Annotated in this window: 107 protein-coding genes (2 of these 107 running past the window's edge); 64 read left to right on the forward strand and 43 right to left on the reverse strand. The window is 69.2% G+C overall.

Features of this window, described 5'->3' with window-relative positions; translation table 11 throughout:
* Nucleotides 1-504, reverse strand: the 5' portion of a protein-coding gene (locus ACPWT1_RS19310; RefSeq protein ID WP_427912749.1) for a GntR family transcriptional regulator. 267 nt of this gene lie to the left of the window's left edge; only the first 504 of its 771 coding nucleotides appear in the window; its start codon is at nt 502-504; its stop codon lies beyond the left edge, outside the window.
* 143 nt (nt 505-647) lie between these two features.
* Here ACPWT1_RS19310 and ACPWT1_RS19315 point away from each other — a divergent pair, with 143 nt between their 5' ends.
* From ACPWT1_RS19315 to ACPWT1_RS19340, 6 genes are all read left to right on the forward strand, one after another.
* The gene (locus ACPWT1_RS19315) at nt 648-1,691 is read left to right on the forward strand and encodes a Rieske 2Fe-2S domain-containing protein (RefSeq protein ID WP_427912750.1); all 1,044 of its coding nucleotides are present in this window, start codon (nt 648-650) and stop codon (nt 1,689-1,691) included.
* A 114-nt stretch (nt 1,692-1,805) separates the two neighbouring features.
* Nucleotides 1,806-2,762: a PDR/VanB family oxidoreductase gene (locus ACPWT1_RS19320; RefSeq protein WP_427912751.1), complete on the forward strand. Its 957-nt coding sequence runs from the start codon at nt 1,806-1,808 to the stop codon at nt 2,760-2,762.
* Nucleotides 2,763-2,916: 154 nt separating this feature from the next.
* Nucleotides 2,917-4,026 (forward strand): 5-methyltetrahydropteroyltriglutamate--homocysteine S-methyltransferase, encoded by a 1,110-nt coding sequence (locus tag ACPWT1_RS19325; RefSeq protein WP_427912752.1) that lies wholly within the window; start codon nt 2,917-2,919, stop codon nt 4,024-4,026.
* A gap of 32 nt (nt 4,027-4,058) precedes the next feature.
* Nucleotides 4,059-5,057: a virginiamycin B lyase family protein gene (locus ACPWT1_RS19330; protein WP_427912753.1), complete on the forward strand. Its 999-nt coding sequence runs from the start codon at nt 4,059-4,061 to the stop codon at nt 5,055-5,057.
* Between the two features lie 220 nt (nt 5,058-5,277).
* The gene (locus tag ACPWT1_RS19335) at nt 5,278-6,858 is read left to right on the forward strand and encodes a phospholipase D-like domain-containing protein (RefSeq protein WP_427912754.1); all 1,581 of its coding nucleotides are present in this window, start codon (nt 5,278-5,280) and stop codon (nt 6,856-6,858) included.
* Between the two features lie 90 nt (nt 6,859-6,948).
* Nucleotides 6,949-8,223 carry a DUF445 domain-containing protein gene (locus tag ACPWT1_RS19340; RefSeq protein WP_427912755.1) on the forward strand — a complete coding sequence of 425 codons (1,275 nt, stop codon included), beginning with the start codon at nt 6,949-6,951 and terminating at the stop codon, nt 8,221-8,223.
* 50 nt (nt 8,224-8,273) lie between these two features.
* On the opposite strand, the gene ACPWT1_RS19345 is transcribed toward ACPWT1_RS19340, so the two are convergent.
* The 3 genes from ACPWT1_RS19345 to ACPWT1_RS19355 form a co-directional block, all read right to left on the reverse strand.
* The gene (locus tag ACPWT1_RS19345) at nt 8,274-9,260 is read right to left on the reverse strand and encodes a Bug family tripartite tricarboxylate transporter substrate binding protein (RefSeq protein ID WP_427912756.1); all 987 of its coding nucleotides are present in this window, start codon (nt 9,258-9,260) and stop codon (nt 8,274-8,276) included.
* Nucleotides 9,261-9,323: 63 nt separating this feature from the next.
* Nucleotides 9,324-10,526, reverse strand: a complete 1,203-nt coding sequence (locus ACPWT1_RS19350) for a CaiB/BaiF CoA transferase family protein (RefSeq protein ID WP_427912757.1) — start codon at nt 10,524-10,526, stop codon at nt 9,324-9,326.
* Entirely contained in the window at nt 10,523-11,476 is a 954-nt protein-coding gene (locus ACPWT1_RS19355; RefSeq protein WP_427912758.1) for a hydroxymethylglutaryl-CoA lyase, read from the reverse strand. Before ACPWT1_RS19355 ends, ACPWT1_RS19350 begins: the two co-directional genes overlap by 4 nt.
* 87 nt (nt 11,477-11,563) lie before the next feature.
* Between ACPWT1_RS19355 and ACPWT1_RS19360 the strand changes: the two genes are divergently transcribed.
* The 6 genes from ACPWT1_RS19360 to ACPWT1_RS19385 all read left to right on the forward strand — a co-directional run bounded on the left by ACPWT1_RS19360 (nt 11,564) and on the right by ACPWT1_RS19385 (nt 17,439).
* Nucleotides 11,564-12,469: a LysR family transcriptional regulator gene (locus ACPWT1_RS19360; RefSeq protein ID WP_427912759.1), complete on the forward strand. Its 906-nt coding sequence runs from the start codon at nt 11,564-11,566 to the stop codon at nt 12,467-12,469.
* Nucleotides 12,466-14,448, forward strand: a complete 1,983-nt coding sequence (locus ACPWT1_RS19365; RefSeq protein ID WP_427912760.1) for an aconitase family protein — start codon at nt 12,466-12,468, stop codon at nt 14,446-14,448. The genes ACPWT1_RS19360 and ACPWT1_RS19365 overlap by 4 nt, the downstream gene beginning before the upstream one ends.
* 80 nt (nt 14,449-14,528) lie before the next feature.
* Nucleotides 14,529-14,822, forward strand: coding sequence for a GYD domain-containing protein (locus ACPWT1_RS19370; RefSeq protein ID WP_427912761.1), 294 nt, complete (start codon nt 14,529-14,531; stop codon nt 14,820-14,822).
* A gap of 27 nt (nt 14,823-14,849) precedes the next feature.
* On the forward strand, nt 14,850-15,626 hold the full coding sequence (locus ACPWT1_RS19375) for a class I SAM-dependent methyltransferase (protein WP_427912762.1): 777 nt from the start codon (nt 14,850-14,852) through the stop codon (nt 15,624-15,626).
* Nucleotides 15,627-15,724: 98 nt separating this feature from the next.
* Nucleotides 15,725-16,204 carry a cupin domain-containing protein gene (locus ACPWT1_RS19380; RefSeq protein ID WP_427912763.1) on the forward strand — a complete coding sequence of 160 codons (480 nt, stop codon included), beginning with the start codon at nt 15,725-15,727 and terminating at the stop codon, nt 16,202-16,204.
* 68 nt (nt 16,205-16,272) lie between these two features.
* Nucleotides 16,273-17,439 (forward strand): serine hydrolase domain-containing protein, encoded by a 1,167-nt coding sequence (locus ACPWT1_RS19385; protein ID WP_427912764.1) that lies wholly within the window; start codon nt 16,273-16,275, stop codon nt 17,437-17,439.
* A gap of 9 nt (nt 17,440-17,448) precedes the next feature.
* On the opposite strand, the gene ACPWT1_RS19390 is transcribed toward ACPWT1_RS19385, so the two are convergent.
* The 4 genes from ACPWT1_RS19390 to ACPWT1_RS19405 form a co-directional block, all read right to left on the reverse strand.
* Nucleotides 17,449-19,017 (reverse strand): SpoVR family protein, encoded by a 1,569-nt coding sequence (locus tag ACPWT1_RS19390; protein ID WP_427912765.1) that lies wholly within the window; start codon nt 19,015-19,017, stop codon nt 17,449-17,451.
* Complete coding sequence (locus ACPWT1_RS19395) at nt 19,014-20,327, reverse strand: YeaH/YhbH family protein (protein WP_427912766.1); 1,314 nt, start codon at nt 20,325-20,327, stop codon at nt 19,014-19,016. Before ACPWT1_RS19395 ends, ACPWT1_RS19390 begins: the two co-directional genes overlap by 4 nt.
* Before the next feature lie 34 nt (nt 20,328-20,361).
* Nucleotides 20,362-22,284 (reverse strand): PrkA family serine protein kinase, encoded by a 1,923-nt coding sequence (locus ACPWT1_RS19400; protein ID WP_427912767.1) that lies wholly within the window; start codon nt 22,282-22,284, stop codon nt 20,362-20,364.
* 283 nt (nt 22,285-22,567) lie between these two features.
* The gene (locus ACPWT1_RS19405; protein ID WP_427912768.1) at nt 22,568-23,431 is read right to left on the reverse strand and encodes an amidohydrolase family protein; all 864 of its coding nucleotides are present in this window, start codon (nt 23,429-23,431) and stop codon (nt 22,568-22,570) included.
* 103 nt (nt 23,432-23,534) lie between these two features.
* On the opposite strand from ACPWT1_RS19405, the gene ACPWT1_RS19410 reads away from it, so the two are divergent.
* The 10 genes from ACPWT1_RS19410 to ACPWT1_RS19455 are packed head-to-tail and all read left to right on the forward strand — an operon-like array spanning nt 23,535 to nt 33,583.
* Nucleotides 23,535-24,308 carry a crotonase/enoyl-CoA hydratase family protein gene (locus ACPWT1_RS19410; RefSeq protein ID WP_427912769.1) on the forward strand — a complete coding sequence of 258 codons (774 nt, stop codon included), beginning with the start codon at nt 23,535-23,537 and terminating at the stop codon, nt 24,306-24,308.
* Nucleotides 24,309-24,346: 38 nt separating this feature from the next.
* A complete protein-coding gene (locus tag ACPWT1_RS19415) occupies nt 24,347-26,200 on the forward strand; it encodes a feruloyl-CoA synthase (protein ID WP_427915599.1) in 1,854 nt (617 codons plus the stop codon).
* Nucleotides 26,197-26,961: an SDR family NAD(P)-dependent oxidoreductase gene (locus tag ACPWT1_RS19420; RefSeq protein ID WP_427912770.1), complete on the forward strand. Its 765-nt coding sequence runs from the start codon at nt 26,197-26,199 to the stop codon at nt 26,959-26,961. Before ACPWT1_RS19415 ends, ACPWT1_RS19420 begins: the two co-directional genes overlap by 4 nt.
* Before the next feature lie 28 nt (nt 26,962-26,989).
* Nucleotides 26,990-28,126 carry an ABC transporter substrate-binding protein gene (locus tag ACPWT1_RS19425; protein WP_427912771.1) on the forward strand — a complete coding sequence of 379 codons (1,137 nt, stop codon included), beginning with the start codon at nt 26,990-26,992 and terminating at the stop codon, nt 28,124-28,126.
* Nucleotides 28,127-29,164, forward strand: coding sequence for a branched-chain amino acid ABC transporter permease (locus ACPWT1_RS19430; protein WP_427912772.1), 1,038 nt, complete (start codon nt 28,127-28,129; stop codon nt 29,162-29,164).
* Nucleotides 29,164-30,924, forward strand: a complete 1,761-nt coding sequence (locus ACPWT1_RS19435; protein WP_427912773.1) for an ABC transporter permease subunit — start codon at nt 29,164-29,166, stop codon at nt 30,922-30,924. Before ACPWT1_RS19430 ends, ACPWT1_RS19435 begins: the two co-directional genes overlap by 1 nt.
* Entirely contained in the window at nt 30,924-31,685 is a 762-nt protein-coding gene (locus ACPWT1_RS19440) for an ABC transporter ATP-binding protein (RefSeq protein WP_427912774.1), read from the forward strand. Before ACPWT1_RS19435 ends, ACPWT1_RS19440 begins: the two co-directional genes overlap by 1 nt.
* Before the next feature lie 11 nt (nt 31,686-31,696).
* Nucleotides 31,697-32,686 carry a Bug family tripartite tricarboxylate transporter substrate binding protein gene (locus tag ACPWT1_RS19445; RefSeq protein ID WP_427912775.1) on the forward strand — a complete coding sequence of 330 codons (990 nt, stop codon included), beginning with the start codon at nt 31,697-31,699 and terminating at the stop codon, nt 32,684-32,686.
* Nucleotides 32,687-32,711: 25 nt separating this feature from the next.
* Nucleotides 32,712-33,182 (forward strand): MarR family winged helix-turn-helix transcriptional regulator, encoded by a 471-nt coding sequence (locus ACPWT1_RS19450; protein ID WP_427915600.1) that lies wholly within the window; start codon nt 32,712-32,714, stop codon nt 33,180-33,182.
* A gap of 44 nt (nt 33,183-33,226) precedes the next feature.
* Nucleotides 33,227-33,583 carry a hypothetical protein gene (locus ACPWT1_RS19455; protein WP_427912776.1) on the forward strand — a complete coding sequence of 119 codons (357 nt, stop codon included), beginning with the start codon at nt 33,227-33,229 and terminating at the stop codon, nt 33,581-33,583.
* Nucleotides 33,584-33,685: 102 nt separating this feature from the next.
* Here ACPWT1_RS19455 and ACPWT1_RS19460 read toward each other — a convergent pair whose 3' ends face one another.
* A complete protein-coding gene (locus ACPWT1_RS19460) occupies nt 33,686-35,134 on the reverse strand; it encodes a catalase (protein WP_427912777.1) in 1,449 nt (482 codons plus the stop codon).
* 212 nt (nt 35,135-35,346) lie between these two features.
* Nucleotides 35,347-37,020, reverse strand: a complete 1,674-nt coding sequence (locus ACPWT1_RS19465; RefSeq protein ID WP_427912778.1) for a methyl-accepting chemotaxis protein — start codon at nt 37,018-37,020, stop codon at nt 35,347-35,349.
* Nucleotides 37,021-37,203: 183 nt separating this feature from the next.
* On the opposite strand from ACPWT1_RS19465, the gene ACPWT1_RS19470 reads away from it, so the two are divergent.
* Entirely contained in the window at nt 37,204-37,788 is a 585-nt protein-coding gene (locus ACPWT1_RS19470; protein ID WP_427912779.1) for a peroxidase-related enzyme, read from the forward strand.
* Nucleotides 37,789-37,972: 184 nt separating this feature from the next.
* On the opposite strand, the gene ACPWT1_RS19475 is transcribed toward ACPWT1_RS19470, so the two are convergent.
* The gene (locus ACPWT1_RS19475; RefSeq protein WP_427912780.1) at nt 37,973-38,857 is read right to left on the reverse strand and encodes an N-formylglutamate amidohydrolase; all 885 of its coding nucleotides are present in this window, start codon (nt 38,855-38,857) and stop codon (nt 37,973-37,975) included.
* A 93-nt stretch (nt 38,858-38,950) separates the two neighbouring features.
* On the opposite strand from ACPWT1_RS19475, the gene ACPWT1_RS19480 reads away from it, so the two are divergent.
* The 3 genes from ACPWT1_RS19480 to ACPWT1_RS19490 all read left to right on the forward strand — a co-directional run bounded on the left by ACPWT1_RS19480 (nt 38,951) and on the right by ACPWT1_RS19490 (nt 44,157).
* Complete coding sequence (locus ACPWT1_RS19480) at nt 38,951-39,793, forward strand: alpha/beta fold hydrolase (protein WP_427912781.1); 843 nt, start codon at nt 38,951-38,953, stop codon at nt 39,791-39,793.
* A gap of 167 nt (nt 39,794-39,960) precedes the next feature.
* Nucleotides 39,961-43,605 carry a hydantoinase B/oxoprolinase family protein gene (locus ACPWT1_RS19485; protein ID WP_427912782.1) on the forward strand — a complete coding sequence of 1,215 codons (3,645 nt, stop codon included), beginning with the start codon at nt 39,961-39,963 and terminating at the stop codon, nt 43,603-43,605.
* A 27-nt stretch (nt 43,606-43,632) separates the two neighbouring features.
* Nucleotides 43,633-44,157: a DUF4019 domain-containing protein gene (locus ACPWT1_RS19490; protein WP_427912783.1), complete on the forward strand. Its 525-nt coding sequence runs from the start codon at nt 43,633-43,635 to the stop codon at nt 44,155-44,157.
* Here the strand turns inward: ACPWT1_RS19490 and ACPWT1_RS19495 are convergent.
* From ACPWT1_RS19495 to ACPWT1_RS19510, 4 genes are all read right to left on the reverse strand, one after another.
* A complete protein-coding gene (locus tag ACPWT1_RS19495) occupies nt 44,154-44,783 on the reverse strand; it encodes a DUF4142 domain-containing protein (RefSeq protein ID WP_427912784.1) in 630 nt (209 codons plus the stop codon). The two genes, ACPWT1_RS19490 and ACPWT1_RS19495, sit on opposite strands and share 4 nt — an antisense overlap.
* Before the next feature lie 268 nt (nt 44,784-45,051).
* On the reverse strand, nt 45,052-45,900 hold the full coding sequence (locus ACPWT1_RS19500) for a DUF4142 domain-containing protein (RefSeq protein WP_427912785.1): 849 nt from the start codon (nt 45,898-45,900) through the stop codon (nt 45,052-45,054).
* A 73-nt stretch (nt 45,901-45,973) separates the two neighbouring features.
* Nucleotides 45,974-46,777 carry a hypothetical protein gene (locus tag ACPWT1_RS19505; RefSeq protein ID WP_427912786.1) on the reverse strand — a complete coding sequence of 268 codons (804 nt, stop codon included), beginning with the start codon at nt 46,775-46,777 and terminating at the stop codon, nt 45,974-45,976.
* A gap of 734 nt (nt 46,778-47,511) precedes the next feature.
* Nucleotides 47,512-48,336, reverse strand: coding sequence for a ZIP family metal transporter (locus ACPWT1_RS19510; protein ID WP_427912787.1), 825 nt, complete (start codon nt 48,334-48,336; stop codon nt 47,512-47,514).
* Between the two features lie 219 nt (nt 48,337-48,555).
* Between ACPWT1_RS19510 and ACPWT1_RS19515 the strand changes: the two genes are divergently transcribed.
* Nucleotides 48,556-48,837, forward strand: a complete 282-nt coding sequence (locus ACPWT1_RS19515) for a PilZ domain-containing protein (RefSeq protein ID WP_427912788.1) — start codon at nt 48,556-48,558, stop codon at nt 48,835-48,837.
* A gap of 27 nt (nt 48,838-48,864) precedes the next feature.
* On the opposite strand, the gene ACPWT1_RS19520 is transcribed toward ACPWT1_RS19515, so the two are convergent.
* Both ACPWT1_RS19520 and polA read right to left on the reverse strand, forming a co-directional pair.
* Nucleotides 48,865-49,095, reverse strand: a complete 231-nt coding sequence (locus tag ACPWT1_RS19520) for a hypothetical protein (RefSeq protein ID WP_427912789.1) — start codon at nt 49,093-49,095, stop codon at nt 48,865-48,867.
* Between the two features lie 430 nt (nt 49,096-49,525).
* Nucleotides 49,526-52,345: a DNA polymerase I gene (gene polA / locus ACPWT1_RS19525; RefSeq protein WP_427912790.1), complete on the reverse strand. Its 2,820-nt coding sequence runs from the start codon at nt 52,343-52,345 to the stop codon at nt 49,526-49,528.
* Between the two features lie 185 nt (nt 52,346-52,530).
* Between polA and ACPWT1_RS19530 the strand changes: the two genes are divergently transcribed.
* The 4 genes from ACPWT1_RS19530 to ACPWT1_RS19545 all read left to right on the forward strand — a co-directional run bounded on the left by ACPWT1_RS19530 (nt 52,531) and on the right by ACPWT1_RS19545 (nt 55,032).
* Nucleotides 52,531-52,836 carry a hypothetical protein gene (locus ACPWT1_RS19530; RefSeq protein WP_427912791.1) on the forward strand — a complete coding sequence of 102 codons (306 nt, stop codon included), beginning with the start codon at nt 52,531-52,533 and terminating at the stop codon, nt 52,834-52,836.
* Between the two features lie 13 nt (nt 52,837-52,849).
* Nucleotides 52,850-53,812 (forward strand): homoserine kinase, encoded by a 963-nt coding sequence (locus ACPWT1_RS19535; RefSeq protein WP_427912792.1) that lies wholly within the window; start codon nt 52,850-52,852, stop codon nt 53,810-53,812.
* Between the two features lie 105 nt (nt 53,813-53,917).
* Entirely contained in the window at nt 53,918-54,697 is a 780-nt protein-coding gene (locus ACPWT1_RS19540; RefSeq protein ID WP_427912793.1) for a BPSS1780 family membrane protein, read from the forward strand.
* A 107-nt stretch (nt 54,698-54,804) separates the two neighbouring features.
* Complete coding sequence (locus ACPWT1_RS19545; RefSeq protein ID WP_427912794.1) at nt 54,805-55,032, forward strand: hypothetical protein; 228 nt, start codon at nt 54,805-54,807, stop codon at nt 55,030-55,032.
* 107 nt (nt 55,033-55,139) lie between these two features.
* Here ACPWT1_RS19545 and ACPWT1_RS19550 read toward each other — a convergent pair whose 3' ends face one another.
* Entirely contained in the window at nt 55,140-55,424 is a 285-nt protein-coding gene (locus tag ACPWT1_RS19550; protein ID WP_427912795.1) for a DUF883 family protein, read from the reverse strand.
* 167 nt (nt 55,425-55,591) lie between these two features.
* Here ACPWT1_RS19550 and ACPWT1_RS19555 point away from each other — a divergent pair, with 167 nt between their 5' ends.
* Together ACPWT1_RS19555 and ACPWT1_RS19560 are read left to right on the forward strand one after the other, a co-directional pair.
* Complete coding sequence (locus ACPWT1_RS19555; RefSeq protein WP_427912796.1) at nt 55,592-56,590, forward strand: P1 family peptidase; 999 nt, start codon at nt 55,592-55,594, stop codon at nt 56,588-56,590.
* Between the two features lie 5 nt (nt 56,591-56,595).
* Nucleotides 56,596-57,960, forward strand: a complete 1,365-nt coding sequence (locus ACPWT1_RS19560; protein WP_427912797.1) for a TAXI family TRAP transporter solute-binding subunit — start codon at nt 56,596-56,598, stop codon at nt 57,958-57,960.
* 1 nt (nt 57,961) lies between these two features.
* Here ACPWT1_RS19560 and ACPWT1_RS19565 read toward each other — a convergent pair whose 3' ends face one another.
* The 3 genes from ACPWT1_RS19565 to ACPWT1_RS19575 form a co-directional block, all read right to left on the reverse strand.
* Nucleotides 57,962-59,422 carry a CHAD domain-containing protein gene (locus ACPWT1_RS19565; RefSeq protein ID WP_427912798.1) on the reverse strand — a complete coding sequence of 487 codons (1,461 nt, stop codon included), beginning with the start codon at nt 59,420-59,422 and terminating at the stop codon, nt 57,962-57,964.
* A 197-nt stretch (nt 59,423-59,619) separates the two neighbouring features.
* The gene (ettA, locus tag ACPWT1_RS19570) at nt 59,620-61,287 is read right to left on the reverse strand and encodes an energy-dependent translational throttle protein EttA (RefSeq protein ID WP_427912799.1); all 1,668 of its coding nucleotides are present in this window, start codon (nt 61,285-61,287) and stop codon (nt 59,620-59,622) included.
* A 133-nt stretch (nt 61,288-61,420) separates the two neighbouring features.
* The gene (locus ACPWT1_RS19575) at nt 61,421-63,586 is read right to left on the reverse strand and encodes a DUF1631 family protein (RefSeq protein WP_427912800.1); all 2,166 of its coding nucleotides are present in this window, start codon (nt 63,584-63,586) and stop codon (nt 61,421-61,423) included.
* Nucleotides 63,587-63,830: 244 nt separating this feature from the next.
* Here ACPWT1_RS19575 and ACPWT1_RS19580 point away from each other — a divergent pair, with 244 nt between their 5' ends.
* Together ACPWT1_RS19580 and ACPWT1_RS19585 are read left to right on the forward strand one after the other, a co-directional pair.
* Nucleotides 63,831-65,624: a DEAD/DEAH box helicase gene (locus tag ACPWT1_RS19580; RefSeq protein ID WP_427912801.1), complete on the forward strand. Its 1,794-nt coding sequence runs from the start codon at nt 63,831-63,833 to the stop codon at nt 65,622-65,624.
* 109 nt (nt 65,625-65,733) lie between these two features.
* Nucleotides 65,734-66,381 carry a nucleoside-diphosphate sugar epimerase gene (locus tag ACPWT1_RS19585; RefSeq protein ID WP_427912802.1) on the forward strand — a complete coding sequence of 216 codons (648 nt, stop codon included), beginning with the start codon at nt 65,734-65,736 and terminating at the stop codon, nt 66,379-66,381.
* Between the two features lie 17 nt (nt 66,382-66,398).
* Here the strand turns inward: ACPWT1_RS19585 and ACPWT1_RS19590 are convergent, their stop codons facing one another.
* From ACPWT1_RS19590 to ACPWT1_RS19600, 3 genes are all read right to left on the reverse strand, one after another.
* Nucleotides 66,399-66,746, reverse strand: a complete 348-nt coding sequence (locus ACPWT1_RS19590) for an ArsR/SmtB family transcription factor (protein ID WP_427912803.1) — start codon at nt 66,744-66,746, stop codon at nt 66,399-66,401.
* Nucleotides 66,733-67,206, reverse strand: coding sequence for an SRPBCC family protein (locus tag ACPWT1_RS19595; protein ID WP_427912804.1), 474 nt, complete (start codon nt 67,204-67,206; stop codon nt 66,733-66,735). The genes ACPWT1_RS19590 and ACPWT1_RS19595 overlap by 14 nt, the downstream gene beginning before the upstream one ends.
* Before the next feature lie 141 nt (nt 67,207-67,347).
* On the reverse strand, nt 67,348-68,094 hold the full coding sequence (locus ACPWT1_RS19600) for a FadR/GntR family transcriptional regulator (protein WP_427912805.1): 747 nt from the start codon (nt 68,092-68,094) through the stop codon (nt 67,348-67,350).
* Between the two features lie 159 nt (nt 68,095-68,253).
* Between ACPWT1_RS19600 and ACPWT1_RS19605 the strand changes: the two genes are divergently transcribed.
* The 9 genes from ACPWT1_RS19605 (at nt 68,254) to ACPWT1_RS19645 (ending at nt 76,902) form a co-directional block, all read left to right on the forward strand.
* Entirely contained in the window at nt 68,254-69,333 is a 1,080-nt protein-coding gene (locus ACPWT1_RS19605; protein WP_427912806.1) for an ABC transporter ATP-binding protein, read from the forward strand.
* A 51-nt stretch (nt 69,334-69,384) separates the two neighbouring features.
* Nucleotides 69,385-70,701 carry an ABC transporter substrate-binding protein gene (locus tag ACPWT1_RS19610; RefSeq protein WP_427912807.1) on the forward strand — a complete coding sequence of 439 codons (1,317 nt, stop codon included), beginning with the start codon at nt 69,385-69,387 and terminating at the stop codon, nt 70,699-70,701.
* A gap of 79 nt (nt 70,702-70,780) precedes the next feature.
* The gene (locus ACPWT1_RS19615) at nt 70,781-71,635 is read left to right on the forward strand and encodes a carbohydrate ABC transporter permease (RefSeq protein WP_427912808.1); all 855 of its coding nucleotides are present in this window, start codon (nt 70,781-70,783) and stop codon (nt 71,633-71,635) included.
* Nucleotides 71,632-72,507 (forward strand): carbohydrate ABC transporter permease, encoded by an 876-nt coding sequence (locus tag ACPWT1_RS19620; protein WP_427912809.1) that lies wholly within the window; start codon nt 71,632-71,634, stop codon nt 72,505-72,507. The genes ACPWT1_RS19615 and ACPWT1_RS19620 overlap by 4 nt, the downstream gene beginning before the upstream one ends.
* Nucleotides 72,508-72,670: 163 nt before the next feature.
* Entirely contained in the window at nt 72,671-74,410 is a 1,740-nt protein-coding gene (locus ACPWT1_RS19625) for an IlvD/Edd family dehydratase (RefSeq protein ID WP_427912810.1), read from the forward strand.
* A 146-nt stretch (nt 74,411-74,556) separates the two neighbouring features.
* Nucleotides 74,557-75,270, forward strand: coding sequence for a 2-dehydro-3-deoxygalactonokinase (locus tag ACPWT1_RS19630; RefSeq protein WP_427912811.1), 714 nt, complete (start codon nt 74,557-74,559; stop codon nt 75,268-75,270).
* Nucleotides 75,153-75,458 carry a 2-dehydro-3-deoxygalactonokinase gene (locus ACPWT1_RS19635; protein WP_427915601.1) on the forward strand — a complete coding sequence of 102 codons (306 nt, stop codon included), beginning with the start codon at nt 75,153-75,155 and terminating at the stop codon, nt 75,456-75,458. Before ACPWT1_RS19630 ends, ACPWT1_RS19635 begins: the two co-directional genes overlap by 118 nt.
* The gene (locus ACPWT1_RS19640; protein WP_427912812.1) at nt 75,455-76,093 is read left to right on the forward strand and encodes a 2-dehydro-3-deoxy-6-phosphogalactonate aldolase; all 639 of its coding nucleotides are present in this window, start codon (nt 75,455-75,457) and stop codon (nt 76,091-76,093) included. Before ACPWT1_RS19635 ends, ACPWT1_RS19640 begins: the two co-directional genes overlap by 4 nt.
* 23 nt (nt 76,094-76,116) lie before the next feature.
* Nucleotides 76,117-76,902, forward strand: a complete 786-nt coding sequence (locus ACPWT1_RS19645; protein WP_427912813.1) for an SDR family NAD(P)-dependent oxidoreductase — start codon at nt 76,117-76,119, stop codon at nt 76,900-76,902.
* Here ACPWT1_RS19645 and ACPWT1_RS19650 read toward each other — a convergent pair.
* From ACPWT1_RS19650 to ACPWT1_RS19660, 3 genes are all read right to left on the reverse strand, one after another.
* Complete coding sequence (locus ACPWT1_RS19650) at nt 76,884-78,110, reverse strand: MFS transporter (protein ID WP_427912814.1); 1,227 nt, start codon at nt 78,108-78,110, stop codon at nt 76,884-76,886. The genes ACPWT1_RS19645 and ACPWT1_RS19650 overlap by 19 nt on opposite strands.
* 67 nt (nt 78,111-78,177) lie before the next feature.
* Nucleotides 78,178-79,242, reverse strand: a complete 1,065-nt coding sequence (locus ACPWT1_RS19655) for a hypothetical protein (RefSeq protein WP_427912815.1) — start codon at nt 79,240-79,242, stop codon at nt 78,178-78,180.
* A gap of 87 nt (nt 79,243-79,329) precedes the next feature.
* A complete protein-coding gene (locus ACPWT1_RS19660) occupies nt 79,330-79,536 on the reverse strand; it encodes a DUF6494 family protein (protein WP_427912816.1) in 207 nt (68 codons plus the stop codon).
* 106 nt (nt 79,537-79,642) lie between these two features.
* Between ACPWT1_RS19660 and ACPWT1_RS19665 the strand changes: the two genes are divergently transcribed.
* Together ACPWT1_RS19665 and ACPWT1_RS19670 are read left to right on the forward strand one after the other, a co-directional pair.
* Nucleotides 79,643-80,050: a polyhydroxyalkanoate granule-associated phasin gene (locus ACPWT1_RS19665; protein ID WP_427912817.1), complete on the forward strand. Its 408-nt coding sequence runs from the start codon at nt 79,643-79,645 to the stop codon at nt 80,048-80,050.
* A 102-nt stretch (nt 80,051-80,152) separates the two neighbouring features.
* A complete protein-coding gene (locus ACPWT1_RS19670; RefSeq protein ID WP_427912818.1) occupies nt 80,153-80,590 on the forward strand; it encodes a hemerythrin domain-containing protein in 438 nt (145 codons plus the stop codon).
* Between the two features lie 31 nt (nt 80,591-80,621).
* Here the strand turns inward: ACPWT1_RS19670 and ACPWT1_RS19675 are convergent, their stop codons facing one another.
* The 3 genes from ACPWT1_RS19675 to ACPWT1_RS19685 form a co-directional block, all read right to left on the reverse strand.
* Nucleotides 80,622-81,305, reverse strand: a complete 684-nt coding sequence (locus ACPWT1_RS19675) for a c-type cytochrome (protein WP_427912819.1) — start codon at nt 81,303-81,305, stop codon at nt 80,622-80,624.
* Between the two features lie 2 nt (nt 81,306-81,307).
* On the reverse strand, nt 81,308-82,561 hold the full coding sequence (locus ACPWT1_RS19680) for a PQQ-dependent sugar dehydrogenase (RefSeq protein WP_427912820.1): 1,254 nt from the start codon (nt 82,559-82,561) through the stop codon (nt 81,308-81,310).
* A 185-nt stretch (nt 82,562-82,746) separates the two neighbouring features.
* Nucleotides 82,747-83,058 (reverse strand): hypothetical protein, encoded by a 312-nt coding sequence (locus ACPWT1_RS19685; protein ID WP_427912821.1) that lies wholly within the window; start codon nt 83,056-83,058, stop codon nt 82,747-82,749.
* Between the two features lie 137 nt (nt 83,059-83,195).
* Here ACPWT1_RS19685 and ACPWT1_RS19690 point away from each other — a divergent pair, with 137 nt between their 5' ends.
* Nucleotides 83,196-84,035: a hypothetical protein gene (locus tag ACPWT1_RS19690; RefSeq protein WP_427912822.1), complete on the forward strand. Its 840-nt coding sequence runs from the start codon at nt 83,196-83,198 to the stop codon at nt 84,033-84,035.
* Nucleotides 84,036-84,056: 21 nt separating this feature from the next.
* On the opposite strand, the gene ACPWT1_RS19695 is transcribed toward ACPWT1_RS19690, so the two are convergent.
* Both ACPWT1_RS19695 and ACPWT1_RS19700 read right to left on the reverse strand, forming a co-directional pair.
* Nucleotides 84,057-85,496 carry an NAD-dependent succinate-semialdehyde dehydrogenase gene (locus ACPWT1_RS19695; protein WP_427912823.1) on the reverse strand — a complete coding sequence of 480 codons (1,440 nt, stop codon included), beginning with the start codon at nt 85,494-85,496 and terminating at the stop codon, nt 84,057-84,059.
* A gap of 154 nt (nt 85,497-85,650) precedes the next feature.
* Entirely contained in the window at nt 85,651-85,965 is a 315-nt protein-coding gene (locus ACPWT1_RS19700; RefSeq protein ID WP_427912824.1) for a hypothetical protein, read from the reverse strand.
* Between the two features lie 217 nt (nt 85,966-86,182).
* On the opposite strand from ACPWT1_RS19700, the gene ACPWT1_RS19705 reads away from it, so the two are divergent.
* Genes ACPWT1_RS19705 through ACPWT1_RS19715 form a run of 3 tightly spaced genes read left to right on the forward strand, consistent with a single transcriptional unit; the run spans nt 86,183 to nt 88,710 of the window.
* Nucleotides 86,183-87,145: a UDP-glucuronic acid decarboxylase family protein gene (locus ACPWT1_RS19705; protein WP_427912825.1), complete on the forward strand. Its 963-nt coding sequence runs from the start codon at nt 86,183-86,185 to the stop codon at nt 87,143-87,145.
* 6 nt (nt 87,146-87,151) lie between these two features.
* Entirely contained in the window at nt 87,152-88,159 is a 1,008-nt protein-coding gene (locus ACPWT1_RS19710; RefSeq protein WP_427912826.1) for a hypothetical protein, read from the forward strand.
* Nucleotides 88,156-88,710 carry a DUF1003 domain-containing protein gene (locus ACPWT1_RS19715; protein WP_427912827.1) on the forward strand — a complete coding sequence of 185 codons (555 nt, stop codon included), beginning with the start codon at nt 88,156-88,158 and terminating at the stop codon, nt 88,708-88,710. The genes ACPWT1_RS19710 and ACPWT1_RS19715 overlap by 4 nt, the downstream gene beginning before the upstream one ends.
* 9 nt (nt 88,711-88,719) lie before the next feature.
* On the opposite strand, the gene ACPWT1_RS19720 is transcribed toward ACPWT1_RS19715, so the two are convergent.
* From ACPWT1_RS19720 to ACPWT1_RS19730, 3 genes are read right to left on the reverse strand one after another with little or no spacing between them, the layout of a single operon-like run.
* Nucleotides 88,720-89,310, reverse strand: coding sequence for a histidine phosphatase family protein (locus tag ACPWT1_RS19720; protein ID WP_427912828.1), 591 nt, complete (start codon nt 89,308-89,310; stop codon nt 88,720-88,722).
* Nucleotides 89,307-90,245, reverse strand: a complete 939-nt coding sequence (locus tag ACPWT1_RS19725) for a glycosyl hydrolase (protein WP_427912829.1) — start codon at nt 90,243-90,245, stop codon at nt 89,307-89,309. The genes ACPWT1_RS19720 and ACPWT1_RS19725 overlap by 4 nt, the downstream gene beginning before the upstream one ends.
* 7 nt (nt 90,246-90,252) lie before the next feature.
* Nucleotides 90,253-91,413 (reverse strand): inositol-3-phosphate synthase, encoded by a 1,161-nt coding sequence (locus tag ACPWT1_RS19730; protein WP_427912830.1) that lies wholly within the window; start codon nt 91,411-91,413, stop codon nt 90,253-90,255.
* A 185-nt stretch (nt 91,414-91,598) separates the two neighbouring features.
* On the opposite strand from ACPWT1_RS19730, the gene ACPWT1_RS19735 reads away from it, so the two are divergent.
* The 14 genes from ACPWT1_RS19735 to ACPWT1_RS19800 all read left to right on the forward strand — a co-directional run bounded on the left by ACPWT1_RS19735 (nt 91,599) and on the right by ACPWT1_RS19800 (nt 105,570).
* Nucleotides 91,599-92,714: an NAD-dependent epimerase/dehydratase family protein gene (locus tag ACPWT1_RS19735; RefSeq protein WP_427912831.1), complete on the forward strand. Its 1,116-nt coding sequence runs from the start codon at nt 91,599-91,601 to the stop codon at nt 92,712-92,714.
* Nucleotides 92,715-92,763: 49 nt separating this feature from the next.
* Nucleotides 92,764-93,828, forward strand: a complete 1,065-nt coding sequence (locus ACPWT1_RS19740) for an SDR family NAD(P)-dependent oxidoreductase (RefSeq protein WP_427912832.1) — start codon at nt 92,764-92,766, stop codon at nt 93,826-93,828.
* Between the two features lie 17 nt (nt 93,829-93,845).
* Nucleotides 93,846-94,805, forward strand: a complete 960-nt coding sequence (locus ACPWT1_RS19745) for an MDR/zinc-dependent alcohol dehydrogenase-like family protein (RefSeq protein WP_427912833.1) — start codon at nt 93,846-93,848, stop codon at nt 94,803-94,805.
* Nucleotides 94,802-95,794: a Gfo/Idh/MocA family protein gene (locus ACPWT1_RS19750; protein ID WP_427912834.1), complete on the forward strand. Its 993-nt coding sequence runs from the start codon at nt 94,802-94,804 to the stop codon at nt 95,792-95,794. The genes ACPWT1_RS19745 and ACPWT1_RS19750 overlap by 4 nt, the downstream gene beginning before the upstream one ends.
* Nucleotides 95,784-96,905, forward strand: coding sequence for a glycosyltransferase family 4 protein (locus ACPWT1_RS19755; RefSeq protein ID WP_427912835.1), 1,122 nt, complete (start codon nt 95,784-95,786; stop codon nt 96,903-96,905). The genes ACPWT1_RS19750 and ACPWT1_RS19755 overlap by 11 nt, the downstream gene beginning before the upstream one ends.
* Nucleotides 96,896-98,017, forward strand: coding sequence for a CgeB family protein (locus ACPWT1_RS19760; protein ID WP_427912836.1), 1,122 nt, complete (start codon nt 96,896-96,898; stop codon nt 98,015-98,017). Before ACPWT1_RS19755 ends, ACPWT1_RS19760 begins: the two co-directional genes overlap by 10 nt.
* Nucleotides 98,018-98,025: 8 nt before the next feature.
* Nucleotides 98,026-99,120, forward strand: coding sequence for a CgeB family protein (locus ACPWT1_RS19765; protein ID WP_427912837.1), 1,095 nt, complete (start codon nt 98,026-98,028; stop codon nt 99,118-99,120).
* Entirely contained in the window at nt 99,117-100,202 is a 1,086-nt protein-coding gene (locus ACPWT1_RS19770; RefSeq protein WP_427912838.1) for a CgeB family protein, read from the forward strand. The genes ACPWT1_RS19765 and ACPWT1_RS19770 overlap by 4 nt, the downstream gene beginning before the upstream one ends.
* A complete protein-coding gene (locus ACPWT1_RS19775) occupies nt 100,199-101,560 on the forward strand; it encodes a UDP-glucose dehydrogenase family protein (RefSeq protein ID WP_427912839.1) in 1,362 nt (453 codons plus the stop codon). The genes ACPWT1_RS19770 and ACPWT1_RS19775 overlap by 4 nt, the downstream gene beginning before the upstream one ends.
* 3 nt (nt 101,561-101,563) lie before the next feature.
* On the forward strand, nt 101,564-102,379 hold the full coding sequence (locus tag ACPWT1_RS19780; protein ID WP_427912840.1) for a TIGR04290 family methyltransferase: 816 nt from the start codon (nt 101,564-101,566) through the stop codon (nt 102,377-102,379).
* Nucleotides 102,376-103,425: an NUDIX domain-containing protein gene (locus ACPWT1_RS19785; protein ID WP_427912841.1), complete on the forward strand. Its 1,050-nt coding sequence runs from the start codon at nt 102,376-102,378 to the stop codon at nt 103,423-103,425. The genes ACPWT1_RS19780 and ACPWT1_RS19785 overlap by 4 nt, the downstream gene beginning before the upstream one ends.
* Nucleotides 103,426-103,559: 134 nt before the next feature.
* Nucleotides 103,560-104,546: a methyltransferase gene (locus tag ACPWT1_RS19790; RefSeq protein ID WP_427912842.1), complete on the forward strand. Its 987-nt coding sequence runs from the start codon at nt 103,560-103,562 to the stop codon at nt 104,544-104,546.
* Between the two features lie 140 nt (nt 104,547-104,686).
* A complete protein-coding gene (locus ACPWT1_RS19795; RefSeq protein WP_427912843.1) occupies nt 104,687-105,229 on the forward strand; it encodes a GAF domain-containing protein in 543 nt (180 codons plus the stop codon).
* Between the two features lie 104 nt (nt 105,230-105,333).
* Nucleotides 105,334-105,570, forward strand: coding sequence for a hypothetical protein (locus ACPWT1_RS19800; RefSeq protein WP_427912844.1), 237 nt, complete (start codon nt 105,334-105,336; stop codon nt 105,568-105,570).
* A gap of 43 nt (nt 105,571-105,613) precedes the next feature.
* Here ACPWT1_RS19800 and ACPWT1_RS19805 read toward each other — a convergent pair whose 3' ends face one another.
* The 8 genes from ACPWT1_RS19805 to ACPWT1_RS19840 all read right to left on the reverse strand — a co-directional run.
* Entirely contained in the window at nt 105,614-106,975 is a 1,362-nt protein-coding gene (locus ACPWT1_RS19805) for a dicarboxylate/amino acid:cation symporter (RefSeq protein ID WP_427912845.1), read from the reverse strand.
* An 82-nt stretch (nt 106,976-107,057) separates the two neighbouring features.
* Nucleotides 107,058-107,603, reverse strand: coding sequence for a hypothetical protein (locus ACPWT1_RS19810; RefSeq protein WP_427912846.1), 546 nt, complete (start codon nt 107,601-107,603; stop codon nt 107,058-107,060).
* Nucleotides 107,604-107,614: 11 nt separating this feature from the next.
* On the reverse strand, nt 107,615-107,905 hold the full coding sequence (locus ACPWT1_RS19815) for a DUF1653 domain-containing protein (RefSeq protein WP_427912847.1): 291 nt from the start codon (nt 107,903-107,905) through the stop codon (nt 107,615-107,617).
* A 132-nt stretch (nt 107,906-108,037) separates the two neighbouring features.
* Entirely contained in the window at nt 108,038-108,913 is an 876-nt protein-coding gene (locus ACPWT1_RS19820; RefSeq protein ID WP_427912848.1) for a hypothetical protein, read from the reverse strand.
* Entirely contained in the window at nt 108,910-109,941 is a 1,032-nt protein-coding gene (locus ACPWT1_RS19825; protein WP_427912849.1) for an MBL fold metallo-hydrolase, read from the reverse strand. The genes ACPWT1_RS19820 and ACPWT1_RS19825 overlap by 4 nt, the downstream gene beginning before the upstream one ends.
* A 109-nt stretch (nt 109,942-110,050) precedes the next feature.
* Nucleotides 110,051-110,530 carry a GNAT family N-acetyltransferase gene (locus ACPWT1_RS19830; RefSeq protein ID WP_427912850.1) on the reverse strand — a complete coding sequence of 160 codons (480 nt, stop codon included), beginning with the start codon at nt 110,528-110,530 and terminating at the stop codon, nt 110,051-110,053.
* An 86-nt stretch (nt 110,531-110,616) separates the two neighbouring features.
* Nucleotides 110,617-110,925, reverse strand: a complete 309-nt coding sequence (locus tag ACPWT1_RS19835; protein ID WP_427912851.1) for a GFA family protein — start codon at nt 110,923-110,925, stop codon at nt 110,617-110,619.
* 211 nt (nt 110,926-111,136) lie between these two features.
* On the reverse strand, nt 111,137-111,570 hold the 3' portion of the coding sequence (locus ACPWT1_RS19840; RefSeq protein WP_427912852.1) for a hypothetical protein. It continues 196 nt past the right edge of the window; only the last 434 of its 630 coding nucleotides appear in the window; its start codon lies beyond the right edge, outside the window — the gene reads right to left on this strand; the stop codon is at nt 111,137-111,139.

Genomic DNA, 111,570 nt, shown 5'->3' on the forward strand with positions numbered 1-111,570 from the left:
GCGCTCGAGTTCGCGCGCCAGCACCGGGCTGCCCGCCATCTCGGCCATCAGCACGTGGAAGCGCTCGTTGAGACGCACGTAGCGCAGGAAGGCCTCGTCGTCGAGCGACGGCTGGGCCAGCACGGCATCGATGCCGGCGAGGCAGTCGCGCGCTTCGGCAAGCTGCGCCGCGGTGGGACCGCGTTCGGCGGCAAGGCGTGCCAGCAGCCCCTCGAGCGTGCCGCGCAGCTCGATCGCATCGGAGACGTCCCGCTCGCTGAAGGTGCGCACCGCGTAGCCGCCTGAGGGCAACGCCTGCAGCAGCCCCTCCTGCTCCAGCCGCATCAACGCCGCGCGGATCGGCGTGCGGGAGACCCCGAGCCTGTCGACCAGCGCCAGCTCCGCGATGCGCGTGCCGCCTGGAAGCTCTCCGGCGAGGATCAGCTCGCGCAGGCGCAACTGCGCCTTCACGGCCTGGGTGCCGTTGTCGGCATCGAGGGAAGCGGCGGGCGAGCGGTTCGACATGTATACAACGGCGAGTCTATCGACAGCAGAGTTGCCGTTTTTCCAAGGGTATACCCTGAGCCCAGCGCCTCGTTACGCTGTCGGCAGAAGAGCGTTGTATACATCGCTTATTCTCCAGCCTCCACTTTCGACTCGTGTCAACCATGTTTCCGAAGAACGCCTGGTACGTCGCCTGCACCCCCGACGAGATCGACGCCAAGCCCCTGGGCCGCACCATCTGCAACGAGCGCATCGCCTTCTACCGGGGCGACGACGCCCGCGTGGCGGCCGTCGAGGACTTCTGCCCGCATCGCGGGGCCGCGCTGTCCAAGGGCCAGGTGTGCGAAGGCAAGCTGGTCTGCGGCTACCACGGCCTCGTGATGGGTTGCGACGGCAAGACGGTGTCGATGCCCGGCCAGCGCGTGCAGGGCTTCCCCAAGATCCGCGCCTATCCGGTGGTCGAGAAGTACGGCTTCATCTGGGTGTGGCCGGGCGATGCGGCACTCGCCGACGAAGCGAAGATCCACCACCTCGAGTGGGCCGAGAGCCCGGACTGGGCCTACGGCGGCGGGCTGTACCACGTGCAGTGCGACTACCGCCTGATGGTCGACAACCTGATGGACCTGACGCACGAGACCTACGTGCACGCCACCAGCATCGGCCAGAAGGAGATCGACGAGACACCGGTCACCACGAAGACGGTGGGCGATCGCGTGGTCACCAGCCGCTTCATGAACGGCGTGATGCCGCCGCCGTTCTGGCGCGCCAACCTGCGCGGCAACCACCTGGCCGACGACGTGCCGGTGGACCGGTGGCAGGTGTGCCACTTCATCCCGCCGAGCCACGTGATGATCGAGGTTGGCGTGGCGCACGCGGGCAAGGGCGGCTACGAGGCGGACCCGAAGGACAAGGTCTCCAGCATCGTGGTGGACTTCCTCACCCCCGAGACCGAGACCAGCATGTGGTACTTCTGGGGCATGGCGCGCAACTTCAACCCGCGCGACCGCAACCTCACCGCGCAGATCCGCGACGGCCAGTCCAAGGTGTTCGCCGAGGACACCGAGGTGCTGGAGGCGCAACAGCGCAACCTCCTCCTGTACCCGGACCGGCGCCTGCTGATGCTGAACATCGATGCCGGCGGCGTGCAGGCGCGCCGCCTCATCGACAAGCTGGTGGCGCAGGAGAACCCGCAGCAGCTCGCTGCCTGATGTTTGTGTCCTGTCAGTGCGGGCTCGACCCGCAATCCAGTCCTGTCGCCCGATCGAGCGGCGCTGCTGGATCCCGGGTCGAGCCCGGGATGACATGGCTTCGATAGAACAGCCATGACAAGCCTCACCGTCAAGGTCCTGCGCAAGACGCAGGAAGCCAGGGACATCGCGAGCTTCGAGCTGGGCCGCGCCGATGGTGGCGCGCTGCCCGCGTTCTCGGCCGGCTCGCACATCGACGTGCACCTGCCCGGCGGCCTGGTGCGCCAGTACTCGCTGTGCAATGCGGAGGGCGACACGCAGCATTACCGCATCGCGGTGCTGCGCGATCCCGCCACCCGCGGCGGCTCGTCCTGCATGCACGACACCGTGCAGCAAGGCCAGGAGCTCGCGATCAGCGAACCGCGCAACCACTTCCCGCTGGTGCATGCGCCGCGCACGGTGCTGCTGGCCGGCGGCATCGGCATCACGCCGCTGCTGTGCATGGCCCAGCGGCTGTCGGCGATCGGCGCCGATTTCACGCTGCACTACTGCACCCGCTCGGCCGCGCGCACGGCGTTCCGTGACGAGCTCGCCGCCTCGCGGTTCGCGGACCGCGTGCAGTTCCACTTCGACGACGGCCCGGACACGCAGAAGCTGCAGATGGCCAGCGCCTTCGGTGCGCCCGACGCCGGCACCCACATCTACGTGTGCGGGCCCACCGGCTTCATCGACGCCGTGGTCGCCGCCGCGAAGGGCGCGGGCTTTGCGCCGGAGCAGGTGCACCTGGAGTACTTCGGCGCCGGCGCGCAGGACACCAGCGCCGACCGCGCCTTCGACGTGCGCATCGCCAGCAGCGGCCAGGTGGTGCGCGTCGAGGCGAAGCAGACGGTCGTGCAGGCGCTCGCCGCGCAGGGCGTGGAGATCCTCACCTCCTGCGAGCAGGGCGTGTGCGGCACCTGCATCACGCGCGTGCTGGAAGGCGAGTGCGACCACCGCGACCTGTACTTCACCGACGAGGAAAAGGCCAGGCACGACCAGTTCACGCCTTGCTGTTCGCGGGCGCGCAGCGCGGTGCTGGTGCTGGACCTCTGAATGCGGGCAGCCGAACGCGAAAAGCGCAAAAAGGAAGACATGAAATCCCTGAAGAATTCTTTCGCGTCTTTCGCGGCCCTTTGCGTCTTTTGCGTTCGGCAGTCCGCTCCCTCTCCCCGATAACATCCCCCACTCTCCAACGGAACACTCAACCATGAAACTCCCTGCCCGCTACGACCATGTCGGCAGCTTCCTGCGTCCCAAGTACCTGCTGGAAGCGCGCGAGAAGAAGGCCAAGGGCGAGATCACGCCGGCGCAGCTGCGCGAGGTCGAGGACAAGGCCATCGCCGAGATCGTGAAGTTCCAGGAGGACATCGGCCTCAAGAGCATCACGGACGGCGAGTTCCGCCGCACCTATTTCCACATCGACTTCCTCGAGCAGCTGGGCGGCGTGAAGACCGACATCCCGGTCACCATCCGCAAGCCCGACGGCACCGAGGAACTGGCGCCGCCGGTGATCCGCGTGATCGACAAGGTGCGCCATGCCAAGGACATCCAGAAGGCCGACTTCGAGTACCTGAAGTCGCAGGTCACCGCCGGCCACACGCCCAAGGTGACCATCCCCTCGCCCACCATGCTGCACTTCCGTGGCGGCCGCGCCGGCATCAGCAAGGACGCCTATCCGGAACTCGAGCCCGCGTTCTATGACGACGTGGCCAAGGCCTATGGCGACGAGCTGCGCTCGCTGTACGCCTCGGGCTGCCGCTACGTGCAGATGGACGACACCAACCTCGCCTACCTGTGCGACGAGAAGATGCGCGAGGCCGCCCGCCAGCGGGGCGACGACCCGAACGAGCTGCCGCACCGCTACGCGAAGTTCATCAACAAGGTCGTGGCGCAGAAGCCCCAGGGCATGCTGCTGGCCATGCACCTGTGCCGCGGCAATTTCAAGAGCACGCACGCCGCCGCGGGCAACTACGAGCCGGTGGCCGAGGCGCTGCTCAAGGAGATGGACATCGACGCGTACTTCATGGAGTACGACGACGAGCGCTCCGGCGACTTCCGGCCGCTGCGCTACCTGCCCAAGGGCAAGACGGTCGTGCTGGGCCTGGTGACCACCAAGTTCGGCCAGCTCGAGAACAAGGACGCGCTCAAGCGCCGCATCGACGAGGCGGCCAAGTACGCGCCCATGGAACAGCTGGCGCTGTCGCCGCAGTGCGGCTTTTCCAGCACCGTGCACGGCAACAACATCGCGGTCGAAGACCAGCGCAACAAGCTGAAGCTGGTGGTCGACACGGCCAGGGAGATGTGGGGCGACAATTGATGCCCCGCTGATCTCCTTCGAAGGAGGTGTGCATGTCCCAGCCGCTCCGTCGTGACCTGCTGCAGGCAGGCGCCCTCCTTCCATTCGTCGCCGGGCTCCCGGCGATCGCCGCACCCGCAGGTGCGTCCGACGCCCCCAGGGTGCAGAGCTGGAAGCTCGCCACGCGCCGCGCCGTCGGCATCCACGACGTGTCACCGGCGCCCGACCACGGCATCTGGTTCACGGCACAGGGCAGCGGCCACCTGGGCTGGTTCGACCCCGCCACCGGCCGCACCGACCTGATTCCGCTGGGCAATGCCTCGTCGCCGCATGGCGTGATCGTGGGTCCGGACAGGGCCGCGTGGATCACCGACGGCGGCCAGAACGCCATCGTCCGCGTCGGCTGGCCCGACCGCCACGTGCGCGTCTACCGGCTGCCGCAAGGCGCGTTCGCCAACCTCAACACCTGCGCCTTCGACGGCGACGGCGACCTGTGGTTCACGGGCCAGAGCGGCTACGTCGGCCGGCTCGCGGTGAAGTCCGGACGCATGACCGTGAAGAAGGCGCCCCGGGGCGTCGGCCCTTACGGCATCACCAGCACGCCGTCGGGCGACGTCTGGTACTGCTCGCTCGCGGCCTCGTTCATCGCGAAGATCGACCGTCGCACCGGCGAATCCACGCCCATCGATCCGCCAACGCCCGAGTCGGGGCCGCGCCGCATCTGGAGCGACAACCAGGGGCGCCTGTGGACCAGCGAATGGAACGCGGGCCAGCTGTCGGTGTTCGATCCGCGCAACCAGGGCTGGCAGACGTTCAAGCTGCCCGGCAACGCGCCGCATGCCTATGCGGTCTACGTCGACGACCGCGACACCGTGTGGATCAGCGACTGGGGCAGCAACTCGGTGCTGTCGTTCGATCCCGCCTCGCGCAGGTTCACCGCTTATCCAATGCCGCGCGAGAGCGCCAACGTGCGCCAGCTGCTGGGGCGCAAGGGCGAGGTGTGGGTGCCCGAGAGCGGCACCGACTACATCACGGTGATCCGCACGGCGTAGCGGGGCCGGTTGTTTCATGCCGGGCCTGCCCCGGCATCCAGCAATGGCGTGCGATGCGATGGCCGCGCAGCCAGGTCAGCGAGTTCGCCGGTCACCACCTCGTCAAGCCGGCGGAGATGGTGCGCTTGGAAGCCCCTCGCGTTCGACGGTTGATGCAGGCCGGCAGCGAGGTGAAGATCCTCGGGCGCGTCGCGTGGGCCGGCGAACGAAGGGGAAAGCAATGATCCGCCTCTCGCTGCTCAGCCTGCAGCGACTCCTCGTTCTTGCGACAGCCGGCTGCGCCCTGCTGCCCGCGCGTGTGGATCGCATTCCATCCTCGGTGCTGAAGGACACCGCGCAGACCCGGATCAGCCGCACGGTCTTGCCGCTCACCAGCGCGCGCCCGCAGGCCAGCGGGGCGTATGCGCTGTTCAGCGCGCGGGACGCCTTCGCGGCCCGTTGGACTCTCGCGACCAATGCGGAACGCAGCCTGGACGTGCAGTACTACATCTGGCGTCCGGACACCAGCGGCAGCCTGATGGCTCACGCGCTGCGGGAGGCGGCCGAACGCGGCGTGCGCGTGCGCGTCCTGCTGGACGATGCCAACACGTCCGGCCTCGACGAGGACATCGCTGCGATCGCCGTGCATCCCAACATCCAGGTCCGGTTGTTCAATCCCTTCGCGAATCGCTCGTGGCGCGCGGGCGACTTGGTCGGCGATTTCGGGCGGGTGAACCGCCGCATGCACAACAAGTCGTTCACCGCCGACAACCGGGTCACGGTGGTCGGGGGCCGCAACATCGGCGACGAATACCTGGGCGCGGAAAGTCGCGTGGCCTTCTCCGACCTCGACCTCATGGTGATCGGTCCCGTGGTCGACGAGGTCTCCGCTGCCTTCGACGCCTACTGGAACAGTGCCTCTGCCTATCCGGTCGGGAGCTTGCTGCCGGCCCCGAGCGCGGCTGCCCTGGCGGAGATCGAGGACAAGTGGGCCCGCCGCCGCAGCGACCGGATGGCGGCGGACTACCTGGAAGCCGCGCGCAAGCTCAGCCTGGTGCAACGCATGCGGTCCGGCACCCTTCCACTGGCGTGGGGCCCCGCGCGCGTGCTGAGCGACGATCCGGCCAAGGTCCTGGGGACCTCCGGCGGCAGCGACGCGGGCATCCAGGGGGATCTCCGGACGGCGTTCGGCATGCCGCAGCGTGAGCTGCTGCTGGTGTCGCCCTATTTCGTGCCGGGCCAGGGTGGCAGCGCCCTGCTCGCCGAGCTGGCGGCGCGTGGCATCCGGGTCACCGTGCTGACCAATTCACTGGCGGCGACCGACGTGCCTGCGACGTACGCCGGCTACCTTCGCTACCGCGACCTGCTGCTGCGCGCCGGCGTTCACGTCCACGAGCTCAAGCCCTCGGCCCAGGCCGCGGTGGTGGCCGGCGGCCGCGAGGACCGCGAGGATCGCGGGCGCGGCATCGGGGGCAGCAGCGGCGGCAGTTCCACCGCTTCGCTGCATGCCAAGACGTTCGTGGTGGATCGCCAGCGTGTCTTCGTGGGGTCGTACAACCTCGACCCCCGGTCCGCCCGGCTCAACACGGAGATGGGCGTGGTGATGGACAACCCGGAGCTAGCCGGCCAGCTGGCCGACACGTTCGACGCGTACATCGCGCAAGACGCCTATGAACTGCGCCTCGACGGCGGCGGCGCAGTCACCTGGATCGAACGCACGGCGAGCGGCGAGGTGCGCCATGCATCGGCTCCGGGCACGGGCACGCTGCGCATGTGGTGGATCCACCTGCTCGGGCTGCTCCCGATCGAGTGGCTGCTCTGAGCAACGAGGCGGGCGCCGATCCCGGCCCCCTTGGCCGGCGGCTGGACCGGATACGGTTCAATCGGGGATCGACAAGCCGCGGAGGGCATCGTGGAGCACAAACGGCAGGAACTCGCATCCGCCAAGCGCAAGGCGAGCTTGCTGCTGGCGGCGGCGGCATGCACCTTCGGCATCACGATGCTGGTCACGCCCAACCCGTGGGTGCTCGCCGCCCGCGCGATCAGCGAGGCGGCGCTGGTGGGTGGACTGGCGGACTGGTTCGCGGTCAGCGCGCTGTTCCGGCGCATCCCCACCGGCATCCCCTTCATCACGGCCCACACGGACGTCATCCCGCGCAGCAAGGATCGCATCGCCGACAACCTCTCCGCCTTCCTCAAGGAGAAGTTTCTCGCGCCGCAGACGCTGGTCGAGCTGATCCGCCAGCACGACCCATCGCGCTACGTCGCCGACTGGCTCGCCGACCCCGCCAATGCCCGCCGGCTCGGCTCGCACGTGGCACGCGCCACCGAGGGCGTCCTGCACCTGGTCGAGGATGCCCGCATCGAACAGCTGCTGCGCGACGCCGCGCGCGAGGTGTTCAAGGGCGTGGACCTGACCGGCGCCCTGCGCGGCGTGCTGGAGATGCTGACCCGCGATGGCCGGCACGACCAGCTGCTGGAGCAGGCGCTGGACCGTGCATTGCGGCTGATGGACCGCCCGGAGACCCGCGCGTGGTTGGCCGCGCAGGTGATCGAGTGGCTGGCCCAGGAGCATCCCCGCAAGCAGAGGATCCTGCCGAAGCACTGGATCGCGCAGAACGTGGCAACCGCCATCGCCGATGCCGTCGCCGCCCGCCTGGAAAGCATCCGCGCGAATCCGGCGCACGCGTACCGGCAATTGTTCGACCGGTGGGTGCGCGACTTCGTGGTCCGGCTGCAGTCGGACTCCGCGCTGCAGGCGCGCGGCGAGGACATCAAGCAGTCGCTGCTGGACGATGCCACCTTCGGCACCTACGTCGGCACCCTCTGGGGGTCGCTCAAGGCCTGGCTGACGGACGACCTGCGCAATCCCCAGTCGGCCTTTCACCACGGCGTGGCCGCCGCCGGCACGTGGCTCGGCAGGCAACTGACGCAGGATCCGCAGCTGCGCCAGGCGCTGCGCTCACAGCTCGAGGACGCCGCCACCCGGCTCGCGCCGGACTTCGCCGAGTTCCTCACCAGCCATGTGCGTGACACGGTCCGCAGGTGGGACGGACGCGAGATGGCCGACCAGATCGAACTGAACATCGGCAAGGACCTGCAGGCGATCCGCGTGAACGGCACGATCGTGGGCGGGCTGATCGGCCTGGGGCTGTACCTGCTCACGTACCTCACGGGACGTGTCTGAACCGGTCCGGCAAGCCATGGCGGGCCAAGCCCGCCAGACCCTCGCGAGCCTTACTGCGGCTCCAGTCCCACCTTCTTCACCAGCGCCGCGTAGCGCTGCAGTTCCTTGCGGAACATGGCCTGCGCCTGCTCGGGCGTGCTGATCGCGATGGTGTTGCCCTGCTTGGCCATCGCGTCCTTGACGGACGGGTCGTTGAAGGCGGCGGTCACGGCGTCGTGCACCTTCGTCACCTGCGCGGCCGGCAGGTTCTTGGGCCCGATCACCGCGAACCAGGCCTCGACAGCGAAGTTCGGATGGCCCTGCTCGGCCAGCGTCGGGATGTCCGGCGCGGCCGGGGTGCGCTGAGCCGGCATCAAGCCGATGGCGTGCAGCGCGCCGCTCTTGATGTGCGGCTGCAGGCTGGGCAGCGCAGCGGTCGCGAAATCGATCTGGCCGCCGATCAGGTCGGTGACCATCGGGCCGACGCCGCGGTACGGGATGTGGCGCGCCGTGGCGCCGGTCTCCTCGAGGAACATCGCCGTCGCCAGGTGCAGGATGGTGCCGTTGCCGCCCGAGCCGTAGTTGTAGGTGTTCGGCTTGGCCTTGAGCAGCGCTACGAACTCCTTGGCATTGCTCGCCTTCACCTTCGCCGGGTTCACCACCAGCACCATCGGCGTGGCGCCCACGATGGCGATCGGCGTGAAGTCGTTCGGCATGTCGAACGGCAGCGACTTGATCACGCTCGGGAAGATCACGACGTTGTTGGACACCACCGAGAGCGTGTTGCCGTCGGGGGCCGAACGCGCCAGCGCCTGCAGGCCGACGATGCCGCCGGCACCAGGCTGGTTGTCGACCACGACCGAGGCATTGAGCGCCTTGGACAGGGCCGGCTGCGCCGCGCGGGTGATGGCATCGACGCCGCTGCCCGTGGCGTTGGGCAGGATGAACTTGACGGTGCCGCTCTGCGCACGTGCGGCGAGGGGAACGAGGCCGCCGGCAGCGGCCGCCGAGGCGGCGAGCAGGAGCGAGCGGCGCAGGGAATCGATCGAATCGGTCATGGGTGTCTGTCTCCAGGAGTCGTGATTGTCGCGGACGCGCCGCGGCCGCCCTGACTGTGAAAGTCAGGCGACCACGTGCCGCGAGCGCAGCGCGGCGATGTCCGTCTCGGTGTAGCCCAGACCGTGCAGCAGGTCGGCCGTGTGCTCGCCCATGCGCGGCGGGTCCATGCGCACGCCTAGCCGCTCCCCGTCCATGGTGATCGGGAACAGCGTGGCCTTGGCGGTCTGGCCGGCCTTGGGACCATCGGTGAGGCGCACGTCGGCCAGGCTGCCGGTGGCCAGCAGGTGCGGGTCGTCGAACAGCTCCTCGGGCTTGCGGATCGGCGCGAACGGAAGGCCGTGGCGCTCGAACAGGTCGGCCAGTTCCGCCGCCGTGCGCAGCGCCAGGCGCTCGCGCAGCACAGGCATCAGGCGCGGACGTTCGCGCACGCGGTCGTTGTTGCTGCCGTACGCCGGGTCGTTGAACAGGTCGTCGAAGCCCAGTGCGTTGCAGAACACCTTCCACTGCGCGTCGCTCACCGCCGCCAGGAAGATCTGCTCGCCGTCCTTGACGGTGAACACGTCGTACACGGTCCAGGCCGAGATGCGGTTGGGCATGGGCTCGGCCGCGACGCCGGTGATGGCGTACTGCAGCATGTGCTGGCCCACGAGGAACACGTTGTTCTCGAACAGCGCGCTCTGCACTTCCATGCCGCGGCCCGTGATGCCGCGCTGCACCAGCGCGCCGAGCGCGCCGATGGCGCCGAACATGCCGCCCATGATGTCGTTGACGCTGGTGCCCGCGCGCAGCGGGTCGCCCGGACGGCCGGTCATGTACGCCAGGCCGCCCATCATCTGCACCACCTCGTCCAGCGCGGTGCGATGGTCATAGGGACCGGGCAGGAAGCCCTTGAGGCTGACGTAGATCAGCCGCGGGTTGACCTGCGAGAGGCTGGCGTAGTCCAGCCCGTACTTGTCCATGGTGCCGGGCTTGAAGTTCTCGGCCACGACGTCGGCCTGCGCGCACAGGCGCCGCGCGATCTCGGCGCCCTCGGGGCTGCGCAGGTCGAGCGCGATGCTCTTCTTGTTGCGGTTGAACAGCGGAAAGAAACCCGCGCCGGCACCCAGCAGGTGGCGCGTGCGGTCGCCGTCGATCGGCTCGACCTTCACCACCTCGGCGCCCATGTCGGCCAGCACCATGCCGCAGGTCGGGCCCATCACCATGTGGGTGAACTCGACCATCCGCAGGCCGTTCAGCGGCTGCGGTGCCTTGCTGCCGGCGCTCATGCCGCCACCTCCTCGCGCTTCATCGTCTTCGGCAGGCCGGCGCGCCAGAGCGAGCCATGCAAGGTCTCGCCGTCGAGCCACGTCGCGAGCTTGCCGCGCAGCGCGATCAGCGCGTCGAAGTCCTGGCCAGTCTCGATGCCCATGCTGGCGAGCATGTAGGCGAGATCCTCGGTGGCCACGTTGCCACTGGCGCCGGGGGCGTGCGGACAGCCACCGATGCCACCGAGACAGGCGTCGAGGCGGCGGATGCCCAGCTGCAGGGCCGCGAAGCAGTTGGCCAGGCCCAGGCCCCGCGTGTCGTGGAAGTGGCCGCAGTCGAGACGCTCGCCCGCGACGCGCAGCACCTTCTCGAACAGGCGGCTCACCTGCGCGGGATCCGCGTAACCCACGGTGTCGGCAAGGCTCACGCGCTCGGCGCCGGCATCGAGCACGGCCTGCACCAGGCGGACCACTTCGTCCTCCTCGACCCGGCCCTGGATCGTGCAGCCGAAGGCCGTGCTGATGCCGACCTCGAGCAATGTGCGCGAACGTGCAGCGTCGCGCGCGGCGCGGATGCGCGCGACCTCGGCGACCACGTCGTCGGGCGACTTGCGCAGGTTGGCCAGGCTGTGCGCGTGGCTCGCGGACAGCGGCACCAGCATGGCGTCGGCTTCTTCCGCGATGGCGCGCTCGGCGCCCTTGAGGTTGGGCACGAGCACCGAGGCCACGAGGCCCGGCAGCGTCTTGGCGAAGGCCAGCAGCTCGGCGGTGTCGGCCAGCTGCGGCATCAGCCGGGCGGGCACGAACGAACCGACTTCGAGCTCACGCTGGCCGGCGGCGTAGGCATCGCGGATCCATTCCAGCTTGACGCTGGTGGGCACGACGCGCGGGATGTTCTGCAGGCCGTCGCGCAGGCCGACCTCGCGGATCGACACCTTGCGCGGCATGGCGCGGGAAGAGGAATCAGGCATGGCGACAGTCTAGAATTTCCAATCCGCCATGTCATCTCTATCTGAGAAGCATGGCGTTCCGATCCGGAACATCTCGACGCTGCTGCCTTGCGCGACCTCGACCTCACGACCCTGCGGCTCTTCGTCTCCGTCTGCGAGCTGGGCAACATCGCCCGCGCCGGCGAGCGGGCCAACATCGTCGGCTCGGCCATCAGCAAGCGGCTGGCCCAGCTGGAGGACCAGGTGGGCACGCCGCTGCTGGTGCGACGCCGCCACGGCGTGGTGCCCAGCGCGGCCGGGCACACGCTGCTGGAGCATGCGCGGGCGATGCTCGACAGCGCCACGCGCATCGAGCACGACATGCAGAACTACGCGGCCGGCGCGCGCGGGCAGGTGCGCATCCTCGCCTCGGTCTCGGCCATGACCGAGTCGCTGGCCGACGACGTCGCCGGCTTCCTGCAGCTGCCGGCACACCGCAACATCGCGGTGGACATGGAGGAGCGCGTCAGCCCGGAGATCGTGCGCGGCGTGCGCGACGGCCTGGCGTCGCTGGGCGTGTGCTGGGATGCCGCCGACATCGGCGCGCTGCAGTCGCGGCCGTACCGCAGCGACCACCTCGCGATCGTGCTGCCGGCGAAGCATCCGCTGGCCGGCCGCAAGCGGCTGCGCTTCGACGAGACGCTGGACTTCGAGCATGTGAGCCTGCCGGTCAACAGCGCCGTGCAGGTGATGCTGCAGAGACAGGCAGCGGCGCGCGGCCGCCAGCTGCGCCAGCGCGTGATCGTCACCAACTTCGAGGCCGCGTTGCGCGTCGTGCGCGCCGGCCTTGCCATCAGCGTCGTGCCGCGCGAGGTGGCGCAACTGCAATCCGCCGCCTACGGGCTGCGGCTGGTGCCGCTGGCCGAGTCGTGGGCCGAGCGGCGGTTCATCATCTGCTTCCGCGACGCGCAGCTGCTTTCGCCGGCCGCGCAGTTGCTGGTCGAGCACCTTGCCGCGAAGAGTCCCGCTCCATGACCACAGACACCCTGGACCTCGGCCCGGCGCCGCGTGTCCTCTTCCTCTCCGACGATCCCGCGCTGGTCGCGCGCCAGCTCGCGGGCGAACGCCTCACGCGCGCCAACGCCGGGCCGCTGCGGCACGACGTCTCCACCGACGAGATCACGCCGGTGGCGATCATGTCGCACTACGACGCCAAGCTGGCGCGCTTCCCGTACACGGGCCTGGAGTGCGGCGACCAGCTGCCGATCGCGGTCGGTGCCGTGCAGCAAGGCGGTTTCCAGGTCACGGCGGCCGGCCGCCGCTATGGCAAGGGCTCGTCCCGCGAACACAGTCCCGCGGCCGAGCGGCTGGCCGGCATCCGCCTCGTCATCGCCGAGAGCTTCGAGCGGCTGTACCGCCAGAACGCCGACAACATCGGGTTGTTCACCTCCACCGACTTCGGCCTGCTGGACCGCATCGCGCGCGGCGAGGCGATTCCCATCGACGATCTCGTGGCTGGCCGCGAGCCGCTGGCCGCCGCGATCCTGCGCGCCGGCGGCCTGCTGCGCTTCGGGCAGCAGCACCTGCGCGGCTTGAAGCCCGCGACCATGACTCTGCCATCAGGCCCGATGACGCTGTACGAGAAGATCGTTCGACGCCACCTGCTGGCCACGCCGGTGACGGCGGCCGAGCCCGTCGTCGGCCAGGGCTGCTTCCTGCGCGCCGACCTGCGCTTCATCCACGAGTACTACACCGGGATGGCCGCCCACATGCTCGACGCGACGCTGGGCCCGCAGCTGCGCCTGCACGAGCCGGAGAGCATCGTGGTCTTCGAGGACCACACCTCGTACATGGCCGAGAGCCCTGCGCACCTGAAAGCGGGCCTCGTTCCCAACATGCGGGCGATGCGCCAGGTCCAGCGCGACTTCGTGGCGCGCCACGGCCTGCGCAACCACCGCACGCTGAACGACGACGAGGCCGCGGCCGACGACGGCAGCAACGTCGCCGGCATCTCGCATGCGATGGTGGCCGAGCACTACGCCCTGCCCGGCCAGGTGGTGGTCGGCACCGATTCGCACACGCCGCACAGCGGCGCGCTGGGCTGCTTCGCGTTCGGCGTCGGGACGACCGACATGGCCAATGCCTTCGCGACCGGCGCCGTGCGCATGACGATGGCGCCGGTGCTGCGCGTGGACCTCGAAGGCACGCTCCCGGCTGGCCTGACGGCCAAGGACATCGTGCTGCACCTGCTGCAGCTGCCCGCGATCCGCACTGGCGGCGCCGTGGGTCATGTCTTCGAGTTCACCGGCCCGGTGATTGCAGGCCTCTCGATCGACGAACGCGCGACGCTCACCAACATGACGGCCGAACTCGGTGGCCTGACCGGCATCGTGGCGCCGGATTCGGAGACAGTGCGCTTCCTGAAGGAGCGGCGCGGCGTGGACGTCGTGCTGGAGCCCTGGATGCGCAGCGACCCGGGTGCAACATACGCTGACGTGATCACCGTCGAGTGCGACGCGCTGTCGCCGATGGTGGCGTCGCCGGGCGATCCGGGCAATGGCGTGCCGCTCGACCAGCTGCACGAGCCCGTGCGCGTGGACATCGCCTATGGCGGATCGTGCACGGCGGGCAAGCGCGAGGATTTCGACCACTACCACGCCGTGCTGGCCTGGGGCGTGGCGCGGGGCCTCAAGGTGCCCGACCACGTGCAGCTATACCTGCAATACGGCACCACCGCCGTGCGCGACTACTGCATCGAGCAGGGTTACGACGAGACATTCGCCGCGGCGGGCGCGCGCATCCTGCAGCCGTCGTGCGGCGCCTGTGCCAATTGCGGGCCGGGATCGTCCACCGATGCTGGCCAGGTGACGGTTAGCGCGATCAATCGCAACTTCCCGGGCCGCTCCGGGCCGGGACAGGTGTGGCTGGCGAGCCCGCCGACCGTGATGGCCAGCGCGCTGGCTGGGCAGTTGTGTTCCTGGGAAGCCCTGCAGCGCCGCGTCGCGGGTGCCTGAGCCGCATCCGGTCGTCGAAGCTCCTTGAACGTTCGGGCCGCGCGGACTAGTGTCAGCGCCCCAACCTCCAGGAGCCGATCATGGCGACATACATCGGGCTTGCGACCTTCACCGAACAGGGCATGCGCACCGTCAAGGACACCGTCAAGCGCGCCGACGCGGCACGCGAGATCGGGGCCAAATTCGGGGTGCAGATGAAGAACATCCACTGGACCCTGGGCGCCTATGACCTCGTGGTCGAATGCGAGGCCAAGGACGACGCGGCCATGGTCGCGTACTCGCTGGCGATCGCCAGCGCCGGCAACGTCAAGTTCCAGTCGCTGCGCGCGCTGACGCGCGACGAGATGTCCCAGGTGGTGACAAAGCTTCCGTAGCCACGAGCCGCGTTCCCGATCGCCCGGATGAATGCGCTGAACGCGGCCACCTGGCTGGACCCGCAGCTGGTCGCCTTCTACGCAGCGGATTCATCGTTGCAGCCGCCCGAGAGGCAAATCCTCGACGAACTGCGGCCCCGCATGGCGCGGTGGTCCATGCTCGACATCGGCGTGGGCGGCGGTCGCACCACCCGGCACTTCGCGCCGGTCGTGGCGGAGTACACCGGCGTCGACATCTCGCCGTCGATGGTGGAGCACTGCCGCCGCGAGTGGCGTTCCCCGACCTGCCGCTTCGAGGTGGCCGACGTCCGCGACCTGTCCGCCTTCGGTGAACGCCGCTTCGACTTCGTCCTCTTCAGCTTCAACGGGCTCGACTACCTCGGGCACGAGGACCGCTTGCGCGCGCTGCAGCAGATCCGCACCGTGTGCCGGCCAGGCGCCCTCTTCTGCTTCTCGACCCACAACATCCAGGCCCTGGGACACCTGATGCGGCTGCGCGCGCAGTTCTGCAGGGACCCGGCCTGGCTGCGGCGCAATCTCGCGAACTGGTGGCGATGGAGGCGACGCCACGCACGCGACGTCTCTCGCGTGGCCGCGCAACGCCTCGACTGGGCCATCGTCAACGACGGGGCGCACGAGTGCAGGCTGGCGACGTACTACGTTCGCCCGGCGGCGCAGCTCGCGCAGTTGCAGCCGGCATTCACCGGGATCCGGATGTTCTCGCGCGCGGGAGAGGAGCTGGCAGCCGAGCAGTTCGCGCGTGTCGACGACGACTGGCTGTATCTCCTCTGCCGGGCGGACTGAGCGGCGCCGATCACCCCGGCGGCCACGCATGTACCTGCTGCGCGGAGGCGCGCACGGTGCTAGAACGCCCGTCACCAGCCCACGAAAGGAGACCGATCATGCGCCGTGTCGTCGAACCCCTCCTGCTTTCATGCGCCGCCGCGGCGACGCTCCTTGCGGCCGCACCGGCCTGGGCCGTCCATGACGGCGAAGGCATGCAGTGGGGCGATGCGCCGCCGACGCTGCCGAAGGGCGCGAAAGTGGCAGTGCTGCAGGGCGACCCGTCCAAGCCCGGTCCCTTCGTGATGCGCCTGTCCACGCCGGGCGGCTACAAGGTCGCTCCTCATTCGCACTCGCAAACCGAGAACCTCACCGTCATCTCGGGAACTTTCCTGTACGGCCTCGGCGACAAGTTCGATGCGAAGGCGCTCAAGCCGATGAAGCAGGGCGCCTTCGGTTCCGTTCCCGCCGGCACCAACCACTATGCGATGGCGAAGGGGCCGACGGTGGTGCAGATCCACGGCGAAGGCCCGTTCGACATCAAGTACGTGAATCCCGAGGACGACCCGCAGAAGATGGCGCAGGCGAAGTCGCAGTGATCGCGCGCGGCGGCGGGTCGCTGCACGGCTGCATGCGGATCGGTTCGCCGCCCGGCTAGAGTGGCGGCATGAACTTCGATCGTGTCGACGCCGCACTGCAGGCCGAGGTGGATGGCCGCCGCTTCGCCGGATTCAACTACGCCGTGATCCACCGCGGCGAGGTGGTGGCCCGCCGCTGCGTCGGCTTCGCCGACCTGGAGCGGCGGGAGCCGATGCGGCTGGACCACCTGTTCCGCATCTTCTCCTGCACCAAGCTCGTCACCAGCTGCGCGGCGCTGCAGCTGTGGGAGCAGGGGCGCTTCGGCTTCGACGACCCGATCGGCCAGTACATCCCGGCGCTGGCAAACCTGCAGGTGCTCGCCGCACCCGACGCGCCGCTGGACACCGCGCGTCCGGCGAAGGAGCCCGTGCGCATCCGCCACCTGCTGACGCACACGGCCGGTCTCACCTATGGCTTCCTGGCACCGGAGACGCCGATCGCACGTGCCTACGTCGAGGCGAAGACAGGCAGTCCGGCCACGACGCTGGCGCAGCAGATGGACGCGCTGGGCACGCTGCCGCTGCTGTTCGAGCCGGGCAGCGCCTGGAACTACTCTGTGGCCACCGACGTGGTGGACCGGCTCGTGGAGGTGCTGTCCGGTCTGCCGCTGGACGCTTACTTCGAGCGGCACATCTTCGGCCCGCTCGGCATGCGGGAGACGTTCTTCCACGTGCCGCAGGACCAGCAGCACCGCCTGGCGACGCACTACGTCGGTGACGTGAACGACCCTGGCAAGCCGGGCCTCGCGAATGCCGAGCACCTGCCGTACGAAGGCGCGTTCCGCCGGCCGGCACCCCGCCTGAATCCGGGTGGCGGCCTGGTCTCCTCGCTGGGAGACTACACGCGCCTGGTGCAAGCCCTCGCCACGGGCGGCGCGCCGCTGCTGAAGCCGCCCACGATGGCGTGCGTGACGCAAAGCCAGATTCCGAGCGACATGCGCATGGGCTTCCCGGGCCAGCCGATGCTCGAAGGGCGCGGCCACAGCTTCGCAGCTTCCGTCTTCCGCGAGCGCACCTCGCAGGATCCGGCGGCCGAACCCGGCGAGGTGCAATGGAGCGGCATGTCCGCCACGCGCTGGATGTTCTCGCCGCGCGACGGCTTCGGCCTGGTGCTGATGACCCAGCGCTACCTGGGCTCGGGCCTGCCGTACTGGCCGGCGTTCAAGCAGGCGGTGCGGCAGGTCATCCCTGCCTGAGCCCGCCCATCACAGGTGCGACTGCGGCGGCGTCACTTCCCAGTGCTGCAGCACGCGCTCGTGCGCATCCACGCTCTCCAGCCGCACGCGGAAGCCCCACAGCCGTGCCACGTGCTTCACCACTTCCTCGGCGCCGTTGTCCAGCGGCCGGTCGTTGTGGCGGGTATGGCGCAGCGTCAGTGAGCGGTCGCCGCGCAAGTTGACGTTCCACACCTGGATGTTGGGCTCGCGCCAGTTCAGGTCGTACTGCTTGGAGAGCGCTTCGCGCACCCGCTTGTAGCCCAAATCGTCGTGGATGGCGGCGACCTCCAGCTCGCGCTGGCTGGCGTCGTCGACGATGTTGAAGAAGCGAAAGTCGCGCATCAGCTTGGGCGACAGGTACTGGCCGATGAAGCTCTCGTCCTTGAAGTGCCGCATCGCGTAGTCCAGCGTCTTGAGCCAGTCGCTGCCCGCGATGTCGGGGAACCACTCCTTGTCCTCGGGCGTCGGCTCGGTGCAGATGCGCTTCAGGTCCGTGAACATCGCGAACCCCAGCGCGTACGGGTTGATGCCCGAGTAGCGCGGGTCGGTGACCGGCGGCTGGAACACCACGTTGGTGTGCGAGGACAGGATCTCCATCATCTGCCCGTCGCCCAGCTGCCCCTGGTCGTACATGGTGTTGAGCAGCGTGTAGTGCCAGAACGTGGCCCAGCCCTCGTTCATCACCTGGGTCTGGCGCTGCGGGTAGAAGTACTGCGCCACCTTGCGCACGATGCGCACCACCTCGCGCTGCCATGGTTCCAGCAGCGGCGCGTTCTTCTCGATGAAGTACAGCAGGTTCTCCTGCGGCTCCTCGGGATAGCGGCGCTTCTCCTTCTTCTCCTGCTTGCCGGGCATGCGCGGCAGCGTGCGCCAGAGGTCGTTGATCTGCTGCTGCAGGTAGGCCTCGCGGTCCTTGCGGCGGATCTCCTCCTCGACCATGCTGATCTTCTGCGGCCGGCGGTAGCGGTCGACGCCGTGGTTCATCAGCGCGTGGCAGGCGTCCAGCACCTCCTCGACCGCCTCGATGCCGTGCCTTTCCTCGCATTCGGCGATGTAGGCCTTGGCGTAGACCAGGTAGTCGACGATGGACGAGGCATCCGTCCACATCCTGAACAGGTAGTTGCCCTTGAAGAACGAGTTGTGGCCGAAGCACGCGTGCGCCATCACCAGCGCCTGCATCGGCAGCGTGTTCTCCTCCATCAGGTACGCGATGCACGGGTCGGAGTTGATGACGATCTCGTACGCCAGGCCCATGTGGCCGCGGCGGTAGTTCTTCTCGCTGGAGATGAACTGCTTGCCGAACGACCAGTGCCGGTAGTTGACCGGCATGCCGACCGACGCATACGCATCCAGCATCTGCTCGGCCGAGATCACCTCCAGCTGCACCGGGTAGGTGTCCAGCTTGAACTGCTCGGCCGTGGTCCTGATGGCGGCGAAGTACTCGTCGATCAGCTCGAAGGTCCAGTCGGACGCCTGGGACAGGCGCGGCTTGCGGCCGGCCTCGAGCGCGTTGCGCTGGGTCCCCGCCTTCGCGGGGATGACGGCTGCGGCACTCATGGCGTGATCGTCCCCACCGGGTTCTTCTTGAACAGGTCGCGGAACACCGGGAAGATCTGCGCCGGCGTCACGATCTTCTGCATCGCGAAGTTGATGTTGGAATCACGCACCCGCGTGTACTCCTCCCAGAGGTTCTGGTCCTCGTCGGCCACCTGCACGTAGGCGAAGTAGCGGCACAGCGGCAGCAGCTTGCCGTCCAGCAGGTCGCGGCACTTGGACGAATCCTGCTGCCAGTTGTCGCCGTCCGAAGCCTGGGCGCCGTAGATGTTCCACTCGCTGCCCATGTAGCGCTCCTTGATGATCTCGTGCATCAGGATCAGCGCGCTGGACACCACGGTGCCGCCTGATTCGGTGGCATGGAAGAACTCGTCCTCCGGCACTTCGGCCGCCTGCGTGTGGTGGCGGATGAAGATGACGTCGGTCTGCTTGTAGTGCCGCGTGAGGAACAGGTACAGCAGGATGAAGAAGCGCTTGGCTAGGTCCTTGCGCGCCTCGTCCATCGAGCCCGACACGTCCATGAGGCAGAACATCACGGCCTTGCTGGTGGGCAGCGGCTCGCGGATGCGGTTGCGGTAGCGCAGGTCGAACGGGTCGAGGAAGGGCACGCGCTTGAGCCGCTGGCGCAGTTCATCGATCTCGGCCTTCAGCGCGGTGATCTCGGCTGCAGGCGTGTCGGCACGCGCCTCGATCACCTTCAGGTGCTCCTCGGCCATGCGCAGCTGCCGGCGTGCGTCGCCGCCCATGGCGATGCGGCGGGCCAGGCCCACGCGCATCGAGCGCACCACGTGCAGGCTGGTCGGGTTGCCTTCCGAGACGAAGCCGGCGCGGCGGGTCTTCCACTCCGGCGCATCGGCCAGCAGCTGCGTGCGGATCAGCCGCGGCAGTGCCAGGTCGTCGAAGAAGTAGTTCATGAACTCCTCCCGCGTGATGCGGAAGGTGAAGTCGTCCTCGCCCGAGCCGTCGTTGGAAGCGCTGCTGCCGCCGCCACCACCGCCGCCGCCACGCGGACGCGGGATCTTGTCGCCGCGCAGGTATTCCTGGTTGCCGGGGTGCACCATCTCGCGCGTGCCGCCGGGCCCGTGGTTGAACACGGGCTCGGACACATCGCGCTTGGGCAGGCTGATGTCCGCGCCGTCTTCGATGTTGTGGATCGAGCGGTCGCCGACCGCCTTGCGCACGGCGTCGCGGATCTGCTCGCGGTAGCGGCGCAGGAACCGCTCGCGGTTGCCGATCGACTTGTTCTTGCCGGACAGTCGACGGTCGATGACCTGGTGGAGCGCCGAGCGCTCCGGCTTTGGTTGTGAGGCCACGGGCGCTGGTGCTCCGACGTTGGCTGTCAATGCATCACGAGCTCTTGCGAACGCGCAGGTACCACTCGCAGAGCAGGCGGACCTGCCGGTGTGTGTAGCCCTTCTCGACCATCCGGTTCACGAAATCCTCGTGCTTCTTCTGCTCGTCGGCGCTGGCCTTGGCGTTGAAGCTGATCACCGGGAGCAGGTCCTCCGTGTTGGAGAACATCTTCTTCTCGATGACCGTGCGCAGCTTCTCGTAGCTGGTCCACACCGGGTTCTTGCCGGCGTTGTTGGCCCGCGCGCGCAGCACGAAGTTCACGATCTCGTTGCGGAAGTCCTTGGGGTTGGACAGGCCGGCCGGCTTCTCGATCTTCTCCAGCTCGGCATTCAGTGCCGCGCGGTCGAAGATCTCGCCGGTGTCGGTGTCGCGGAACTCCTGGTCCTGGATCCAGAAGTCGGCATACGTGACGTAGCGGTCGAAGATGTTCTGCCCGTACTCGGAGTACGACTCCAGGTAAGCGGTCTGGATCTCCTTGCCGATGAATTCCGCGTAGCGGGCCGAGAGGTGTTCCTTGATGAAGGACAGGTACTTCTGCTCGGTCTCCGGCGGGAACTGCTCGCGCTCGATCTGCTGCTCCAGCACGTACATCAGGTGCACCGGGTTGGCGGCGATCTCGTTGCTGTCGAAGTTGAAGACCTTGGACAGGATCTTGAACGCGAAGCGCGTGCTGATGCCCGTCATGCCCTCGTCGACGCCCGCGTAGTCGCGGTATTCCTGGTAGCTCTTGGCCTTGGGATCCGTGTCCTTCAGGTTCTCGCCGTCGTAGATCTGCATCTTGGAGAAGATGCTCGAGTTTTCCGGCTCCTTCAGGCGCGTGAGCACCGAGAACTGGGCCATCATCTTCAGCGTGCCGGGTGCGCACACGGCGTCCTTCAGCGAGGAGTTGCGGATCAACTTGTCGTAGATCTTCACTTCCTCGGTGACGCGGAGGCAGTACGGCACCTTCACGATGTAGATGCGGTCGAGGAAGGCCTCGTTGTTCTTGTTGTTCTTGAACGCCTTCCACTCGCTCTCGTTCGAGTGCGCCATCACGATGCCGTCGAACGGGATCGCGCCGAAGCCTTCGGTGCCCTTGAAGTTGCCTTCCTGGGTGGCCGTCAGCAGCGGATGCAGCACCTTGATGGGCGCCTTGAACATCTCGACGAATTCCAGCAGGCCCTGGTTGGCCAGGCACAGGCCACCGGAGTAGCTGTAGGCGTCCGGGTCGTCCTGCGCATAGGTCTCGAGCTTGCGGATGTCGATCTTGCCGACCAGCGAGCTGATGTCCTGGTTGTTCTCGTCACCGGGCTCGGTCTTGGCCACGCCCACCTGCCGAAGGATCGACGGGTAGCGCTTGACGACCTTGAACTTGCGGATGTCGCCGCCGAATTCCTGCAGGCGCTTGACGGCCCACGGCGACATGATCCGCTGCGTGTAGCGGCGCGGGATGCCGAACTGCTGCTCCAGCAGCGGGCCGTCCTCGTCGTTGCTGAACAGGCCCAGCGGCGACTCGTTCACCGGCGATCCCTTGATCGCGTAGAACGGCACCTGCTCCATCAGCTGCTTCAGGCGCTCGGCGATCGACGACTTGCCGCCGCCGACGGGGCCCAGCAGGTACAGGATCTGCTTCTTCTCCTCCAGGCCCTGCGCGGCATGGCGGAAGTGCGAGACGACCTGCTCGATCGGCTCCTCGAGGCCGTAGAAATCCTTGAAGGCCGGGTAGATGCGCACGACCTTGTTGCCGAAGATGCGCGAGAGGCGCGGGTCGTGGCGGGTGTCGACCAGTTCCGGTTCGCCGATCGCCGCCAGCATGCGCTCGGCCGCGGTCGCATACACCAGCGGGTCCTTGCGGCACAACTCGAGGTAGTCCTCGAGCGACATCTCTTCCTCGCGCGTCTGCTCGTAACGCGCCAGGAAATTGCGAACCACATCCATGAGAACTCCTTCCGCGACGGGGCTGTCACCAGCCGTTGTCTGCCCCTGATGTCACTTCCACTTTAGCGCAGGCCTCCGGCAGAGGTACCTGCAGCCTGTAGGTGAAATTCGGGCTTCAACGTAGGTGAACCGTAGACAAAATCTAAGCGGAAAAAGTTTCGCAGGGAATGCCCTGTCCACGCGTTCGTGCGTGCGAGCAACACGGCTGGCGACAGAGGTAAATTCGCTTGCGCCGCATGGGCCTTTGCGGCACAAAGACAGACCCGGTTCGCGACGTTTCTTCTCAGGCGAGTCCGAGCAAGCGCACCGCGTTGCCCTTCAGGATTCCGGGCATCACCTCGGGCTTGAAGCCCGCCTCCTCGAAGTCCTTCATCCAGCGCTCCGGCGTGATCAGCGGGTAGTCGCTGCCGAACAGCACGCGGTCCTTCAGCAGCGTGTTGGCGTACTGCACCAGCTGCTTCGGGAAGTACTTCGGGCTCCAGCCCGACAGGTCGATCCACACGTTCGGCTTGTGCGTGGCCACCGAGAGCGCCTCGTCCTGCCACGGGAAGCTGGGATGCGCCATCACGATCTGCATGTCCGGAAAGTCGATGGCGACATCGTCCAGGTGGATCGGGTTGCTGTACTCCAGGCGCAGGCCGCCGCCGCAACGCATGCCCGAGCCGATGCCGCTGTGGCCGGTGTGGAAGATCGTCGGCAGCTTGTGCGCGTTGATCACCTCGTAGATCGGCCACGCCATGCGGTCGTACGGGTGGTAGCCCTGCACCGTCGGATGGAACTTGAAGCCCTTCACGCCTTCTTCCCTGATCAGGCGCTCGGCTTCGCGCGCGCCCATCTTCCCCTTGTGCGGATCGATGCTGGCGAAGGCGACCATCATGTCGCTGTTCTCGCGCGCGGCCTGCGCGATCTCCTCGTTCGGGATGCGGCGGCGTCCCAGGTTGGACTCGCTGTCCACAGTGAACATCACGAGGCCGATCTTCTTCTCGCGGTAGTACGCGATGGTCTCCGCGATCGTCGGTCGGCGGCTGCTGCGGAAGTACTTGTCGGCGGCGCGGTCGTACTCCTCGCCGTAGTTGTCGAAAGGGTTCCAGCAGCTGACTTCGGCGTGCGTGTGCACGTCGATCGCGATGAGGTTGGCGTGGTCCATGGCGAGGAAGGAGTGAGGGTTAGTCCCGAGATGACGGGTGGTCTGTGGCCTTGATTTGATTATTCCCCATAACAATAATCGACCGGGTCCGGATCTTCCCGCAATGACCACCCAAGACCTCCACATCGAGCTGCGCGGCGCCATCGCCGTGGTGCGGCTCACCCGTGCCGCCAAGCGCAACGCGATCAACGACGGCCTCATTCTGGCCATCCGCGACGCCTTCATGGGCTTTCCGGACACGGTGCGCGCCGCCGTGGTCGACGGCGACGGCGACCACTTCTGCGCCGGCCTCGACCTCTCGGAGATCAAGGAGCGCGACGCTGGCCAGGGCATGCACCACTCGCGCATGTGGCACGCCGCGCTGCAGGAAGTGCAGTTCGGCCGCGTGCCCGCGATCGCGGCGCTGCATGGCGCGGTGGTGGGCGGTGGCCTGGAACTCGCGTCGGCCTGCCACATCCGCGTGGCCGACGAGACCACCTTCTACGCGCTGCCCGAAGGCTCGCGCGGCATCTTCGTCGGCGGCGGCGGCTCGGTGCGCATCCCGCGCCTGGTGGGCGCCGCGCGCATGGCCGACATGATGTTCACCGGCCGCGTGTACGACGCCGCCGAGGGCGAGCGCGCCGGCTTCGCGCAGTACCTCGTGCCCAAGGGCGAGGCGTTCACGCGCGCGCTGGCCATCGCCGAGCGCGTGGCGCAGAACGCGCCGCTCACCAACTACGCGCTGATGCACGCCCTGCCGCGCATCGCGGAACAGCCGGCCGACCAGGGCTTCCTCACCGAAGCCCTGATCTCGGCCATCGTGCAGAGCGCCCCCGAAGCCAAGGACCGCGTGCGGGCCTTCCTCGAGGGACGCGCCGCCAAGGTGCAGAAGCAGTGACCACCGCCCGCTCCACCGCCGCGCCGCGCTACCGGGCGATGACGTTCGGCGTCACGCGCGCGCAGCTGCGCAGCGGCGCCAATGGCGTGCAGTACCTGCGTGCCGAGCAGCAGCTGGCGCCCTGCGCCACGCGCATGACCGACAAGCTGGTGCACTGGGCCACCATCGCCCCGGACCGCCTGTTCATGGCGCGCCGCGAGAGGCTTCCCGACGGCTCCCTCGGCGACTGGCAGCGCATCACCTACCGGCAGGCGCTGCAGGCGGCCCGCAGCATCGGCCAGGCGTTGCTCGATCGCGGGCTGTCGGCGGACCGGCCCGTCGCGATCCTCAGCGAGAACAGCCTCGAGCACGCGCTGCTGGCGCTCGGCTGCCTCTATGCCGGCGTGCCGCACTGCCCGGTGTCGCCCGCCTATTCCACGGTGAGCCAGGACTACGACAAGCTGCGGCACGTCCTGAACACGCTGACGCCGGGCCTGGTGTTCGCGAGCGATGCGGCGCGGTACGGCAAGGCAATCGTGGCGACGGTGGATACCGACACCGAAGTGGTGCTCGCCAGCGGCGAGCTGCCCGACCGCGCGACGACGCCCTGGAGCGTTCTCCTGGAGACGGTGCCGACTCCCGAAGTCGACGCCGCCATGCAGGCCACCGGCCCGGACACGATCACCAAGTTCCTCTTCACCTCCGGGTCCACCAAGCTGCCCAAGGCGGTGATCAACACCCACGGCATGTGGTGCGCCAACCAGCAGCAGATGCGGCATTCGATGCCCTTGCTCGCCGAGGAGATCGACGGCAGCGGCCCGGTGCTGGTGGACTGGCTGCCCTGGAACCACACCTTCGGCGGCAACCACAACGTCGGCATCGTCCTCTACAACGGCGGCTCGCTCTACATCGACGACGGCAAGCCCACGCCGGCCCTCATGGGCGAGACGCTGCGCAACCTGCGCGAGATCGCACCGACGGTGTACTTCAACGTGCCCACCGGCTTCGAGGCGATCGCCAACGCGATGAAGACCGACGCGGCGCTGCGGCGCAACCTGCTGTCACGGGTGCGCATGTTCTTCTACTCCGGTGCCGCACTGGCACAGCCGGTGTGGGACCTGCTGCACGAGGTGCAGGAGTCCGAGTGCGGCGAGCGCATCGTGATGGGCACAGGCCTGGGCATGACCGAGTCGTCGCCGTTCGCGATCTTCATCACCAACCCGCAGGTGGTGTCCGGCCACCTGGGCCTGCCCTGCCCCGGCATGGAGCTCAAGCTGGTGCCGGTCGACGGCAAGACCGAGGTCCGCTACAAGGGCCCGAACATCACGCCCGGCTATTGGCGCGCGCCCGAGGCCACCGCAGAATCGTTCGACGAGGAAGGCTTCTTCCGCACCGGCGACGCCGTCTGCTGGATCGACGAAGGCAACCACCACCTGGGCCTGCGCTTCGACGGGCGCATCGCCGAGGACTTCAAGCTGGCGACCGGCACCTTCGTCAGCGTCGGGCCGCTGCGCGCGAAGATCATCGCGGCCGGCGCGCCGTACGTGCAGGACGCCGTCATCACGGGCCTGAACCGCAACGAGGTCGGCGCCCTGCTGTTCCCGACGCCCGCCGTGCGCAAGCTCGCCGGCCTGCCCGACGGCGCGCCGCTGAAGGACGTGCTGGAGAGCGCGCCGGTGCAGGCCCACTTCCAGCAGGTGGCCGACCAGCTCGCGCGCAACGCCACGGGCAGTGCCAACCGCGTCGCGCGGTTGCACCTGATGCACGAACCGCCATCCATCGACAAGGGCGAGGTCACCGACAAGGGTTCGATCAACCAGCGCGCCGTGCTCAAGCACCGCGACGCCATGGTGCAGGCCTTCCACGAGGGCCGGCTGCCGTTCACGATCACGCCGCAGGGGAGCAAGCCATGAACATCCAGGGACAGGCCGCACTCGTCACCGGTGGCGCTTCGGGCCTGGGCGAAGCCACGGCGCGCGAGCTGGCGCGCCTGGGCGCGAAGGTCGCGGTGCTCGACGTGAATCTCGCGCAGGCCGAGAAGGTCGCGGCCGAGATCGGCGGCATTGCATGCCAGTGCGACATCACCAGCACCGAGAGCCTGCAGGCCGCGCTCGCCAGGGCAAGCGCCGCGCACGGTCCCGCCCGCATCCTGATGAACATTGCCGGCATCGGCACCGCCAGGCGCGTGGTGCAGAAGGACGGCAGCGCCGCGCCGCTGGACGACTTCGCGCGTGTCATCAACATCAACCTGGTCGGCACGTACAACGCCAGCCGTCTCTTCGCCGCCGAGTGCGCCAAGCTGCCGCCCCTGGAAGGCGGCGAACGCGGCGTGATGATGTTCACCGCGTCGGTCGCGGCCTTCGACGGCCAGGTGGGCCAGCAGGCGTACAGCGCTTCAAAGGGTGGCCTGGTCGGCATGACGCTGCCGATGGCACGCGACCTGGCGCAGCACGGCATCCGCGTGTGCACCGTGGCGCCCGGCCTGTTCGCCACGCCGCTGATGCAGCAGCTGCCCGAGGCGGTGCAGCAGTCGCTGGCCGCCTCGATCCCGTTCCCGCCCCGGCTGGGCAAGCCGGAGGAATTCGCGCAGCTCGCCTGCCACATCGTCACCAACGGCCATCTCAATGGCGAGGTGATCCGCCTGGATGGTGCGCTGCGCATGGCGCCGCGCTGAGACCGTTTCAACCCTGGAGACAAAGAAGATGAAACTCGCCCGCTCCCTGATCGCCGCCGCGATCGCGCTGACGGCGGCCACCGCCGCCCTGGCCGACATCAACGTCGGCGTGGTCATCTCGCTGACCGGTCCCGGCTCGGGCCTCGGCATCCCCACGCAGAACCAGCTGAAGCTGTTCCCCAAGGAAATCGCGGGCCAGAAGATCAACCTCACCATCCTGGACGACGCGTCCGACCCGGGCAAGGGCGTGAGCAACACCCGTCGCCTGATCACCGAGGACCACGTCGACGTGATCTTCGGCTCCGTGCTGACGCCCGTGGCGGCCGCGATGGCCCCCGTGACGGCGGAGAACAAGACGCTGCAGGTCGCCGCGTCGCCCGTGGGCGTGCCGCCGGGACAGGACCACTGGCTGTTCCGCCTGCCGCAGGGCAACGAGGTGATGGCGCATGCCATGTTCCAGCACATGAAGAAGCTGGGCGTGAAGACCATCGGCTTCCTGGGCTACACGGATGCGTACGGCGAGCTGTGGCTCAAGGCCGCGACCGCCGAAGCCGAGAAGAACGGCATCAAGATCGTCGGCGTGGAGCGCTTCGCCCGCACGGACACCAGCGTCACCGCCCAGGCGCTGAAGCTGACCTCCGCCAACCCGGACGCGATCCTGGTCGTCGCCTCGGGCTCCGGCGCCGCCATGCCCGAGATGACCATCGTCGAGCGCGGCTACAAGGGCAAGATCTACCAGACCCACGCCGCAGCGACGCCTGACCTGATGCGCGTCGGCGGCAAGGAAGTCGAAGGCACCTACGTCGTCTCGGGCCCCGCGTTCGTCGGCGACACCCTGCCGGACAGCCACCCGTCGAAGAAGGTCGCGACCGACTTCGTCACCAAGTACGACAAGGTCTACGGGCCGGGCTCGCGCAGCCAGTTCGCAGGGCATGCCTACGACTTCGCGATCGTGATGGAGAAGATCGTGCCCGTCGCGCTGAAGACGGCCAAGCCGGGCACGCCGGAGTTCCGCTCGGCCCTGCGCGACGCGATGGAAACCATGGGCAAGACCATCTTCTCGCATGGCGTGATGAACTGGACGAAGGACGACCACTGGGGCTACACGAACGACACCGGCGTGATGCTGCAGGTCAAGGACGGGAAGTTCGTCGTCGCCAAGTAAATGGACCTCTCGATCGCCGGCATCCTCGCCCTGGACGGCCTCGCCAACGGCGCCGTCTACGCGCTCCTCGCGCTGGCGACGGTGCTGGTGTTCGCCGTCACCCGGGTCATCTTCATTCCCCAGGGCGAGTTCGTCGCCTTCGGGGCGCTCACGCTGGCGCTGTTCCAGGCGGGCAAGGTGCCGGGCACGGTGTGGTTCCTGCTGGTGATGGCGGTGCTGGCGACGTTGGCCGACCTGGTCGACGGCGTGCGGCACCACGTGCCCGCCAGGCGCGTCGCGCTGCGCATCGTGCGCACGCTCGCCTGGCCGGTGTTCGCCTCGGCGATCGCCATCTGGGCCGCGCCGCGCGGCTTCCCGCTCGCGGTGCAGGCGCTGCTGACGCTGGCGCTCGTCACGCCATTCGGCGGGCTGATCTACCGGCTGGCCTACGAGTCGCTGGCCGACGCGTCCGTGCTGGTGCTGCTGATCGTCTCCGTCGGCGTGCACTTCGCGCTGGTGGGCCTGGGCCTGTTCTTCTTCGGCGCCGAGGGCTTCCGCAACCCGAGCTTCTGGGACGACCGCTTCACGCTCGGCCCGCTAGCCCTGAGCGGGCAGACCGTGATCATCTTCATCGCCTCGGTCGCGCTGATCGTGCTGCTGTACCTGTTCTTCGAACGCACGCTCACCGGCAAGGCGCTGCGCGCCACCGCCGTCAATCGCGCCGGCGCGCGCCTCATGGGCATTTCGTCCAGCGGCGCGGGCCGGCTTGCATTCACGATGGCGGCGCTGATCGGCGCGCTCTCGGGCCTGCTGATCGGGCCGACCACGACGATCTTCTACGACAGCGGCTTTCTCATCGGCCTCAAGGGCTTCGTCGCCGCGGTGTTTGCCGGCCTCTCGAGCTATCCGCTGGCGCTGGTCGGCGCGCTGGGCGTCGGCCTGCTGGAAAGCTTCGGCTCGTTCTGGGCCAGCGCGTTCAAGGAAGTGATCGTGTTCTCGGCGATCGTGCCGGTGCTGCTCTGGCGCTCGCTCTCCGACCCGCACGCGGAAGAACACTGATGCGCCGCCTCGCCTTTCTCCTCTTCGCGCTGGTGATGCTGGGACTGCCGGCGCTGCCCGTGCCGGATTTCTGGATCACGCAGAGCATCTACATCGGCCTGTACGCGCTGGTCGTCCTCGGCCTGGTGCTGCTCACCGGCGTGGCGGGGCTGATCTCGTTCGGGCAGGCGGCCTTCGTCGGCATCGGCGCCTATGCGGCCGCCGCGATGACGGTCAACCTGCACGCCTCGCCGTGGCTGGCCCTGCTGGTGGGCGTCGCCATCGCAGTGATCGCCTCGCTCGTGCTGGGTGCGATCACGCTGCGCATGTCGGGCCACTACCTGCCGCTGGCCACCATCGCCTGGGGCCTGGCCCTGTACTACGCCATGGGCAACATGGAATGGCTGGGCAAGTACGACGGCATCCTGGGCGTTCCCACGCTGACACTGTTCGGCATCGACCTGGGCACCGGCCGAGGACTGCACGTGCTGGTGTGGGCCATCGCGCTGCTCGCCGCCTGGGGCTGCGCCAACCTGCTGGACTCGCGTCCGGGCCGCGCGATCCGCTCGCTGCGCAGCGGCGCAACGATGGCCGAGGCGATGGGCGTTTCCACCTTCCGCTACAAGCTGGTGGTGTTCGTGCTCGCCGCCGTGCTGGCCGCCGTCTCGGGCTGGCTGTTCGCGTTCTTCCAGCGCGCGATCAACCCGAGCCCGTTCTCCATCGGCAAGGGCATCGAGTACCTGTTCATGGCGGTGCTGGGCGGCATCTCGCACGTCTGGGGCGCGTTCCTGGGCGCCGCGGTGGTGAAGCTGGTCGAGGACCAGCTGCAGGTGCTGCTGCCGCGCCTGATCGGCACCAGCGGCAACTTCGAGACCATCGTGTTCGGCATCGTGCTGGTGGTGGTCCTGAAGTACGCGCCGGACGGCGTGTGGACCTTCGTTCAGAAGCTGCTGCCGCGCACGCAGCGCCGGCGCGACTGGGACGGCGCCGCTGCCCTCCCCGCGCGCAACAAGCCCACGCGCGGCGAGCGCCTGCTGCAGGTCGACACGGTGCGCAAGCAGTTCGGCGGCCTGACCGCCGTCAACGACGTGAGCTTCGAGATCCGCGCCGGCGACATCGTCGGCCTGATCGGCCCCAACGGCGCCGGCAAGTCCACCACCTTCAACCTGATCACCGGCGTGCTGGCGCTCACCGGCGGCCAGGTGCGCTGGCGCGGCGAGGCGATCGGCGGTTTGCCCTCGCGCACGATCGCGGCCCGCGGCATCTCGCGCACCTTCCAGCACGTGAAGATGATCCCGGACATGACGGTGCTGGAGAACGTCGCGCTCGGCGGCCACCTGCGCGGCCATGCCGGCACGCTGCGGGCCATGCTGCGGCTGGACCGCGCCGAGGAGCGCCACCTGTTCGCCGAAGCCGAGCGCCAGCTGGCGCGCATTGGCATGGCCGATCGCATGCACGAGATGGCCGGCAATCTCGCGCTTGGTCCGCAGCGGCTGATGGAGATCGCGCGCGCCCTCTGCGCCGACCCGGCGCTGCTGCTGCTGGACGAACCCGCGGCCGGCCTGCGCCACAAGGAAAAGCAGGCGCTCGCCGCCGTGCTGCGGCAACTGAAGGACGAAGGCATGAGCCTGCTGCTGGTGGAGCACGACATGGAATTCGTGATGGGCCTCACCGACCGCATCGTGGTGATGGAGTTCGGCACCCGCCTGATGGAAGGCACGCCCGCCGAAGTGCAGGCCAGCCCCGCGGTGCGTGCGGCCTATCTCGGACCGGAGCACTGATGGCCGCGCCCCTGCTCGAAGTCCGTGACCTGCACGCCGGCTACGGCCGCGCCGAGGTGCTCACCGGCCTGAACCTGCAGCTGGCGGCCGGCCAGGTGGTCACGGTGATCGGTCCCAACGGCGCCGGCAAGTCGACCACCCTCAACGCGCTCATGGGGCTGCTGCCCGCGCGCGGCCAGGTGCTGTTCGATGGCGCGGACATCGCCGACACGACGCTGGAAGAGCGCGTGATGCTCGGCCTGGCGCTGGTGCCCGAGCGCCGCGAGCTGTTCGGCACCATGCCGGTCGAGGACAACCTGGTGCTGGGCGGCTACCGGCCGATGAAGCTGCGCATCCCGAAGTGGCGCGATGGCCTCGATCGCGTCTACGGGTTGTTCCCGCGCCTCAAGGAGCGCCGCACGCAACTGGCCGGCACGCTGTCAGGCGGCGAGCGCCAGATGCTGGCGGTCGGCCGCGCGCTGATGGCGCAGCCCAAGCTGCTGATGCTGGACGAGCCCAGCCTGGGCCTCGCGCCGCTGGTGGTGCGCGAGATCTTCGGGATCATCACGCAGCTGCGCGCGCAGGGCGTGTCGATCCTGCTGGTCGAACAGAACGCGCGCGCCGCGCTCGAGGTGGCCGACCATGGCTACGTGCTGGAGACCGGCGAGATCAAGCTGCACGGCGCGGCCGCCCAGCTCGCCGGCGACCCGCGCGTGGTCGAGACCTACCTCGGCGCGGGCCGCTCCCGCGCCAGCGAACCCGCTTCCGTCCACGTTGCCTGAGGAGACAAAGCATGGCCAATCGCCGCCAGTTCGTGCAGTCCGCCGCTTCGCTCGCCGCGCTCTCGGCCCTCCCGGCCGCCGTGCGCGCGCAGGGCTTCGAGCAGGTGAAGATCATCAACGGCTTCCCGGCCGGCGGCACGGCCGATGCCACCGCACGCCGCGTGGCCGAGCGCATGGGCGGCACGGCGTACACGCGCAACGCCGCCGTCGTGGAGAACAAGCCGGGCGCGGGCGGCCGCATCGCCTGCGAGGTGGTGAAGGCCTCGAAACCCGATGGCACCACGCTGCTGCTGACGCCGTATTCGATGATGTCGATCTACCCGCACATCTATTCGAAGCTCAGCTACGACCCGTTCAAGGACTTCGCGCCGGTGTGCATCGCCGCCGTGATGACGCATGCGCTGAGCGTCGGCCCGATGGTGCCGGCCAGCGTGACCTCGGTGAAGGAGTTCCTGGCCTGGGCCAAGGCGAACCCGGACAAGGCCAGCTACGGCTCGCCCGCCGCGGGCTCGACGCCGCACTTCCTGGGCGCCCTGCTGGGCCTGAACACCAGCACCGACCTCAAGCACGTGCCCTACCGCGGATCGGCACCCGCAGTCGCCGACATGATCGGCGGCAACCTCGCCGCGTGCTCCACGCCGACGGGCGACGCATTGGCCAACCACCGCGCCGGCAAGATCCGCATCCTGGGCACGTCGGGTGCGACGCGCACGCCGTTCACGCCCGAGGTGGCGACCTATGCCGAGCAGGGCTTTGCCGACCTCACCACCGAAGAGTGGTTCGGCTTCTATGCGCCCGCGGGCACGCCGGCCAACGTGATCGCGGCGGCCAATGCGGCCATCAACCAGTCGCTGAAGGAGAAGACGGTGGTCGACTCGCTGGCGATCATGGGCCTGGTCGCGCAGGGATCCACGCCCGCCGAGATGGACCGCAGCCAGCGCGAGGAGCACCGGCGCTGGGGCCCGCTGGTCAAGAAGGTCGGCTTCACCGCCGAGTCCTGACGCCGTGCCCGCCAAGTCCTCCAGCCTGCGTTCCGCCAAGCCGCCGGCCGACGTGCCGTCGGTGGAGACGGTCGACACGACCTTCCTCGAGAGCCTGCTCGGCTACAACGCGCGCCGCGCGGCGCTGGCCGTCATCGAGGTGTTCCTGGAGCGCATGGCCGTCTACCGGCTGCGGCCGGTCGATTTCTCCGTGCTCTCGCTGGTGGTCCACAACGCCGGCATCACCTCGCGGCAGCTGTGCAGCGCGCTGGGCATCCTGCCGCCCAACCTGGTGAGCCTGGTGGCGGCGCTGGAGAAACGCGGCCTGATCGAACGCATGCCGCACCCGCGCGATGGCCGTGCCACCGGCCTGCACGTCACGCCCGCAGGCATGAAGCTGATGCGGCAGGCCGAGCGAACAGCCGCCGAGCTGGAGGCCGATGTCGCGAGGCGGCTGACGACGTCGGAGCAGCGCACGCTGCTGCGCTTGCTGCGCAAGGTCTACCGCGACGACTGACGCGTCCTACAGACGCGCCGCGCGGGATGGTGGAGATTGGCCGCATGGCCTCCACCCACGACACCAGCCGCACGCGCCGGCACTTCAGCTTCATCGCGGCCAATGGCCGCCTCTACGCGCGCAACCTCGACATGACCATCATCGACCTGGGCCGGCTTGCGCGCCGCGCCGACGGGCGATGGGAATGGGTCCTGGATGGCAACGGCCTCGCGGGCGAGGCCGCCAGCGCGAAGGCCGCGATGCGCGATGCGGCCTCGCGCATGGGGTTCCTGTACCTCGATGGCCAGTTCACCGCCGTCGCGCCGATCGGCCCGACCACGTCCCTCGAGCGCGCCGAGACGCTGGACCTGGTGCTCGACGAACTGCAGCCGGGCGAGCGGATGGAGGATGCGCGGGTCTGAGTCGGCAAAAAAAGCACCGGACGGCGCGCGAGCGCCACCCGGTGCCAACATCCATGAAGAAACAAGGGCAGCGCCTGGACCCCGTCCGGGGCGCCCCCGCGATCACACACGCAGCTTCCGTGCCACCTCGGCACCGTAGCGCGGGTCGGCCTTGGCGAAGTGCGCGAGCTGGCGCTCGGTCGTGGCCGGCACGGTCACGCCGCGCAGCGCGTTCGCGATGTTGGTCGTCAGGCGATCCTGTTCCTCGGTGGACAGCAGGCGGTACAGGTTGCCGGCCTGGGTATGGTCGTCGTCGATGCCGCGGTCGTCGTAGCGGCCCGCCAGGCCCTGCAGCGGCCAGCCCGCGTCGCCATGGCCGAAGCCGTGGCTGTCGCTGCCGTACGGGTTCACCGGGTCGTAGTTCTGCGCCTTGCCGCCGTTGTCGATGGCCATCGCGCCATCGCGCTGCTGGTTGTGGAACGGGCAGCGCGGACGGTTCACCGGCAGGTGCTGGTGGTTCGTGCCCACCCGGTACAGCTGGGCGTCGTGGTACGCGAACAGCCGTCCCTGCAGCATCTTGTCGGGGCTGTAGCCCAGGCCCGGCACCACGTTGGCCGGCGAGAACGCCGCCTGCTCCACCTCGGCGTGGTAGTTGGCCGGGTTGCGGTTCAACTCCAGCACGCCGACCTGCTGCAGCGGGAAGTCCTTGTGCGGCCACACCTTGGTGAGGTCGAAGGCGTTCCAGCCGGTGCGCTGCTCCCAGTCGGCCCGCTCGGCCTCGGTCATCACCTGGATGCACACGGTCCAGCGCGGGTAGCGCCCCGAGGCGATCGCGTCGAACAGGTCGCGCTGCGCGTAGTCCGGATCGGTGCCCGCCAGCCGCACGGCCTCGCCGGCGGACAGGTTGCGGATGCCCTGCTGCGTCTTGAAGTGCCACTTCACCCAGACCCGCTCGCCGGCGGCGTTGACGAGGCTGAAGGTGTGGCTGCCGAAGCCGTCCATGTGGCGGTAGCCGTCGGGGGTGCCGCGGTCGGAGAACAGCATGGTCACCTGGTGCAGCGACTCGGGCGCGCGGCTCCAGAAGTCCCACATCATGTCGGCGGACTTCAGGTTGGTGCGCGGGTCGCGCTTCTGCGTGTGCACGAAGTCGGGGAACTTGATCGGGTCCTTGATGAAGAACATCGGCGTGTTGTTGCCCGCCAGGTCCCAGTTGCCGTCCTCGGTGTAGAAGCGCACCGCGAAGCCGCGCGGGTCGCGCTCGGTGTCGGCCGAGCCGCGCTCGCCGCCGACGGTGGAAAAGCGCAGGAAGGTCTCGGTCTGCTTGCCGACCTGGGCGAACAGCTTCGCCCTGGTGTAGCGCGTGATGTCGTGGGTGACCGTGAACGTGCCGTAGGCGGCCGAGCCCTTGGCGTGCACCACGCGCTCGGGGATGCGCTCGCGGTTGAAGTGCTGCAGCTTCTCGATGAGGTGGAAGTCCTGCAGCAGGATCGGGCCGCGGGGGCCGGCAGTGAGGCTGTTCTGGTTGTCCTCGACGGGAATGCCGGAGGCGGTGGTGAGGCGGGGGGTGGACATCGGCGGGCTCTTGAAGTGGTGCCCGCGATTCTGGGTTTCACTGCAGAATCGTCAAAGACAAATGCCTGCATGCCGGCGATAGGTTTTGGCCATTCTGCAGGAAAGAGCCTCGGAAACGGTCCCCGCGAGGGCGGGGATCCGAGGCGTCCCGACTCAGCCGTCGAGAACGGCGCGAGCCTTGGATTCCCGCCTCCGCGGGACTGATACAGGGGTCAGAACGACTGCCAGTCGTCGTCGCCGCGTGCGTCCTTCGGCGTGGCCGTCGGGCGGCGCACCGGCTCGGCGCGCACGATCTCGCGGCTGGTCGCCTGCGCCTGCGCGATCGCCGTGCGCATGCCTTCCTCGCCGAGGCGGAACGCGCCGACCGCTTCCACGAGCTGCCGCGCCTGCTGCTTCAGGCTCTCGGCGGCCGCGGCGCTCTGCTCCACCAGCGCGGCGTTCTGCTGCGTCACCTGGTCCAGCTGCTGCACGGCATCGTCGACGTGCGCGATGCCTTCGGTCTGCTCCTGGGTGGCAGCCGTGATGCGGCCGATCAGCTCGGCGACCTGGTGCACCTGGCGGACGATGTCCTCCATCGTGCGACCGGCCTCGCCGACCTGGCGGCTGCCGTCTTCCACCTTGCCCACGCTGTCGCCGATCAGGGCCTTGATCTCCTTGGCCGCGTCGGCGCTGCGCTGCGCGAGGCTGCGAACTTCGGAAGCGACGACCGCGAAGCCGCGGCCCTGCTCGCCGGCACGCGCCGCTTCCACCGCCGCATTGAGCGCGAGGATGTTGGTCTGGAACGCGATGCCGTCGATGACGCTGGTGATCTCGGCGATGCGGCGGCTGGCGCCTGTGATCGCTTCCATCGTGTGCACCACCTGGCCGACCACCTCGCCGCCCTGGCGCGCGACCGTGCTCGCCTGGCCCGCCAGCTGGCTCGCCTGCCGCGCCGTGTCGGCGTTGGTGCGCACGGTGGTCGTGAGCTGCTTCATCGACGCCGCGGTCTGCTGCAGGTTCGAGGCCTGCTCCTCGGTGCGCTGGCTCAGGTCGACGTTGCCGGTGGCGATCTGGGTCGAACCCGTCGCGATGTTGTCGCTGCTCTGGCGCACCTCGCCGACGATGCGGCGCAGCGAGGCGGCCATGCGTTCCATCGCCGCCATCAGCTGAGCGACTTCGTCGCGGCCGTGGGCCTGCGCATGCACGGTGAGGTCGCCGTCGGCGATCGCCTCGGCCACTTCCTGCGCACGGCGCAGCGGCTTCACGACGGAGCGGGTCAGCGCCCACGCCAGGCCGACGCCGGCCAGCAGCGTCAGCAAGGCGGCGACCGTCAGCACGGTCACGCCCGCGCGCGCCGCGGCGGCGGCATCCGCGCGGTGCTCCGAGCTGCGCTCACGCTGGTACTCGGCGATCTTCTCGATCGAGGCCTGGTAGGTCTGCGACAGCGGGTAGAGCTTGTCGTTGACTTCCTTGACGACATCCTCGCCGGCATCCTTGCGCTTGAGCAGGCCGGCGCGCAGGCCCTGGTACTCCACGCGGATCTTGGTGATGTCGGCCACCATCGCCAGCGCCTTCGGGTCCGCGGCGAGCAGGTCGTTCAGGCGCTTGAGGCGTTCGGTCTGCTTGTCGACCACGACCTTCATCTCGTCCCGCACGCGACCAAGAACCACGGGGTCGGTGGCATAGAACACCACCCAGCCGCGGGCGATGTTGGACTCGATCGCCTTGGTCCACTGCTGCGTGAGGACCAGGAGTTCGGCGTCCTCGGTGCCCAGCTGCTCGGCCACCGTCTCCACGGCGCGGATGCGCTGGATGGCCAGGCCGGAGCCGACCAGGCCGAACAGGATCAGGGCGCCGAAGCCCAGCGCCAGGCGTGGGCCGATCTTCAGGTTGGACAAGAACTTCATCGAATGCTCCAGGGAATGAATGCGGAAGACGGGCGCCGCATCGAGGCACCCACCCCCACCCTTTCGGATGCCTGACATTCTTCTTGAGCCGGATCGGGGCCGATGCGTCGAACAGCGCCGCGAAAGCCACCCTTCAGTGCCGCCAGTCGCGGCCGATAATGCCGGCCCAAGGAGACCGCCGCCGTGAACCGCTATCCCGCCCCAACGCTCGACCAGGTGCCCGAGGACATCCGCGCCCGCATCCTGGAGGTGCAGGACAAGGCCGGCTTCGTGCCCAACGTGTTCCTGGCGCTGGCGCGGCGGCCGGCGGAGTGGCGCGCGTTCTTCGCGTACCACGACGCGCTGATGACGCCGGAGACGGTGGGGCGCGAGAGCGGCCTCACCAAGGGCGAGCGCGAGATGATCGTCACGGCCACCAGCGCGGCCAATGGCTGCCTCTATTGCGTGGTGGCGCACGGCGCCATCCTTCGGATCTACGAGAAGAAGCCGCTCGTGGCCGACCAGGTGGCCGTGAACTGGCGCAAGGCCGACATCACGCCGCGGCAGCGCGCGATGCTCGACTTCGCGATGAAGGTGTGCCTGCGCTCGAACGAGATCGAGGAGGCCGACTTCCCGCCGCTGCACGCGCACGGCTTCAGCGACGAGGACATCTGGGACATCGCGGCAATCACCGCTTTCTTCGGCTTGTCCAACCGCATGGCCAGCTTCTCGAACATGCAGCCCAATCCGGAGTTCTACCTGATGGGACGGGTGCCGAAGGGGAAGTAATTCGGGAGCGGACTTCCAAACGCAGAGGACGCAGAAGATCGCAGGGAACGCAGAAGAAGCCAATTGAACGGTGAAAACCAACGGCCCTTTGCATGGCCAGGGACCACCTTCCCCTGGGATTCTTCTGCGTCTTGTGCGAGTTTCTGCGTCCTCTGCGTTTGGGAGTCCGCTTTCGAGTCCGCTTTCAAATGCGCCGCGGATCGACGGTCAGCAGCCACTCGGCCATCGCGCGCAGGTCGGCACGCAGCTTCGCAGCTTGCGGCAACAGCTCGAAGGTGCGCTCGTCCATGTACAGCTTGCGGTTCACTTCGAGCTGGATGCCGTGCCGCTGCCGGGCGGGCTCGCCGTAGCGGCGCACCAGTTCCACGCCCTTGTACGGGAAGTTGACTTCCACCTGGTAGCCGCGCCCACGCAGGTCATCGGCCAGCTGCGCGGTCAGCCGCGGATCGGCCGTGGTGCCATCGCGGTCGCCGACCACGAAGTCGGCATGCGCCAGCCCCGGGTGTTCGGTCGCATGGCTGGCCGCGATCGATGGCATCGAGTGGCAGTTCAGGTGGATGCTGTAGCCATGCCGCGCGTGCGCCGCCTCGATCGCCGCAGCGACCGCCTGGTGGTACGGGCGCCAGCACTGCTCGATGCGGCGCTCCACGTCGCGCACCGCGAGCGGGCCTTCGTACAGCGGCACGCCGTCGTCGGTGCAGCGCCAGACCAGGCCCTTGCCCAGCCGCACCTTGGACAGCACCTTCGGATCGCTCGCCACGACGCCGCTCCATGCGCCGTCGAGCATGTCGAGGTCGATCTCCTCGTCGCTGCGGTTGGCATCCAGGTAGCTGCGCGGGAACAGCGCCTCGATCCAGGCGATTCCCAGCGCGGGTGCGAAGTCGTAGAGCTTCTCGACGTGCGTGTCCTCGGCGGTGCGCAGCAGGTCGAAGTCGCAGCGGTAGGCGAAGTCGTCCGGATAGTGCGTGCCGCTGTGCGGCGAGTCGAACACCAGTGGCGTGGTGCCGGCAATCGCCCGGATCGCAGGTGCGCCCTCCTGCGCGGCATGCCGTTGTGCATTGTTGGCCATGGTCGGACTCTACCCCTGCGGCCGCGCTGCGCGAGCACATCCGCGGAGGCGACCCGCACCCACGAGGCGCCGCGCGCGTTCCACAATGCCCCGATGCACACGCGCACCTTCGACGTCAACGGGCTGCAGCTCGAAGCGCTCACGGCCGGGCCAGCCAGCGGCGAGCTGGTCATCCTGCTGCACGGGTTCCCGGAGTCGGGCGACGCGTGGCGGCACCAGATCCCGGCGCTCGCAGGCGCAGGGCTGCGCGTGATCGCGCCGCACCAGCGCGGCTATGCGCGATCGTCCAAACCGGTCAGCGTTTTCGACTACCGGCTCGGCCTGCTCGCGAGCGACGTGCTGGCGCTGGCCGACGAGGCCGGGGCGCAGCAGTTCTCCGTCGTCGGGCACGACTGGGGCGGCGCCATCGCGTGGCACCTGGCCGCACTGCATGCACCGAGGCTGAGCCACGTCGTCGTGCTCAACGGTCCGCACACCGGCACGGTCGGCGCGCACTCGGTGCGACACCCCACGCAGTTCCTGCGCGGCTGGTACATCGCGGCCTTCCAGGTGCCGGTGCTGCCCGAGCTGCTGCTGCGCGCGGGCGGCCATGCCTGGCTGCGGCGCGCGATGGAAGGCTCGGCCCGGCCCGGCGCCTTCGATGCCGACCTGCTGCAGCAATACCAGCAGCAATGGTCGCAGCCGCACGCGCTGGCTTCCATGCTCAACTGGTACCGGGCGATCGCGTTCGAGGCGCCCACGCCCGCGCACGCGATCGACCTGCCGGTGACGGTGCTGTGGGGCGAGCAGGACCGCTTCCTCGATCGCGGGCTGGCCGACGCGGCACTCGCGCTGTGCCGCCGCGGCGAGCTGGTGACGTTCCCGCAGGCCACGCATTGGCTGCACCACGAGGAACCGGAGGAGGTGAACCGGAACCTGCTGAAGGCGCTGGCGTGAGGAACGCTCCCGGAGCGAGGTTGATCTGCTGATCGTCATCCCCGCGAAGGCGGGGATCAAGGCTTTCATTGCACCCCTGGGATCGGGCGCCTTGGATTCCCGCCTTCGCGGGAATGACACGAGCGTTGACGCTCCCACCGTTCGCGAGACGGTAAATTGCAGGGTCCATGCCGCCCTCCTCCCCCACCTCCGCCCCCACGTCCCGCTGGCAATTCTGGATCGACCGTGGCGGCACCTTCACCGACGTGGTCGGCAAGCGCCCCGACGGCACGCTGGTCACGCACAAGCTCCTCTCCGACAACCCCGAGCAGTACCGCGACGCGGCCGTCGCCGGCATCCGTCACCTGCTGGGCCTGGAGGCCGGCGAGCCGATCCGGCCCGAGCTCGTCGAGTGCGTGAAGATGGGCACCACGGTCGCCACCAACGCGCTGCTGGAGCGCAAAGGCGAGCCGACGGTGCTGGTCACCACGCGCGGCTTCCGCGACGCGCTGCGCATCGCCTACCAGAACCGCCCGCGCCTCTTCGACCGCCGCATCGTGCTGCCCGAGCTGCTGTACACGCGGGTGATCGAGGCGCACGAGCGCGTCGACGCCCACGGCCAGGTGATCGAGCCGCTCGACGAGGCGCACCTGCGCGAGCAGCTGGTGCAGGCCCACGCCGCGGGGCTGCGCAGCGCGGCCATCGTCTTCATGCACGGCTACCGCGCGACCGCGCACGAGGAAGCGGCGGGCCGCATCGCGCGCGAGGTGGGCTTCACGCAGGTGAGCACCTCGCATGCCACCAGCCCGATGATGAAATTCGTCAGCCGCGGCGACACGACCGTCGTCGACGCCTATCTCTCGCCGATCCTGCGCCGCTACGTCGAACAGGTCGCGGGGGAAATGCCGGGCGTGCAGCTGTACTTCATGCAGTCCTCGGGTGGCCTGACCGACGCGCATGCCTTCCACGGCAAGGACGCGATCCTCTCGGGTCCGGCCGGCGGCATCGTGGGCATGGCGCGCACGGCGGTGCTCGGCGGGCAGCAGAAGGTGATCGGGTTCGACATGGGCGGCACGTCGACCGACGTGTCGCACTTCGCCGGCGAGTTCGAGCGCGAGTTCGAGACCCAGGTGGCCGGCGTGCGCATGCGTGCGCCGATGATGAGCATCCACACCGTGGCGGCGGGCGGCGGCTCCATCCTCGAGTTCGACGGCGCGCGCTTCCGCGTCGGGCCGCAGAGCGCCGGAGCCAATCCGGGGCCGGCCAGCTATCGCCGCGGCGGCCCGCTCGCCGTCACCGACGCGAACCTCGTCGTCGGCAAGATCCAGCCCCGCTGGTTCCCGGCAGTGTTCGGGCCCGCCGCCAACGAACCCCTCAGCCTGGAAGCGGCCGCGACGCAGTTCGACGCGATCGCCGCGCGGGCCGGGCGCAGCCGCGAGGACGTGGCCGAGGGCTTCATCCGCATCGCCGTGCAGCAGATGGCCAACGCGATCAAGAAGATCTCGGTCGCGCGCGGCTACGACGTCACGCGCTACACGCTGCAGTGCTTCGGCGGCGCGGGTGGCCAGCATGCTTGCCTGGTGGCGGATGCGCTGGGCATGAACCGCGTCTTCGTGCATCCGCTGGCCGGCGTGCTATCGGCGTACGGCATGGGGCTGGCCGACCAGAACGTGATCCGCGAGCAGGCGGTCGAACTGCCGCTGGCCGACCAGGCGCTGCCCAGGATCACGCAGCAGCTCGAAGCGCTCGAAGCCGCGGCACGCGAGGAGCTCGCGCGCCAGCAGGCGAACGCGGGCGACGTGCGCGTGGCGCGCCGCATCCACGTGCGCTACCAGGGCAGCGACGCGCCGCTGGTGGTGCCGTTCGGCGACCTCGCCACGATCCAGCGCGGCTTCGAATCCGCCTACCGCCAGCGCTTCTCCTTCCTGATGCAGGGCAAGCCGCTGGTGGTGGAGGCGGTGTCGGTCGAGGCCGTGGTCGCCGGCGATGCACCGGCCGAGCAGGAGCACGCGGTGCATCCACCGCGCGAGGTGCCACGGCGTGACACGGTGAAGATGTATTCGGGCGCGCGCTGGCACGATGCCGCGCTGGTGGTGCGCGAGGACCTGCGGCCCGGCGACGTGATCGCGGGGCCGGCGATCATCGCGGAGAAGAACGCCACCACCGTGGTCGAGCCCGGCTGGTCGGCCGAACTCACCGCGCTGGACCACCTGGTGCTGGACCGCCGCACGCCACGCGAGGCGCGCCATGCGGTCGGCACGCAGGTCGACCCGATCCTGCTGGAGGTGTTCAACAACCTGTTCATGAACATCGCCGAGCAGATGGGACTGCAGCTGCAGAACACGGCCTACTCGGTGAACATCAAGGAGCGGCTGGATTTCTCCTGCGCGCTGTTCGACGCCGAAGGCAACCTGATCGCCAACGCGCCGCACATGCCGGTGCACCTGGGCTCGATGGGCGAAAGCATCAAGACGGTGATCCGCGAGAACGCCGGCACGATGCGGCCCGGGGACGTGTACGTGCTGAACGATCCGTACCACGGGGGGACGCACCTGCCGGATGTGACGGTGATCACGCCGGTCTATCTGGGTGGTGCGGACAGCGACAAGCCTCTCTTCTACGTCGGCAGCAGAGGACACCATGCGGATATCGGCGGCACCACGCCCGGCTCGATGCCGCCCTTCTCCACCCGCATCGAGGAGGAAGGCGTGCAGATCGACAACGTCAAGCTGGTCGACCAGGGCGTGCTGCGCGAGGCGGAGATCCTGGCCCTGCTGCGCAGCGGCGCGCATCCCTCGCGCAATCCCGAGCAGAACCTGGCCGATCTCAAGGCGCAGATCGCCGCCAACGAGAAGGGCGTGCAGGAACTGCGGCGCATGGTCGAGCAGTTCGGGCTCGACGTCGTGCAGGCCTACATGCGCCACGTGCAGGACAACGCCGAGGAATCGGTACGCCGCGTGATCACGCGGCTGAAGGACGGCCGCTTCACGCTGCCGCTGGACAACGGCGCCCAGATCCAGGTGGCGATCCGCGTCGATGCCGCGGCGCGCAGCGCGCAGATCGACTTCACCGGCACATCCCCGCAGCAGGTGAACAACTTCAACGCGCCCCGCGCCGTGTGCATGGCCGCCGTGCTGTACGTGTTCCGCACGCTGGTCGACGACGACATCCCGCTCAACGCGGGCTGCCTGAAGCCGCTGCACGTCACCATCCCGCCCGGCTCGATGCTCAACCCCAACCCGCCGGCCTCCGTGGTCGCGGGCAACGTCGAGACCTCGACCTGCATCACCAACGCGCTCTACGGCGCGCTCGGCGTCATGGCGGCCAGCCAGTGCACGATGAACAACTTCACCTTCGGCAACGCGCGCCACCAGTACTACGAGACGATCTCGGGCGGTTCCGGGGCCGGCGGCGTGTACGACGAAGGCGGGCACCTGGTGGGCGGCTTCGACGGCACCAGCGTCGTGCAGACCCACATGACCAACTCGCGCCTCACCGATCCCGAGATCCTGGAGTTCCGCTTCCCGGTTCGCCTGGAGAGCTACGAGATCCGCAGTGGCTCGGGCGGCGCCGGGAAGTGGCACGGCGGCGATGGCGGCATCCGCCGCGTGCGCTTCCTCGAGCCGATGACGGCCAGCATCCTCTCCAACGGCCGCAGGCACGGCGCCTTCGGCATGGCAGGCGGGCATCCGGGACAAGTGGGCCTGAACCGCGTCGTGCGACAGGACGGCCGGATCGAGTCGCTGGACCACATCGGTTCGGCGCAGATGGCGCCCGGCGACATCTTCGAGATCCACACGCCGGGCGGCGGCGGCTTCGGTGTCAGCGGCTGAGCAGGCATCGAAGGCTAGACTTCACCGATGCGTTCCACCCTCCGACCTGCGGCCCTGGCCGCCGCGCTGTACGCGCTCCTGCTGCCCCTTGCGGGCCACGCCCAGTTGAAGGCGCCGAAGACCGCGCCAGCCAAGCCGGCCGCCGAAGCGCCGGCCCCCGCGGCCTCGGCGCCAGCCGCGGAACCCGCGCAAGACCCGGAGCTTGTCGAGAAGGAAAAGGCCGGCGCGCTGGCGGCCCAGGGCTGGCTCACGCTGCTGGACCGGCGCGACTGGGGCACCGCGTGGGAAACCGCCGCGGGCGTGTTCCGCAGTTCGGTGCCGCTGGGCACCTGGATGGACGGCGTCCCCAAGGTGCGCGCCGACCTGGGCAACCTGCTCGAACGTGCGCCCGTCGTGGCCGAGTACAAGACCCAGCTCCCGGGCCGACCCGCCGGCGACTACGTGACGACGATCTTCGACAGCCGCTTCGAACAGCGGCAGGTGGAGGAAGTGGTGACCGCCGTCCGTGAGCCGGACGGCAAGTGGCGCGTGACGGGTTACTCGACCCGCTAGGAGCGCGAGCGGGTCCCTGCGCGCGAAGCCATCGCCCGGCTCACGCGGACCGGGGTCGGCTGCGCCACGGTCCCCTTGCCACCGAGCCGCAGCGCCGCGGCTTGCTGCTCGCGCAATGCGGGTAACTGGCGCTCGGCCCACGCCTTGACCGCCGGATCGGCGATGGACTGCACCGCACGCTGGTACTGCTGCACCTCGGCCTGCTGCTGGCGCACGGACACCAGCTCCATGTAGGCGCGGTCGAACTTCGCCCCTTCCAGCTTCGCCAGCCGGTTGAGCGCCTTGCGCTGGCCCGTCTCGAGCATGGGCGGCGCCATGCCGCGGTCATGCAGCAGGCGCAGCAGTTCGAGATCCGCTTCGGCACGGTACCGGGACAACTCCTCGGCATGGCCCCGCAGGGCCGGGTCCTGCGCGCGGACCATGGCAAGCCTGCTCGCGTCGGCCTCCACCCGGGCCGAGACGGCCGCGCTGCGCAGGAACGCCCGCGTGGCGCGCTCGTCCATCGGCAGCCGGCTGGAACTGGCGGCAGCCTCGGCGGCATAAGCCACGCCGCCGGCGCGGCGGACGGTCCTGGGCGCGGCTGCCGGCTTGGCCGGCGGCGATGCGGCCGGAGCGGGCAATTGCATGTCCGCGGGACGGTTGCCGGGGCGGTCTTCCTCGGCGCGCCCGCCTGCATGCGCCAGCCGGGCACCCAGCAACGCGCCAGCTGCAACGCTTGCCGCGACCCACATCCACCGTCTCGAGACCACAGACCTCCTCCTGCGCGGCAGACAACGCCGCGCAGGCATTGTTGGGGCTGAACGCGACAAAACAATGTCGGCCGCGTCCCACCGCCATGTAGGACGCCGCCGAGTGAACAACATCACAGGCGCGCCAGGCGCCCCGTGCGGCCGATCAGCTGCCGGTCTTGTTGGCGCCGTTGCCGCCGCCCGTCTTGGTGCTGGCGCCGCCGCCGGTGCCCGCGTTGGTCGGGGTACCGGCATTGCCCGTGTTGCCCGACTTGCCCGCGGTGCCGCCATTGCCTGCCGTGGCTCCGCCGTTGCCTGCCGTGGCTCCGGCATTGCCCGCGGTGGCGCCCGCATTGCCCATCGACGCGGCATCGTGGTTCATGCCGCCGCCCTTCTGCAGCTTCTGGGCCGAGGCCAGGTGCTCCTTCAACGTGGGCAGCGTCTTCGTGACCCAGGCCTTCAGCTCCGGATCCTTCACGTCCTTGCCGGCCTTCTCGAAGGCCTTGATGTCCTTCTCGTGCGCCTTGATGCCGACGTTCTTGATGAAGTCCTTGTCGAAGGCGTCGCCGTTCTCCTTGGCCAGCTTCTCCACTTCGTTGCGCATGGCACGCGGCGGCGCGGCGGGCAGTTCCACGCCCTTGGCATTGGCCAGCTGCGTCAGTTCGTCGTTGGCCTTGGTGTGGTGGTCGACCAGCATCCCCGCGAAACTCTTGACGTCCGGGCTCTTCGCGCGCGTCGTCGCCAGCTGCGAGACCTGCACCTCGAACATGCCGCTGCCCGCGGCCTGCTCGATGAACTTGCGGTCGCCCTTCGCGACCTTGTCGTCCTTCGTCGATTCGCTGTTGCGCGTGCCGGCGCCTCGCTGCACGGCCGGGGCGGACCGGCCTCCCGTGGCGGAATCGCCGGCGCCGCCGGTGCCCGAAGGCGTGGCCGAGCCGGAGGAGGTCTGGGCGGCGGCGCCCAGCGAGAACACCGCCGCAAGGGCGATGGCAGACAGCTTGAGGGTGGATCGCATGGTGGTGGCTCCCTGGTGATTCGAGAAGTGAGAAGCGGCGCCCGCAGGCGCCGCAACGATGGATGCGCGTGCGCTACTTGCGCCCGCCCGCGCCCTGCGTGCCGGCGTTGCCGCTGCCGGCGATGCCGCTGCCCGACGCGGTGCTGCCGCCCGGCGCGGGCTCGCCCTTGCCCGCGGCCTGCGTGCCGGCAGCCCCGGTCATGGAACTGCCCGCCGAGCCCATGCCGCTGGAGCCGCGCAGGTCGCTCATCGAGCCACCGCCGGATCCACCCGCGCCACTGGCCCCAGTGCCCTGGTGCGCACCCTGGCCCTGCTGCGCGTGCGCGCCTTCACGCGACTCGCTGCCGGTGGCGCCCCCCGTGGGACCGAAGTTGCCGCCGGTGCTGGTCTCGGGCACGCCGGTGTTCTGGCCCTGGCCGCCGCTGCGGCTGGCACGCCAGCTGTTGAATTCGTCGGAGAACTTCTTGTAGCGGTCCTGCCGCCACGAGTGGTAGTCCGCGTCCAGGTTGCGGATCTGCTCCTCGCGCCACTGGTGGTAATCGGGGTCGTGGTGCGGCTGCTGGCCGCCGAAGCCGCCGCCGTGCTGCTGCGCATAGCCGTGCATGCCGCCGGAGCTGCCCATGCCCTGCTGGCCATAGCCCTGCTGGCTGTTGCCGTACGACGATGGCCCGTACGAACCGGTGCTCTGGCCGTAACCGCCCTGGTGGCCGCCTTCCTGGCCGTACATGCCGTGCTGCCCGCCTTGCGAGCCCATCGCCTGCCCTTGCTGCGGCCCGCCCCAGTGGCCCTGCTGGCCACCCCACGCGCCACCCTGGCTGCCATAGCCGGCCTGGCCGTAGCTGCTGGCCGACCCGCCCTGGCCGTAGCTGGTGCCCATGCCGCCATAACGCTGGTCGGGGCCCTGCCCGCGCACCTCGCCCTGGCCGCGCCAGTCGTCCTCGCGGCCCTGGCGTCCCCAGCCGCCCTGCTGGTGGTCCTGCGCGCTGCCCCAGCCGCCGCTGCCGCTCTGGCCACCCGCATAGCCGCCCTGGCCCTGGTAGCCCTGGCCACCGTAGCCGCCCGGGCCGCCGTAACCGACCTGCCCGCCGGGACGCCCTGGCCGCCGTAGCCGCTCTGGCCGCCGTAGCTGCCCTCGCCGCCATAGCCGCCGCGGCCCCAGTTCTGCTGGCCACCGGTCTCGCCGACGAACTCGGCGCCGCCGCGGGCGTAGCCCTGCTGGCGGCCCATGCCGGGCTGGGCGCCGCGGCCCTCGCCGTGCTGCTCACCGCCGTAGCCGCCATAGCCGCCGGACTGCGGTGAGCCCATGTCGCCGTAGCCGCGCGCGCTGTCCCACGCGCTGCCGCGCGAGCCTTGCTGCGACCCCTGCTGCGGCCCCTGCGAGCCGCCCTGCGGAGTCTGGCGCTCGCGCCCTTGATCCTGTCCCCAGCGGCCCTGCCCTTGCGCAGGATCGCGCTCTTCCCAGTCTTTCGGTGCCATGTCGGTTCTCCTTCGGATGCATGCGGCGGGGTGCGCACGCAGCCCGCCACGACCGGACACCTTAGGACGGGGACCCGGCTCGGCCTGTCGGACTAGGCACGAACCCGTGTAGGACTTGGAAGGCTGGTGACCAGCTCAGTGGAACAGCCGGCCCACGAGGCCGACCAGCAGGATGCCCAGGCCCAGCCACAGCACCTGCGCCAGCGTCTCGCGCGCGCCGAGGCGCTTCTGCAGTTGCGGGATCAGGTCGGCCAGCGCGACGTAGATGAAGCTGCTGCCGGCCACCACCAGCAGGAACGGCAGCAGGGCCTGCAGCCGGTCCACCAGCGCCCAGCCGACCAGCCCACCCAGCGGCGTCACGGCACCTGCGAGCGAGACCTTCGCGATCGCAGCGCGCCGGCTGCCGCTGGCCTGGCTCAGCACGGCGAGATCGCCGATGTGGTGCGGCACCTCGTGCGCGAGCACCGCCAGCGCGGCCACGAGGCCGAGACGCACGTCGGCGACGAAGGCCGACGCGATCAGCACGCCATCGCCGAAGCAATGCACGCTGTCGCCGGCCAGCACGGCCCAGCCACCGGAGCGAGCGGGCGCCGCGTGGCCGTGACGCGCATGGTCGTGGTGCTCGTGCGCCTGCAGGTCGTGGGCGTGGTGGTGCGGATGGCCCTGGTGGTGCTCGTGGCCGTGGTGCCAGAGCTCGGCCTTGTCCAGCAGGAAGAAGAACACCACGCTGACCAGCAGGGTCGCGAACAAGGGCTTCGCACCCGCGGCGCTCTCGAACGCTTCGGGCAGCAGGTGCATGAACGCGGTCGCCAGCAGCGCACCCGCGGCCAGGCTGAGCAGGTTCTGCGCGCCCGGACGCGACACGGCCGTGCGCACGCCCAGGCCCATCAGGGCCGCGGCGACCCACACGCTGCCGATGCCGGCGGCGAACGTCGCCAGGAGGATGGTGATGACTGTCATGCGTGGCGCGGCGCCCTGCGCGCCACGTGCTCCGGTTGCGGTCGGCGCCAGCGCGCCGCGCGACCCGTTCAGGTCCGGGCGCGTGCGGCCGCTGGGTCAGCCGTGCATCTTAGCAATGCATGCCATCGCCGCGCTGCAGCGCGGCCGCAGGACGCCTCCTGCCCGCGAAGTGGACGAACGCGCCGCCGCGCCGCGCGCGCAGGCTACACAATGCGCGCCATGCATTCAGAGCGCCGCTCCAGTTCCAGGGACCAGCTCGCATTGCCCGTCGCGCTGGCCGACGGCAGTGCGGCCGTCACGCGCAACATCAGCGCGGACGGCCTCTACCTCACCCTGCCTGCGGGCCGCGCCATCGACGACTGGCTGCGGCTCGAAGTGGACGTGCCTTCGGCCGGCCTGAAGTTCACGGCCGCTGGACAGGTGGTCCGCATCGAGCACGGCGATGCCGAGACCGGCGTGGCGCTGCGCCTGCACGCACCCCGGCTGACGCGGATCAACTGAGACGGCAGGCTGCGCGGCGCGCGCAGCTCAGAAGTGCAGCCACTCGTCCTCGGGCAGCGCCACGAGGAAGGCATGCACCGCGGCCAACGCCCCCGCTCCCTCGGCCCACTCGACCTGGTCGCGCAGGCGCAGGCGCTTCTGCATCGGCGAGACGACGTTCCAGGCCGGGCCGTCGATGGGGACGGCGCGGCGGGTCCGTGCTGCTGCTGGGCCGAAAGCAGGTCGTGCAGCGCCTTCCAGGGCGCCGGCATGGGACACGTCCGGTTGTTCTTGCGCGCCACCACCATCACCTCGTCGATCGACAGCGGCGCCTTGCGGCGGCCGGACGCGCGCGCCTGGCCTTCCGGAGGATGTCCCATCGGCTGGGTGGGCTGGAACGCAGGCGGCGTGCTGGCAAGCCCGCGCACGCCCGGCTCCGTCGGCGCGAACTGGCGGTCCGAGCGCTGGCGCAGTTCCTCGAAGCGCTCCCACGCGGTTTCGCCGAGTTCCTCCAGCCCGCCGGGCGCGGTGGCACGGTCGCCGGGGTAGCGGGGAGCGAACAGCGGGTCGGACGGAGTCTTCTTGGCGGCCATGGGCGACGAGATTATCCCGACGCCCCTCCCGCGCCGCGCCGCAGCGCTGGCAAAGCCCGGCAGTGCGCGAGGGCTCGCGCGACTTCCGTCACGCGGCTGCGCGTCCCAGGGCCTGTTCAGTGCGCCTTCTCCCAGTTCTCGCCGATGCCGATCTCGGCCAGCAGCGGCACCCGCAGTTCGGCGACGCCGGCCATCAGGCGCGGGATCTCGGCACGCACCCACTCGGCCTCCTCGTGCGGTGCCTCGAACACCAGTTCGTCGTGCACCTGCAGGATCATCTTCGTGCGCTTCTGCTGGGCGTCCAGCACGTCCTGGATCTTCACCATCGACAGCTTGATCAGGTCGGCCGCCGTGCCCTGCATGGGCGCGTTGATCGCCTGGCGCTCGGCGCCGCCGCGGCGCGGCCCGTTGGGCGAGTTGATTTCGGGCAGGTAGAGGCGGCGGCCGAACACCGTCTCGACGTAGCCACGCTCCTTGGCCGACGCGCGCGTCTCGTCCATGTACTGCTTCACGCCGGGATAGCGCTGGAAGTAGCGGTCGATGTAAGCGGCGGCTGCCTTGGTCTCGATGCCCAGGTTGCGCGCCAGCCCGAAGCTGCTCATGCCGTAGATCAGGCCGAAGTTGATCACCTTGGCATAGCGGCGCTGCTCGCTCGACACCTGGTCGGGAGCGACGCCGAACACCTCGCTCGCGGTGGCGCGGTGCACGTCCAGGCCATCGTTGAACGCGCGCAGCAGTGCCGGGTCCTCCGACAGGTGGGCCATGATGCGCAGCTCGATCTGGCTGTAGTCGGCGCTGGCGATGACGTGGCCCGGCGGCGCGACGAAGGCCTCGCGCACGCGCCGGCCCTCGGCGGTCTTCACCGGGATGTTCTGCAGGTTCGGCTCGTTGGACGACAGCCGTCCGGTCACCGCGACGGCCTGCGCGTAATGCGTGTGCACGCGCCCGGTCCTCGGATGCGCCATCTGCGCCAGCTTGTCGGTGTAGGTGCCCTTGAGCTTGGACAGCCCGCGGTGCTCCAGGATCTTGGCCGGCAGCGGGTAGTCCTCGGCCAGCTTCTCCAGCACCTCCTCGTCGGTGCTGGGCGCGCCGCTCGCCGTCTTCTTCACCACCGGCAGGCCCAGCTTGCCGAAGAAGATCTCGCCGATCTGCTTGGGGCTGCCCAGGTTGAACGGCTGCCCCGCGAGCTCGTGCGCCTCGCGTTCGAGCTGCATGATGCGCTGCCCCAGTTCATGGCTCTGGCGCGCCAGCGTCGGCGCGTCGATCAGCACGCCATTGCGCTCGACCCGGTACAGCGCCTCGCTGCTCCTCATCTCCAGGTCGTAGATGAACTTCAGCTTGGGATCGCGTTCGAGCTTGGGCCACAGCGTGAGGTGCACGTCCAGGCACTGGTCGGAGTCCTCGCACGAGTACTCGGCCGCCTTGTCGATCGCCACCTGCTGGAACGGGATCTGGTGCGCGCCCTTGCCGGCGATGGTCTCGAAGTCGATGCCGCTGCGGCCCAGGTGGCGCTCGGCCAGCGAGGCCAGGCCGTGCGGCTTGTGCACTTCGAGCACGTAGCTTTGCAGCATGGTGTCGTGCGCGTATCCCTGCACCTCGATGCCGTGGTTGGCGAACACGTGGCGGTCGAACTTCACGTGCTGGCCCAGCTTGTGGCGCGAGCCGTCCTCGAGCCAAGGCTTCAGCCGTGCCAGCACCTCCTCGCGCGGCAGCTGGTCGGGCGCACCGGCATAGCTGTGCGCCAGCGGCACATAGGCCGCGACGCCCGGCTCGATCGAGAACGACAGCCCGATGATCTCCGCCACCATCTCGTCGAGCGAGTTGGTCTCGGTGTCCAGCGCCACCAGCGGCGCAGCCTGCAGCTTCTGCTGCAGCGCGTCCAGCTGCTCCCACGCGAGGATGGTCTCGTACTGCAGGTTGGTCGCGCGCGAGAGGCCCGACAGGTCAGGCTCCTGGAACGTGCGGCCAGGCCCCGGGCCGCCGCCCACCTTCTTCTTCGAGCGGTGTTCCTCGATCAGCTCGGGCGGCACGTCGTGCGTCTCGAGCTGCCGCACCAGGCCCTTGAAGCCGTGCCGGTCGTAGAACGCCTTCAGCTTGTCGGTGTCCTGCCCGCCGATGACGATGTCGTCCAGCGACGGCAGGCCGGGGATGTGGTCCTTGAGGTCGCAGTCCTTGCGGATGGTGAGCAGTGCGCGCCCCTTCGGCAGCCAGTCGAGCGCGCGGCGCAGGTTCTCGCCGACCGCGCCCTTCACGTCGGCGGCGCGCGCGATCAGTGCGTCGAGCGAGCCGTACTCCTGCAGCAGCTTGACCGCCGTCTTCGGCCCGACCTTGTCCACGCCCGGCACGTTGTCGACCGAGTCGCCGACGAGGGTCTGGTAGTCCACCATCAGGCGCGGCGGGACGCCGAACTCGGCCTCCACGCCCTTCAGGTCGCGCACCCGGTCGTTCATGGTGTCGATCACCATCACGTGCTCGTTCACCAGCTGCGACAGGTCCTTGTCGCCGGAGGAGATCACGGTGTGGATGCCCAGCTCGGTGGCCATGCACGACAGCGTGCCGATCACGTCGTCGGCCTCGACCCCCGGCACGTGCAGGACCTTCCAGCCCAGGAGCCGCACCACCTCGTGGATCGGCTCGATCTGCGCCCGCAGGTCATCGGGCATGGCCGAACGGTTGGCCTTGTAGTCGGGATACAGGTCGTCGCGGAAGGTCTTGCCCGGCGCGTCGAACACGCACGCGGCGTAGTCGGCGCGCACGTCCTTGCGCAGCTTCTGCATCATGTTGATCATCCCGCGGATGGCCCCGGTGGCCGGGCTCGTGGGATCGCCCGGCACGGCCCGCAGGTCGGGCATGGCATGGAAGGCGCGGTACAGGTAGCTGGAGCCGTCCACCAGCAGCAGCGTCTTCGGGTGGCTCGGCACGGTGTCGTCGCTCATGGCGGGCGATTGTGCCCGGGGCGCAGGCCCGTCCGGGGCCGGACAGCCGAACGCAAAACGCGCGGAAGGACGCGAAAGACGCAAAAGGAATCCGGAGACATCGGATGATTTCCTCCGCCTTCTTTCGCGTCCTTTTGCGTCTTTTGCGTTCGGGTGTTCTTGCCCCCGCATCTACAATCACGCTCATGCGCTCCGCCCTCGTCCTCACCAGCCTTCTGCTCGCGTGCGTCGCGGCCGTCGCGCAGACGGACGATGCCAAGCCGGACCGGCGCAACCAGAAGATCGAGCGGCTGGTGCACGAGGATTCGGGCAGTCGCATCGAGGAGACGCGGTACGGCGGGCAGACCGAGAACATCACGGTCCAGCCCAAGGCTCCCGTGCCCGCGTACGAGGTCCAGCCGCCCAGCCTGGCGCGCATGACCGCCGGCGACGACCGCCGCACCCAGCCGGGGGCCGGCGGCACCCGGTACTGGAACGTCTTCAAGTTCTGAGGTCCCGGTCGCGATGGCGGTTTTCACCGAGGTGCCGCAGGACGACGCGCGCGAGCTGCTGTCGCGGCTGGGCGCGGGCGAGCTGCGCGAACTGCGCGGCATCCAGGGCGGCATCGAGAACACCAACTACTTCGCCACCACCGAGCAGGACGGACAGCGTGTCGACTGGGTGCTGACGGTCTTCGAGCGCCTCACCTTCGAGCAGCTGCCGTTCTACCTGCGGCTGATGAAGCACCTGGCGCAGCGCGGCATTCCGGTGCCCGACCCGCAGGCCGATCGCAACGGCGACCTGCTGCACACCCTGTGCGGCAAGCCGGCGGCGGTGGTCAACCGGCTGCGCGGCCACAGCGAGCTGGCGCCTGTGGCGTCGCATTGCGCGGCCGTGGGCGAGATGCTCGCCCGCATGCACCTGGCCGGGCGCGACTTCGAGACCTCGCAGCCCAACCTGCGCGGGCTGGCGTGGTGGAACGACACCGTGCCGGTGGTGCTGCCCTACGTCGAGCCGGCGCAGGCGGCGCTGCTGCGCAGCGAACTCGCGTTCCAGAACCACCTGGCGGCATCGTCCGCCTACGCGGCGCTGCCGCGCGGGCCGGTGCACGCCGACCTGTTCCGCGACAACGTGATGTTCGAGGACGGCACGCTCACCGGCTTCTTCGATTTCTATTTCGCGGGTGTCGACACCTGGCTGTTCGACATCGCCGTGTGCCTCAACGACTGGTGCATCGACCTGCCCACCGGCCGGCACGACGCCGTGCGCGCCGCGGCCTTCCTGCAGGCCTACGACCGGGTGCGGCCGCTGGCCTCGGCCGAGCGCCGGCTGCTGCCGGCGATGCTGCGCGCCGGCGCGCTGCGCTTCTGGATCTCGCGCCTGTGGGACCTGCACCTGCCGCGCGAGGCTGCGCTGCTCAAGCCGCACGACCCCGGGCACTTCGAGCGCGTCCTGCGCGAGCGGGTGGCACGCCCGGCCAGCGTGTGACGACCGCGCCACGGCGAGGCGTGAATCCGATCGCGCGACGGGACTCCAGCACCCGACGCGTCCCACACTGACTGCATCCGGCCCGCTGTCCCGGCCGCCGCCACCATGAAACTCAACGTCGTTCCTGCTCGCACCGGCCTGCTCTGGGTTCGTGAAGGCATCCAGGTGGTGGCGCGGCAGCCGCTCCTGATGGTGGGGCTCTTCGTGATGGAGTGGTCCGTGCTCGGCTTGCTCAGCGCCGTGCCGATGTTCAACGTGGTGGCCATGGTTCTCCTGCCGGCGGCAGCGGTGGGCTACATGGTCGCGACCAGCGACGTCTCGACGGGGAAGGTTCCGCGGCCGTCGCGCCTGCTGGCCGGCTTCCGGCAGGGACGCGAGCGGACCCGTGCGCTTCTGGTCCTCGGCGCCCTGTGCACCGCCCTCGTGCTGCTGGTGCTGCTGCTGACCTCGGCGTCGATTCCCCTGCCGGAGCCGCTGCCCAAGGACGATCCCTTTGCCATCCTGCTGTCCACGCGCAACCTGGTCGCCTACGCCATCCAGATGCCGCTCAACATGCTGTTCTGCTATGCGGCAGCCCTGTCGCACTGGCACGGCATCCCGGTCGGCAAGTCGCTGTTCTTCAGTGCAATCGCGCTGTGGAAGAACATGGGCGCGTTCACCGTCTTCAGCCTGGCATGGACGGCGCTCACGCTCGCCGCGTCGGCGATCCTGACCCTCGCCTACGCGGTCGCAGGTGTCGGCGCGGTGCTGGTCCTGCTCGTCCCCGCCGCCCTCGTGCTCTCCACCATGATGCTGGCGTCGACCTGGTTCACCTTTCGCGACAGCTTCAGCGCGGATCCCGCTGGCGGCAAGGTGCCGGAGACAACGGCCGGAGGAGCCCCCTGAACCGGGGGACGTTGCGTCACGTCCGCAGGTCGAGGAGTTCGCTGACAGCGCGAACCCGTGCATGACGCTGAAATGGGGCATTGCGGACAGACGAAAGGAGCACCGCCATGTCCCAGCAGGCCTTGATCCGAGGCGAGGTGAACTTCCGTGCCGGCGACGGCATGCTGATGCCGGTGCCGAACGGCCCCGTCGACATCGAGATCACCGACGACAGCGTCACGATCGGATGGATCGAAGGCGCCAACCCCGGCTCCGCCGCCATCACGCGTGATGAATTCGAGCGCTACGTGCGCGAGGGCAAGATCCGCGTGGAAGGCGAGTCCGGCCAAGGTTGAGCCAGCGCTGGCCCGCGATGCGGGCCCACCAATGACAAAGGCCGGGATCGTCCCGGCCTTCTTCATGCAGGCAGCACGCCGGGACCGGAGTCCCGGGCGCGAACACCTCAGCGCATGAACAGCTTGGAGAACACGATGCCGACGGCGAATGCGACGCCGATCGCGGCCAGCGGGTTGTTGCGCACCTGCTCGCGGGCCATGTCGCCGTATTCCTGCTGCATGCCCATCATCTTCTCGCTGCCGGTGCCGATGGTCTGCTCGAGACGGTCGACGGCCTCGTGGGCGCGCTGCGCCAGGCGCTGCACGGTGCCCTGGTCCAGGCCGCCGGCCGAACTGCCGCCGGTGGAAGCGCTGGTGGGGAAGGGGGACTCGGTGGTGGTGTCGCTGTTCATGTGGGTTGCTCCGGTTTGCGTCGTGATGGCGTGCCGGCGGATGCCAGCCCTCGGGCCACTGTAGGAAGCCCAGCGTTGGGCCACTGTCGTCCCCGGGGAGCACGGGGTGTCGGACGAGTCCTGCACGGCTGCCGCCCCGCTATGATGGGCTCGCACCCCGCGCCGAGATGAGCTCCCCCACACCCCTGCCCGCGCAAGGCGCGATCACCGATGTCCGCGGCATCGAGGTCGGCCACCACACCGACACCCGCCGTCCCACCGGCTGCACGGTCGTGCTGGCGCGCGAAGGCGCGGTCGGCGGCGTCGACGTGCGCGGCGCGGCGCCCGGCACCCGCGAGACCGACCTGCTCTCGCCCACCAACCTGGTCGACCGCGTGCATGCGGTGATGCTGTGCGGCGGCAGCGCCTGGGGGCTCGACGCCGCGTCGGGCGCCATGCGCTGGCTGGAACGCCAGGGCATCGGGCTGCAGGTCGGGCCCGGTCGCGTGCCGATCGTGCCGGCCGCCGTGCTGTTCGACCTGTACCTCGGCGATGCCTCCATCCGTCCCGACGCGCAGTCCGGCGAGAGCGCCTGCGAGGCCGCAAGCGCGCAGTCCCCCGCCGAAGGCAACGTGGGCGCCGGCACGGGCGCGCTGGTCGGCAAGATCTTCGGGCTGGAGCACGCGATGAAGGGCGGCATCGGGACGGCGTCGGTCCGCGTGGGGCCGTTCACCGTCGGCGCGCTCATCGCCTGCAATGCGCTGGGCGACGTCGTCGATCCCGACAGCGGGAAGATCGTGGCCGGCGCGCGGCAGCCGCAAGGTTCCGGATTCCACGATGCGCGGCGCGCGCTGCTGGCCGGCATGCCGCCGCGCCGGCTGGTCGCCGCCGCCAACACCACCATCGGCGTGATCGCCACCGATGCCGTGCTCACCAAGGCCCAGGCAGCGCGCCTGGCCACCGTTGGCCATGACGGCCTGGCGCGCGCCATCCAGCCGGCGCACACCATGCTCGATGGCGACACCCTCTTTGCCCTCGGCACCGGCGCCTCCGGCGAAGCTGCCGAGATGATGGTGCTGGCCACGATGGCCGCCGAGGCGGTCGCACTGGCCACCGTGCGCGCCGTGCGTGCCGCCCGTGCCATCGACGTTCCCGGACTGCACTTCCCCGCCGCATGCAACGTGTAAAGCGAATGACCCGCGCCATCCGGTACACCGTCGTTTCGGTGCGCGACCTCCTCATCTCGGCCGGTCCGGTGGCGTTCCTCGCCATCGGCCTGCTGGTGCTCGCGTACCTCTGGCTCGACCCCAACCCGCCCAAGACAGTGCGCCTGGCCACTGGCCCGGCGCAGAGCGCGTACGACGAATTCGGCAAGCGCTACCAGGCCGAGCTGGCGCGCTTCGGCATCAAGGTGCAACTGGTGCCCAGCGGTGGCTCCAGTGCCAACGCGCGCCTGCTGCGCGAGGGCAAGGCGGACCTGGGCTTCGTGCAGGGCGGCACGACGTCGGGCCGCAGCGAGGAGGAAGCCGCCAAGCGCGTCGAGGGCCTGCAGTCGCTGGGCAGCCTGTTCCTCGAGCCGCTCTGGCTGTTCTACCGCGAGGACGTCGCGAAGAAGAAGCCGGACGGGGCGCTGCACACGCTGGCCGACCTGACCGGCCTGCGGGTCAACGCGGGATCGCGAGGCAGTGGCGTGCCGCGCCTGATGCGACAGCTGTTCGAGGCCAATCGCATCGACCTCGCCTCGATGACGATCTCGCAGCAGGACGACACGCCCGCGACGGTCGCATTCCTGGATGGCCAGCTCGACGTCCTCGTGTTCGCCTCCGCGCCCGAGTCGCTGATGGTGCAGATGCTGCTGCAGACGCCGGGCGTGAAGCTGATGGACTTCGCCCAGAACGAGGCCTACTCGCGCCGGTTCCCCTTCCTGTCGCCGGTGGTGCTGCCGCGCGGCATCGTCGACCTGGCCGCCGACCGGCCGCCGCAGGACGTGCGGCTGGTCGCGACGACGACCTCGCTGATCACGCGCGAGAAGACCCACCCCGCACTGGTGGAGCTGTTCGCGCAGGCGGCGCGTCGCATCCACGGCCCGGCCGGCTGGTTCAACCAGGCGCGCGCCTTCCCCAACATCGAACACACCGAGTTCCCGATCTCGCCGGAAGCCGAGCGCACCATCCAGGCTGGCATGCCGTTCCTGCAGCGCTACCTGCCGTTCTGGCTGGCGAACCTGGTGGAACGCATGTGGCTGGCGCTGGGCATCATCGTGGCGGTGCTGCTGCCGCTGTCGCGCATCGTGCCGCCGCTGTACACGTTCCGCATCCGCTCGCGCGTGTTCCGCTGGTACGCGCAGCTGCGCGCGATCGAGGACCGCCGCGCCGCCGAACCGGAAAGCGTGCCGGAGCTTGAGCGTGAACTCGACGCGCTGGAACACCGCGTGTCCCGCGTGAACGTGCCGCTGTCGTACGCCGACGAGCTGTACGCGCTGCGCAGCAACATCAACCTGGTGCGATCCCGCCTGGCCAACGCGCCGGCGCAGGCGCCGGTGACAACGGCCGCCTGACTCAGTCCCAGAACGGCTCGGCCCGGCGACCGAGGCGACGCAGCGCCTTCTCGCACTCGCGCGCCTGCGGCTCGCGTTGCGCGGTCAGCCAGCCGACGCCGAACAGCGCCTTCGGTTCGTCCTGCGCGATGCGGCCATAGGCCTGCAGCGCCATCTGGCCGTCGTTGTAGTCGCCCAGCGCGTCCTGCACCGGCTTGAGCGCATCCAGGAACGCGTGCGTGCCGTGCTTGCCGAACAGCGGCTGCGTGAACTCGGCCAGGTAGCGCAGCCGCTTGAGCCGCTTGCGCACCCGGTGCTGCAGCACCGGATCGAGCGCGCTGAAGTCCGCCCCATCACGCACCACCTGCCGCCACAGGCGCCGCAGCCTGCGCCGCGCGTGCTTGCGCGGCGACCGATCGCCTTCAGCCAACGCCACCTGCTGGCCCAGCAGTTCGAGCAGCGCGTCCTGGAAGGCCGGCGCACGCACCACCTCCCCCGGATCCGGCACCGGCATCGCCGCCGGCGACACCGCGAGCACGGGCCCGCCCGCCGCCTCGATGCGCGGTTCGAGGCTGCGCGTGACATGGAACTGGTCGCGGTGTTCGCCCAGCGCGCGGAACGTCTCGACGAGGGCCGGCTCGCAGCCCGCGTCCATCGGCGCCAGCGGCTGCAGGTCGCGCAGCGCGGTGCGCAGGCGGCGGATCGCCACGCGCAGCTGGTGCACGTGCTCCTGCTCGTTGCTGCCGGCCGCGATCGCGCCGGCGTTGGCCACGGCATGCCCGAGGCACGACGCGAGCACGGCCTGCACCACCTCGCCGGAGCGGGCCTTGCGCGGAAAGTCGATCGCGTCGTTGTGGACGGCAGCGGCGGACAGTTGCCCGTCGGCGAGCAGCTGTCCGCGCTCGGCCTTGCTGCTCGTGCTGAGCCACAGCCCATGGCGCGCCACCCAGCTGCGTGCCAGCGACACGGCGTCGGCCGGATCGCCCGACTTCAGCTCGATCTCGAGCTCGCGCACCATGACCTTGCGATCGCCGGCGTGGATGCTGCCCTGGTCGAGCGCGAGTTCCAGCACGCTGTCGCCATGGGGCACTTCGCGCAGCACACGCTCGACGTCGGTCTCGAAGACGATCGCCCAGCGCGGATCCGAGGTGTCGGCCAGCGCGACGCGCAGCTGGCGCTCCAGCGGCGTGCCGTCATGGCGCGCGGTGTCCGGCGCCGGCGCGTCATCGCCCTTTGCGTCGAGCGGCACGTTGTGCTCCAGCCGTTCCACCGGCCCGCGGCCGCGCGCCTTGGCGGTCTGGACCCACGCGCCATCCTCCTGGCGCAGCCGCAGCGCGATGCCGTGCCGCGCGAGCGCGCGATCGGGCGTGTCCACGTAAAGGGCGCGCAGCCGCATGCGCGTGGCCGGCTCGGCCGCCACCGCGGCCTCGACGGCGGCGAGGCGATCGGCCGGAATCTCGAGCTTGAGTTCGAACTCCGTCATGCGGAGATTCTCGGCGCGTGCTCCTGCGCGGTCGATGAGAGGTGCGAACGGTTACCGCGATCAGTTGATCCGGTGCGGACTGGATTGCGGGTCAAGCGCGCAATGACAGCACCGCGAGCACCGTGGCGCCCACCCCGGAGGTGTCATGCCGGGCTTGACCCGGCATCCAGCAGCCGGTTCGCGGGCGCTGCGCTGGCTTACTTGAGGGCCTTGAAGCGAACCCGCTTCGGCTTGGCACCTTCTTCGCCCAGGCGCTTCTTCTTGTCGGCCTCGTACTCCTGGTAGTTGCCGTCGAAGAACACCCACTGGCTGTCGCCCTCGGCGGCCAGGATGTGGGTGGCGATGCGATCGAGGAACCAGCGGTCGTGGCTGATCACCAGCACGCTGCCGGCGAATTCGAGCAGCGCGTCTTCCAGCGCGCGCAGCGTCTCGACATCCAGGTCGTTCGAAGGCTCGTCCAGCAGCAGCACGTTGCCGCCCTGCAGCAGCGTCTTGGCCAGGTGCAGGCGGCCGCGCTCGCCGCCGGACAGCATGCCCACCTTCTTCTGCTGGTCCTGGCCGTTGAAGTTGAAGCGGCCGCAGTACGCGCGGCTGGCGATCTGGAACTTGCCGATGTTGATCATGTCGAGGCCGCCCGAGACGTCCTCCCACACGGTCTTGTTGTCGGCCAGTTCGTCGCGGTGCTGGTCGACGAACGCCATCTGCACCGTCTTGCCGATCTTCACCTCGCCGCTATCGGGCTTCTCCTTGCCCGCGATCAGCTTGAACAGGGTGGACTTGCCCGCGCCGTTGGGGCCGATGATGCCGACGATGGCGCCCGCGGGCACCTTGAAGCTCAGGTTGTCGATCAGCAGGCGGTCGCCGAACGACTTGCTCACGTTGACGAACTCGATCACCTCGTGCCCCAGGCGCTCGCCCACGGGGATGAAGATCTCGTTCGTCTCGTTGCGCTTCTGGTATTCGACGTCGCTCAGTTCCTCGAAGCGGGCGAGGCGCGCCTTGCTCTTGGACTGGCGGCCCTTGGCGTTCTTGCGCACCCACTCCAGTTCGCGCTTCATCGCCTTCGCGTGGGCTTCCTCGCCCTTCTGCTCGGCCTCGAGGCGCGCTTCCTTCTGTTCCAGCCAGGTGCTGTAGTTGCCCTTCCAGGGGATGCCGCGACCGCGGTCCAGCTCGAGGATCCACTCGGCGGCGTTGTCCAGGAAGTAGCGGTCGTGGGTGATGCCCACCACGGTGCCGGGGAAGCGCGCGAGGAACTGCTCCAGCCACTCCACCGATTCGGCATCCAGGTGGTTGGTGGGTTCGTCCAGCAGCAGCATGTCCGGCTTGGACAGCAGCAGGCGGCACAGGGCGACGCGGCGCTTCTCGCCGCCGGACAGGTTCCGGATCGTGGCGTCCCAGGGCGGAAGGCGCAGCGCATCGGCCGCGATTTCCAGCTGGTGCTCGGTGTCGCTCTCGGCGCCCGCGGCCGCGATGATGGCTTCGAGGCGGCCCTGCTCCTCGGACAGCTTGTCGAAGTCGGCATCGGGCTCGGCGTAGGCGGCGTAGACCTCCTCGAGGCGCTGCTTGGCGGCATTGACCTCGCCCATGCCGCCTTCGACGGCCTGGCGCACGGTCTGCTCGGGATCGAGCTGCGGCTCCTGCGGCAGGTAACCGATCTTCAGGCCGGGCATCGCCGTGGCCTCGCCCTCGATCTCGTTGTCGATGCCGGCCATGATCTTGAGCAGCGTCGACTTGCCCGAGCCGTTGAGGCCCAGCACGCCGATCTTGGCGCCCGGGAAGAACGACAGCGAGACGTCCTTCAGGATCTGCCGCTTGGGCGGCACGATCTTGCTGACGCGGTTCATGGTGTAGACGTACTGGGCCATTGGCGGTGTTCTGTGTGCGGGGAAAGGGGCGGATTATCCCGGTTCGCCGCCCGGACCTGCGCCCGAAGTGCCGCAGGCCTGCCAACCAGCAATGGAATGGGGAAAGCGGCCGGCGCGGCCGCCTTGCCGAAGCTCAGCCCTTGTTCAGGCTGTTCTTCAGCGCCGCCTTGGCGACCTGGTCGAGCGCGTCGTCGACGACGTTGCGCTCGGCCACGATGCGCAGCTTGCCCTGCGCGCGCAGCCGGTCCAGCGTGCGGCGCGACATGGAGTGCGCCGTGCCCGCCAGTGCCGTGAACATGAACAGCGTGCCGTGCGGGCTGGCCCACGTGAGCTGCACGCGCGTCCATTCGCCGCCCACCAGCAGCTCGGCCCACGTGCCGGTGCGCAGTTCCGTGGCCGGCCGCGGCTCGGGCGACGTGAGGTCGCCGATCTCGGCCAGCATCTCCTCGCCTGCGACCGAGTCGCCGTCGAGCCATCCCGAATCCTGGGCTTCGCCTTCCGCCAGCCACGGCTCGACGTCGACCGGCTGCGCCGGGACGGCCTCGGCCAGGGCCTGCGTCGCCTCGTCGGACACGCCTTGCAGCGCCGTGGCATGCAGGGCCATCAGGCTGTCGAAGAACCGCTGGCTCAGCTCGGCCGGGTAGTCGATGCGGGCCAGGCCTTCGCGCAGGCGGGCCAGCAGCGTCGGCACCATCTGCGCCAGTCGGCGCGCGCGCTGCCGTTCGCCAGGGCCGACCTGCACGCTCCACACCAGGTCGTCGACCAGGGCACGGTAGCCGAACGGATCGTCGGAGCCGTCGGCGCAGGTGAGCTGGGCCTGGGCGACCACCTGGGCCCAGCAGCCGCGCAGGAACTCCAGCACGAAGGGCGCGACCTCGTCGCCCTTGCAGGCCTGCTCGAAGTCCTGCGCGAGCTTCTGCGCGAGCAGGTTGCGCTGTTCGGCCTGCAGCAGCGCGCGGGCGGCATCCTCGCGGCGCTGGCGCAGCGTGGAGTCGTGGCCGGCCCACACCGACTGCATGTGGTCCAGCAGCTCGCCGAACACGTCGGCATCGACCACCTTGCTGTCGGCCAGCCAGCGCGCGCCGTACTGCACGGTGTCGAGGAAACGCTGCCAGCCCTCGTCGTTCTCGCTCTGGAAGGCGAGGCTGCGCTGGGTGATGCGGTCGAGGAACTGGCGCGCGGGATGGGTGCGGTCGCTGAAGAAGCGCGAGTCCTGGTCGGCCAGCTTGCGAACGGCGGGCTCGACGGTGCGCAGCTGCTCCTTGAACGCGGGCAGCAGGCGCGTGTCCTGCAGCAGCGTGTCGAACATCAGCCGTAGCACTTCGTCGGAGAGCTGCCGGCCCAGGCGCGCCGCAGCCGGCGGTTCGTGCGTCGCGGCTGCGAGCATGTCCACGGGTTGCGGTGCGGGCGTGGGCTTGGGGCGCTGCTCCAGCCGCTTGACCAGCGCATCGACCTGCTTGAGCTCCTGCAGCATCGCCATCGAGGCCGGCACGGTGTGCAGGAACTCGTGCTTGCCCTTGGGCTGGTCGAAATCGCCGGCCAGCAGCTTGCGCAGCCGGTCCAGCGTGAGCATCGTCTTGGCCATGGTGCCCATGGCCGGTGCTGACGCATTGGCGCCGCCCTTCGATTTGCCACCGGGCGGAACGGCCGGTTCGACGCCGGTCGACTGCAGCCAGTCGGCGAGTTCGCGGTACAGGCGGCGCAGGTTCGCACCCAGCAGGCCGCCAGCCGGCGTCACCAGGATCTCGCGCGCCGCAGCGTCCGGCACGTGCCTGGCCAGCGTGGTCTGCAGCGAGCGCACGAACACGTCGGGACGGATCGGGTTCAGGCCGGGCTGGATGGTGCGCCAGCCCATCAGCGTGCACACCAGCGCGTCCAGCGTGGGCAGCACGTCGTCGACGGCGAGCAGCACCTCCTGCAGGGCCCGCGCGACCTCGATGCTCTGGTCGAGCTCGTCGTCGCCGAACAGCTGGAGGTCCTCGTAGCGCAGCACCTCGGTCTGCACCGTCTCCTTGCCGCCGCCCTCGTAGACCAGGCGCGTGAGCTCGGCCTTGTAGGTGTCCCGCGCGGCCTGCCGATCCATGTCGAGCGCGAGGATGGCGGTCTTGACGTTGGGCCGCTGGAACTCGGGGACGCTGTGCGGGCCCAGCGGCGCCATGCCCTTCACCAGGCCCTGCACCACCTCGCCCATCAGCGTCTCCGCCTGCTGCAGCATGGTCGAGAGGCAGTCGTTCAACGACGGCTGCAGGGCCGCCGGATCGTCGGCCACCCCCAGTTTCAGCTTGAGCATCTTCGCCATGGTCGGGCTCATTATGGGAGCGGAACCGTGCTTTTCGGCCACGCAGGAGCCCAGCGGTGTGAAGCATGAGACAATAGGCGCTCTCGCGGGCAGCAGTCGATCCGCGAGCCAGCGCTCCGCTGGGGAGCTGCCAGCCGCCACGGCCTGCGCGCCTCCCGATCCCGAACCCATCTGCCCTTCTGACTGACTCGGCGCTCACGCGCCGTCGAGGCCGATGCCCTGCGCCAGGTTGGCGCGCAACTCAATGACTTTTGACGAACTGAAATTGGCCCCGGCCATCTTGAAGGCTGTCCACGAACAGGGCTACGAAACGCCCACGCCGATCCAGGCCCAGGCCATCCCGGTCGTGCTCGAGGGCCACGACCTGCTGGCCGGCGCACAGACCGGCACCGGCAAGACCGCCGCGTTCACGCTGCCCCTGCTGCACAAGCTCTCCAAGGGCCAGGGCAAGCCCAACAAATTCGGCAAGGACGGTATCGGCGCCCTCGTGCTGACGCCCACGCGCGAGCTCGCCGCGCAGGTGGAAGAGTCCGTGCGCACCTACGGCAAGTACCTGCCGCTCACCTCCACGGTCGTCTTCGGCGGCGTGGGGATGAATCCGCAGATCGACCGCATCCGCGGCGGCGTGGACATCCTCGTCGCGACGCCGGGCCGCCTGCTCGACCTGCAGCAGCAGGGCCACCTAGACCTGTCGACCGTCGAGATCCTGGTGCTCGACGAGGCCGACCGCATGCTGGACATGGGCTTCATCCATGACGTGAAGAAGGTGCTGGCGCTGGTGCCCAAGGACAAGCAGAGCCTGCTGTTCTCGGCCACCTTCTCCGACGAGATCCGCGACCTGGCCAACACGCTGCTGCGCAACCCGCAGAGCATCCAGGTCACCCCGCGCAACACCACGGTGCAGCGCATCACGCAGGTCGTGCACCCAGTCGGCCGCGGCAAGAAGAAGCAGCTGCTGGCGCACATCATCCAGGAACACGACTGGAGCCAGGTGCTGGTGTTCACGCGCACCAAGTTCGGCGCCAACAACGTCGCCGAATTCCTGAACAAGAACGGCGTCACCGCGATGGCCCTTCACGGCAACAAGAGCCAGGGCGCACGCACCCAGGCGCTGGCCGGCTTCAAGAGCGGTGACATCCGCGCCCTCGTGGCCACCGACATCGCGGCGCGCGGCATCGACATCGACGACCTGCCGCACGTGGTGAACTACGAGATCCCCAACGTGCCAGAGGACTACGTGCACCGCATCGGCCGCACCGGCCGTGCCGGCCGCGAAGGCCAGGCCGTCAGCCTGGTGTGCCTGGACGAGGAAGGCTTCATGCAGGAGATCGAGCGCTTCACCAAGCAGCAGATCCCCGCGCAGGTCGTCGAGGGCTTCGGTCCCGAGCCGGGCGAACGGGCCGAGCCCATCGCCATGGGCCGCCAGACCCTGTGGGGCGGGGCGGGCAAGCCGCCCAGCCGCGACGTGATGGCCGCTGCCGCCAAGGCCGCGCGCCAGGAAATGATGCAGCGCATCCGCGACAACAAGGGTGAAGGCCGCGGCCGCAACGCCAACGCCAACGCCAACGCCAATGGCAACGGCGGCGGCAATGGCAACGGCGGCAGCAATGGCGAGCAGCGTTCCGCGCGCGGCGGCAACGGCAACGGCCAGGGGCGCAACAAGCCCCAGGGTCCGCGTCCGGTGAACGGCGGCAACGGCCAGGGCCAGCGCCCGCCGCAGCAGCTGCGTCCCCAGCAACCCCGTGTCGCCCAGGACGAGCGCTACGACGACGAGCGCGACGATGGCAACGACAAGCTGCCGCGCAACGTAGATCCGCTGCGCACCTCGCTGCCCAGCCGGCGCGACATGACCGGCGTGCGCCGCCCCGCCAGCGGCAACGGCGGCCAGCCCGATCCGATGCGCACCAGCATCGACAGCATGGGCAACGGCGCCCGCCGCGGCGGCGGCGGCGGTGGCGGCAACCGCAATCGCGGCAACGGTGGCGGCGGCGGTGGTTACGGTGCCCGCAACAACCAGAACCGCAAGTACGGCAGCTGACCGTCGTCCCCGCGAAGGCGGGAATGACCAGTGCACAGAGCGCCCCGTGGCGCTCTTTTTTTGCTGCGCGCAGGATGACGCCGGCGGACGGGCCACGCACAATGCCGCCATGCCAACCCGCACCGCCCTGCTCGCCGGCGCCACCGGCCTCGTGGGCCGCGGCATCCTCGCGGGGCTGCTCGCCGATCCGCAGGTCACGGACGTCCACACGCTGGGCCGCCGCGACGACCACACGCCCCATCCCAAGCTGGCGCACCACCGCGTCGATTTCGCGGCGCTGCCTCCGCTGCCCGCGGTCGACGAGGTCTACCTCGCGCTGGGCACGACGATCAAGGTCGCGGGCAGCCGGCCGGCGTTCCGCGCGGTCGATTACGAAGCCAACCTCGCCGTCGCGAAAGCCGCCCTGTCCGCGGGCGCGAGGCGCCTCGGCCTGGTGAGCGCGATGGGCGCCGATGCGCACTCCTCGGTGTTCTACAACCGCGTGAAGGGTGAACTCGAGGACGCGCTGGGCGCCCTCGGCTATGAAGGCCTGGTGATCGCGCGGCCCTCCTTCCTCCATGGCGACCGCAGCTCGCTGGGGCAACCTGAGCGCGGCGGCGAGAAGCTGGCGCTGCGCATCAGCACCTGGCTGCGTCCCGTCATCCCGGCCAACTACCGATCGATCCACGCCGGCGACGTGGCAGCGGCGCTGCTGCGCACGGTGCCCACGGCGAAGGGGCGCTGCGTGCTGCTGTCGGGGGAGATGCGGCGCGATTGAGCCGCATCCATCCTGGCTCACTGACCCTCGTTCTCCACGAACGCCTTCAGCCGGCCGAGCGCCCGGTCCCACTGCTGGCCGATCTGCTCGAGCGACCGGCGTGCCTCGTCCAGCGGCGCCGGATCCAGCTGCCAGAGGCGCTCGCGCCCGGCGCGCACGTCGCGCACCAGCCCGGCATGGGCCAGCACGCGCAGGTGCTTGGTCACCGCCTGCCGCGTGATGTCGCTGCTGGCGGTGAGCTGCGTGATCGAGAACAGCCCGCCCGCGCACATCACCGCGACCAGCCGCAGCCGCGTGGCATCGCCGAGCGCGAAGAACACGTCGGCCAGGTCGGGCGCGCGCGGCGCCACCTCAGGCCTCGACATGGCGGCGGATGCAGTCCATCTGCGCGTCCCAGCCGCGGGAGTTCATGCGGAAGGCCTCGAAGCGGCGCTCGGGCGGCACCTCGTCGAAGCCCGACTCGGCCACGCGCAGCAGCGTGCCGCCGGGAACCTCCTCCAGCGTGAACTCGACCAGGGTGGGCGTCTCCCCGCTGTAGTCCACCTTCGGGTCCACCGCGTACGGGTGCCAGCGCCACGACAGCAGCGTCTCGGGCTCGACCCGCTCCACGGTGACGTCGAACAGCACGTGCCGGTAACCCTCGAAGGTGATCGGGCCGCTGGCGCGCCTGCCCGGCGCGAACCGCTGCCCCTGCAGGTCGGCGCCGAACCAGCGGCCGAACTCCTCGGCGTCGGACAGGGCGCGCCAGACGCGGCTGCGCGGCGCCTGGATGTGGATGCTGCGTTCGATGCGGTCGCTCAGGTCGGGGGTGGTGGCTGTGGCCATGGCGGGCTCCTGGGGGTTGGTTGACGCGCAACCTTCTGGTTGCACGACTTCATCATGCAGCGGCCGGCGGTTTCATGCAACCTTCTGGTTGCACATCACCCCGCCCGCGCCGTGGTCAGGACAGGCTCGCGAGCCTGGCCTTCACAGCGACGCGCGCAGCAGGGGCGCGGGATCGTCGAGCCTGGGCAGGCGGCGGCGCGTGGCCAGGACCACCTCGATGTCGTCGCGCGCGCCATCGATCAGGACCAGCGCCGCCTTCTCGGCCCGCGCCGGCTTGCGCGCGATGACGGCATCCAGCACTGCGCGATGGAGCGGCAGCGAATCGCGCGGGCTGCCCTTGCGGGTGGTGGAGATCTCGAAGCTCGTGCGCAGCAGCGGGCCGAGCGCCTTGCTCATCTGCACGATCATGCGGTTGTGCGCGGCGCGCAGCAGGCCCTGGTGGAACGCGAGGTCGTGCCGCACGTACTCGCCGCCTTCCACCACCGCGCGCCGCATGCCTTCGTACGCGGATTCGAGCCCGGCAAGGTCGGCCGCGGTGGCCCGCTCGGCCGCCATGCGAACGGCAGCAGGCTCGACAAGTCGCCGCAACTCCTGCAGGTCGCGCAGGAACTCGCGCGTGAGCCCGGCCCGGCTTTGCCAAGTGACGACGTCGGGATCGAACCAGTTCCAGGATTCCGGCGGAAGCACGCGGGTGCCGACCTTGGGGCCGGTGGACACCAGCCCCTTGGCGACCAGCGACTTGACGGCCTCGCGCACCACCGTGCGGCTGACCCCGAGCTCCTGGCCCAGCTGCGGCTCCGGCGGGATGGCGGCGCCCGGCAGGTAGCGCCCGGCGACGATGGCCGTGCCCAGGTGCGCGACCGTGTTGCCGTGGACGTTGTTGATCATGGGCGCCGGGCGGGGAACGCAACCAATCGTATGACCATATGACGAAAGTCCCTGCTCGGTGTTTCCCCGGTTGTCGGCGACACCCCGTCGGGATTCTGATGGCGCGCCGGTGCTGCGGGCCCCATGTGGGGCCGCCCGGCCCAACGTTCCAGGGACGCGATGGCATCAGTTCAGATCCGGCAGGTGGAGAAATTCTTCGGCACCGCGCACATCATCCGCGGCGTCGACATCGACATCCAGGACGGCCACTTCACCGTGCTGGTGGGCCCCTCGGGCTGCGGCAAGTCCACGCTGCTGCGCATGATCGCGGGGCTGGAGGAGATCAGCAAAGGCGAGGTGCTGATCGGCGGCCGCGTGGTCAACGCGATGCTGCCCAAGGAACGCGACATCGCCATGGTGTTCCAGAACTACGCGCTGTACCCGCACATGACCGTGCGCGACAACATGGCGTTCAGCCTGATGCTCGCGAAGCAGCCCAAGTCCGTCGCCGACGAGCGCGTGCGCAAGGCGGCGTCCATCCTGGGCCTGGAGTCGCTGCTCGACCGCTACCCGCGGCAGCTGTCCGGCGGCCAGCGCCAGCGCGTGGCCATGGGCCGCTGCATCGTGCGCGACCCGCAGGTGTTCCTGTTCGACGAGCCGCTGTCCAACCTCGACGCCAAGCTGCGCGTGCAGATGCGCACCGAGATCAAGGAACTGCACCAGCGCCTGAAGACCACCTCCATCTACGTCACGCACGACCAGATCGAGGCCATGACCATGGCCGACACCATCGTCGTCATGCGTGACGGCGTGGTCGAACAGACCGGCTCGCCGCTGGAGCTGTACGACTACCCGGCCAACCAGTTCGTGGCCGGCTTCATCGGCTCGCCCGCGATGAACTTCCTGCCCGGCGTCGTGCGCCGCTCCAATGGCAGCGCCCGCGTCGAGTTCGCCGAGGGCCTGTCGCTGCCCGTGCCGTCCAACGCGGCGTCGGCCGAGGACGGCCGCAGCGTGATCTACGGCACGCGCCCCGAGCACATGGAACTCGCCAGCAACGGCGACGGCGTGCCCACCGAAGTCGTGGTCGTCGAACCCACGGGCGCCGACACCCAGGTCTTCACAAAGCTGGCCGGCGTCGACCTGACCAGCGTGTTCCGCGACCGCCACGCGTTCCGTCCCGGCGAGGTGATCCGCCTGCGCCCCGACGTCACGCGTGCCCACCTGTTCGACGCCGCCAGCGGCGCCCGCCTGGCCGCCTGATCGCTTCCCGCTTTTCCCTTGCGCACAACCCCACCAACGAAGGAGACCTCCATGTCCGACAACCGTCGCAAGTTCCTGCAGAAGGCCTCGGCCGGCGCCGCCGCCGTGTCGGTGCCCACGCTGTGGCCCTCCGCCGCCTTCGCCCAGCAGTGGAACAACCAGCCCGAGAAGGGCGCCACGCTGCGCGTGCTGCGCTGGAAGCGCTTCGTGCAGGGCGACGAGGACGCGTACATGGCCAACGTCAAGAAGTTCTCGGACAAGTACGGCATCCCCGTGCGCGTCGACAACGAGGGCTGGGAGGACGTGCGTCCGAAGGCCGCCGTGGCGGCCAACACCGGCGGCGGCCCCGACATCATCCTGTCGACCAACGACGACGCCAACCTGTACCCGGACAAGCTGCTGGACGTCACCGACCTGGCCGAGTACCTGGGCAAGAAGTACGGCCCCTGGTTCCCGGGAGCGCAGGCCTACTGCCGCCCGGATGGCAAGAAGTGGATCGCGGTGCCGCTGGGCTGCGCGGGCTCGATGATGGTGTACCGCCAGAGCCAGGTGAAGGCCGCCGGCTTCGATGCGTTCCCGAAGAACACCGACGACTTCCTGAAGATGTTCAAGGCCCTGAAGGACAAGGGCACGCCCGGCGGCATGGCTCTGGGCAACGCCACCGGCGACGGCCTGTGGTGCAACTGGCTGGTGTGGGCCTTCGGCGGCATGCTGGTCGACAAGAACAACAAGGTCGTGATCGACAGCCCCGAGACCGCGAAGGCGCTGGAGTATGGCAAGGAGCTGTACGCCAGCTTCATCCCGGGCACCCTGTCGTGGCTGGACCCGAACAACAACAAGGCGTTCCTGGACGGCCAGATCTCGGTGACCAACAACGGCATCTCGATCTACTACGCGGCCAAGAACGCCACCGACCCCAAGGTCAAGGAGATGGCCTCGGACATCCAGCACGCCGCCTTCCCGATCGGGCCGGTGGGCGTGCCGACCGAGTCGCACCTGTTCTTCAACCAGATGATCTTCAAGTACACCAAGTACCCGAAGGCCGCCAAGGAATTCCTGCGCTTCATGATGGAGCAGGAGCAGTTCGACCCGTGGCAGACCGGCGCGGGCGGCTACGTGGCGCCGCCGCTGGAGGCATACACCAAGAGCGCGGTGTGGACCTCGGACCCGAAGAACACGCCCTACCGCGACGCCGTGAAGAACATGCGTCCCGCGGGCTACGCCGGCAAGCTGGGCTACGCCTCGGCGGGCGCGGGCGCGGACTTCATCGTCGTGAACATGGTGGCCGAGGCAGTCAGCGGCTCCAAGACCCCGAAGGAAGCCATGCAGAGGGCCCAGCAGCGTGCCGAGCGCTATTACAAGGTCTGAGACCCTGCCTGCCGCGTCGGGGCGACCCGGCGCGCTGCAGCGCCTGCAGAACAGCCGCAACGTCCTCGGGCTGGCATTCATGCTGCCCGCGGCGGTGCTGCTGCTGCTGTTCCTCACCTACCCGCTGGGCCTGGGCATCTGGCTGGGCTTCACCGACACCAAGATCGGCCGCGGCGGCGCCTGGATCGGGCTGGAGAACTACAAGTTCCTCTGGAACGACAGCGTCACCCGCCTGGCCCTCTTCAACACCCTGTTCTACACCTTCGTCGCCAGCGTGGTGAAGTTCGCGCTGGGGCTGTGGCTGGCCATCCTGCTGAACGAGCGGCTGCCGTTGAAGACCTTCTTCCGCAGCGTGATCCTGCTGCCGTACATCGTTCCCACCGCGCTGTCCGCGCTGGCATTCTGGTGGATCTACGACGCGCAGTTCTCGATCATCAGCTGGACTCTGGTCAAGCTGGGCCTGATGGACCACTACATCGACTTCCTGGGCGATCCCTGGAATGCGCGCATCTCCACCATCGTGGCCAACATCTGGCGTGGCGTGCCCTTCGTGGCGATCACCTTGCTGGCAGGCCTGCAGACCATCTCGCCCTCGCTCTATGAAGCCGGCGCCATCGACGGCGCCAGCGGCTGGCAGCGGTTCCGGTTCATCACGCTGCCCCTGCTGACGCCGATCATCGCGGTGGTGATGACGTTCTCGGTGCTGTTCACGTTCACCGACTTCCAGCTGATCTACGTGCTCACGCGCGGCGGCCCGCTCAATGCGACGCACCTGATGGCCACGCTGTCGTTCCAGCGCGCCATCTCCGGCGGCGCGCTCGGCGAAGGCGCGGCGATCGCGGTGGCGATGGTGCCGTTCCTGCTGGCGGCCATCCTGTTCAGCTACTTCGGCCTGCAGCGCCGCGCATGGCAGCAAGGCGGCTCCGACACATGAAGAAGAACGACGACACCGACACCCAGGGCATCGACTACCTCACGTCGCTGCCGCGGCGGGTGGTGACGGTCTACGTGCCGCTCGCGATCTTCGTGTTCGTGCTGCTGTTCCCGTTCTACTGGATGGTCATCACGTCGATCAAGCCCGACGCCGAACTGCTGTCCCGCGACGGCAACCCGTTCTGGGTGGTCCATCCGACGCTGACGCACTTCCACAAGCTGCTGTTCGAGACCTCGTATCCCGCATGGCTGTGGAACACCGTGGTCGTCACCGTAGTCGCCACCTTCGTCTCGCTCCTGTGCTCGGTGCTGGCTGCCTATGCCATCGAGCGGCTGCGCTTCCGCGGCGCGCGCCAGATCGGCCTGTCGATCTTCCTGGCCTACCTGGTGCCGCCGTCCATCCTGTTCATCCCGCTGGCCAGCATCGTGTTCCAGCTGGGCCTGTTCGACACCAAGTGGGCGCTGATCCTCACCTACCCCACGTTCCTGATCCCGTTCTCCACCTGGCTGCTCATGGGCTACTTCCGTTCGATCCCGTTCGAGCTGGAGGAGTGCGCGCTCATCGACGGCGCCTCCCGGCTGGAGATCCTCTGGAAGATCGTGCTGCCGCTCTCGGTGCCAGGCCTCATCTCGGCCGGCATCTTCGCGTTCACTCTGTCCTGGAATGAGTTCATCTACGCGCTGACCTTCATCTCCTCGTCCGAGGTCAAGACGGTTCCCGTCGGCGTGGTGACCGAGCTGGTGGAAGGCGACGTCTACCATTGGGGGCCGCTGATGGCCGGCGCGCTGTTCGGGTCCCTGCCGGTGGCGGTCATCTACTCGTTCTTTGTCGAGTACTACGTCTCCGGCCTCACTGGCGCAGTCAAGGAATAATCCGGGAGCGGACAGCCGAACGCAAAAGGCGCAAAAGCTCGCAAAAGGCGCGAAACCAAGTCAGCAGACCTGGCCTTTGCGTCGAGATCTTTTGCGTCTTTCGCGGACCTTTCGCGTCTTTCGCGTTCCGTTCCCGCGTTCCTCCAGTCATCATCCCGACACCATGTCTGATACCCCCCGCAAGAAGAAACCCGAAGAGCTCCGTTCCCAGCAGTGGTTCGGCCGCATGGACCGCGACGGCTTCGCCTACCGCAGCTGGGTCAAGGGCAAGGGCGTGCCCCACGACCAGTTCGACGGCCGCCCCGTCATCGGCATCTGCAACACGTTCAGCGAGCTCACGCCCTGCAACTCGCATTTCCGCACCCTCGCGGAGCAGGTGAAGATCGGCGTGTACGAGGCCGGCGGGTTCCCGCTCGAATTCCCGGTGATGTCGCTCGGCGAGACGCTGCTGCGCCCCACCGCCATGCTGTACCGCAACCTGGCGAGCATGGATGTCGAGGAATCCATCCGCGGCAACCCCATCGACGGCGTCGTGCTGCTCATGGGCTGCGACAAGACCACGCCCTCGCTGGTGATGGGCGCCTCCAGCGTCGACCTGCCGACGATCGGCGTGTCCGGCGGCCCGATGCTCAATGGCAAGTGGCGCGGCCAGGAACTGGGCTCGGGCACCGGCGTGTGGAGCATGAGCGAGCAGGTGCGCGCCGGCACGCTGAAGCTGCAGGACTTCTTCGAGGCGGAGTCGTGCATGCACCGCAGCCACGGCCACTGCATGACCATGGGCACGGCGTCCACGATGGCCAGCATGGTCGAGGCGCTGGGCCTGGGCCTGCCGGGCAACGCGGCGTATCCGGCCGTCGACGGCCGCCGCAACGTGATCGCGCGCATGGCCGGCCGGCGCATCGTCGACATGGTCCACGAGGACCTGAAGCTGTCGAAGATCCTCACGCGCCAGGCGTTCGAGAACGCGATCAAGACGCTGGCCGCCATCGGCGGATCCACCAACGCCGTGATCCACCTGGTCGCCGTCGCGCGCCGCATCGGCGTGGAGCTGTCGATCGACGACTTCGACAAGCTGGGCAGCCACCTGCCCTGCCTCCTGAACCTGCAGCCCTCGGGCAAGCACCTGATGGAGGACTTCTGCTACGCCGGCGGCCTGCCGGTGGTGATGAAGGAGATCAGCCAGCACCTGCACCTGGACGCGATCACGGCCAACGGCAAGACCATCGGGGAGAACATCGCCGACGCGGTGAACTACAACACCGAGGTGATCCAGCCGCTGGACAAGCCGTTCAAGGCCGACGCCGGCATCGCGGTGCTGCGCGGGAACCTCGCACCGCGCGGCGCCGTCATCAAGCCCAGCGCCGCCACGCCCGAGCTGATGGTGCACAAGGGCCGTGCGGTGGTGTTCGAGGACATCGAGGACTTCCACAAGCGCATCGACGACGAGAACCTCGACGTCGACGAGACCTGCGTGATGGTGCTGAAGAACTGCGGCCCCAAGGGCTACCCGGGCATGGCCGAGATCGGCAACATGCCGCTGCCCCCCAAGGTGCTGCGCAAGGGCATCACCGACATGGTCCGCATCAGCGACGGCCGCATGAGCGGCACGGCATACGGCACGGTGGTGCTGCACACCGCGCCCGAGGCGGCCGCGGGCGGCCCCCTCGCGGTCGTCAGGAACGGCGACATCATCGAGCTGGACGTGCCGAACCGCCGCATCCAGCTGCACATCAGCGACGAGGAACTGCAGCGCCGCCTGCAGGCCTGGACCCCGCCCAAGCCACCGCTGGAGTCGGGCTACTGGAAGCTGTACATCGACCGGGTTCTGCAGGCCGACCAGGGCGTGGACCTGGACTTCCTGGTGGGCAAGCGCGGCGCTTTCGTGCCGCGCGACAACCACTGAAACTCGAACACCCAAACGCAGAGAGCGCAGAGCAAGCGCAGAGGACGCAGAAAAGACGAGAAATTCCTTCGATGTCTTCTTCTGCGTCCTCTGCGTTCTTCTGCGTCCTCTGCGTTTGGGAGTCCTGACGGCTTCCGCACCAGACCATGCCCGATTTCGTCGCGCTCGACTGGGGAACGTCCTCGTTGCGCGTGGCCCGCATCGTCGGCGGCCAGGTCGTCGAGCAGCACCGCTCCGACGCCGGCATCCTGCATGTGCCCTTCGGCGGTTTCCCTGCCGCCTTCGAGGCGGCGGTGGCGCACTGGCGGCTCGCGCCCGGCACGCTGTGCCTGGCCAGCGGCATGGTGGGCAGCCGGCAAGGCTGGATCGAGGCGCCCTACTGTCCCTGTCCCGCCGATTTCCGAGCGCTGGCCGCGCGCATCGCGTGGGTGCCCGACGCGCCCGGCGGGCTGCGCGTGGGCATCGTGCCGGGCCTGAGCACCGACATGCACGACGTGCCCGACGTGATGCGCGGCGAGGAGGTGCAGGTGTTCGGCGCCATGCAGCTGCTCGGCGTGGACGACGGCGTGTTCGTGCTGCCGGGGACGCACAGCAAATGGGCGTGGGTGGAACAAGGCCGCCTGCGCGACTTCGCGACCTTCATGACGGGCGAGGTCTACGCGCTGCTGCGCCGCCATTCGATCCTGGGCCGCACGCTGCCCCCGAGGACGGGCCGCTCGATGAAGCCGCGTTCGTGCGCGGCGTGGTCGAGGCGCGCCACGCCGGAAGCCTGCTGCACGCCGCGTTCAGCGCGCGCACGCTGGCCCTCTTCGCCCGCCTGCCCGACGCCGCGCTGCCCAGCTACCTGTCGGGCCTGGTGATCGGCGAGGAGCTGCGCGCCCACCGCCTCGAGAACAGCAGCGTCTCTCCGGTGCTGGTGGGCAACGACGCACTCACGCACCGCTACCGGCTCGCGTTCACCACCTACGGCCTGCACGCGCCCGCGCTCGGCGACGAGGCCACCTGGCGCGGCCTGGCCGCGCTGGCCGACACCCTGGATTCGCCATGACCGCTCCTGCCACATTCGAAGCCGCCTTCGCGGCCTGCCCGCTGATCGCGATCCTGCGCGGCCTCACGCCGGCCGAAGCGGTGCCCGTCGGCCGCGTGCTGTTGGACGCAGGCTTTCGCATCCTCGAAGTGCCGCTGAATTCGCCCCAGCCCCTGGAGAGCATCTCGGCCCTGGCGCATGCCTTTCCGCAGGCCTGGGTGGGCGCCGGCACGGTGCTGCGCCGCGCCGAAGTCGGGCCCGTGCAGGCGGCGGGCGGCCGCGTCATCGTGTCGCCCAATTTCGATGCCGACGTGGTGGGCGAATCGCGCGACCTCGACCTCGTGTCGCTACCGGGCGTGGCCACACCGACCGAAGCCTTCGCGGCACTCGAAGCCGGCGCGACCGGGCTCAAGCTGTTCCCGGCCGAGATGATCGGGCCGCACGTGGTGAAGGCGATCCGCGCCGTGCTGCCGCGCGAGACACTGCTGCTGCCCGTCGGCGGCATCACGCCCGCGAGCATGGCGGCCTATCGCACCGCCGGTGCCGACGGCTTCGGCATCGGCTCGGCGCTCTACACACCGGGCATCGCGATCGAGTCGCTGCGCAACCGCGCGCACGAGTTCATCGCGGCCCACAACGGCACGCTGCGCGCCTGACCGGCGGACCTGAAAGGACACGCATGACCGCCCCGGCCAACCCCGCCATCTCCTTCGGCCTGCAGGGCCGCGTCTGCATCGTCACCGGCGGCTCGCAAGGAATCGGCGAAGCGTGCGTGCGCCGCTTCGCACGCGAAGGCGCGGTGCCCGTCATCGCCGACGTCGCCATCGATCGCGGGCAGGCGCTGGCGAAGGAGCTCGGTGGCCTGTTCGTCCCCTGCGACGTCGGGGACAAGGCGCAGGTCGACGCGGTGGTCGACCAGGTGATGCGCGCGCACGGCCGCATCGACGTGCTGGTGAACAACGCCGGCATCTTCAAGGCCGCCGATTTCCTGGAGGTCACCGAGGCCGACTTCGACGCCGTGCTGCGCGTGAACCTCAAGGGCGCCTTCCTCATGGGGCAGGCCGTCGCGCGGGTGATGGCCGCGGCGGGTCGCGGCGCGATCGTCAACATGAGCTCGGTCAACGGCGTGCTCGCGATCCCGACCATCGCCAGCTACAACGTGAGCAAGGGCGGCATCAACCAGCTCACGCGCGTGATGGCGCTGGCGCTGGCGGACAAGGGCGTGCGCGTGAATGCGGTGGCGCCCGGCACCATCGCCACCGAACTCGCCGCCAAGGCGGTGCTCACCAGCGACGAGGCGCGCCAGCGCATCATGAGCCGCACGCCGATGAAGCGCCTGGGCGAGCCGGCCGAGATCGCCGATGCGGTGGCCTGGCTGGCCAGCGATGCATCGAGCTACGTCACGGGCGAGATCGTGGTGGTCGACGGCGGGCGGATGACGCTCAACTACACGGTGCCGGCCTGAGTGCGCGACCACGACACGCCGCGCCACAGCACCACGACGCACGCCAGCAGGACCAGCGCCACGGCACCGAAGCCCGCGCGGTAGCTGCCGGTGAGGCCGGCAAGCGCACCGAACACTGGCGGCCCCAGCACCACGCCGAGGAAGGTGAAGGCCAGGCTGCCACCGGTGGCCAGGCTCGCCTGTCCCGCCGGCGCCTGGCGCGCGACCTCCGCCAGGTACACGCCGTTCCAGCCGATCGCCGACATGCCGTACACCGCCAGCACCACCAGCACGAGCGTCGGCGACGTGCCCACGGGAAGCAGCGCCGTGGCCAGGACCGCGAGCGTCATCAACACCGCCATGCCGGCCAGCGTGCGCCTGGCGCCCAGCCAGCGGTCGGACACGTAGCCCCACGCGATGCGTCCGCCGACGCCGGCGAACTGCGACACCGACAGGGCCAGGCCGGCGGCGACCAGTGCATAGCCCAGCGTGGCGGTGAGATAGGTGACGAGATACGTGGTGAGCGACAGCTGCGCGATCGAAAACACCAGAGAGCAACCGGCCAGCCGGCGCAGTTCCGCGTGCGACAGCACCAGCCGGATCGGCCTGGCGAGATGGCCGACGACGAAGGGCTGTCGCGCATCGCGATCTGCATCAAGCTCGCGCCGCAGCGGCTGCGCCACCAGCGCGCAGGCCAGGTTGGCGATCGCCACGCACAGCAGCGCCGCCTGCCAGCCGAAGCCCAGGAGCAGCGGCACGAGCGCACCGGCCAGCACGCCGCCCAGCGGCACGCCGGTCTGCTTGAGGGAAAAGACCAGCGACATGCGATGGGCCGGCGTGCTGCGGGCCAGCAGGTGCGAGCTGGCGGGCGTCACCGGCCCATAGCCCAGGCCGACCAGCACGGCGCCGATCGCGACCGCGGCCACGGACGGCAGCGCGCCGATCGCAAGGCCGGCCGCGCACAGCACCAGGCACATCTGGCTGACGCGGATCGCGCCGAAGCGCGCCACCACCGCGCCACCACTGAGGCTGGCGAGCATCGCCGCCGCGTAGACCATGGCGATGTAGACACCCACCAGCGTGGGCGACACCGCCAGCGCCGCGCCGAGCGCGGGCGCAAGCACCGGCACGGTGATGACCGCCATCGACACGAGGGCCTGGATGGCGAGGGTGACGGCAAGGGTCCACCAGGCGCTGGTCGCCTGTGGGATCGGAGACTTCTCGGGCATGCGGGCAAACGGCGGGAGCGCGGCCCTCCATCAGACCACACGCCGGCGACGCGCCCGGCCGCGCCCGTTACTGCCGCATGCCCAGCGCCATGAAGCCCGGCGCGAACGCGCTGCTGCGCACGGCCACCACGGCGCCGATCTGCCCGCCTGCGGTGGCGTAGAAATCGCCGGCGGTAGACGTCTGCACGAACAGCAGGCTGGCCAGCGAATTGACGGCGCCGCGTGGCGAAGCGGTACCGGTTCGCGTGGTGGTGACACCCGCCGGCGACACGCCGGTACTGGCGAACGCCGTCGTGCCGAGCGTCACCGAGCCCCAGGCCGGCTCGGTCGTGCCGCCGGCGAACGTGCCGGCCGTGAAGGTGGAGGCCGCCGGCAGGCCGACGATGAAGCGGCGCGTGGTGCCCAGCGACACGCTGGACCGCAGGAACACCGTGTCGGTGCCGACGGTGGCGAGGCGGAACGGGATGTTGCCGCCGGACGTGGCTGCGGTGATCACGTCGCCGGAGATGCTCAGCGCGCCGCTGGTGAGCGAAGCCGCGGGGCAGGCCCTGATCTCGACGACGTTGATGTCATCGCAGGTCAGCAGGCGGCCGTCGGCCGTCACTTGTCCCTGCTGGATGGTGGTGTCGGCGGTGCCGGCGGCCGTGTCCACGGTGCGGCCCAGCATGTTGAACGTCAGCGTGGACGTCGGCAGGCTGGTGGCGAACGTGCGCGATGCGATGAAGGGCACGGTGCCGCCGGCCAGGACGAATTCGCCAACCACCGTGCTGGCCGCGTACGAGAACCGCGTCGTCGGACTGCCGCTGACGCCGCTGGCGTTGCCGGGCAGGAAGTCGTACGCCGCGCCATCGGCCTGGATCGCACCGCTCTGGTCCACGCCGTTGCCGGTCACGTGGTAGGTCGTCGCGTCGAAGTCGAGCGCCAGGCTGTACTCGTGCGCGTCCGCGGCCACCATCGTGTAGGTGCCGCTGCGCGCATCGGGTGGTGTCGGGGGCGCCGGAGCCGAGACCGAGCGTGATCCGCTGTCGGTGGACGATCCGCTCCCGCCACCTCCGCCGCCGCAGGCGGTCAGCGCGCCGGAGGCGCCGGCGACCAGGGTCCAGAGCACCAATGCATTGGCACGTGTTCTCATGCGGTCCTCCCTGCAGGTGACGAACGGACCCAGTTTGCCCGCCCGCCAGCGCCGCCCCATCCGTGGTGACCCGGACTCCGCAGGCGTTCACTGCAGCTTGATCGCACCCTCGAAGTGCACGCGCAGCTTCAGCGCCGGGATTTCGAGGGTCATCTTGGCCGGCAGCGTCTCGCTGCCGCTGACCTCCTGTGCGCGCAGCGCGGCCGCGACCGCGAGCTCGATCTCGCGCTGCGACCCGACGCCGACCGTCTTGAGGAACTTGCGCAGGCTGAGGTTGAAGACTTCATCGTCCATGGAAGCGCTCCGATCGTTGGTGGCCAGGCAGCATGCTAGGGTGGGCAGGCCGCGAGCGGAAGCAGCACCTGCCTCATGCGCCGCGACTTTTCCAAGGAGCCCCTCCATGCCTCGATCCCGCCATTCCGCCGCCACGGCCCGCCGCACCGCTGAACTTGCCTTCGCGGCGCCGCAGGTCATCGCGCACCGCCTCCAGCGCATGGCCGTTGCCGGCCCCACGCTGTCCGGGCGCGATCGCAAGGAGTTCACCGGCATGGTGGTCGAGAAGCAGGTCGCGTTCACCCAGGCCTGCATGGCCGCGTGGCAGCAGTGGGCACGCGCCCAGCAGTCGTTCACGCTCGCCGCCTGGCGCGCGTTCTTCTCCGGCACCTTGCCCGGGCTGATGTCGACCAGCAGCCTGGCCGGCCGGTCGCTCGCCACCTCGGCGGCGATGGCGAATGCGGCCCTCGTTCCCGTGCACCGCAAGGCCGTGAGCAATGCCAGGCGGCTGGGCCGCACGCGCCTCGGCAGGTGACCGCGCGTAGGCGCGCGACTACGGCAACCGCCATCGCACCCCGATGGCCTGCGCGCGGGGCGCAGGCGTAGCTTGCATGGCATCAGCCACGAAGGAGATGCCATGCCTGTCCAGGATGACGCGATCGATCTGCTCGACGAGGACCACAGGAACGTCGAGCGCCTGTTCCAGCAATACAAGGCCGCGCACGACCAGTCGCACAAGCGCACGCTGGCGCAGCAGATCTGCCAGGAGCTCACGGTGCACACGCGCATCGAGGACGAGGTGTTCTATCCGGCGTTCCGCCAGGCCACCGGCGACCAGCAGATGGTTCAGCACTCGCAGAAGGAGCACCGCGAGGCAATGGACCTGGTGCACCGCATCGAGGCCGCGCAGGTCGACGACAAGCTGATGCTCGACCTGGAGGACGCGATCCTGCACCACGTGAACGACGAGCGCGAGAAGATGTTCCCCGAGGCGCGCAAGGCGAAGGGATTGGACCTGCAGCAGCTGGCGCAGCAACTGCAGGCCCGCAAGGCCGAACTGATGGCGCACGCTTGACCGCGCCTTCGCCGCGCAGGCGCGGTGCGCGCTACTTGCCGGCCGGTGCCGTGAAGTGCGCGGCGTAGTACGCCAGGGTGTCCAGGTCCTCGACCGGCACCTGGCTCACCGCCGACACCATGGCCTGCGTGTACGCCGGCCGTTTGCCCGACTTGAAGCCGTGCAGGCTGGCCTGCAGGTACTCCTCCTTCTGCCCACCGATGCGCGGCACCTGCTGGCCGCCGCCCAGGTCGGCGCCGTGGCAGGAGGTGCACCTGTGCTGGTCCGCCAGCTGCCGGCCCTTGGCCATGCGCGCCGCATCGGGTTGCGTGGCCGGAGCTGGCGCAGGCACCGGCGGCAGCGTGCCGATGTAATCGGCGAAGCCCCGCATGTCGTCGTCGCTCAGGGTCTTGGCCACGGTGGTCATCGCGGCGTTGTCGCGCCGCCCCTCGCGGAACAGGAACAGCTGCGTGATCGCATAGAGCGAAGGCTGGCCCGCCAGCACCGGCGTGCCCGCCATGTCGCTGCGGCCATTGGCCCCGTGACAGGAAGCGCACACCGCGGCGAAGCGCTGCGCGTAGTCGGGAGCGGCCGCCGCCTTGGACGCCGGGGCGCTGTCGGCGGCAGCGCCCTTCTTGCTGCCGCGGCTCTTGTCCTGCGCGCCGGCGAATGGTGGCAGGGCCACCATCGCCAGCACCGCGGCGCAGGCCGCGAGGCCTGCGGTCCAGCGTCGCACCGTCACTTCCCGCCGGTGTACGTGATGCGATAGATCGCGCCGGCGTGGTCGTCGCTCACCAGCAGCGAGCCGTCCTTCATCACCAGGAAGTCCACCGGCCGGCCCAGGTAGCTGTTGTTCTCGACGAAGCCGGTCATGAAGGTCTCGAGCTTCGCGCCGCCCTTGCCGTCAGGCCGGGCCACCTGGATGTCGGCGTACTTCTTGGTGCGGTTCCAGGGACCATGGCGGGCGATGAACATCGCGCCCTGGTACTTGGCCGGGAACATCTTGCCCGTGTAGAACGTCATGCCCAGCGAGCCCGCGTGCGGCCCGAGCAGCGCGGCCGGCTTGGCATAGTCATCGCACGACTTGCCCCAGCCGAACTCCGGATCCGGGATGTTGCCCTGGTGGCAGTACGGGTAGCCGAAGTGCAGCTTGCCGAACTGGGCCTTGGGCACGTGGTTGAGCGTGTCGTTCGGGATCTCCTCGCTCATCCAGTCGCGGCCGTTGTTGGTGAACCAGAGGTCGCCGGTCTTGGGATCGAAGTCGAAGCCCACCGTGTTGCGCACGCCCGAGGCGATGGTCTCGATGTTGCTGCCATCGAGGTTCATGCGGTAGATCTTGGCGTACTCGCCGGGATCGCAGATGTTGCAGGGCGCGCCGATGTTGTAGTACAGCTTCTCGTCGTGGATGCGGAAGTACTTCCAGCTGTGGTCGTCGCCGCCGGGCAGCTTGTCGTTCAGCACCTTCGGCTCGCCCAGCTTGTCCAGGTTGTCCTCGACGTTGTCGTACCGCACGATCTTCTTGTTCGTGCCGAGGTAGAGGCTGCCCTTGTGGAAGGCGATGCCGGTGGCGTACGGCATGTTGTCGATCAGGACCTTGGCCTTGTGGTCGCCCTTCTCGGGGATCACGTACACCTTGTTGGCGACGAACAGCGAGCTCACGAACACGTTGCCCTTGTCGCCCTGGCGCAGCTCGCGTGCGTCGAGCACGCCGGACGCCCAGGTCTCCACCTTGAAGCCGGGCGGCAGCTTGAACTTCTTCGTCGGCAGCTTGTCCGGCGACGTGGGGATGGGGAACGCCGGCACGGGCGCCATCTTCATGGCCGTGTCGGATTTCGGGCGCCCCTTGGCCCAGCCCGGTTCATCCTGCTTGGGTGTCGCGTCCGCAGGTGCCGCCGGCTTTGGCGAGGGCGAAGTGGGTGTCGGCTGCGCCATGGCCGGCAGGCCCGCGCAGCAAAGCGCGGCGAGCGCGATGGACGAAAGAAGGTGCTTCATGCCTGGTCTCCTGGTTGCTCTTGGTGGCTACGAGGTTGCAGAGTGCTTGCTGGTCCCTCTGCGGGAACACGCAGTCGGGCGTGTCCGGACCAGTGTGAAAGTGGCCGGGGTGTTTCCCATCAGGACGAACCCGTACGGACCAGGACGGCCCTGCTAGTTCTACCCGGTCAGTGCCTGGCCCTGTCTCAGCGGCGCTTGCGCTTGCCCGCCTTCTCGGCCAGCAACGTGAGGCCCATGCCCGCGAGCACCAGCACTGCCGCGACCGTGAAGCCGACCGGCCCCTCTGGAACCAGCCACGTCGGGTACTGCGGATAGACCTCGGCCACGGTGTGCAGCGGTGGCAGCTTGGCCTGCGCCCGCTCCGCATTCGCGTTCACGAGCCCGGCCCGCGCGAACACCGCGGCCACGATGAGGATGCTGCCGGCGAGCAGGAGCGCCTTGCCGACGATGGTGGCCCCCCGGGGATGGCGGGAGACGCGCGAGAGAAGCCATTGCATGCGCCGACTCTACCGGCTGTCGACTCACACGCCCGCAAGCGCGACATGCTTCACGCCCGGCGCAGCTGATCGCTGAACACCTTGTCACAGATGTGCATCGCGCGTGTCTGGCTCTACCATGGCCTCCAGGAACTGCCATGCCCCGCCTGCTGCTTCACACCTGCTGCATGTCCGCCGCCATGAGCCTCGTGCTCGTGGCCACGCACGCGCGTGCGCAGACCGTGCCCAGCCGTGCCGAGATGGCGCCGGTCCCGGGCGTCCGGATCGGCTATGAGCGCCTGGGCGCGGCCGACGATCCGACCCCGCCCAGCCGCTTCGATGGCTCGGTGGCCACGCCGGCGGGCACCCTGCGCACCACGGTCCGTGCCGAGCCGCACGACGAACGCCGCTTCCAGCGCGGCGACACCACCTTCGAACTGCCCTCGAAGGTCTTCGGCGGCCAGGTGCAGTTGCGCGAGCTGGAGGCCGGCGGCACGGCTGCCGCGTGGAGCGCGCAGCTGGGTGCGCTGACGGCCCGCACCGAGGATGAGAGGACGCCCGTGCGCAAGAGCCAGCAGTTGGAGCTGCGACAGGCGCTCGGCGATGGCAGCAGCGCGCAGGCGCTCGTGTCCAACGCGAGGACGGACCTCACGCAAGGCTCGCGCTGGGATCTGGAGCTGACCCGCTCCACCAGCATCACGCGCTGGACCGCCGCCGTGGATGCCGCGGAGCGTGGCTACGTGTCGTCGTCGGGCGGCCTGGAGCCGCGCGCCGGGATGCGCCTGGGCACCGAGTGGCGGGTGCTGCCGCGCGCGCGGCTGGAAGCGCGCTACACGCACCAGCTGCGCTGGGACGTGGAGCAGCCGTGGTCGTCGGTGATGGTGGGAACGCGCTTCGACCTCGCACGCCGTGCCAGCCTGGCGACCGGCGTGGAGACCGACTCCGACGCCAACCACAAGGCGTCGGTGACGCTCACCGTGCCCCTGGAAGCACGCTGAGCATCAGGCACACGCGAAGCGTCAGACGTTCGCGACGGCGACCGAGCGCACGTTGAGGTAGGCCTCGAGCGCCTCGGGGCCGCCTTCCGAGCCGTAGCCCGAATCCTTGACGCCGCCGAACGGCATCTCGGCCGAAGGCATCGCGGGCATGTTCACCCACAGCATGCCCACCTCGACGCGGCGGGTCAGCAGGTCGGCGTTCTTCAGCGACTTCGTGAAGGCATAGCCCGCCAGGCCGAACGAGAGGCGGTTGGCCTCGGCGATCGCATCCTCGAGCTTGTCGAACGGACGGATCGCGGCGACCGGGCCGAACGGCTCGTCGTTGAACACCTTCGCGCCCACCGGCACTTCGTCCAGGATGGTGGGCTGCCAGAAGTTGCCGGCGTCGCCGATGCGGCTGCCGCCCACCAGCACCTTGGCGCCCTTCTCCACGGCGTCCTTGGTGATCTCGGCCATCGCGGTGAGGCGGCGCGGATTGGCCAGCGGGCCCATCGTCGTGCCCTCGGCCAGGCCATCGCCGACCTTCAGCCCCTGCGCGTACTTGGCCATCGCCTGCGCGAACTCGGCGCGGATGCTCTCGTGCACCAGGAACCGCGTCGGCGAGATGCACACCTGGCCCGCGTTGCGGAACTTGGCGGCGCCGGCCGACTTCACCGCCAGCGCGATGTCGGCGTCCTCGCACACGATCACCGGTGCGTGGCCGCCCAGTTCCATCGTCACGCGCTTCATGTGCTGGCCGGCCATCGCGGCCAGCTGCTTGCCCACCGGCGTCGAGCCGGTGAACGTGATCTTGCGGATCACCGGATGCGGGATCAGGTAGCTGGAGATCTCGGCCGGGTTGCCGTAGACCAGGCCCAGCACGCCGGGCGGCAGGCCCGCGTCCTGGAACGCGCGGATCAGTTCGGCAGGACCCGCGGGCGTTTCCTCGGGTGCCTTCACCAGCATTGAGCAGCCAGCGGCCAGCGCGGCGCCAACCTTGCGCACCACCTGGTTGATCGGGAAGTTCCAGGGCGTGAACGCGGCGACCGGACCGACCGGGTCCTTCACCACCATCTGCCGCACCGACAGGTTCCAGCGCGAAGGAACGATGCGGCCATAGACGCGGAAGCCTTCCTCGGCGAACCATTCGATGATGTCGCCGGCGGCCAGGGCCTCGCCCTTGGCTTCCGCGAGCGGCTTGCCCTGCTCCTGCGTCAGCAGCTTGCCGATCGCCTCGGCGCGCTCGCGCATAAGGCCGGCGGCCTTGCGCATGATCTTGCTGCGCTCGGCGGCGGTCATGTCGCGCCAGGTCTCGAAGCCCTTCTGCGCCGCCGCGAGTGCCTTGTCCAGGTCGGCCTTGGACGCATGGGCCACGCGGCCGATCTCCTTGCCGGTCGCCGGATTGAACACGGCCAGGGTCTTGCCGTCCGTGGCGTCCTGCCACTTGCCGTCGATGAAGAGCTGCGTGTTGGGATAGGTCATGGGATGTGCGCCGTGCGATGGAAAACGCGCATTCTCCCGGAATCCGCGCACCGGGCTGTCATTGCGGGCTTGACCGGCAATCCAGACCCGCGCTGGAACATCCGCCGCTGCTGGATGCCGGGTCAAGCCCGGCATGACACGGGGGGCGAGAAGATCAGCGCTTGCCGAGGTACGGCAGCAGGCTGCGCACGCCCTCGCCCGACGCGCCGCCATGGCCTGCAACGGGTCGGCTTCCGTCGAGCAGTTCGTTCACCGCCTCGAGTTCATGCGCCGCTTCGCGCACTTCCTCCTCCGCCACGGCCGTCTGTTCCGCGGCTTCGGCGATCTCCTGCACGTCCTTGCGCGGGATGGCACGCCGCAGCGTGCGATTGGCCGAGCCGAGATGCTGCTCGGCCGCCTTGACCTTGTCCTGCGCGCGCTGGGCCTTGCGCCGCGCCGCGCGCGACAGGGATTCCTGAGTCAGAGCCATGCCGCTGTTATATGGCCGAGACACCGCGAAAGAAGCTCAGCGGACGCCTCGGTTGCATCATCCTGTGCGTTCGCGTGCACAACCCCGCACTCCGGGGCGCGGAGAAGACTCAGCAGAAAAAAAACCTTCCCCGCTGAGTCTCGATCGCCCCACGGCAATGACGTACTTCTCTATAAATCCCCCAAGGTACAAACCTTTGCCAAGGGAGAAGTCACGAATGCGCAGATACAACGGCCGCAGCCAGATCCTCGTGACGGGTGGCGCCGGCTTCCTGGGCAGCCACCTGTGCGAGCGCCTGCTCGGTGAAGGCCACGAGGTGCTGTGCGTCGACAACTTCTTCACCGGCGCACGCCGCAACATCGAGCACCTGCTGGACCACCCGCGCTTCGACCTGATGCGGCACGACGTCACCATGCCGCTGGTGGTGGAGGTCGACGAGATCTACAACCTGGCCTGCCCGGCGTCGCCCGTGCACTACCAGCACAACCCGGTGCAGACCATCAAGACCAGCGTGCACGGCGCGATCAACGTGCTGAACCTGGCCCACCACGCCAAGGCCCGCGTGTTCCAGGCCTCCACCAGCGAGGTCTACGGCGACCCCGACGTGCATCCGCAGAACGAGGGCTACTGGGGCCGCGTCAACCCGATCGGCCCGCGCAGCTGCTACGACGAAGGCAAGCGCTGCGCCGAGACGCTGTTCATGGACTACCACCGGCAGTACGGCGTGGACGTGCGCTTGGCGCGCATCTTCAACACCTATGGCCCGCGCATGCATCCCAACGACGGGCGCGTGGTCAGCAATTTCATCGTGCAGGCGCTGCAGGGCGAGGACATCACCATCTACGGCGCCGGCGAGCAGACCCGCAGCTTCTGCTTCGTCGACGACCTGATCGAAGGCTTCGTGCGCTTCATGGCGCACGAGGGGCCGCTGCCCGGCCCGATCAACCTGGGCAACCCGCGCGAGTTCACGATCCTGCAGCTGGCCGAGCAGGTGATCAACCTCACCAATTCGCGCTCGAAGATCGTGTTCAAGCCGCTGCCGCAGGACGATCCCAAGCAGCGCCGGCCCGACATCCACACCGCGCAGGAGAAGCTCGGCTGGGAGCCGCACGTGCAGCTGCACGAGGGCCTCGTGCGCACCATCGCGTGGTTCGACGAGATGCTCAAGGGCATCCATTGACTTTCCGTGCAGGCTGAAGCGGCCGGGGTCCTCGGCGCCCGCTGGGAAGCGGCGATGCGTGCGGGCGACTGGTCCACGGCGTGGCATTGCACCGACCAGCTGGAGGCGGCGCGAAGGCACGCGCAACACCAGCCAGGCTTCGTGCGCGAGCCGCACCACCTGGTCTGGGACGGCACGCCGTTCGATGGCCGCTCGGTGCTGGTCCGCTGCGAGCACGGCCTCGGCGACACGCTGCAGTTCTCCCGCTTCCTGCCGGCGTTGGCGCGGCGCGCACGCGAACTGCACGTGATGGCCCAGCCGCATCTGCTCGGCTTGCTGCGACGCGTGCCGGGTCTCGGCCAGGTGCATGACGGCTGGGCCGGTCCCGACTGGCCCGCGCACGAACTCGAGGTCGAGGTGATGGAACTGGCGTACGCGCTGCGATCAAGCCCGGCCGCGCTCGCTGCGCCACTGCCGTTCGCCGCGCATGTCGATCCCATGCGGGAGCTGGATGACGGCAGCGGCCGCCTGCGCGTCGCACTGCTCTGGGCGGCCAGCGAGTGGGACACCAGCCGCTCGGTGCCGCTGCACGCGCTGCAGCCGTTGCTGGCCATGCCGCATGTGCGCTGGTTCTCGCTGCAGCAGGGACCGGCAGCACGGGCCATGGACGCCGCGGGCTGGCGCATCGAACCCCTGTGGCACAGGACGGCGAAGGCCGAGGACGCAGCGGCCGCGATGCTGGCCATGGACCTCGTCATCTCGGTCGACGGCATGCCGGCCCACCTGTCCGGATCGCTGGGCCGCCCGACCTGGCTGCTGCTGAAGCACCATGCCGACTGGCGCTGGGGCTCGCACGAGGACACGACGCCGTGGTATCCGTCGATGCGCCTCCTGCGCCAGCCGAGGCCCGGCGACTGGGACGGCCTGCTCGCAGAGGTCACCCGGCGGTTGCTGGCGCCGACGTGCACACCGACGGCAACATCGGCAACCGGCCGACCTGCCGCGGCCCCGGCACGCTCCACAGTGCCCGGATGAACGAACCTCGCCCGGAAGCGGGCAACCGCAACGCGCGCCAGGTGGCGGACGTCACGCGCGCCAACGTCGCGGCGATGCGCCAGCTGGACGACCTGGAGAACCGCAAGCGGGGCGTCGCCGACCGGGTGGCGGACCTCGTCGCCCGCGCCTGCGGCCACATCGGCTTCGTGCTCGCGCATTTCACCGCCCTGGTCGTCTGGGTGCTGTGGAACACGCTCGCGCCGAAGGACCTGCGCATCGACCCCTTCCCCTTCACCTTCCTCACCATGTGGGCGTCGGTGGAAGCCATCTTCCTGTCGTCGTTCGTCCTGATCAGCCAGAACTACCAGATGCGCGTGGCCGAGCGGCGCAACCAGCTGGACCTGCAGATCAACCTGCTCGCCGAACAGGAGAACTCCAAGATGCTGCTGCTGCTGGAGGACATCGCCCGCCAGGTCGGGGCAAGGCGGGGCGACGACCCGGAAGTCGGCGTACTGGTGCAGGCCACCAGGCCGGACGAACTGGCGCAGCAGATCGACGAGGCGTACCGGGAGGGCGAGGAGAAGCCGTGAGGCTCGTCCTCAGTCCACCTCGTTCACCAGCTTCACCTGCACCCACCCCTCGCCCGCGTCCAGCACGCTGACCGACGCGGGCGCGATCTCGAAGCGTTCGAGCAGGTCCAGCGACATGCCCAGCGCGGTGGCGAGGATGGCCTTGATCACGTCGGCATGCGAGACAACGAGCACGGTGCGGTCCGGGTGCCGGGTGCGCAGCTGCTCGACCGCATGCACCGCGCGCTGCTGCACGTCGGCGAAGGCCTCGCCGCCCGGCGCCCGTGCGCTGCCCCGGTGCTCGTTCCAGTGCTTCCACGCCGGATCACCGTCGAGCGTCGCGAATTCGCGGCCGGTCCACTGGCCGAAGTCGATCTCGTCGAACGCCGGCGCGACCTGCACCTTCAGCTTGCGGCGTCCTGCCAACGGCGCCGCGGTCTGCATCGTGCGCGGTTGCGGGCTGCTGTACATTGCGTGGATCTCGCGGCCCTCGAGCCGGCCGACCAGGGCCTCGGCCTGCAGCCAGCCCTGCGCGTTGAGCGACACGTCACCCAGCCGGCCCGCGATGCCGCGGCCGAGCCAGTCGTGCGACGCATGCCGCACCAGCAGGAAGCGGGTCACGCCACGGCAGCGATGGCGGATGTCGTGTCGCCCACCGCGGCTCCTTGCGCGGAGGCGTAGCGCCGCACCATGCGGGCACAGAAGTCCGCGAACTCCTGCGGCACCTGCGGAGCGCTGGTGTGGTGCGGCTGCAGGCCGCGGTGCTCGGGCGTGAAGCAGAAGGTGACGGTGACGTCGAAGTCCTCCAGCGCCGCCATCTGCCGGTCGAACCAGGCGTCCGCGTCGGGCCGGAAGCTGTCGGCCCACGACAGGCCGGTGCGCAGCTTGCGCACGCCCAGCCGCTTGAGCCAGCGCACGGCGTCGTCCAGGCGGTGGTCCTCGTAGTGGAACCACTGGCAGATGCCCAGCTCGGGCGCGAATTCGTGGAAGTGGCGCGCGACCAGCTTGGGACTGCCGTCCTCTCGCAGCAGGCCCATGTGGAAGTGGCGGTAGTAGCTGGAGCCCTCGGCCTCGCGATGGCGCGTGGTGGCAGGCCAGGCCTTGGGCAGGTCGTACAGCGAGTACCAGTGGATGCGAGGCGCCCGGCCGATCAGCAGTTCTGCCGTGCGCTTCAGGCCCCACTCCTGCACCTCCTCGGCGCCGAAAGTGGACACGCCGACCTCGGTCACCCACACGGGCAGCGGCGTCACCGCCTGGATCTCGGCCAGCTTGTCGGGCCACTCCTGGATCTGCCAATGGTTCCAGTCCAGCGGGAAGCCGTGCACTGCGACGGCATTCATGTCGCGCAGCGCGCCCTGCGCGATCAGGCCTTGCATGAAGCCCGGGTCGATCGGCGAGATGCCCCCGAGCACGCGCGTGAGCGCCGGGCTCTCGGCCTTCACCGCCGATGCGGCCAGCTGCACCATCTGCGCGTACTTCACCCAGCCCGGATCGAGCTCCAGGTCCCAATGGGATTTGTTGTTCGGCTCGTTCCAGAACTTGACGGCTTCGATCATGGTGGAGTCAGTCGGCTTTCTGTGCGTTGATGGTGGTCTCGTCGGTGCTGGCGGGCGCCTCGTCCACGGGAGCGCTGCGCGGGGCTGGCGCGGTGGTGTCGTCGCCGCGGATGAACGCCTCGACCAGCTCGCGCGCCTCGTCGTCGGTGTACTGCAGCGGCGGCGACTTCATGAAATAGCCCGAAGGGCCGTTCAGCGCGCCACCGATGCCGCGATCGAGCGCGATCTTGGCGCAGCGGATCGCGTCGATCACCACGCCCGCGGAGTTCGGCGAATCCCACACCTCGAGCTTCACCTCGCAGCTCATGGGAACGTTGCCGAAGCCCGTGCCTTCCATGCGGATGTGGCAGAACTTGCGGTCCTGCAGCCATGGCACGTAGTCGCTGGGCCCGACGTGCACGTCCTTCGCCTGCATCGGGTTGCCGAGCTGGCTGGTCACGGCCTGCGTCTTGGAGATCTTCTTGGACGCGAGGCGCTCGCGTTCCAGCATGTTCAGGAAGTCGGTGTTGCCGCCGAAGTTCAGCTGGTAGGTGCGATCCAGCCGCACGCCGCGCTTCCTGAACAGGTCGGTGAGGATGCGGTGGACGATCGTGGCGCCGACCTGGCTCTTGATGTCGTCGCCGATGATGGGCAGGCGGCGCTGCGCGAAGCGCTTGTTCCAGTACGGCTGCGACGCGATGAACACCGGGATGCAGTTGACGAAGGCGCAGCCGGCTTCGAGCACCTGCTCCACGTACCACTTGGTCGCCATCTCCGAGCCGACCGGCAGATAGGAGACGACCACGTCGGTCTTCGTCGACTTCAGGATGCCGACGATGTCGTCCGTGCTGGCGGTGGACTTCGGCACCACGTCCTTGAGGTAGCTGCCCAGCCCGTCGTGCGTCATGCCGCGTGACACGGGAACGCCGAGCCTGGGAACGTCGGCGAAACGGATCGTGTTGTTTGGCTCGGCATAGATCGCCTCGCCGAGGTCGAGCCCCACCTTGTGCGCGCTGACATCGAAGGCCGCGGTGAATTCGATATCGCGCGGGTGGTAGCCGCCAAGCTCGACATGCATCAATCCGGGAACGAATGCATCAGGTTCCGCGTTTCTATAGAACTCGACACCCTGCACCAGCGACGAGGCGCAGTTGCCCACGCCGATGATCGCCACCCGAATCTTGGACATGCATCTCTCCTTTGCGCCCCAGCCGCGAGGGGGTTTGATGCATCCTACCGAGAGCAGTGGCGCGGCATTGCAGTTTTCCTGCTCATCCAAGCATCTTTTTTTCTCCCGTTGCGTTTGCAATCGCCCCACTGCCGAGAAGCGAGCACATAACATTTCCTCAGTCGTTAAAAGAAGGAAGAGTCTCCATGCAGCATGTGTTGATCACGGGGGGCGCCGGGTTCATCGGGTCGCACCTGGCCGACGAGCTCCTCGCCCACGGGTATCGCGTCCGCGTGCTCGACTGCCTCGACCCTCAGGTGCATGGCGAGCAGCGCCGCCGGCCCGACTACCTGAGCCCCGAGGTCGAACTGCAGGTGGGCGACGTCTGCGACAAGGAAGCGGTGACCAAGGCGCTGCAAGGCGTGGACGCGGTGTTCCACTTCGCCGCCGCGGTAGGCGTCGGCCAGAGCATGTACGAGCTGGCGCACTACACGCGCGTCAACAACCTGGGCACGGCCGTCGTGCTCGAGGCCATGATCGCCAACCCCGGACGCAAGCTCGTCGTCGCCTCGAGCATGAGCCTCTACGGCGAAGGGCTGTACCGCGACTCGAAGGGCCAGGTGCGCGAAGGCGGCGAGCGTTCGCTGGACCAGCTGAAGCGCGCCTCATGGGAACTGGACGACGGCCATGGCGGCGTGCTGGAGCCGGTGCCCACGCCCGAGACCAAGCAGCCGACGCTGGCCTCGGTGTATGCACTTTCCAAGTTCGACCAGGAACGCATGTGCCTGATGACGGGCCGGGCCTACAACTTCCCGGCGGTCGCGTTGCGGTTCTTCAATGCGTACGGACCGCGGCAGGCACTGTCGAATCCGTACACCGGCGTGCTGGCCATCTTCGCCTCGCGCCTCATGAACGACAGCGCACCCAAGATCTTCGAGGACGGCCTGCAGCAGCGCGACTTCGTCAGCGTCTACGACGTGGCGCGTGGATGCCGGCTCGCGCTCGAGACGCCACAGGCGGCGGGCGACGTGTTCAACATCGGCAGCGGCAAGCCGCAGACGGTGCAGGCGGTGGCCTCGCGCCTGGCGCGCGTGATGGGCAAGGAGCACATCGCGCCCGAGATCGTCGGCAAGTACCGCGTGGGCGACATCCGCCATTGCTTCGCCGACATCGGCAAGGCACAGCGCGTGCTGGGCTACCAGCCGCAGGTCATGCTGGACGACGGCATGGCCGAACTGGCCGCATGGCTGGAAGGACAGGCCGCGGTCGATCGCGTGGCCCAGGCCAGCGCCGAACTGAGCGCACGGGGCCTCACCGTATGAGTCGCGCGTCGGCGGCAGGGACCGCCTCGATTTCCTGGGAGTGGCGCTGATGTCAGAACAACTCACCCTCATCACCGGCGGCGCCGGCTTCATCGGCAGCAACCTCGCCAACCGCCTGCTGGGCTCGGGGCGCAAGGTGCGCATCCTCGACAACCTGTCGCGCCCCGGCGTGGAGCAGAACCTGCAGTGGCTGCGCGAGCAGCATGGCGAGCGCCTGCAGGTCGTCAACGCCGACGTGCGCGACGAGAAGGCGGTGACGCAGGCCGTCGCCGGCACCACGCAGGTCTACCACTTCGCCGCCCAGGTGGCCGTGACCACGAGCCTCGACCTGCCGCGCGAGGACTTCCTCGTCAACGCGCAAGGCACGCTGAACGTGCTGGAGGCCGTGCGCGCGCGACCGGTGCCGCCCTTCGTGCTGCTCACGTCCACCAACAAGGTCTATGGCGACCTGGCCGACCTGGAACTGCAGGCCGTCGGCCAGCACTACCAGCCCACGGATCTCTCGGTGCGGGCTCGCGGCGTCTCCGAGGCGCGGCCGCTGGACTTCCACAGCCCGTACGGGTGTTCCAAGGGCAGCGCCGACCAGTACGTGCTGGACTACGCGCGCAGCTACGGCCTGCAGACCATGGTGTTCCGCATGAGCTGCATCTACGGCCCGCGCCAGTTCGGCACCGAGGACCAGGGCTGGGTGGCGCACTTCATCCTGCGCGCGCTGCGCGGCGAGCCGATCACGATCTACGGCGACGGCAAGCAGGTGCGCGACGTCCTGTTCATCGACGACCTGGTCAATGCCTTCCTGCTGGCCGAGCAGAACGGCAGCAAGCTGGCCGGCCGCGCCTTCAACATCGGCGGCGGCCCGTCCAACGCCATCAGCCTCGTGGACCTGCTGGATCGCATCGAGGCCCTGCAGGGCCGCCGGCCCGCGACCACGTTCGACGGCTGGCGCACGGGCGACCAGCGCTACTACGTCAGCGACACGCGCGGCTTCGAACAGGCCACCGGCTGGCGCGCCAAGGTGCGCGCGCCCGAGGGCATCGCGCGCCTCCACGAATGGCTGCAGGCCCACCGCAAGCCCGTCGGCTCGCCGGCGCTCCACGTCGTCCATGCGAATTGAGAAGGTGTGAACAAGGGATGGGAATGCAGGCATGCGTGATCACGGCGCCGCAACAGGCGCAACTGCAGGATGCGGCGCGACCGGAGCCGGGCCAAGGCCAGGTGCTGCTGCGGCTGGAAGGCTCGGGTGTGTGCGCCTCGAGCCTTCCGGTGTGGGAAGGCCGCGAGTGGTTCCAGTACCCGCAGGCCGCGGGCGGCCCGGGCCATGAAGGCTGGGGCCGCGTCGCCGCGCTCGGCGATGGCGTCACCGGGCTGGAGGTCGGCGACCGCGTCGCCGCCCTCACGTACCGCGCCCATGCGGAATACGACATCGCGGAAGCCAAGGCGGTGGTGAAGCTGCCGGCGTCGCTGGCCGGCAAGGCCGTGCCGGGCGAGCCGCTGGGCTGCGCCGTCAACATCTTCCGGCGCAGCGAGATCAAGGCCGGCCAGACCGTCGCCATCGTCGGCATCGGCTTCCTCGGCGCGCTGCTCACCCAGCTGGCCACGCATGCCGGCGCACGCGTGATCGCGGTGTCGCGGCGACAGGACTCGCTCGAGTTCGCCAAGCGCTTTGGCGCCCAGCACACGGTGGTGATGGACGACCACTACAAGGTGCTGGAGCAGGTCAAGCAGCTCACTGACGAGCAGTGGTGCGAGCGGGTGATCGAGTGCACCGGCCTCGAGTGGCCGCTGCAGCTGGCCAGCGAGATGTGCGCCGTCCGCGGCCGCCTCGTCATCGCCGGCTACCACCAGGACGGCATGCGGCAGGTCAACGTGCAGCTGTGGAACTGGCGCGGGCTGGACGTCATCAACGCCCACGAACGCGATCCGCAGGCCTACATCGAGGGCATGCGCGAGGCCGTGTCGCTGATGGAGCAAGGCGTGCTCGACCCCGAGCCGCTCTACACGCACCGGCTGCCGCTCGACAGGCTGGGCGAAGCGCTGGAGCTCACCCGCAACCGGCCGCAGGGCTTCATGAAAGCGCTGGTGCTGGCATGACGGGCGCGCTCCCCAAACTCGGCTTCCTGGGGCTCGGCTGGATCGGCCAGAACCGCATGCAGGCCCTGCTCGTCGACAAGGCCTGCGAGGTCGTCGCCTTCGCGGATCCCTCTCCCGAGGTGCAGGCCAAGGTGCGCGAGCTGGCGCCACAGGCTGCGGTCGTGAACGACCTCGACGCCCTGCTGGCCCAGGGCCTCGACGGTGTCGTGATCGCCACGCCCAGCGCGATGCATGCCGAGCAATGCCTGCAGGCGCTCGACAGGCGCGTGGCCGTTTTCTGCCAGAAGCCGCTCGCCCGCACCGCGCAGGAAACGCGCGCCATCCTCGATGCGGCGCGCAAGGCCGACCGCCTGCTCGGCTGCGATCTCTCCTACCGGCACACGGAGGCGATGCGCCGCATCCGCAACTGCATCGTCGAAGGCGAGATCGGGAACGTCTACGCCGTCGACCTGGTGTTCCACAACGCGTACGGCCCCAACAAGGGCTGGGCGCGCGACATGCGCCTGGCCGGTGGCGGCTGTGCCATCGACCTGGGCACGCACCTCGTCGACCTCGCCCTGTGGGTGCTGGGCGCACCGCAGGTGACGCAGGTGCGCAGCAGCCTGTATGCGCATGGCCGGCGGCTGCCCGCGGGGGCCGATGAAGTCGAGGACTACGCCGAGGCGCAGTTCGACCTGGCCACCGGCACCACGGTGCGGCTGGCCTGCTCGTGGGAGATCTCGGCCGGCCGCGACGCCGTGATCGAGGCGCACTTCCACGGCAGCCGCGGCGGCGCCTCGCTGCGCAACCGCAATGGCTCGTTCTTCGACTTCGTCGGCGAACGCTACGAAGGCACCCGCACCACCGTGCTGGCCGAGCCACCCGACGCCTGGGGCGGCCGCGCGGTGGTCGACTGGGCCCGGCGCCTGCAGGCCGGCGCGCGCTACGAGCCGGCGATCGAATCGCTGGTGCAGGTGGCCACCGTGATGGACGGCATCTATGCCCGGTGACAAACGCCCCACGCTCCTCCTGACCACGGACACCGTCGGCGGTGTCTGGACCTATGCCGTCGACCTGGCCCGCACGCTGGCGCGGCGCGGCATCGACGTGCACCTGGCCACCATGGGCGCGCCGCTGCGATCGCACCAGCGCCTGCAGGTGGCCGGCTGCCGCGGCCTCACGCTGCACGCCTCCGAATGGCGGCTCGAGTGGATGAACGATCCCTGGGACGACGTCGACCTCGCCGGCCACTGGCTGCTGGGCCTGGAGCGCGAGATCCAGCCGGACCTGGTGCACCTGAACCAGTTCGCGTTCGGCGCGCTGCCGTTCATGGCACCCAAGCTGGTGGTCGCGCACTCGGATGTCCTCTCGTGGTGGCGCGCCGTGCACGGCCAGGCCGCGCCCGCTGCATGGTCGACATACCGCGCGCGCGTCACCGAGGGTCTCGCCGGCGCCGACATGGTCGCGGCCCCCACCGCCGCGATGCTGCGCGTCGTCACCCGCCACTATGGGCGGCAGCGCAATGCGTGCGTGCTGCCCAACGGCCGCAACGCCACGCAGTTCCGCCCCGGCGGCAAGTTGCACCACGTGTTCTCGGCCGGCCGCTTCTGGGACGAAGCCAAGAACATCGCGGCCCTCGACGCGGTGGCGGCCGACCTGCCGTGGCCGGTGAAGATCGCCGGCTCGTGCGCGCATCCGGACGGCCGCCAGCTGCGGCCGGTGCATGCCGAGGCGCTCGGCGAGCTGCCGGCGCACGACATCGCGCGACGCATGGCCGCAGCGTCGATCTACGCGCTTCCGGCACGCTACGAGCCGTTCGGCCTGTCGATCCTGGAGGCCGGGCTCTCGGGCTGCGCGCTGGTGCTGGGCGACATCCCGAGCCTGCGCGAGGTCTGGGCCGATGCGGCCGTCTACGTGCCGCCCGACGACCACGAGGCGCTGCGCCGCACGCTCGCACGCCTGATCGCCGACCAGCCCGAGCGCACGCGCCTCGCACTGGCTGCACGCCAGCGCGGGCTGCGCTACACGGCCGAGCGCATGGCCGACGCCTGCCTGCAGGCCTACGGCACGCTGGCGCCGGCGTTCCGCGAGTCACCGTCGGAGGCCCTGCTGTGCGCGTAGTGCTGTTCTGCCATTCGCTGCTCTCCGACTGGAACCACGGCAACGCCCATTTCCTGCGGGGCGTCTGCACCGACCTGCTGGCGCGCGGCCACGAGGTCGTCGTGCACGAGCCGGCCGATGCATGGAGCCTCGCCAACCTCGTCGCCGAGCATGGGCAGGCGCCGCTGCAAGGCTTCGCGCGCGCCTACCCTCAACTGGACAGCCAGCGCTACGACCTGGCGACGCTGGACCTCGATGCAGCCCTCGATCGCGCCGACCTGGTGATCGTCCACGAGTGGAACGACCACCAGTTGGTCAAGCGCATCGGCGAGCACCGGCACGCGCACGGCGGCTACCGCCTGCTGTTCCACGACACGCACCACCGCAGCGTCACCGACGCGAAGAGCATGGCGGCGTATGACCTGCGCCACTACGACGGCGTGCTGGCGTTCGGCTCGGTCATCCGGGACCTCTATCGCAAGCACGGCTGGGCCGAGCGGGCCTGGACCTGGCACGAGGCGGCGGACACGCGGGTGTTCAAGCCATTGCCTTCACAACCACGCGAGGGTGATCTCGTCTGGATCGGCAACTGGGGCGATGAAGAGCGCACCGCCGAACTGCACGAGTACCTGCTGGAGCCAGTGAAGGCGATCGGGCTGAAGGCCAAGGTGCATGGCGTGCGCTATCCGGAGCACGCGCTTGCCGCGCTGAAGGAAGCCGGCATCGCTTACGGCAACTGGCTGCCCAACTACGAAGCGCCGACCGTGTTCGCGAAATATGGCGTCACCGTGCACGTGCCGCGCCGTCCGTATGTGCGGGCCCTGCCCGGCATCCCGACGATCCGCGTGTTCGAGGCGCTGGCCTGCGGCATCCCGCTGGTCTCCGCGCCCTGGGACGACTGCGAGGGCCTGTTCGAACCCGGTGCGGATTTCCTGGTCGCCCGCGATGGCGCGCAGATGCGCGAGCACCTGAAGGCCGTGCTCGGCGACCGCGAGCTGGCGCGCACGCTCGCCGACCACGGCCGCAAGACCATCCTGGCGCGCCACAGCTGCAGCCATCGCGTCGACGAGCTGCTCGACATCTACGCCGAACTCGGCTCCCCGAACAACTCCTCGAGAAAGGTCAGCGCATGAGCCGTGGCATGAACATCGCGTTCTTCGCTTCCAGCCTGGTTTCGGCGTACTGGAACGGCGCGGCCACCTACTACCGCGGCATCGTGCGCGCGCTGGCCGAGCGTGGCCACCGCGTCACCTTCTACGAGCCCGACGCGTTCGACCGCCAGAAGCACCGCGACATGGCCGATCCGCCGTGGGCGAAGGTCGTCGTGTACTCGGCACAGAGCGAGGCCGAGGTGCTGCGCACCGTGGAGCAGGCGCGCGGCGCCGACCTGGTGGTCAAGGCCAGTGGCGTGGGCGTTCACGACGAGCTGCTCGAGCGCGCCGTGCTCGACCTGCAGGGCCCGGAAACGCTGGTCGTGTACTGGGACGTCGATGCGCCCGCCACGCTGGACCGCATGCACGGCAACGCCGCCGACCCGCTGCGCGCACTCGCGCCGCGCTACGACCTGGTGCTCACCTACGGCGGCGGCGAGCCGGTGCGCAATGCGTACAAGGGCCTGGGCGCGAAGGACTGCATCCCGATCTACAACGCGCTGGACCCCAGCACGCATTTCCCGGTCGCGCCCGAGCCGCGCTTCACGGGTGACCTGGGCTTCCTGGGCAACCGGCTGCCCGATCGCGAAGCACGCGTCGAGGAGTTCTTCCTCAAGGCCGCGGCGCAACTGCCCGATCGCAGGTTCCTGCTGGGCGGCAGCGGCTGGGGCGACAAGGGCATGCCCGCGAACGTGAAGTACCTGGGCCATGTCTACACCGCCGACCACAACGCCTTCAACTGCACGCCGCTCGCGGTGCTGAACATCAGCCGCGAGAGCATGGCGCGCTACGGCTTCTCGCCGGCCACGCGCGTGTTCGAAGCGGCGGGCGCGGCGGCTTGCCTGATCACCGATGCGTGGGAAGGCCTGGAGCAGTTCTTCGAGCCCGGCACCGAGATGCTGGTGGCCCGCAACGGCGACGAGGTCGCGCAGCACGTGCAGTCGCTCGATGCCGCCAAGGCCCGCGCGGTGGGCCAGGCCGCTTACAGGCGCGTGCTGGCCGATCACACGTATGCGCATCGGGCGGCGCAGCTGGATGAGGTGCTCGAAGGTCGCGCGCAGAGCGCGCTGGAGGTGACCGCATGACGCAGCGCCTCTCCATCACCATCCTCGGCCTGTCGATCACCTCGTCCTGGGGCAACGGCCACGCGACCACCTTCCGCGCGCTCGTGCGCGAACTCGTGGCCGCGGGCCACGACGTGCTGTTCCTCGAGCGCGACCAGCCCTGGTATGCCAGCAACCGCGACCTGCCGCAGCCGCCCTGGGGCCGCACCGAGCTGTACGGAAGTGTCGAGGAACTGCAGGACCGCTTCGCGGCCGACGTGCGCGACGCCGACCTCGTCATCGTCGGCTCCTACGTGCGGCAGGGTGACCAGGTGGGCGACTGGGTGCAGCGCACCGCGCAGGGCCGCACCGCCTTCTACGACATCGACACGCCCGTCACGCTGGCCAAGCTGGCACGCGGCGAGCACGAGTACCTGCGCCCCGACCAGATCCGCGGCTACGACCTGTACCTGTCGTTCACCGGCGGCCCGACGCTGCGCAAGCTGGAGCGCGAGTTCGGCTCGCCCCGTGCGCGTGTCCTGTATTGCTCGGTGGACCCGCAGCTGTACTTCCCCGAGGACCATGGGAAGGTCTGGGACCTGGGCTACATGGGCACATACAGCGATGACCGCCAGCCCGGCGTCGATCGCCTGCTGCTGCAGCCCGCGCGCGAGTGGCGCCAGGGCCGCTTCATCGTCGCCGGCCCGCAGTACCCCGAGTCCATCGTCTGGCCGGCCAACGTCGAGTACCGGCCGCACCTGCCACCGGCCGAGCACCGCGCCTTCTACAACCGCCAGCGCTTCACGCTGAACATCACCCGCGCCGACATGATCCGCGCCGGCTGGTCGCCCAGCGTGCGGCTGTTCGAGGCCGCGGCGTGCGGCGTGCCCATCATCAGCGACCGCTGGGACGGGCTGGAGACGCTGCTCGCGCCCGGCCGCGAGATCGTGCTGGCCGACACCGCCGCCGAAGTGCTGGCCGTGCTGCGCGGCATGGACGAGGACGAGCGGCTGGCGATGGCGCAGCGCGCGCGTGCCCGCATCCTCGCCGAGCACACCGCCGCGCACCGCGCCGAGCAACTGGTGGGCTACGCGCTCGAACTGCAACCGGAGGCTGCGCGATGAACGTCACCGTCATTGGAGCGGGCTACGTCGGCCTGGTCACCGCGGCGTGCCTCGCCGACGTCGGCAACGACGTGGTGTGCCTGGACGTCGATCCGCGCCGGGTCGACATGCTCAATGCCGGCAAGGTGCCGATCTACGAGCCGGGCCTGGACGATGTGATCCAGCGCAACCGCGACGACGGCCGCCTGCACTTCACCAGCGACACGGCGCAGGCAGTCGCGCATGCGCAGGTGCAGTTCATCGCCGTCGGCACGCCGCAGGCCGAGGACGGCAGCGCCGATCTCGGGCAGGTTCTGTCGGCCGCGGAGAACCTGGGCCGCTTCATGCAGGGCTTCAAGGTGGTGGTCACCAAGTCCACCGTCCCGGTGGGCACCGGCGAGCGCGTGCGGCAGACCATCGCCGATGCGCTGCAGGTGCGCGGAATGCCCAACGGCATCGACGACTTCTCCGTGGCGTCCAACCCCGAGTTCCTGAAGGAAGGCGCGGCGATCGACGACTTCATGCGGCCGGACCGCATCGTCATCGGCACCGAGCCGGGTCCAACCGGCGATCGCGCCAAGGAATTGCTGCAGCGCCTCTACGCGCCTTTCAATCGCGTGCAGGAACGCATGCTCACCATGGACGTGAAGTCGGCCGAGCTGACCAAGTACGCGTCCAACGCGATGCTGGCCACCCGCATCAGCTTCATGAACGAGCTGGCCAACCTGGCCTCCGAGGTCGGCCTCGACATCGAGCAGGTGCGCAAGGGCATGGGTTCGGACGGCCGCATTGGCTACAGCTTCCTCTACGCCGGCACCGGCTACGGCGGCAGCTGCTTCCCCAAGGACGTGCGTGCCCTGATCCGCACCGCCTCGTCCCACGGCCGCCACCTTCGCGTGCTGGAAGCAGTGGAGGCGGTGAACGAGGCGCAGAAGCACGTGCTGGTGCAGAAGATCAACGCCCGCTTCGGCAGCAACCTCAAGGGCCTGCTGTTCGGGGTGTGGGGCCTGGCCTTCAAGCCGCACACCGACGACATGCGGGAGGCGCCGAGCCGCATCGTGCTGAAGTGCCTGCTGGAGCGCGGCGCGCAGGTGATGGCCTACGACCCCGTGGCCATGGCGCAGGCGAAGAAGGTGCTGGCGAACGATTGCTCGGGCTGCAGCTCCATGCTGGACCGGCTGCGTTTCGCGCAGACGCCGATGGAGTGCGCGCAGGACGCCGACGCGCTGGTGATCGTCACCGAGTGGCCGGCCTTCAAGAGCCCCAACTTCGAGACGCTGCGGAAGGTGATGCGCCAGCCGGTCATCTTCGACGGCCGCAACCTGTACGACCCGGGGGTCCGTGCCCAGGGATTCGAATACCACGCCATCGGGAGATAACGGATGCAGAGCACGCTGCAGCGCGCGGAGACCGCCGACGCGCAGGACCTCCAGCGCGAGATCGACTCGCTCGGCCCCTGGTTCCACAACCTGCACCTGCCCGGCGGCGTGCAGACGCTGCCGAACAGCTTCATCGGCGGCGACTTCCCGCGCTTCAAGTGGCTGGAGATCGCGCCGCACATCCCGCAGGACCTGTCGGGCTGGCGCGTGCTGGACGTCGGGTGCAACGCCGGTTTCTACAGCTTCGAGCTGGCGCGGCGCGGTGCGTCGGTGCTGGCGATCGACGTCGAGGAGCTGTACCTCAACCAGGCGCGCTGGGCGGCGAAGCAGTTCGGCCTCGACAAGCAGGTCGAGTTCCGCCACATGGGCGTGTACGAGGTGGCGCAGCTGCAGGAGCAGTTCGACCTGGTGTGGTTCATGGGGGTCTTCTATCACCTGCGCTACCCGATGCTGGCGCTCGACCTGCTGGCGCAGAAGACGCGCAAGCTGCTGATGTTCCAGACGCTCACGATGCCGGGCGAGGAGGTCTATCCGCACACCGAAGACCATCCGCTGGAGAAACGCGAGCCGCTGCTGGAGCCGGGCTGGCCCAAGATGGCCTTCATCGAGCACCGCTTCGCCGGCGACGAAAGCAACTGGTGGGTGGCCAACCACGCCGGCGTCGAAGCGATGCTGCGTGCCAGCGGCCTGCGCATCCTGACGCGGCCCGCGCACGAGATGTACCTGTGCGAGCCCGACCCATCGAGCAAGGCGCGCTTCTGGGCCGGCCACGGCGTGGTGGGCCAGGCGCTCGGCGCGCTGCACGTGGTGGCGGGGTGAACGACAGGAAGCGCACGCCCGCGGCCGCGTCGCTTGCTGTCTGCGCCGGCCGGTTCCTGCTGCCCAACGCGGCCAACCTGGCGCTGGTGCGGGCCGCCCTGGCGCGTGCACCGCGTTGCGTGGTGTTCGTGCGCCGCGCGCACATGGCGCCCTCGCCGGCCAACCCGTTCGACGCGGACCAGCGCATCGCGATGCTGCGGGCGGCGCTGACCGACGACGAGCGCATGCAGGCCGAGTTCGTGCCGCTGCGCGAGCACTGGGACGACCAGCGGCTGTTGCGTGACATGGGCGCGGCGATCGCCGGCGAGCACCAGGTCCGCTGGGTCGTCGCGGGCCAGGCACCAGTCGACGCCCAAGACCTGCCCACCGGCTGGACGCTGGACCATGCTGCGGGCGGTGACGGCGATGCGCAGGCCGTCGCGTGGCTCGAGCAGCTGTATGCGGCCGAGGACCCGATGCGCGGGCTGTTTGCGCTGGAGGACACCCTGCCTGCCTCTGCGCTCTCGTTCCTGCGCGACTGGATCGCGACGCCGGTCTTCGCGACCGTGCGCGACGACTGGCGCCAGATCGCGCACGAGAAGCGCCAGTGGTCGGTGGCGCCCTACCCCGTCGTGCTGGTGACCGTCGATGCCGTCGTGCATGCCGGCGGCCACGTGCTGTTGATCAGGCGCGGGCGGTCGCCGGGACGTGGGTTGTGGGCGCTGCCAGGCGGCTTCCTCGAGCCGCGCGAGCCCGTGCTGCATGCGGCGCTGCGCGAGCTGGTCGAGGAGACCGGGCTGCCGCTGTCGACGCGCGAGATGCAGCAGCGGCTGAAGGGCGTGCGCATCTTCGACCACCCCGAGCGCAGCCAGCGCGGCCGCATCATCACCCACACCTTCTTCTTCGACCTGGGCGACATGGCGCCGCCGCCGGTGCAGGGCGGCGACGATGCGGCGGCCGCGCAGTGGGTGAAGGTGGACCAGCTGCCGCAGCTGGAAGCGCGGCTGCACGACGACCACTTCCACATGCTCGACACGTTCCTGGGTGTCGCACCGCAGCCAGGCTGAGGCGGCGCGGGGTCTGCAAGACTGCCGAGTCGCCACGCGGCAGCTCGAGCTCCGCGGAATGCGGCGTGACGAACGAGCGGACGCCGCCTAAAGTGGCCTCGCGGCCCGGCCAGTGGGTCGAAGGAGGCCTCCCCATGGATCCGATCCCCGCGCCTGCAAGGCTCTGGCTGCTTGCCACCGGGCATTTCCTCCCGCGCTGCCTGCACGTCCTGTCCGAACTCGGCGTGGCGGACCACGTCGGCGACGAGCCGATCGGCGTGGCCGCCCTCGCGCAGCGCTCGGGGTGCGACGCACCCACCCTCGCCCGGATGCTGCGCCTGCTGGAGACGGCCGGCCTCTTCCAGCAGGTCGGCGATGGTTGGGCGCACACCGAACTGTCGCGCCATCTCCGCAGCGACCATCCGCAGAGCATGCGGGCGTTCGCGCGCATGATCGGCGGCCCGATCCAGTGGGCGGCCGCCGGCGAACTGGCGTCGGCGGCGCAGACCGGCCAGGCGGCGGTGAAGCGCGTCGTGCCCGGCGGCATGTGGGACTACTTCAAGGACCATCCCGACGACGCCCGCGTCTTCGATGCGGCCATGACGTCCAAGTCGTTCGCCGAGATCGCGGCATTGCTTCCTTCATTCGACTTCAGCCCGTACGCGCGCATCGCGGACATCGGCGGCGGCCGCGGGCATGTGCTGGCCGCGATCCTCGAGGCGACGCCGTCGGCCACCGGCATCCTGTTCGATCTGCCTCGCGTCGTGGCAGGAGCGGCCCCGGCACCGCGCATGCAGGTCCAGGGCGGCGACTTCTTCCATGACGAACTGCCCCGGGCCGATGCCTACATCGTCAGCCAGGTGTTGCACGACTGGGCCGACGACGATGCGGTGGCCATCCTGCGGGCGGTGCGCCGATCGGCGCAGCCACACTCGCACCTGCTGGTCATCGAACAGGTGCTGCCCACGACCACCGGTCCGCATCCTGCCAAGGTGCTCGACGTCGTCATGCTGGCGCTGACCGGTGGCCGTGAACGCACCGCGAACGAGTACGCGGCGCTGTTCCAGGCGGGCGGTTTCCGGCTCGACAGGGTGGTACCGACGGCTGGCCCGACTTCGGTGCTGGTGGGAATGGCTGGCTAGCGGCACCACGCGCAGCAGAACGGACTTCGGGCCTGGATCTTCCATCGCTTCGGCACTCCACCCGGAGCTGACGGGGAGCTGAGTATCAGCAGCTGTAGCGCTGAGCTTGCGCCGCATGCTGCAAGGGCCAAACTCGACGCATGGAGACACACGCCTCCGCAGCATCTCGCCTGCACGAGATCGCACGATCCATCGCGTTCGCCACGACGGCCGGCAGCACGGACCACCGGCTGGACTGGCTGACGCCCTACCTGGCCGACGTGCGGACGGCGCTCGACATGGAGGTCGCGTTCGTGGCGCAGCTGGTGGACGACCGGCGCGTGTTCCGCGTGGTCAGCACGGCTCGGGACATCGACACCGCAGTCGATGTCGGCCGCTCGGACCGGCTGCTCGACACCTACTGCATGTATGTCGTGCAGGGGCGGCTGCCCCCGGTGATCAGGGACATTCGCGCGCTGTCGCACGAGGCCGCCCTGCTGCCGATCACCGAACGCCTTGGCATCGGCTGCTACGTGAGTGCGCCCGTGGTGCTGCCGGACGGGCAGACCTTCGGCACGCTGTGCTGCTTCAGCCGCGGCGCGCGCCCCGATCTCGTCGATCGCGATGGCGACGCGCTGCGCGAAGTGGCGCGTTCCATCGGTGAATCACTGAGCCGGCAGGGCGTTCCTTCCCTCCGCGGCTAGGCGCTCCGGGCGTCGCGTTGCAACCCCGAACAACATCAACGCCTTGCCACACCCGCGCGAGGGTGGTCCGGCAACCATTGCCGGGACACATCAAGGAGACCCGGATGAACAAGCACTGGATGGTGATGCTGGCCGGCGTCGCGCTCGCCACTGCGGCCTCGGCTGCACCGCGCGAGCAGCAGGAGCCTGTTCGCGTCGACAGCGCGCAGGTGGTGCCGACGACGGCCAAGAAGAAGAAGAAGAAGAAGGCCGTGCGCAAGACGACGACCACCACCACCCGTCACACGCACACCGAGTCGCATTCGAGCTCGTCGTCGGGCGGCGCCACTCCGAAGAAGTGAACCGGGTAGGCGGTCGCCCGGAGCCCTGGATGGCGTGATGCGTTCAGGTCCGCGGCTGCTGCGCCACCTCGGACGCACCCATGTGCGCCGCGTGGGCGTCGTACACCGCCTCGGGGTCTTCCGACGGACCGGCGTCGAGCTGCTCGCGCAGCTGCACCATGTCGAGATCGCCGGTCCAGCGCGCCACCACCAGCGTGGCCACCGCGTTGCCGATCAGATTGGTCAGCGCGCGGGCTTCGGACATGAAGCGGTCGATGCCCAGGATCAGCGCGAGGCCTGCCACCGGAACGTGCCCCACCGCCGACAGCGTGGCCGCCAGCACGATGAAGCCGCTGCCCGTGACGCCGGCGGCGCCCTTCGACGTGAGCACCAGCACGCCCAGCAGCGTGAGTTCCTGGGTCAGCGTCATCGGCGTGTTGGTGGCCTGCGCGATGAACACCGCGGCCATCGTGAGATAGATGTTGGTGCCGTCCAGGTTGAACGAGTAGCCGGTCGGGATGACCAGGCCCACCGTCGTGCGGCGCGCGCCCAGGTTCTCCATCTTCTCCATCATGCGCGGCAGCACCGACTCGGAGGACGACGTGCCCAGCACGATGAGCAGTTCCTCGCGGATGTACTTGACCACCTTCCACACCGAGAAGCCGTGCAGCCGCCCGATGATGCCCAGCACGACGAAGATGAAGATCAGGCAGGTGGCGTAGAACGCTCCCATCAGCTTGCCCAGCGAGAACAGCGAACCCAGGCCGTACTTGCCGATGGTGAAGGCCATCGCGCCGAACGCGCCGATCGGGGCCAGCCGCATGATGAAGCCCACCATCGTGAACAGCACGTGCGACGTCTTCTCGATCCAGTCGAACACCAGCGAGCCGCGGCCGCCGAACCGGTGCAGCGCGAATCCGAACAGCACGGCGATCAGCAGCACCTGCAGGATCTCGCCCCTGGCGAAGGCGTCCACGATCGTGTTCGGGATGATGTTCATCAGGAACTCGGTCGTCGTGCCCAGCTTGCCGGGCGCGGTGTACGACGCGATGCCCTTGGTGTCGAGCGATGCCGGATCGACGTTCATGCCGCGGCCGGGCCCGATGGTGTTCACCAGCACCAGCCCGATCACCAGCGCGATGCTGCTCACGATCTCGAAGTACAGCAGCGCCAGCCCGCCGGTCTTGCCCACCTTCTTCATGTCTTCCATGCCGGCGATGCCGGTGACGACGGTGCAGAAGATGATCGGCGCGATCATCATCTTGATCAGCTTGATGAAGCCGTCGCCCAGCGGCTTCATCGCCTCGCCCGTGGACGGCGCGAAGTGGCCGAGCAGCACGCCGATGATCACCGCGGTGAGCACCTGCACGTACAGGGAGCGGTAGAGGGGCGGGCGGGCGGTGCGCGGGGCGGGAATGGCGGCCATGCGTTGCTCCTGGCGGGGTCCCGCGACCTTAATCCGTCTGCCGGGCCACGTGTGGCTCGGCAGGCGCGCGTTCAGCGGCGTGTCAGGCGGCGCTGGGCCTGAGCAAACGCCGCCGCTCGCGCAGCAGCCCGGCCGCATACAAGCCGTAGTAGCCGATCAATGTGCCCAGCACAACCAGCGTGGCCGGGCTCTGGATGAAGGCGTCGGGCGACTCGGCCAGCGGGTTGGGCGAATGCGCGAGTTCCACCACGCGCCACACCACCCGCCCGACCAGCAGCACCGACAGGCCCAGTCCGATGCGCACGTCGGGCTTGTAGAAGATGCCATCGGCCGTGCGTTCGAACTGCGCGTGCCGCAACGCGAGCAGCGCCAGTCCGACGCCGAACGCCAGGCCGAGTGCTTCGGATGCCAGGCCCACCGCATCGCCCCACAGGCGCGGGATCAGGCCCAGGCCGGTCCACAGGAACAGCACCAGCGACAGCCGCGCACGCCACGGCCGCAGCCTCTGCCGCGTGAGCAGCCGCCGCACGCGCACCACGATGCGCCAGCCGATGAAGGCGACGAGCGCGATCACCGCGGGCAGCGGCACGTGCACCTGCGCCAGCGAGGCAGGGTCGATGGCGCCCACGGCCACGCCGGTCAGGTGACCGGACCTTCGTCGGGATCGGCGACGACGGGCGCGAACCGCGGCTGCGAGCGGCCCTCGGCCTCGATGTGCTCGAAGAACATCGCATACGGCCGCACCCACAGGCCCGCGGCCCCATAGAGCGGCCGGTAGACCACCATGGGCTCGAGCGTCTCGCTGTGGCGCGCGACGCCGACGACGTCGTACACGCCGCCCTTGTAGTGGCGGTAGCGGCCCAGCGGTGCGCTGGGCAGTGGCGGCAATTCTTCGGCGCCGGGGTCGGTGGTGGGAGGAAGGTCGGGCATGGCTTTGAAAGTTACCACGGTGACAAGGGAAGACCTGTCATGCCGGGCTTGACCCGGCATCCAGGCCGGAGGGTTGTCGATGCCCCGGACTGGATTGCGGGTCAAGCCCGCAATGACAGCAGTGGGAGGCCGTCAGCCAAGTTCCGCGCGTTCGCGCTCGCACCAGGCCTTCTCGCCTTCGGGCAGTTGCGCGAGCAGCCCCAGCGCGAGGTCGCGATGCGTCGCGAACGCTCTCCCATCACCGGCAGCACGCAGCGCGAGCGCCAACACGGCCTGCCCGAAGAAGCGCTCGAACGCCGGCGCGTCGTTGGCTGCGCACACGGCGATGCACCGTTGCGCACTGGCGACCGCGTCGCGAGCCCGCCCTGCCCGCAGCAGGCTGCGCGTGAGCCGGTACTCGGCGCGCTCCTCCTGCAGCCAGGTGCCCGCCTGCTTCCAGAACGTGAGACCGCCCTCGGCCGCCGCGACCATCGCTTCGAGCTCACGCGCGGTCGCATCCGCCTTGCCTTCGAGCGCCGCGGCCAGGTTGTTGCCGCCGACGGCAAGGGCGCCCACGGCGGGCGACTTCGGCGCAAGGCCTGCCTCGCCCGCCTTGACCGCCTGGCTGTACGCAGCGATGGCGCGATCGAACTCGCCGCGGCCGGTGAACATCGCTGCCGCACTGGCCAGCACGAAGGTGCGGTCGTGCGCGTCCAGCGAGCCCAGGACCGACGGATCGCCGCCCGCATAGCGCAGCGTCGCGATCGCGCGCGCGATCGGCTCGTGCGCCGCAGCACTGCCGTCCTGCGATGGCAGTGCGCGCATCGAGTCCAGCAGCGCGATCCCGGCTTCCCACTGGCCCAGGTGTTCGCCATACACGTGCGACGCCAGCGCGGCGAAGGGCCGCACCTGGGCTGACGACTGCACGAGCGGCAGCGACGCCGCGAGCTGGTCGGCCACCTGCTGGGGCCGGTCGCCGTGCTCGGCCCAGGCGGTCTTGAGGAACGCGTCGAACGCCTCGGTCGTCATGGCCTGGCTTCCATGGCTGGTGCTGAGCAGCCCGCCGTGCACTTGCCCGCGGCGTCGAACTCCATGGTCCTGCCCGAGAGCGGGACGACCACGGACGCGCCGTTCACGGCCTTGATGAACGCCTCGGTCTTGCTGCCGGGGCGCACCTTGCCGCCCACCGTGCCGGCTTCGTTGGCGTGCGAGGCGATCACCGTGGCGGGCTTGACCAGGTCGTTGATCACGTACGCGGCCTCGGCCGGGCCGGTGGTGAAGCCGTCGCCGATGTTCATGACCGCGAGCTTCGCACCGTACAGGCCGCGCACCACGCGGTCCTGGTCGGCGGTGATGCCGGTGTCGCCCGACAGGTAGGCGACCAGGCCATTGCTGAAGCGCAGCACATAGCCGGTGGCCAGGCCGACGCTGCCCCAGATGCCGGCGTCCTTCATCGCCTTGCCCATCTCGCCGGGGATGTACTCCGGGTCGAGGCCATTGCTGTGCATCGCCGTCACCGTGGCGATGCGCACGCCGCCCACGGTAACGCTGCCGCCGAAGCGCGCGAGGATGGAATCGGCCGGGTTGCCGCCGTTGGCGCGGAACTTGGCGGCGAAGAACGAGGGCATGTCGCTGCCCGTGACGACCTTGGACTTCTTGGCGATCGCGATGTTGGCGGCATTGGAGTTGGGCAGCGCCGACACCGACATGTCGGGGCTCGCGCAGCTGCCCGCGCCGATGGCCTTGGTGTAGGCGTTGCCCAGGTGGTCGCCGTGCATGTGGCTGACCAGCACGATGTCGATCTTGCCCAGGCGCGGATCGCTGGCGCCCATCACGCTGCGGCCCGGGTCGTAGAGGATGCGCGTGCCGTTGGGATCCTCGAAGAGCATTGCGCGGTCCTGGGCGCAGAACTCGCCGTCGAAGCCACCGAGCGGCGTGACCTTCACGACGCCGGCCGACGAAGGCGCCTGTGCCTGGCCTTGCGAAGGAGCGCCGGCACACCCGGCCAGGAGGGCGCCGAATGCTGCCAGGGCGGCAATGCGGAACGAACGAGCCATCGTCTTGTCTCCAGCTGCGGTTTTGGGAGCCGGGACCGTAGCACGCGGGCCGGCGAGCGGCCAGCGGGGGAACGAGGGGCTGGCTGCCCCTCGTCGGCCGCGGGTCCATTCAATCAGCTGGTGGGACAGGCACCTGGATCCTGCGGCCAGGTCGCCGGACATAGTGGTTGTCGAACTCGGTCTGGCTCACCATCACGAAGCCATGGCGACCATAGAACCGGTTGGACTCGCTCTCCTTCAGCGCGCCGACGCGGACGGCCACGCCTCGGGCGTCCGCTTCCGCAAACACGGCTCGCAAGACGGCGGCGCCGATGCCGCATCCCTGGTGGGTGGGCCGGACATACAGGTGGTCCAGGACCAGTCCGTGCTCCTGCGGCCTTACCACGAAGAAGCCGACGCGAATCCCGTCCGACAGGATCTCGTGCGTGTGCTCGGGCGAGAACGCATCGAGGAAGCGTCGACGTGCCCGATGGGGATCGAAGCGGCCCACGCTCTCCAGGCTCGGGCGCATGGCTTCCACGCGCAGGGCGGCGAGTGGTTCGGCGTCGCTTGCGTCGACCAGCCGGAAGATGAGCGACGCGGAGGTCATTCGTTCACAACGGAGCGCCGCTGGCGCGGACGCCCTGGGACGTCCGTCACGAACAACCTGTCAGGCAGCACCGGCACCTGGTTTTCTCAGTCCAGGAATGCCCACGTGTCCGCTCCATCGAAACGACGGATGCGCACGGATTCGAGGAGCCTTGGATCGAAGTTATTCAGGTTCACCCCGTGCCTCGCGCCGAGTTGCGGCGGCAGCGGCTCCCAGTGTGTGACGACGCCGCACGTTTTGCAGCGGATCGTGCTGAGGGTTCTGTCACCCTGGACATACCCGACGGTCTGGTCAGGGTGACCTTCGATCGAGACCGTGCCGAACTCGAAGTACGCCCATACCGTCCCAAGACGGCGACAGATCGAGCAGTTGCAGCGCGTGGCTGTTTCAGGCATGAAGGGCAGCATGAGCCTGACCGCGCCACAGTGGCAGGAGCCCTCCAGCGAAGGTGATGACTGGTGTTGCATGGCGGTCGATCTCTCAGCGAAGTCCTGTGCAGCCTAACGTCGGAGTTGATTGGCACGCAGCGGCATCGCGCCGCAAGACGCATGCTCACCTGCACGGCTTGTGGCGCAACGCCGCTGCGTTTCCGTCTCGAACGACATGCTAGGCAGCATCCCCGTTTGACAAAGCGCTCAAGCTCGCAGCAAGTTGCTCGTGGCTGCGCTTGGATCGCTCTACAAAGTTCGGCTCGTACCAAGTGACCGCGGTGGTCTCCCACCCGAACCAGCGAACAACGTCGAGGGCGTCGAGACAGATCGACGGCAGTCCGGCCAGTTCCAGGGACCAACCCTTGGGCGTGAAGTGAGTGAACATGTTCCGAAACTCATTCAGTAGCGCCATGCTGCGGTCGTGAGTAAGCCCAGGCCGAAATGCACCTGAACCGAACATATGGAAGTTCTCTTGATCTTTGGCTTTTGCGTACAGGCTCAAGAAGTCATCGAGCCGGTCTGGCGGAAAGGCTTCTCCGCTTTCATAAGCCTTCATCCAACGTTCGGCTGACTTCGGCGTGAGGGTCAGCAGTCCATTACCTCGACAAA

This window comes from Ramlibacter sp. MMS24-I3-19 (assembly GCF_050320135.1).
Taxonomy (GTDB): Bacteria; Pseudomonadota; Gammaproteobacteria; order Burkholderiales; family Burkholderiaceae_C; genus Ramlibacter.

Coding starts and splice junctions, on each gene's coding strand:
- ACPWT1_RS19490 (WP_427912783.1), top strand. CDS start 43,633: ATGCGTTCCACCCTCCGACCTGCGGCCCTGGCCGCCGCGCTGTACGCG.
- ACPWT1_RS19425 (WP_427912771.1), top strand. CDS start 26,990: ATGAAACTCGCCCGCTCCCTGATCGCCGCCGCGATCGCGCTGACGGCG.
- ACPWT1_RS19335 (WP_427912754.1), top strand. CDS start 5,278: ATGATCCGCCTCTCGCTGCTCAGCCTGCAGCGACTCCTCGTTCTTGCG.
- ACPWT1_RS19790 (WP_427912842.1), top strand. CDS start 103,560: ATGGATCCGATCCCCGCGCCTGCAAGGCTCTGGCTGCTTGCCACCGGG.
- ACPWT1_RS19505 (WP_427912786.1), bottom strand. CDS start 46,777: ATGGGCACCAGCTACGGCCAGGGCGGGTCGGCCAGCAGCTACGGCCAG.
- ACPWT1_RS19480 (WP_427912781.1), top strand. CDS start 38,951: ATGCACACGCGCACCTTCGACGTCAACGGGCTGCAGCTCGAAGCGCTC.
- ACPWT1_RS19620 (WP_427912809.1), top strand. CDS start 71,632: ATGAAGAAGAACGACGACACCGACACCCAGGGCATCGACTACCTCACG.
- ACPWT1_RS19815 (WP_427912847.1), bottom strand. CDS start 107,905: ATGCCCGACCTTCCTCCCACCACCGACCCCGGCGCCGAAGAATTGCCG.
- ACPWT1_RS19685 (WP_427912821.1), bottom strand. CDS start 83,058: ATGCAATGGCTTCTCTCGCGCGTCTCCCGCCATCCCCGGGGGGCCACC.
- ACPWT1_RS19655 (WP_427912815.1), bottom strand. CDS start 79,242: ATGAGAACACGTGCCAATGCATTGGTGCTCTGGACCCTGGTCGCCGGC.
- ACPWT1_RS19380 (WP_427912763.1), top strand. CDS start 15,725: ATGCGCCGTGTCGTCGAACCCCTCCTGCTTTCATGCGCCGCCGCGGCG.
- ACPWT1_RS19495 (WP_427912784.1), bottom strand. CDS start 44,783: ATGCAATTGCCCGCTCCGGCCGCATCGCCGCCGGCCAAGCCGGCAGCC.
- ACPWT1_RS19615 (WP_427912808.1), top strand. CDS start 70,781: ATGCTGCCCGCGGCGGTGCTGCTGCTGCTGTTCCTCACCTACCCGCTG.
- ACPWT1_RS19445 (WP_427912775.1), top strand. CDS start 31,697: ATGGCCAATCGCCGCCAGTTCGTGCAGTCCGCCGCTTCGCTCGCCGCG.
- ACPWT1_RS19415 (WP_427915599.1), top strand. CDS start 24,347: ATGACGTTCGGCGTCACGCGCGCGCAGCTGCGCAGCGGCGCCAATGGC.
- ACPWT1_RS19820 (WP_427912848.1), bottom strand. CDS start 108,913: ATGACGACCGAGGCGTTCGACGCGTTCCTCAAGACCGCCTGGGCCGAG.
- ACPWT1_RS19400 (WP_427912767.1), bottom strand. CDS start 22,284: ATGGATGTGGTTCGCAATTTCCTGGCGCGTTACGAGCAGACGCGCGAG.
- ACPWT1_RS19825 (WP_427912849.1), bottom strand. CDS start 109,941: ATGGCTCGTTCGTTCCGCATTGCCGCCCTGGCAGCATTCGGCGCCCTC.
- ACPWT1_RS19545 (WP_427912794.1), top strand. CDS start 54,805: ATGTCCCAGCAGGCCTTGATCCGAGGCGAGGTGAACTTCCGTGCCGGC.
- ACPWT1_RS19565 (WP_427912798.1), bottom strand. CDS start 59,422: ATGACGGAGTTCGAACTCAAGCTCGAGATTCCGGCCGATCGCCTCGCC.
- ACPWT1_RS19375 (WP_427912762.1), top strand. CDS start 14,850: ATGAATGCGCTGAACGCGGCCACCTGGCTGGACCCGCAGCTGGTCGCC.
- ACPWT1_RS19325 (WP_427912752.1), top strand. CDS start 2,917: ATGAAACTCCCTGCCCGCTACGACCATGTCGGCAGCTTCCTGCGTCCC.
- ACPWT1_RS19500 (WP_427912785.1), bottom strand. CDS start 45,900: ATGCGATCCACCCTCAAGCTGTCTGCCATCGCCCTTGCGGCGGTGTTC.
- ACPWT1_RS19585 (WP_427912802.1), top strand. CDS start 65,734: ATGCCAACCCGCACCGCCCTGCTCGCCGGCGCCACCGGCCTCGTGGGC.
- ACPWT1_RS19420 (WP_427912770.1), top strand. CDS start 26,197: ATGAACATCCAGGGACAGGCCGCACTCGTCACCGGTGGCGCTTCGGGC.
- ACPWT1_RS19405 (WP_427912768.1), bottom strand. CDS start 23,431: ATGGACCACGCCAACCTCATCGCGATCGACGTGCACACGCACGCCGAA.
- ACPWT1_RS19460 (WP_427912777.1), bottom strand. CDS start 35,134: ATGTCCACCCCCCGCCTCACCACCGCCTCCGGCATTCCCGTCGAGGAC.
- polA (WP_427912790.1), bottom strand. CDS start 52,345: ATGAGCGACGACACCGTGCCGAGCCACCCGAAGACGCTGCTGCTGGTG.
- ACPWT1_RS19535 (WP_427912792.1), top strand. CDS start 52,850: ATGGCGGTTTTCACCGAGGTGCCGCAGGACGACGCGCGCGAGCTGCTG.
- ACPWT1_RS19510 (WP_427912787.1), bottom strand. CDS start 48,336: ATGACAGTCATCACCATCCTCCTGGCGACGTTCGCCGCCGGCATCGGC.
- ettA (WP_427912799.1), bottom strand. CDS start 61,287: ATGGCCCAGTACGTCTACACCATGAACCGCGTCAGCAAGATCGTGCCG.
- ACPWT1_RS19730 (WP_427912830.1), bottom strand. CDS start 91,413: ATGTCCAAGATTCGGGTGGCGATCATCGGCGTGGGCAACTGCGCCTCG.
- ACPWT1_RS19595 (WP_427912804.1), bottom strand. CDS start 67,206: ATGGCCACAGCCACCACCCCCGACCTGAGCGACCGCATCGAACGCAGC.
- ACPWT1_RS19610 (WP_427912807.1), top strand. CDS start 69,385: ATGTCCGACAACCGTCGCAAGTTCCTGCAGAAGGCCTCGGCCGGCGCC.
- ACPWT1_RS19530 (WP_427912791.1), top strand. CDS start 52,531: ATGCGCTCCGCCCTCGTCCTCACCAGCCTTCTGCTCGCGTGCGTCGCG.
- ACPWT1_RS19680 (WP_427912820.1), bottom strand. CDS start 82,561: ATGAAGCACCTTCTTTCGTCCATCGCGCTCGCCGCGCTTTGCTGCGCG.
- ACPWT1_RS19805 (WP_427912845.1), bottom strand. CDS start 106,975: ATGGCCGCCATTCCCGCCCCGCGCACCGCCCGCCCGCCCCTCTACCGC.
- ACPWT1_RS19715 (WP_427912827.1), top strand. CDS start 88,156: ATGAACGAACCTCGCCCGGAAGCGGGCAACCGCAACGCGCGCCAGGTG.
- ACPWT1_RS19835 (WP_427912851.1), bottom strand. CDS start 110,925: ATGCCTGAAACAGCCACGCGCTGCAACTGCTCGATCTGTCGCCGTCTT.
- ACPWT1_RS19600 (WP_427912805.1), bottom strand. CDS start 68,094: ATGATCAACAACGTCCACGGCAACACGGTCGCGCACCTGGGCACGGCC.
- ACPWT1_RS19430 (WP_427912772.1), top strand. CDS start 28,127: ATGGACCTCTCGATCGCCGGCATCCTCGCCCTGGACGGCCTCGCCAAC.
- ACPWT1_RS19670 (WP_427912818.1), top strand. CDS start 80,153: ATGCCTGTCCAGGATGACGCGATCGATCTGCTCGACGAGGACCACAGG.
- ACPWT1_RS19580 (WP_427912801.1), top strand. CDS start 63,831: ATGACTTTTGACGAACTGAAATTGGCCCCGGCCATCTTGAAGGCTGTC.
- ACPWT1_RS19560 (WP_427912797.1), top strand. CDS start 56,596: ATGACCCGCGCCATCCGGTACACCGTCGTTTCGGTGCGCGACCTCCTC.
- ACPWT1_RS19550 (WP_427912795.1), bottom strand. CDS start 55,424: ATGAACAGCGACACCACCACCGAGTCCCCCTTCCCCACCAGCGCTTCC.
- ACPWT1_RS19690 (WP_427912822.1), top strand. CDS start 83,196: ATGCCCCGCCTGCTGCTTCACACCTGCTGCATGTCCGCCGCCATGAGC.
- ACPWT1_RS19320 (WP_427912751.1), top strand. CDS start 1,806: ATGACAAGCCTCACCGTCAAGGTCCTGCGCAAGACGCAGGAAGCCAGG.
- ACPWT1_RS19795 (WP_427912843.1), top strand. CDS start 104,687: ATGGAGACACACGCCTCCGCAGCATCTCGCCTGCACGAGATCGCACGA.
- ACPWT1_RS19705 (WP_427912825.1), top strand. CDS start 86,183: ATGCGCAGATACAACGGCCGCAGCCAGATCCTCGTGACGGGTGGCGCC.
- ACPWT1_RS19700 (WP_427912824.1), bottom strand. CDS start 85,965: ATGGCTCTGACTCAGGAATCCCTGTCGCGCGCGGCGCGGCGCAAGGCC.
- ACPWT1_RS19695 (WP_427912823.1), bottom strand. CDS start 85,496: ATGACCTATCCCAACACGCAGCTCTTCATCGACGGCAAGTGGCAGGAC.
- ACPWT1_RS19555 (WP_427912796.1), top strand. CDS start 55,592: ATGAGCTCCCCCACACCCCTGCCCGCGCAAGGCGCGATCACCGATGTC.
- ACPWT1_RS19625 (WP_427912810.1), top strand. CDS start 72,671: ATGTCTGATACCCCCCGCAAGAAGAAACCCGAAGAGCTCCGTTCCCAG.
- ACPWT1_RS19390 (WP_427912765.1), bottom strand. CDS start 19,017: ATGAGTGCCGCAGCCGTCATCCCCGCGAAGGCGGGGACCCAGCGCAAC.
- ACPWT1_RS19800 (WP_427912844.1), top strand. CDS start 105,334: ATGAACAAGCACTGGATGGTGATGCTGGCCGGCGTCGCGCTCGCCACT.
- ACPWT1_RS19440 (WP_427912774.1), top strand. CDS start 30,924: ATGGCCGCGCCCCTGCTCGAAGTCCGTGACCTGCACGCCGGCTACGGC.
- ACPWT1_RS19515 (WP_427912788.1), top strand. CDS start 48,556: ATGCATTCAGAGCGCCGCTCCAGTTCCAGGGACCAGCTCGCATTGCCC.
- ACPWT1_RS19385 (WP_427912764.1), top strand. CDS start 16,273: ATGAACTTCGATCGTGTCGACGCCGCACTGCAGGCCGAGGTGGATGGC.
- ACPWT1_RS19475 (WP_427912780.1), bottom strand. CDS start 38,857: ATGGCCAACAATGCACAACGGCATGCCGCGCAGGAGGGCGCACCTGCG.
- ACPWT1_RS19605 (WP_427912806.1), top strand. CDS start 68,254: ATGGCATCAGTTCAGATCCGGCAGGTGGAGAAATTCTTCGGCACCGCG.
- ACPWT1_RS19485 (WP_427912782.1), top strand. CDS start 39,961: ATGCCGCCCTCCTCCCCCACCTCCGCCCCCACGTCCCGCTGGCAATTC.
- ACPWT1_RS19755 (WP_427912835.1), top strand. CDS start 95,784: ATGCCCGGTGACAAACGCCCCACGCTCCTCCTGACCACGGACACCGTC.
- ACPWT1_RS19355 (WP_427912758.1), bottom strand. CDS start 11,476: ATGCCTGATTCCTCTTCCCGCGCCATGCCGCGCAAGGTGTCGATCCGC.
- ACPWT1_RS19725 (WP_427912829.1), bottom strand. CDS start 90,245: ATGATCGAAGCCGTCAAGTTCTGGAACGAGCCGAACAACAAATCCCAT.
- ACPWT1_RS19750 (WP_427912834.1), top strand. CDS start 94,802: ATGACGGGCGCGCTCCCCAAACTCGGCTTCCTGGGGCTCGGCTGGATC.
- ACPWT1_RS19455 (WP_427912776.1), top strand. CDS start 33,227: ATGGCCTCCACCCACGACACCAGCCGCACGCGCCGGCACTTCAGCTTC.
- ACPWT1_RS19410 (WP_427912769.1), top strand. CDS start 23,535: ATGACCACCCAAGACCTCCACATCGAGCTGCGCGGCGCCATCGCCGTG.
- ACPWT1_RS19775 (WP_427912839.1), top strand. CDS start 100,199: ATGAACGTCACCGTCATTGGAGCGGGCTACGTCGGCCTGGTCACCGCG.
- ACPWT1_RS19665 (WP_427912817.1), top strand. CDS start 79,643: ATGCCTCGATCCCGCCATTCCGCCGCCACGGCCCGCCGCACCGCTGAA.
- ACPWT1_RS19365 (WP_427912760.1), top strand. CDS start 12,466: ATGACCACAGACACCCTGGACCTCGGCCCGGCGCCGCGTGTCCTCTTC.
- ACPWT1_RS19590 (WP_427912803.1), bottom strand. CDS start 66,746: ATGTCGAGGCCTGAGGTGGCGCCGCGCGCGCCCGACCTGGCCGACGTG.
- ACPWT1_RS19770 (WP_427912838.1), top strand. CDS start 99,117: ATGACGCAGCGCCTCTCCATCACCATCCTCGGCCTGTCGATCACCTCG.
- ACPWT1_RS19645 (WP_427912813.1), top strand. CDS start 76,117: ATGACCGCCCCGGCCAACCCCGCCATCTCCTTCGGCCTGCAGGGCCGC.
- ACPWT1_RS19780 (WP_427912840.1), top strand. CDS start 101,564: ATGCAGAGCACGCTGCAGCGCGCGGAGACCGCCGACGCGCAGGACCTC.
- ACPWT1_RS19630 (WP_427912811.1), top strand. CDS start 74,557: ATGCCCGATTTCGTCGCGCTCGACTGGGGAACGTCCTCGTTGCGCGTG.
- ACPWT1_RS19370 (WP_427912761.1), top strand. CDS start 14,529: ATGGCGACATACATCGGGCTTGCGACCTTCACCGAACAGGGCATGCGC.
- ACPWT1_RS19435 (WP_427912773.1), top strand. CDS start 29,164: ATGCGCCGCCTCGCCTTTCTCCTCTTCGCGCTGGTGATGCTGGGACTG.
- ACPWT1_RS19765 (WP_427912837.1), top strand. CDS start 98,026: ATGAACATCGCGTTCTTCGCTTCCAGCCTGGTTTCGGCGTACTGGAAC.
- ACPWT1_RS19540 (WP_427912793.1), top strand. CDS start 53,918: ATGAAACTCAACGTCGTTCCTGCTCGCACCGGCCTGCTCTGGGTTCGT.
- ACPWT1_RS19640 (WP_427912812.1), top strand. CDS start 75,455: ATGACCGCTCCTGCCACATTCGAAGCCGCCTTCGCGGCCTGCCCGCTG.
- ACPWT1_RS19740 (WP_427912832.1), top strand. CDS start 92,764: ATGTCAGAACAACTCACCCTCATCACCGGCGGCGCCGGCTTCATCGGC.
- ACPWT1_RS19315 (WP_427912750.1), top strand. CDS start 648: ATGTTTCCGAAGAACGCCTGGTACGTCGCCTGCACCCCCGACGAGATC.
- ACPWT1_RS19745 (WP_427912833.1), top strand. CDS start 93,846: ATGGGAATGCAGGCATGCGTGATCACGGCGCCGCAACAGGCGCAACTG.
- ACPWT1_RS19345 (WP_427912756.1), bottom strand. CDS start 9,260: ATGACCGATTCGATCGATTCCCTGCGCCGCTCGCTCCTGCTCGCCGCC.
- ACPWT1_RS19575 (WP_427912800.1), bottom strand. CDS start 63,586: ATGGCGAAGATGCTCAAGCTGAAACTGGGGGTGGCCGACGATCCGGCG.
- ACPWT1_RS19330 (WP_427912753.1), top strand. CDS start 4,059: ATGTCCCAGCCGCTCCGTCGTGACCTGCTGCAGGCAGGCGCCCTCCTT.
- ACPWT1_RS19350 (WP_427912757.1), bottom strand. CDS start 10,526: ATGAGCGCCGGCAGCAAGGCACCGCAGCCGCTGAACGGCCTGCGGATG.
- ACPWT1_RS19650 (WP_427912814.1), bottom strand. CDS start 78,110: ATGCCCGAGAAGTCTCCGATCCCACAGGCGACCAGCGCCTGGTGGACC.
- ACPWT1_RS19660 (WP_427912816.1), bottom strand. CDS start 79,536: ATGGACGATGAAGTCTTCAACCTCAGCCTGCGCAAGTTCCTCAAGACG.
- ACPWT1_RS19830 (WP_427912850.1), bottom strand. CDS start 110,530: ATGACCTCCGCGTCGCTCATCTTCCGGCTGGTCGACGCAAGCGACGCC.
- ACPWT1_RS19465 (WP_427912778.1), bottom strand. CDS start 37,020: ATGAAGTTCTTGTCCAACCTGAAGATCGGCCCACGCCTGGCGCTGGGC.
- ACPWT1_RS19735 (WP_427912831.1), top strand. CDS start 91,599: ATGCAGCATGTGTTGATCACGGGGGGCGCCGGGTTCATCGGGTCGCAC.